The sequence below is a fragment of the Geodermatophilus sp. SYSU D01180 genome, from assembly GCF_054050415.1.
The window spans coordinates 1-111850 of record NZ_JBJGZH010000017.1 but is presented as its reverse complement, the minus strand read 5'-3'; the positions used below and the strand labels follow the sequence as shown (position 1 = coordinate 111850).

Sequence of the window (111850 nt, the reverse complement as noted above, 5' to 3'; positions counted from 1 at the left end):
CGGGCCGCGCCGGGGACCCGCCCCCCCCGCCCCCCCCCCCCCCCCCCCCCCCCCCCCCCCCCCCCCCCCCCCCCCCCCCCCCCCCCCCCCCCCCCCCCCCCCCTCCCGGGGTCCTTCCTCAGTTGCCGCTGGAGAACGCCGCGTCGAACGCCGCGGCCGGCGGGTCGAACGCCAGCCGGCGGACGAACGCCAGCGCCTCGGGGGCGCCGACCAGGCGGTCCATGCCGGCGTCCTCCCACTCCACCGAGATCGGCCCGTCGTAGCCGATCGTGTTGAGCATCCGGAAGCAGGCCTCCCACGGGACGTCGCCGTGCCCGGTGGAGACGAAGTCCCAGCCGCGCCGCGGGTCGGCCCACGGCAGGTGCGAGCCCATCCGGCCGTTGCGGCCGTTGCCCACCTGGCGCTTCGCGTCCTTGCAGTCGACGTGGTAGATCCGGTCCTTGAAGTCCCAGATGAACGAGACCGGGTCGAGGTCCTGCCACACGAAGTGGCTGGGGTCCCAGTTGAGGCCGAACGCCTCGCGGTGGCCGATCGCCTCGAGCGTGCGGACCGTCGTCCAGTAGTCGTAGGCGATCTCCGACGGGTGCACCTCGTGGGCGAACCGGACGCCGACCTCGTCGAACACGTCGAGGATCGGGTTCCAGCGGGCGGCGAAGTCGGCGTAGCCGTCCTCGATCATCGAGGCCGGGGCCGGCGGGAACATCGCCACGGCCTTCCAGATCTTCGACCCGGTGAACCCGACGACGGTCTCCACGCCGAGCTTCGCCGCCGCGCGGGCGGTCAGCTTCATCTCCTCGGCCGCGCGCTGCCGCACGCCCTCGGGGTCGCCGTCGCCCCAGACGCGCTTGTGGACGATGTCGCGGTGCCGCTCGTCGATCGGGTCGTCGCAGACGGCCTGGCCGTTGAGGTGGTTGGAGATGGCCCAGACCTTGAGGCCGTACTTGTCGAGCAGCGCGAGCCGCTCCTCCACGTAGGAGTCGTCGTTCGCGGCGCGCTCGACGTCGAGGTGGTCGCCCCAGCAGGCGATCTCCAGGCCGTCGTAGCCCCACTCGGACGCGAGCCGGGCCACCTCCTCGAACGGCAGGTCGGCCCACTGGCCGGTGAACAGGGTGACGGGACGGGGCATGGCGGGGGTGTCCTCTCGGGTCAGGCGGGGACGGGGGTCCACACGGAGTCGGCCGCGGCGCTGCGCTCGACGGCCTCGAGCACCCGCTGCACCTGCAGGCCGTCGGCGAAGGACGGCGCGGGGGCCTCCTGCTTGGCGATGGCGGTGAGCAGGTCGACGACCTGGTGGGTGAAGCCGTGCTCGTAGCCCAGCCCGTGCCCGGCCGGCCACCAGGCCGACACGTAGGGGTGCTCGGGCTCGGTCACGAGGATGCGGCGGAAGCCGGCCACCTCCGCGGGCTCGCTGCCGTCGAACAGCTGCAGGACGTTCATGTCCTCGAAGTCGAAGGCCAGGCTGCCGGCGGAGCCGTTCACCTCGATGCGGATGGCGTTCTTGCGGCCCAGGGCGAACCGGGTCGCCTCGAAGGTGGCCACCGCGCCGCCGGAGAACCGGCCGAGGAACACCGCGGTGTCGTCGACGGTGACCTGGCCGGTGCCCTCCCCCGCGACGCCGGACAGCGACCCGGCCGCGGCGGGCAGCGGGCGCTCCTTGACGAACGTCTCGAGCAGGGCGCTGACCCCGGTGACGGTCTCCCCGGTGATGTACTGCGTGAGGTCGACGACGTGCGCGCCGATGTCGCCGAGCGCCCCCGAGCCGGCCTTGTCCTTCTCCAGCCGCCACGACATGGGCGCCGACGGGTCGGCGATCCAGTCCTGCAGGTACTGGGCGCGCACGTGGCGCACCTGGCCGATCCGGCCGTCGGCGACCAGCCGGCGGGCGAGCCCGATCGCCGGCACCCGGCGGTAGGTGAACCCGACCATCGAGCGGACGCCGCGCGCGGCGGCGCGCTCGGCGGCCTCGGTCATCGCCTCGGCCTCGGCGACGGAGTTGGCCAGCGGCTTCTCGCACAGGACGTGCTTGCCGGCCTCCAGCGCCGCGATGGCGATCTCGGCGTGGGTGTCGCCGGGGGTGCAGACGTCGACCAGGCCGACGTCGTCGCGCTCGAGGACCCGCCGCCAGTCGGTCTCCACCGAGGCCCAGCCCAGGCGGGCGGCGGCGTCGGTGGCCCGCTCCCGGTCGCGGCCGGCGAGCACGGTGAGCTCGGGGCGCAGCGGGAGGTCGAAGAAGTGGGGGGCGGTGCGCCAGGCCTGCGAGTGCGCCGCGCCCATGAAGGCGTGTCCGATGAGGCCCACCCCGAGGGTCGGCCGGTCAGGTGAGGTCATGGGGGCTCCCGGAGTGGGACGGGGCCGCCGGCGTGCACCGGCGGCCCCGTCCGGGTGGATCAGGACTCGAACGCGCTGTCGATGTACTGGTCGACGTTCTCCGCGGTGACGACCGGCGCGTTGAGCACGATCTGCCGCGGGATCTCGACCTCGACCAGGTCGGACAGGGCCTTGTCCTGCGCGATCAGCCGGGCGAGGCTGATGCCGTCGGCGGCCTGGGTCGACGGGTAGATGACCGTCGCCTGGAGGACCGAGTTGCCCTCCTGGATCGCGCGCATGGCGTTGGCCGAGCCGGCGCCGCCGACCATGAAGAACTCGTCGCGGCCGGCGTTCTGGATCGCGGCCAGGACACCGACGCCCTGGTCGTCGTCGTGGTTCCAGATCGCGTCGATCTGCGGCGCGGCCTGCAGCAGGTTGGCCGCCGCCTCCTCGCCGCCCTCGACGGTGAAGTCCGCGGCCACGCGGTTGTCGACGTTGAGCCCGCAGTCGGCCAGCGCGTCGGCGAAGCCCTGGCTGCGGTCCTGGGTCAGCGGCAGCGAGTCGATGCCGGCGATCTCCGCGACGACGGCGTCGGGGTTGTCGCCGAGCTGCTCGCAGATGTAGGTGCCGGCCGAGACGCCCATGCCGTAGTTGTCGCCGAGGATCGTGGACCGGGCGGCGAACGGGCTGTCGAACTGGCGGTCGACGTTGATGACCGGGATGCCGGCCTCCATCGCCTGCAGCGCGACCGGGGTCAGCGCGGCGCCGTCGAAGGGCAGCAGCACGATGGCGTCGACGCCGTCGTTGATGAACGTCTCCACCTGGCTGATCTGGGTGCTGACGTCGTTGGTGCCCTCCGCGACCACCAGCTCGACGTCCTCGTACTGCTCGGCCTCGGCGCGGGCGGCCTCGGTGATGCCGGCCATCCAGCCGTGGTCGGCGGCCGGGGCGGAGAAGCCGATGGTGACGGTCTCGCCGGCCTCGTCGTTGGCGCTGGCGGCCTGGTTGCCCCCGCCACCGCCGGACTCCTCCGGGGTGTTGCTCGTGCAGCCGGCCACGAGCACGCCCGCGCTGAGCAGGGCGACCGTGGCGTACGGCAGGCGGCGGAACGGACGCTGCCTCGTTGCAGACATGCTCTCTCTCCTCGATGTCGCCCCCTCTCGGAGGCGGGTGGGCTGCCACCGGACGGAGGTCCGGTGGGTGGTGCGGTCCGGCGCGGGTCGCGCCGGGAGTCAGAGGGTCTTGCCGCTCGCGGCCGGGCGGGTGCCGCCCGGTCCGCCCTCGACGGTCGAGCCGCCGGAGACCGCCCCGGCCGGGCCGCCCGCGGCGGGCAGGCCGCCGGACGGCGGTCCCGCGGTGGGCCGGCGGAAGCTGAACCCGCCGGTGGCCAGCCGCTGCTGCAGCAGGACGGCGAGGACGATGATCACGCCGCGGGCGACGGCCTGGGCCGAGCTCGACAGGTTGTTGAGCGTGAAGACGTTGCCGAGCGTCGTGAAGATGAGGACGCCGAGGACGGTGCCGACGATCGTCCCGCGGCCGCCGATGAGCAGCGTGCCGCCGATGACGACCGCGGCGATGGCGTCGAGCTCGTAGAGCGTGCCGTGGGTCGAGCTGCCCGTCGTCGTCCGCGCCATGATCATCACGGCGGCGATGCCGCAGGTGATGCCGGACAGCACGTAGAGCTTGACGGTGTGCCGCTGCACCCGGATGCCGGCGAGGCGGGCGGCCTCGGCGTTGCCGCCGACGGCGAAGGTGCGCCGGCCGAAGGTGGTCCGGTTGAGCAGCACCCACCCGGCGATCGCGACCAGCGCGAAGATGATCACCAGGGTCGGGACGCCGAGCACGTCCCCGGAGAAGAAGGACAGGAAGTCGCTGTCCCGCACGATCTGGGTGCGCCGGTTGGCGATGATCTCGGCCAGGCCGCGCGCGGCGGCGAGCATGGCCAGCGTGGCGATGAAGGCGGCGAGCTTGCCGTAGGCGATGACGACGCCGTTGACCAGGCCGGCCACCGCGCCGACGACCAGCGCGGTGAAGACCATGACGATCCAGTGGAAGTCCTCGGCCATCTGCTGGGTGGCCAGCGTGGTGGCCCACACCGACGCCAGCGCCACCAGCGCGCCGACCGACAGGTCGATGCCGCCGCCGATGATCACGAACGTCATGCCGACGCTCACCACGCCGATGACCGAGGCCAGCCGCAGGATGGTCAGCACGTTGTCGACGTCGGCGAAGCGGTCCCCCGCCGTGATGACGCCGACGACGCACAGGATGACCAGGGCGACGACCAGGCCCAGGTTGCGGCCGACCGGTCCGCTCATGAACCCGCCTCCCGACCGGTTCCGGCCGGTGTCCTTGCCGGAGCCCGCGGTCACCGCGGTGCTGCCCTCACTCATGCGACGTCCCCTTCGTGCACCGGGACGCCGTGCGTCGACGTCCCTTCCATGACCAGGTCGAGCACGCGGTGCTCGTCGAGGGCCGAGGCGGGCTCCTCTGCCAGCACCCGGCCCTCCGCGACGACGAGGACCCGGTCGGCCAGACCGAGCACCTCCGGGATCTCGCTGGAGACGACGACCACCGCGACACCGCGGTCGGCCAGGTCGCGCACCAGCGCGTAGATCTCCGAGCGCGCCCCGACGTCGACGCCGCGGGTCGGCTCGTCGAGCAGCAGCACCCGGCAGTCACGCAGCAGCCAGCGGGCGAGCACGACCTTCTGCTGGTTGCCGCCGGACAGCGTCCGCACCTCGCGGGTGACGTCGGCCGGGCGGACCTCCAGCGCGCTGACCTGCTCGCGGGCGGCCTCGCGCTCGGCGGCGCCGGAGAGGAAGCCGCCGCGGGCGAAGCGGGCCAGGCTGGAGATGCTGATGTTGCGGGCGACGGACTCGCCGAGCAGCAGCGCCTGGCTCTTGCGCTCCTCCGGCGCGAGCCCGACCCCCGCGGCCACCGCGGCGCCGACGTCGCCGTGCCGCAGCCGGCGCCCGTCCACGCGGACCGTGCCGCCGCTCGCGTGCCGGGCGCCGTAGAGGGTCTCGAGGATCTCCGACCGGCCCGAGCCGACCAGCCCGGCCAGCCCGACGATCTCGCCCGGCCGGACCGAGAAGGAGACGTGGGAGAAGGAGCCGTGCAGCGACAGGTCCTCGACCTCGAGCACCGGCTCGGCGGTGGGCGCGGGCCGGTGGTGGCGCTCCGGGAAGACGTACTCGATGTCCCGGCCGGTCATCAGCGTGATGACCTCGCGGGTCGGCGTCTCGCGGGCCGGCAGCCCGGTGGCGACGGTCCGGCCGTCCTTGAGGACGGTGATCCGGTCGCCGATCTCGCGGATCTCCTCCAGCCGGTGGGAGATGTAGACGACGGCGACGTCGTGGGCGGTGAGGTCGCGGATGACCGTGAACAGCCGCTCGACCTCCTCGTTGTCGAGGACCGCCGAGGGCTCGTCCATGATGATCAGCCGCGCGTCCTGGGACAGCGCCCGCGCGATGCTCACCATCTGCTGGGAGGCCGCGGGCAGCGAGCCGACCTCGGCGCCCGGCCGGATCTCGGGGTGGCCGAGCCGGGTGAGCAGCTCCCCCGCCCGCCGGTTCAGCTCGCGCGGCCGCACGAAGCCCATCTGGGCCTGCTCCCGGCCGAGGAAGACGTTGTCGGCGACGGTGAGCCCGGCGACGAGGTCGAGCTCCTGGTAGATCGTCGCGATGCCCAGGCCGAGCGCGGCCTGCGGCGTGGACAGCCGGACCTGCTCGCCGCGCCAGTAGATGGCGCCCTCGTCGGGCTGGTGGGCGCCGGCGAGGACCTTGATCAGGGTCGACTTGCCGGCACCGTTCTGGCCGAGGAGGCAGTGCACCTCCCCCGCGCGGACGTCGAGGTCCACGCCGCCGAGCGCGCGCACGCCCGGGAAGGTCTTGACGATGCCGTGCATCTCCAGCAGCGGCGCCTCTGCCGGTGGCATGGCCTCACCTCGGACTTCTGCTCAACGTTGACCATTAGTCTGTGCAGCGGTGACCATATGAACCGAGTCACAAGGGGTCAAGGCCCCGTGAGCGGTGTCACCGAACCGAGACCTGCAACGCCCCAGGCCAGGGCGGAAATGGCCATTTCTGTCGCCTCCTGGCGACAGACGGTGACTCAGCGCGCGAGGGCCTGGTGGACCGAGTCCTCGTCGAGGTAGCCCTGGATGGCCATGAGCGCGGCGCCCACCCGGCCGGACAGGTCGGGGGCGTCGCTGACGGTGATCTCCAGCGCGCGGGCCGCCAGCGGCATCGAGCGCCCGTAGACCGCCTCGCGGATGCCGGCCAGCAGCGGCGCGCCGGCCTGCGCCACCCCGCCGGTCATCACGATCCGGTGCGGGTTGAAGAAGTTGACCAGCGCGGCCAGCACCGTGCCGATGGTGCGCCCGGCCCGCCGGACCAGCTCCAGCGCCGGGCCGTCGCCCTGCGCGGCGAGCTCGATGACCTGCCGGGTGCTGGTCACCGGCAGCCCCGCCTCGACGGCGTCGCGCAGCAGCGCCCCACCGCCGGCGAGCGCCTCGAGGCAGTTCTCGTTGCCGCAGCGGCACAGCACGGTGCGGCTGTCCGGCGTCGGCACGTGGATGTGCCCGATGTCGCCGGCACTGCCCTGCGCGCCCCGGTAGACCTCGCCGTCGACGATGACCCCGCAGCCGATGCCGGTGCCGACCTTGACCACGAGCACGTCCTCGGCCGAGCCGCCGACGCCGATCTCCCCGAGCGCCATGACGTTGACGTCGTTGTCGACGAGGACCGGGCAGCCGTAGCGGGCGAACGCGCCGGGGATGTCGTGGTCGTGCCAGCCCGGCATGATCGGCGGGTGCGACGGGCGGCCCGTCGAGAACTCCACCGGCCCCGGCACGCCCACCCCGACGGCGCACACGTCGGCCGGGGTCAGCCCGGCCTCGGCGAGCACCTTCTGGGCCAGCCGGTCCACCTCGGCGAGCACGACGTCGGGGCCGTCGGCGATGTCGATCGGGTGCCCGACGGTGGCGAGGATCTGCGCGGACAGGTCGGTGACCGCGACGTCGACGCTGGTGACCCCGAGGTCGACGGCGAGCACGCAGCCGGCTCCGCTGTTGAACCGCAGCAGGGTCGGGGGACGCCCGCCGGTGCTGCCGCCGCGGCCGCCCTCCTGCAGCAGGCCGGCGGCGATCAGCTGGTCGACGCGGGCGCTGACGGTGTTGCGCGCGGCCCCGGTGAGCGCGACGAGCTCGGCGCGGCTCCGCGCGCGGCCGGTGCGCACGTGGTGCAGCAGTGCGCCGGCCGAGGCGGAGGTGGAGGCCATGAGGTCATGGTGACACGCCGGAGGCGCGTCCCCCCTCCTCCGCGATCGCGGCAGCTCCGAGAACCTGCCGGAGGACGGCGGCGACGGCGTCCGGGTGGGTCTGCACGGTCATGTGCGCGGCCCCGGGCACCTCGACCACCCGTCCCGACGGCGCGGCGGCGGCCACCACGGCGGCCCAGTCGGCGTCGCAGAGCCGGTCCCGGGTGCCGCGGAGCACGGTCACCGGGACGCCGACGCGGCGCAGCCGTGCGTCGATGCGGTCGGGGGCGGCCACCCGCCACAGAGCCCGCATCGGCCGGGGGCCGGTGCGCAGCCACTGCGCCAGGATCAGCGGCCCCTGCCACCAGGGCTCGCGCAGCGCGGTCCGCAGCCACCGGACGGCCAGCCGCGCGGGCCGGCGCAGCCGCGGGTCGGTCGACGGGCCGAGCAGCACGACGCCGGCCACCCGCGGGTCGACGGCGGCCGCGGCCACCACCTGGCAGCCCTGCGAGTGGCCGGCCAGCACGACCGGACCGGGGCCGAGCCGGTCCCGCAGGCGGGCGGCCAGGACGTCGAGCGAGGGCACAGGTGCAGACCGGCCCATCCCGGGTAGGAGCACGACGTCGGCGGGCAACCGCCGGCACAGCCGTGACCACGACCGCCCGTCCAGGCCCAGACCCGGGACGACCACCAGCCGGGGGATGACGACGGGCACCGACCTGGTTGTACCGGGCAGGACCGGACACCGCGAGTGCACCGGCGGAGGGCAGCCGTGACGGGGATCACCCCCGTGACCGGCCCGCCGGGAGACAGCGGAGCCCCTGACGGGAGAGGATCACAGTCATCATGACGACATCACCTGCGCCCACCGCCAGCTCCTCGACCGGCCGGCCGCGGGTGGTGATCATCGGCTCCGGCTTCGGCGGCCTGTTCGCCGCGAAGGCCCTGCGCAACGCCGACGTCGACGTCACCGTGGTCGCCAAGACCGGCCACCACCTCTTCCAGCCGCTGCTCTACCAGGTGGCCACCGGCATCCTCTCCGAGGGCGAGATCGCCCCGGCCACCCGCGAGGTCCTGCGCCACCAGAAGAACGCCAAGGTGGTCCTCGGCGAGGTCGTGGACATCGACGTGGACGCCCGCACGGTCACCTCGACCGTGCTCGGCCGCACCACGATCCACCCCTACGACGAGCTGATCGTCGCCGCGGGTGCGGGGCAGTCGTACTTCGGCAACGACCGGTTCGCCGAGTTCGCCCCCGGCATGAAGAGCATCGACGACGCCCTCGAGCTGCGCGGCCGCATCTTCGGCGCGTTCGAGCTGGCCGAGCTCGCCACCGACCCCGCCGAGGTCGACCGGCTGATGACCTTCGTGGTCGTCGGCGCCGGCCCGACCGGCGTGGAGATGGCCGGCCAGATCGCCGAGCTCGCGCACCGCACGCTGCGCCGCGACTTCCGCAACATCGACCCGCAGCGGGCCCGCATCATCCTGCTCGACGGCGCGCCGCAGGTGCTGCCGCCGTTCGGGCCCAAGCTGGGCGAGAAGGCCCGCCGGCACCTCAACGAGATCGGCGTCGAGGTGCAGCTCGGCGCGCTGGTCACCGACATGGACGCCGACGGCCTGACCGTCAAGGACGCCGACGGCCAGCAGCGCCGCATCTCCGCCGCCACCAAGGTGTGGGCGGCCGGCGTGCAGGCCTCGCCGCTGGGCCGGCTGCTCGGGGACCGGACCGGTGCCGAGGTCGACCGCGCCGGGCGCATCGCCGTCCAGTCGGACCTGACGCTGCCCGGCCACCCCGAGATCCACGTCGTCGGCGACATGGCCAACCACCCCGACAAGTACCCCGGTGTCGCCCAGGTGGCCATCCAGGGCGGGCGCTACGCCGCCGACCAGATCAAGCGGAAGCTCGCCGGCAAGGCGCCGCACGGCCCGTTCCGGTACCGGGACAAGGGCAACATGGCGACCATCTCGCGGTTCTCCGCGGTCGCCGACATCAAGAAGATGAAGTTCGAGGGCTTCATCGCCTGGGTGATCTGGCTGGTGGTGCACCTCTTCTACATCATCGGCTTCAAGAGCCGGGTCACCACGGTGCTGCACTGGATGGTCAGCTTCCTCGGCCGCGGCCGCTCGCAGCGGGTGGCCACCCAGCAGCAGGTCTACGGCCGGCTGGCGCTGGAGAAGCTCGGCCCGGGCTTCGAGGCGTCGAAGACCGGCGGGCCGAAGGACCACCCGGACACCCCGGACGAGGTCAACGGCGAGCAGCAGCACGACTTCGTCGGCCGCCGCACCGCCTAGACGGAGGAGCCCCCCGCCTCGCACGCTCGGCGCGGGCCCCTGCAGCGGGGCCGTCCCTGCACCTCACGTGAGCCAGGTGTCCAGCGCCGCGGTGACCAGGTCCCGGGTCACCGCGTGGCCGCCGTCGAACTCGTCGTAGGTGACGTCGTAGCCGGCGGCGGCCAGTTCCCGGGACACCCGCCGGCCGCAGCGCGCCACCGGCAGCACGCGGTCGCGGGTGCCGTGGGCGATCCAGATGCGCGGCCGCCCGGTGCGGCCGGGCGGGGCGACGAAGCCCGGCGAGAACGCCAGCAGCGCCTCGAACAGGTCGCCGTTGGCCAGCCCGAGCGAGAGCGCGTACGAGCCGCCGTCGGAGAACCCGCCGAGCGCGATGCGCGAGACCGCGAGCCCGGCGGCGACCCGCTCCAGCGCCGCGTCGAGGACCGCCACGTCCCGCCCGAGCCCGCCGGCCAGCAGGTCCCAGGTCGAGGCGACCGAGGAGGTCGCGAGGACGGCGACCCCGCGGGCGGCGGCGACCGCGCCCACCGCGGCCAGCGCCTGGTCCGCCGTCCCGCCCGCGCCGTGGCAGAACACGAGCAGCGGTCGCGGGCCGGGCGGGCCGCCGGGGACGGCGACCAGCGCCTCCGGCCCGCCCAGCTCCAGCGCCGTCACCCCGGGCGGCAGCGGCGGGCCGGCGGGCTGCGGACCCGGCCGGGTGTCGAGGCGGCCGGCGCCGGCCGGGGGCAGCGCCACCCCTCAGCTCCTCCCCGCCGCTCCCTCGCGGACGACCCACTCCGCGACCGCCCGGCGGTCGCCCGTGCGCAGCCAGGTGCTCCGCTGCCGCGCCGCCGACGTACCCCGGCCGAGCAGGTCCTGCACCCGGGCGGTCACCTCGTCCCACTCCTCCGCGCCGGTCAGGTCCTCCTCCAGCTCGGCCAGCAGCCCGGTCACCGCCGTGCGGGCGTCGACCAGCTCCTCGCGCAGCGGGTCGAACAGCGGGCCGGTGAGCCCGGAGCGCGCCGCCCGCCACCGCGCCGCGCGCAGCACCTCCGGCCGCAGCTCCGGCACCGGCTCGCCGCGCTGCGCCCGCCCGGCGAGCACCCGCACCAGCGAGCGGACCAGCGCGGCGTGCAGGACGGTGTCGTCGAGGGTGGTGCAGACGTCGGCCAGCCGGAACTCGATCGTGGGCAGCCGGGCCGAGGGGCGGACGTCCCAGTACAGGTGCGACCCGTCGGCCACCACGCCGGAGGCGACCAGCGCGGCCAGCACCCGGCGGTAGCCGTCGGCGTCGCCGAGCGGCTCGGGCGCGCCCGCGTGCGGGAAGCGGGTCCACCACAGCGTCCGCCAGGACTCGTAGCCGGTGTCGACGCCGTCGTGGAACGGCGAGCTGCCGGTCATCGCGAGCAGCACCGGCAGGTAGGGGCGGGTGCGGTCGAGCACGGCGACGGCGGTGTCGAGGTCGGGGACGCCGACGTGCACGTGGCAGCCGCAGATGTCCTGCTGGCGCGCGAGCCCGGCCCAGCGGTCGACCATCGCCTCGTACCGCTCGCCGGGCGTGACCGGCATGGTGTGCCAGGAGTCCCACGGGTGGGTGGAGGCGGGCAGGAGCAGCAGGCCGTCCCGCTCGGCCGCGGCGGCCGCCTCGGTGCGGGCCGCCACCAGCTCCGCGCGCACCTGCTCCAGCGTGGTGCACACGCCGGTGGCGATCTCCAGCTGCGTGGTGGCGATCTCCGGGTGCACCCGCTCCCCCGCCTCGCCGGCCAGCGCGGCCGCGGAGGCCCGCGGGCCGGGGGTCAGCTCCAGGGTGTCCGGGGAGACGAGGTGGAACTCCTCCTCGACGCCGAGGGTGCGCCCGACCGCACCGCCCTCGGTCTGCAGGCCGTCGGTGCGCACGCCCCTCCTCGGTGCCGGTCCGGACGCCGGGCAGGCCGACGCTACGGCCGCCGCGGCCCCGCCGCACCTGCTGACCGGCACGCTCGTGCTCTGCACACCCACGTGTGCAGAGCACGAAGGAGCCGCCGCAGGTGCCGCCGTGGACGCTCGTGCTCTGCCCACACCAGTGGGCAGAGCACGAGCGCGCGCAGGATGCCCCCGCGCCGTTCACCGTGGGCGCAACGGAGGGGGTGGCAGCGCGGTCCGGCGAGGCGTCCACTGGTCGGTGCAACGCTGTAATCACGACCGGAGGTGGACCGTGGCCCGACCCGACACCGACGCGGCCCTGGACGCCTACTCCCAGGTGGTCACCGCGGTCGCCGCCGACCTCACCCCGCACGTCGCCGCGCTGCAGGTGACCGCGCCCGACGGCCGCGGCGGCGGCGCCGGCTCGGCGGTCGTCGTCCCCGGCGACGGGCTGATGCTCACCAACGCGCACGTCGTCGGCCGGGCGCGCAGCGGGCGCGCGGTGTTCGGCGACGGCACCGAGACCCCGGTCGAGGTCGTGGGGACCGACCCGCTGTCCGACCTCGCCGTCGTCCGGGCGACCGCCGGCGCGCCCGAGCCCGCCGAGCTCGGCGACGCCGCGCAGCTGCGGGTGGGCCAGCTCGTCGTCGCCGTCGGCAACCCGCTCGGGCTGGCCGGGTCGGTGACCGCCGGGGTGGTCAGCGGCCTGGGCCGCTCGCTGCCCACCCGCGAGGGGCGCACCGCCCGGGTGGTCGAGGACGTCATCCAGACCGACGCCGCGCTCAACCCCGGCAACTCCGGCGGCGCGCTCGCCGACTCGGCCAGCCGGGTGGTCGGCATCAACACCGCCGTCGCCGGGTGGGGCCTGGGGCTGGCCGTGCCGGTCAACGCCACCACCCGCCGCATCGTCGACGCGCTGGTCCGCGACGGGCGGGTGCGCCGCGCCTACCTGGGCCTGGTCAGCAGCCCCGCGCCGCTGCCGGCCCCGCTGGCCGAGCGCACCGGCCGGCGCCGCGGGCTGCGGGTGGTCGACGTCGTCCCGGGGTCGCCGGCCGACCGGGCCGGGCTGCGCGCCGGCGACCTGGTGCTGGAGGCCGGGCGGGCGCCGGTGGCCGAGGCGCAGAGCCTGCAGCGGCTGCTGTTCGCCGAGGCGATCGGCCGGCCGCTGCCGGTCACCGTGTACCGCCTGGGGGCGATGGTCGACGTGATCGCGGTGCCCACCGAGCTCACCGGCTGACCTCCCCCTGCTCCCTCCCTCCGAGGGGGACGGCCGTCGTCGCGCTCAGGACCGGCGCGATGGGTGACGATGTCGTCCGCGACGGAGGGAGGAACCGTGCACGGTGACCGCAGGAGCGGGCTCGGCCTGCTCGCGCTGCTGTACGGCTGCGCCGCCGTCCTGTGTGCCGCCGGTGCGCTGTGGCCGATGCACCCCCACACGCCGGTCGTCCTGCTGACGGCGCTCGCGGCCGTGGGCGGGCTCGGCTCCGCGGCGCTGTGGCACGGGCGCGACCGCGCGCCGATGGGCGCCGTGCACGCCGCCCTCGCGCTGCTGTCCCTGCTCACCGCGCTGCTCGCCTGGCGCTCGGTCACCGCGGTCGGCGTCGTCGGCCTCGGCCCGGTCGTGGTCGCGCTCGGGGTCCTCGCCGGCCACGTCCTCCCGCCCGCGCAGGCGCGGCTGCACGTCGCCGGCGGGGTCGCCGTCGTCACCGCCGGCGCGCTCGCCGCGGCGCCGGACGGGTTCCTCTCCGCCTGGCTGGCCGCCGTCGCCACGGCCGCGGTGCTCACCGAGGCGCAGATCCGGCAGTCGGGGGCGCTGCGCCGCGCGGCCGGCACCGACCCGCTGACCGGCGTGGCCAACCGCCGCGCCTGGGAGGCCGGGTCCGCCCGGCTGCTCGCCCACGCGCAGCGCACCGGGGAGCCGCTGACCGTCGTCGTCCTCGACCTCGACGGGTTCAAGACCGTCAACGACACCGAGGGCCACTCCGCCGGCGACGCGCTGCTGCGCTCCCTCGCCTCGGCCTGGAGCCGGGAGCTGCGCCGCTCCGACCTGCTCGGCCGCCTCGGCGGGGACGAGTTCGCGCTCTGCCTGCCCGGCACCGGCACCGACCGCGCCGCCGAGCTGCTGGACCGGCTGCACGCCGTCTCCCGCGGGGCGTGGTCGGCCGGAGCGGCCGGGGCCCGGCCCGGCGAGGACCTGGCCGCGACGCTGGCCCGCGCCGACGCCGCGCTGTACCAGGAGAAGCGCACCCGCCACTCGGCCGCCGGCTGACCTCCCGCGTCGGCGCCGCGCCCCTCGGTGCCGACGCGCCAGGACCCCGCGTCCACACCCGGGTGGCGGGCGCCCCGACGGCGCCGCCGGTGCCACCCTGGGCCCGCCCGGCGACCGGCCGCGCGCGCCGCCCCGGGCACGAGGGGGCGGCCATGGCCTCGGTGGTGGTCTGCGGCGGCGGCATGGTGGGGCTGTGCGCCGCGATGATGCTCGCGGCCGACGGGCACGACGTCACCGTCCTCGAGGCCGACCCCGACGGCGCCCCGACCACGCCCGCCGAGGCGTGGGAGTCCTGGCGGCGGACCGGCGTCGCGCAGTTCCGGCAGCCGCACAACCTCTTCGCCCGGTTCCGCGCGGTCGCCGACGACGAGCTGCCGGGCCTCACCGACCGGCTGCTGGCCGCCGGCTGCGTGTGGGTCGACTACACGGCGCTGCTGCCGCGGGGGATCGCCGACCGCGCGCCCCGGGAGGCCGACGAGCGGCTGCGCTTCGTCACCGGGCGCCGTCCGGTGGTGGAGTCCACCGTGGCGGCCGCCGCCGAGGACACCCCGCGGCTCACCGTGCGCCGCGGCGTGCAGGTGGCCGGCCTCCTGCCGGGGACGTCCGCGGCCGACGGCGTCCCGCACGCGGCCGGGGTGCGGACGACGGCGGGCGAGGAGCTGCGGGCGGACCTCGTCGTCGACGCGACCGGCCGGCGCACCCGCTCGGCCCAGTGGCTCGCCGGTCTCGGCGCCCGGCCACCGCAGGAGCACGCGCAGGCCTCGGGCTTCGTCTACTACACGCGCTTCCTCACCGGTCCCGACCGGCCGGTGCGCCGCGGTCCCGGGCTCATGCCGCTGGGCAGCGTCTCGCTGCTCACCCTCGACGGCGACAACGACACGTGGTCGGTCACCGTGTTCGGGCAGACCGGCGACCGGCCGCTGCGCGAGCTGCGCGACCCCGCCGTGTTCGACCGGGTGGTGGCCGAGTGCCCGCTGCAGGCGCACTGGCTGGACGGGCGGCCGCTGGGCGGGGTCGCCGCGATGGCCGGCGGCCTGGACCGCAGCCGCCGCTTCACCGTCGACGGCCGGCCGGTGGTGACCGGCTTCGCCGCCGTCGGGGACGCGTGGGCGTGCACCAACCCGTCGGCCGGCCGCGGCCTGTCGATCGGCATCGCGCACGCCGCGCTGCTGCGTGCCGCGGTCGCGCAGCACCTGGACCGGCCCGCCGACCTCGCCGCGGCGTTCGACGCGGCCACCGAGCGGCGGGTCGGGCCGCTGGTCACCGACCAGCTGGCCGAGGACCGCTCCCGGCTGGCCCAGATGGACGCCGCCCGGCGCGGGGAGCCCGAGCCGCCGCTGTACCCGGAACTCGCGGCCTTGACCGGGGTCGCGATGCAGGACGCCGACGTGTTCCGGGCGATGCTCGAGTACCGGCTGTGCATGGCGCCGCTGGCCGACCTGCTGGCCGTGCCGCTGGTCCGCGAGCGGGTGGCCGCCGCGGTGCCCGGCCCGCCCCGCCCGTTCCCCGGCCCCCACCGCGCCCGGCTGCTGGAGCTGCTGGCCACCTAGGGACGGCGCCAGTCGTCGCCGGTCAGGTGGGAGCCGGCCATCGGGCCCATCTGCAGCATGCCACCGTCGACGGCGTAGGAGGAGCCGGTCACGTAGGAGGCCTGCGGGGAGGCGAGGAAGGCGACGACGGCGGCCACCTCGTGCGCGTCCCCGGGCCGGCCGGCCGGGACACCGGGGCGCCCGTGGCCGGGCGCGGTCGGGTCCTCGTCCTCCTGGCCGGTCATCGCGGTGGCGATCTCCCCCGGCGCGACGGCGTTGACGGTGATGCCGTGCTCGGCCAGCTCGAGCGCGGCGACCCGGGTGAGCAGGCCGAGCCCGCCCTTGGCCGCGCAGTAGGCCGCGGCGCCGACCCGCGGCTGGTGCTCGTGCACGCTGGTGACGTTCACGATCCGCCCGCCCCGCCCGGCGGCCACCATCCGCCGGGCTGCGCGCTGGAGGCAGAGGAACGCCGCGTCGAGGTCGGTGGCCAGCACCTCGCGCCAGGTCTCCCAGTCGGTGTCCAGGACCAGCGTGGAGTGGCCGGTGCCGGCGTCGTTGACCAGGACGTCGATGCCGCCGAGGGCCTCGGCCAGGTCGTCGACGACGGCGGCGGCCTGCGGCAGCTGCGTGAGGTCGACGTGCCGCACCTCTGCCCGGCGCCCGCGGGCCCGCACCTCGTCCGCGGTGCCCCGCGCGTGCGCCTCGTCGCGGTACCAGGTGATGCCGACGTCGCAGCCCTGCTCGGCGAGCGCGACCGCGACCGCCCGCCCGATGCCCGACTCCGACCCGGTGACGACCGCGACGCGGCCCGCTGACTCCGTCATCCCCCCATGCTGGGGGCGGGGTCGGGGGCCCGCGACGCGGCGGCGGTGCGCCGGTCAGGCCTCCAGCGGCGCCTGCTCCAGCTCCGTGACGCGGGCGGCGGCGCGGTCGCGGTCGGCCGCCGCCCGCCGCGCCGCCCGGTCGGCCGCCGCCGCCCGCCGCCCGGTGCGGGCGGCCTCGGCCCCGGCCGCCTCCGCGTCCGCGCGCACGCGCTCGAGCTCGGCCTCCAGCTCTCTGGCCCGGGCGGCGAGCTCCTCCTGCCGGCGGGTGGCCCGCCCGGCCCGCTCGTGCGCGGCCCAGGCGGCCGCCTCCGCCTCCGCGGCGTCCCGCTCGGCCGCCTCGGCCTCCTCGCGGGCGGCGGCCAGCTCCCGGTCCCGCCGCTCCTGCGCGGCCCGCCGCCGCTCCTCCGCCGCGCGCCGGGCGGCGTCCTCCGGGGGCCGTGCGGCCGCCGGCGGGGTGCGCCCGGTCCGCGGGGGCACCACCCGCAGGTCCGGGCGGGTGCCGAAGCCGGGCCCGAGGCCGCGGGAGGACAGCGGCGCGGTCAGCCGGCCGCCCAGCAGCGCCTCCCCCGCGTCCGGGTCGGCCAGCGCGGCCCGCAGCGTCTCCTCCACCTGGTCGGCGACGGCGTCGCTGAGCGGGGTGCCGCGGCCCGCGGCCACCACCCGGGCCCGGCGGGTGAGCGCGGCCAGCAGCCGGGAGCGCTGGGTGCCCAGCTGCCGCAGCTCGTCGCCGGCCAGGGTCTGCTGGGCCTCGCGCAGCAGGTCGCCGAGCTCCACGAGGCCGGCGATCTCGTCGGGCTGCTCGCGCACCAGGACGTTGCACGCCCACGCCGCGGTCGAGGGCCGGCCGAGCGCGCCGATCTCCCGGGCCAGCGCCCGGTCCCCGGCGGCCCGGGCGCGGCGGGCGGCCTCGGTGCGGGCGGCGACGAACTGCCCGGGCGGCACCGCGTAGAGCTCCTCGGCGACCTCGTCGAGGTCCACGGCGCCTCCTCCCGGCTCGCACGGTCGCCGCCGACCCTGCCACGGGAAGAGCGGACCGGCCGGGGGACGTTGCCGCCCGCGTCGCGCGGGTGGTCGACTCCCGGCGACGGGCGCTACGAGAGGGGGACCGTGATGACGACGTGCGGGCACCTGGACCAGATCCGCGACGTGTCGCCGGACTCGGAGGGCTGCGGCGACTGCCTGGCCATCGGCAGCCGGTGGGTGCACCTGCGGATGTGCCTGACCTGCGGGCACGTGGCCTGCTGCGACTCCTCCCCCAACCGGCACGCCACCGCGCACGCCGGCGCCACCGGTCACCCGATCGTCCGGTCGGTCGAGCCGGGTGAGTCCTGGCGGTGGTGCTACCCCGACCAGGCGCTGGTGTGATGGAACTGCCCCTCGTCGGCCTGCTCGCCGGCTCCTTCGCGGTCAGCGCGCTGGCCCGGCGGCTGGGGGTCTCCCCGCCGCTGCTGCTGGTCCTGGTCGGGCTCGCGGTGTCCTTCCTGCCGGGCGTCCCCGACTACGCGCTGGACCCGCACCTGATCCTCACGCTGGTCCTGCCGCCGCTGCTGTACTCCGCCGCGCTGGACAGCTCCTACCTGCGGCTGCGCGCCAACCTCCGCCCCATCGGCATGCTCGCGGTCGGGGCGGTGCTGCTCACCACGGTCGCCGTCGGGCTGGCCGCGTGGTGGCTGGTGCCGGGCCTGCCCCTGGTCTCGGCGCTGGTGCTCGGCGCCGTCGTCGCCCCGCCGGACGCGGTCGCGGCCACGTCGGTCGGCCGCCGGCTGGGCCTGCCGCGGAAGGTCATGACCATCCTGGGCGGCGAGAGCCTGGTCAACGACGCCACCGCGCTCACCGTCTACCGGGTCGCCGTCGCGGTCGCCGCGGGCGCCGGCTACGGCATCGCCGAGGGCGTGGGCGTGTTCGTCCTCGCCGCGGCCGGCGGCGCCGCGATCGGCTGGGCGCTGGGCTGGCTGGTGCACCGCATCCGCCGGCTGCTGCGCGACGGCGTGCTGGAGAGCGCGCTCGGCCTGCTCGTCCCGTTCATCGGCTTCACCGTCGCCGAGGAGGTGCACGCCTCGGGCGTCCTCGCGGTGGTCCTCGCCGGCCTCTACCTCGGGCACCGCTCCCCCGCGGCGCACCCGGTCGCCCGGCTGCAGGACCGCGCGGTGTGGCAGGCGGCCGACACCGTCCTCGAGGCGACGGTCTTCGCGCTGATCGGGCTGCAGCTGCGCGCGGTGGTCGCCGGCGTCGGGCCGTCGGTGGGCACGCTGACGGCGGTCGGCCTGTTCCTCGTGCTCGTCGCGCTGGCCGCCCGGGTCGCGTTCGTCTTCCCCACCACCTACCTGCGGCCGCTGGCCCGCCGCCGCCCGGGCTGGACCCCGCCGCCGTGGACCTACCCCGCCGTCATCTCCTGGGCGGGGATGCGTGGCGTGGTCTCCCTCGCCGCGGCGGCCGGCATCCCGCTGACCACGCTGTCGGGCGCGCCCTTCCCCGGGCGCGACGAGATCGTCTACCTGACCTTCGTGGTCACCGTGGGCACCCTGCTGCTGCACGGGCTGACGCTGCCGGCGGTGATCCGGCGGCTGGGCGTGCAGGGCTCCGAGGAGGCCAGCGACGCCCTCGCCGAGGCTCAGGCGCAGAACGACGCCGGCCGGGCCGCCGTGGCCCGGCTCGACAGCCTCGACGACGGCGACCCGCTGCACGCCGCCACCGTCGCCGAGCTGCGGCAGCGGATGGAGGCGCGCACCAACGCGGCGTGGGAGCGGCTCGGCGGCCCGGTCGCCGGCGGCGGCGAGACGCCGAGCGCGGTGTACCGGCGGATGCGCCGGGCGATGCTCGAGGCCGAGCGCGAGGTGTTCGTCCGGTACCGCGACCAGCGGCGCATCGACGACGAGGTGTTCCGGCGGGTGCAGCACGAGATGGACCTGGAGGAGGTCACCCTGCTCCGCGAGTGACCCTCCGTGTGGAGCAGATCACGTGATCTGTTCCACTCCGCTCCGTGGCGCCACCCCGGCGCCGGGAACGGAGAGAGCCCGACGATGACGTCCACTCCCCTCCGGCGGTCCCGCTGGACCGTCGCCCTCCTCGGCGCCGCGCTCGCGGCCGCCGTCGTCCCCGGGACCGCCGCGGCGGCGCCCGCCGGCGGCGACGGCGGCCGGCTGCCGATCGTGTTCGTGCACGGCAGCAGCGGCTCGGCCGCGCAGTTCCAGAGCCAGTTCCAGCGGTTCACCAGCAACGGCTGGGACCAGGACCTGCTGTTCGCCTACGAGTACGACACCAGCGGCCCCGACAACACCGCCGCGATCGCCGGGCTCGGACCGTTCGTCGACGCCGTGCTCGAGGAGACCGGCGCCGACCAGGTGCTGCTCGCCGCGCACTCGCGGGGCACCACGGTCAGCCACGCCTACCTGGCCGACCCGGCGCACGCGGCGGAGGTGGCGCGGTACGTCAACCTCGACGGCCGCTCGTCGGCCACGCCGCCCGGCGGGGTCCCGACCCTGGCGGTCTGGGGCGAGTGGAACTCCCCGCCGGCCCCGCGGCGCGGGTCGGTCGGCGCCATCGGCGGGGCGGAGAACCTCTACGACCCGGACCAGGGGCACACCGAGACGGCGTCGTCGGCGCGCACCTTCGCGGCCGTGTACCGGTTCTTCACCGGGTCGGCCCCGCACACGACCGACGTGCTGCCCGAGCCGCCCGGCCAGGTCACCGTGGCCGGCCGCGCGGTGCTGTTCCCGCAGAACCAGGGCTACGCGGGCGCGACCCTGCACCGTGGCAGCTCGACCCGGCGACCGGGCAGCGGGTCGGCGCCCGGCCGCAGGAGAGCTGGGTGCTCGACGCGACCGGCGACTTCGGGCCGGTGCGGGTCAACGGGCAGAAGACCTACGAGTTCGCGCTGACCCGCGAGGACGGCTCGGTGCACCACTTCTTCCAGTCGCCGTTCACCCGGGACGACCACTTCGTCCGGCTCAACAGCTCGCGGCCGGGCACCAGCCTGGAGGCCTACGTCGCCGCCTCTCCGCAGCAGACCAACCTGTCGCTGATCCGGGCGCGGGAGATCTGGGGCGACCAGGGCGCGGACTCGGACTCGATCACCGTCGACGTCCTCGGGGACGCGGTGGCGCCGCTGCAGGTGTCCACGCCGACGACGACCCCGCGCACCGGCCCGGCCGGACAGGCCACCGGTGAGGTCAACGCGCTCCACCTGTTCGACGTCGGCCGGCGGATCCCGACTGCGACGAGGCCCCCGTTCCACGCGCCCGGCGACCGGGTCACCGACCTGGAGGAGGGCGACCTGTTCCCGTTCAGCACGCTGACGTTCCTCAACGCGGCCGACGTGTTCCTCCCGGCGTCCGACGGCGCGGGCACGGTCCGCATCGAGGTCCGGCCGCGCGGCGGCGGCGAGCCGCAGGTGCTCAACGTGCCGGCGTTCTCGTCGGTCCGCGACCGGGTGTCGGTGACCCTGCGCGACTCGACCCAGGCGGCCCACGCCTTCCCGGGCCGGTGAGTGCGGCCAGCCGCTCCTCACGGGCGGCGCGCAGCAGGCCCGGCAGCCGGGGGTCGGCGAGGACGGCGGGGTCGCGGACGGCGACCTTGCGGAACGACTTCCCGGTGCCCTCGAGCAGCCCGCCGTCGAGGCCGGCGTCGGCCAGCGCCGCGCCGCGGTTGAGGCCGAGGTTGAGGTGCCGGTCGTAGACGTCGAGGTAGGCGTAGTGCTCGGAGTTCTTCCGCGGGCCCACGCCGTAGCCGACGGTGCGCTGGTGCGGCCACACCACCCGCACGACGCCGGGGTCGGCCTCCCGGACGAGGGCGTCCGCGGCGCGCACGAGGTCGGCGGTGGCGGGCGGCAGGCCGGCGAGCAGGAGGTCCCACGGGTCGTCGTCCATCCCGGCCATCCTGCCCCGGCCCGGGCCTAGGCTGGCCGCAGCCGTCCCCCGGAGGTCCCCGTGCTGCTGCGTCTGCTCGGTCTGCTGCTGGTCGTCTGGCTGGTCGTGACGATCGTCGGCTGGGTCGTCGAGGGCCTGTTCTGGCTGGTCCTCGTCGGCCTGGTGCTGCTGCTCGTCACCGCCGCCCTCGGTATGCGGGAGCGCACCCGCCGCTGATCCCCGGGCCGGGGCCCCGGTGCACCGCCCCGCACCCCGGAGGTCCGGGGGTGCAGGGGCGGGCCGGGCCGCTCAGTGCGCGGCGGCCACCGCGGCCGGCCGGCGCAGCCGCAGGCCGACGGCGGCGACGACGCTGACCCCGCCCAGCAGGGCGAGCGCGGCGCCGAGGCCGCCGAGGGCCCCGCTGAGCGCGAGGACGACGAGCGGGCAGACGAACTGCCCGACGAACAGCGCCGAGGTCCACACGCCGGTCGCCCGGCCGCGCTGCTCGAAGCTCAGCGAGCCCAGCGCCCAGGAGAGCATCGCGGGCAGCAGCAGCCCGTTGCCCAGGCCGGTCACCACCGCCGCGACGACGACGGCCGGGACGGCGTCGGCGAACCCGAGGCCGAGCAGCCCGACGCCCGACAGCGCGAATGCGGCCGGCACCGTCACCGCCGGGCCGAGCGCGGCCAGCCGGCCGAAGGAGAACGCGCCGACCGCGGTGCCCAGCGAGCTGATCGCGCTGACCGCGCCGATGGTGCCGGTGGCGGTCACGCCGATCGCGTCGAGCTTGAACGACAGCTCGACGATGAGCACGTAGAACACCAGCCCGCCGAGCAGGGTCACCCCGACCGGCGCGGCCAGCCGGGCCCAGGGCAGCGCGGGCAGCCTCTCCGAGCGGGCGGCCGGGGTGGGCTGCCAGACGAACCGCGCCGCCGCGACGGCCAGCGGCAGGCTGACGGCGTAGAGCCAGAACGGCGTCCGCCACGAGTGCGACCCGAGCGCGCCGCCGAGGGCGAAGAACAGCGTGGCGGCGACCGTGGTGAACACGACCTGCAGGCCGAAGTAGCGCTCCCGCCGCGGGCCCGAGAAGTAGTCGGCGAGCAGGGTGGTGCAGCAGGTCATGATCGCCGCCTCGGTGAGGCCGACCAGCACCCGGCTGACCACGATGAGCTGCAGCGAGTCCAGCCACAACGGCGCGGTGCCGACGACGGCGTAGGCGACCAGCGCGCCGACCAGCAGCCGCTTGCGGCCGACCCGGTCGACGATGCGGCCGGCGACCATCGCGGTCAGGCCGATGACCAGCGCCGGCGCGGTGAGCACGACCGGGGTGAGCGTCTCGACGCCCGGGGTGCCGGCGAAGGCGTCCTGGATGCGCGGCAGCACCGGGGCCAGCAGCACCGAGCCGAGCACCCCCAGGCAGCTCGACAGCAGCAGGACGAGGGCCTGCGCGCGGCCGGCGGGGCGGCCGGTGGCGGGGTCGACGGCCACCTCGTCGCTGAGGGGTTCGGCGTCGCGGACTGACACGGGCGTCTCCGGGGAGGACGGGCGCCGGTCCGGTGACCGGCGTCACTGGACGGCGAGTGTCGGCACCGCCCGCCCGGAGCGGAAATCACTTCTCCCGGGGTGCGGTATCAGCCAGGTCGATGCCCTCCCGCGCACCGGGCGAGACGGCGCGCTCCGCGGCGCGGGAGACGACGTCGCGCAGGTACCGGTGCTCCGGGTCGTCGTCGTAGACCGGGTGCCACCACATCGCCTCCACCAGCGGGCCGGCCGCGAACGGCGGCGGCAGCGCGCGGATCCCCGAGCCGAGCGGCAGCAGGTCGACCAGCCGGCGCTGCAGCAGCGCGATCCGGTCGCTGCCCGCGACGAGCGCGGGGACGGTCAGGAAGCTCTCGTTGACCACCTGCACCCGCGGCTCGATGCCGAGCTGGCGCATCTGCCGCGCGGCCGGCGTGGACGCCGTCTGGCCGTGGTAGGTGGCCACCCACGGCAGCTGCTCGAGGTCCGCGACGGTCAGCCCCCGCCCGGCCACGGGGTTGTCCGCGGCGACCACGCACACCCACTCGTCGCGGTAGAGGTCGCGGTGGGACAGGTCGGAGACGAACCCGTGCGGAAGCAGCATGAGGTCGGTGGTCAGCAGTGCCTGGTGGGCGCTGTCGACGATCGCCGGCGAGTGCGGGGTCAGCCGCAGCCGGGTGTGCGGCGCCTCCTCGGCGAGCAGCGCGGCGATGGTGTCGCCCAGCACGACGACCACGTAGTCGCTCACCAGGACCGAGAACTCGCGGGTCGACGACGCCGGGTCGAAGCCGGGCTGGGCGGTGAACACCCGCTCGACGCCGGTGAGCGCCACCCGCACCAGCTCGCGCAGCTGCACGGCCAGCGGCGTGAGCCGGTACTCGTTGCCGGCCCGGGTGAGCAGCTCGTCGCCGAAGTGGCGGCGCAGCCGGGCCAGCGACGCCGACAGCGCCGGCTGCGAGAGCCCCATCTGCGCCGCGGCCCGGGTGACGCTGCGCTGCTGGAGGAGGGCGTCGAGGGACACGAGCAGGTTGAGGTCCAGGCTCGCGAGGTTCACGGGGCCGACGGTATCGGCGCCGTCTATGACCCCCATCAGACATCTCGTCTTCCCTCCCCCGCCCGGGGTGACGGACCGTGGTCCGCGTCACGACGAAGGAGACGCGACCGTGCCCGACCGCACCTGGCTGGACCCCGCCGACCTCGACCGCACCGACCCCGAGGGGGCGATCGCGGCGGCGGCGAAGCGGTGCTCGAACTGGGGCCGCTGGGGCGCCGACGACGTGCTCGGCACGCTGAACTTCCTCACCGAGGACAAGCGGCGCGAGGGCGCGGCGCTGGTGCGGCGGGGCGTGAGCTTCTCGCTGTCGCAGCGGTTCGACGCCGACGGCCCGCAGAAGGGCTGGCGCCGGCGGACCAACCCGGTGCACACCATGCTCGACACCGGCACCGACGCCGAGCGCGGCGTGCAGGGCTTCCCGCACGGCATCGGCGGCGCTGATGACGTGATCGCGATGCCGCTGCAGGCTTCCACCCAGTGGGACGGCCTGGGCCACATCTTCGACCGCGGCAACGCCTGGAACGGCCGCCGCGCGGGCGACGTCGTCACCAGCCTCGGCGACGCCGTCACCGGCATCGAGACCGTCGCCGACCGGATCGCCGGCCGCGGCGTGCTGCTCGACGTCGGCCGGGCGCTGGGCACCGACGGGGAGCTGCCCGACGGGTTCGCCATCACCCCCGACCACCTCGGGGCGACCATCGCCGCGCAGGGCGGGTCCGCCCGGGTCGGCCGCGGGGACCTGCTGCTGGTCCGCACCGGCCAGCTCACCCGCGCCCGCCGCTCGGTCGCCGCCGGGCAGGGGTGGGGCGACTACGCCGGCGGCCCCGCGCCCGGCCTGTCGTTCACCACCGCCGACTGGCTGCACGCCACCGAGATCGCCGGCGTCGCCACCGACACCTGGGGCTTCGAGGTGCGGCCCAACGAGTTCGACGTCGCCTTCCAGCCACTGCACCAGGTGTGTATCCCGAACACGGGTCTGTTCCTCGGCGAGCTGTGGGACCTCGACGCGCTCGCGGCCGACTGCGCCGCCGACGGCGTCTGGGAGTTCTTCCTCGCCGCCGCCCCCCTGCCCGTGACCGGCGCCGTGGGCGCCCCGGTCAACCCGATCGCCGTCAAGTAGGAGACCCGATGCCCGCCGTCAGCACCGTCCTGGTGGTCGGGGCCGGCCTCGCCGGCGCCGCCACCGCCATCCGCCTGGCCGAGGCCGGCGTCGCCGTCGACCTGGTCGAGATCAAGCCGGAGGTGACCGCGCTCGGCTCCGGCATCACGCTGCAGGGCAACGCGCTGCGCGAGCTGCGCACCCTCGGCGTCTGGGAGCGGGTGTCCGCCGCCGGGTACGCCTTCGACGTCACCGGCATCCGGGCGCCCGACCCGGCCGGCACCGTCGTCGCGGAGATCCCCGACGCGCGGACGGGCGGCCCGGACCTGCCCGCCGTCATGGGGATGTCGCGCCCCGAGCTGGCGCGCATCCTCACCGACCGCGCCGCGGAGGTCGGCGTCAAAGTCCGCTTCGGGACGACGCACACCGAGCTGCGCCAGGACGCCACCGGCGTCGACGTCGCCTTCGCCGACGGCTCGACCGGCCGCTACGACCTCGTCGTCGGCGCGGACGGCCTGCGCTCCTGGACCCGCCGGGCGCTCGGCATCGAGCTGGAGACCAGGCCGGTCGGCATGGGCATCTGGCGGGCGTTCGGCCCGCGCCCGGCCAGCGTGACCCGCACCGACCTCTACTACGGCGGGCCGTCGTTCATCGCCGGCTACTGCCCGACCGGCGAGGACTCGCTCTACGCCTACATCGTGGAGCCGGCGCAGGACCGCTCCACGCTGACGCCCGAGGAGCAGCTGGCCACCATGCACGAGCTCGCCGCGGCCTACCACGGGCCGTGGGACGACGTCCGGGAGACGCTCACCGACCCGTCCCGGGTGAACTACACCTGGTTCGAGACGCACGTGCTGCCCGCCCCGTGGAACCGCGGCCGGGTGGTGCTCGTCGGCGACGCCGCGCACACCTGCCCGCCCACCATCGCCCAGGGCGGCGCGCAGGCACTCGAGGACGCCTACGCGCTCACCGACCTGCTGCTCACCCGGTCCGCGCTCGACCAGGACCTGTGGGACGCCTTCACCGCCCGCCGCTTCGACCGCGCGAAGACCGTCGTCGACGCCTCCAACCAGCTCGCCCAGTGGCAGCTCGACCACGTGCAGGGCGACATCCCGGGCCTCATGCGCTCGATCGCCCAGCTCGTCGCCCAGCCCGCGTAACCAGGAGAACGACCATGACCCAGCGCCTGATCACCCACCTGCGGCACGTCGACCTGGCCGTGCCCGACTTCGCCAAGCAGCTCGACTTCTTCTCCGGCACCTGGGGGCTCAGGGCCGAGCACACCGACTCCGGCCTGGCCTTCCTCGCCGCCGAGGGCAGCCCGGAGCAGTACGTCGTGCGGCTGCGCGAGGCCACCGACAAGCGGATCGACCTGATCTCCTTCGGCGCGAAGGACCGGGCCGACGTCGACACCCTGGCCGGCAACCTGGCCCGCGACGGCGTGCGGCTGGTGCACGAGCCGACCGACCTGCAGACCCCCGGCGGCGGCTACGGCTTCCGGTTCTTCGACAACGAGGGCCGCACCATCGAGGTCAGCTCCGACGTCGCCGTGCGGCAGCACCGCGCGATCGAGGAGGGCGAGTCGATCCCGGTGCGGCTGTCCCACGTGGTGATCAACTCCGCCGACCCCGAGGGCACGCTGGCCTTCTACGAGAAGCACCTGGCGTTCTCGCTGTCGGACACCCTGATGCACCCGCGGATGGGCAACATGATGTGGTTCATGCGGACCAACGCCTGGCACCACTCGATGGCGATCGCCCGCGGCCCGCACGCCTCGCTGCACCACGCGTCGTTCGAGCTGCGCGGCCTCGACGAGTACATGCGCGGCACCGGCCGGCTGCTGCGCCAGGGCGTGGAGAAGATCTGGGGCCCCGGCCGCCACCTGGCCGGCAACAACACCTTCTCCTACTTCCTCGACCCGCACGGCAACACCGTCGAGTACACGACCGAGCTCGAGGTCCTCGACGAGGACACCTGGCACCCGCACGTCTACGACTTCAGCAACCCCGAGGTCAGCGACCAGTGGGGCACCGCGAACGCGATGAACGAGTTCGTCGCGAAGAAGTCGTTCAACGACCCCGACAAGGGTCTGTTCGTCGCTCCCCCGGTCTGATGCGGTTCGCCACCTGGGAGGACGGCGGGGTCGTCTCCGCCGGGGTCGTGGGCGAGCACGGGCTGCACGCCCTGCCGCCGGGTGTCACGGTCCTCGACCTCGTGCGCGCCGGGCTGCCCGCGGCGCTCGACGCCGGGCTGGCGGCGTTGTCGGCGCCGCCCGTCCCGCTGTCGGAGGTGCGCCTGCTGCCGCCGCTGCAGGCGCCGACGGTACGCGACTTCGTCGCGTTCGAGGAGCACGTCGAGGGCGTGCGCAAGGCCATCGACGGCGTCGCCGGCGTGGTCGACGAGTGGTACCAGGCCCCGACGTTCTACTTCACCAACCCCTACGCGCTCGTCGGCGCGCACGACGACGTCGCGGTGCCGCCGGGCTCGCAGCGGTTCGACTTCGAACTCGAGGTCGCCGTGGTGGTCGGGGCTGTGGACGGCTCCGCCGGTGCCTCGCTGACGCCCGAGCAGGCCCGCGAGCACGTCTTCGGCTACACGGTGCTCAACGACTGGTCCGCCCGCGACCTGCAGGCCCGCGAGATGAGGGTCAACCTCGGCCCGTCCAAGGGCAAGGACTCCGCCACCACGCTCGGCCCGTGGCTGGTCACCACCGACGAGCTGGAGCCGTACCGGGACGACGAGGGCTTCCTGGCACTGGACATGCGGGTGTCGGTCAACGGCGCCGAGGTCGGCCAGGACCTCCTGTCCAACATGGGCTGGCCGTTCGAGGAGCTCATCGCCTACGCCTCCCGCGGCACGGAGGTCCGCGCCGGGGACGTGCTCGGCTCGGGCACCTGCGGCAACGGCGGCTGCCTGGCCGAGCTCTGGGGCCGGCGCGGCGACGCCGCTCCCCCGCCGCTGCGTCCCGGCGACGTCGTGGAGATGACCGTCGAGGGCATCGGCACCATCCGCAACCGCGTCGTCGAGGGCGTCGACCTGCCGCCGGTCCGCGCCGCCCGGCCGCGGCCGCGCACCCGCAAGCGCCCGGCGTGAGCCTCGCGGGGCGGGTCGTCGTGGTGACCGGCGCGGCCCAGGGGCAGGGCGCGGCGGAGGCCCGGCTGCTGGCCGCCGAGGGCGCGACCGTCGTCGCCACCGACGTGCAGGACGCCCCCGCCGAGGACCTCGGCGGGGCGGCCTACCGGCGGCTCGACGTCACCGACGCCCCCGGCTGGACCGCGCTCGCCGACGACCTCCGCGCCGCACACGGCCGCGTGCACGGGCTGGTCGCCAACGCCGGGATCACCTGGCGGGCGCGCCTGGCCGACCTCGACCCCGCCGACCTCGCCCGGGTGTCGGAGGTCAACGTCACCGGCACGCTGCTGGGCATCCAGGCGCTCACCCCGCTCATGACCGACGGCGGCTCGGTGGTCGTCGTCGGCTCGGTGGCCGCCCTGACCGGTCACTTCCCGGTCGCCTACACGGCGTCGAAGTGGGCGCTGCGCGGGCTGGCGAAGGCCGCCTGCCTGGAGCTCGGCCCGCGCGGCATCCGGGTCAACACGATCCACCCCGGCTACGTCGAGACGCCGATGACCGCCTCGGCGGCGCCGGCGTTCCGCGCCGCCAACGTCGCCGAGACCCCGCTCGGCCGCACCGGCACCGTCGACGAGGTGGCGCCGCTGGTCGCCTTCCTGCTCGGCGACGGCGCCTCCTTCATCACCGGCGCCGAGATCCCCGTCGACGGCGGGATGACCGCCCACGGCGGCGTGAAGTCGATCAGCGACGCGATGACTGCCGCGGCGCATCCCGCTACCTGAGAGGAACCACCGTGTTCGAGTACTTCCCCACCGGCCCCTACACCTGGAACCTCGGCGTCGTCGCCACGCTGAACTCCGGCGGGCTGATCGACGAGGTCGACCGCGCCTGCCGGCCGATCAAGGACGCCGCGAACGCCGGCGAGGACGCCGGGACGCCGGACTTCCTGCGCGCCTGGACCGCGCTGACCGACCAGCTCGTCGGCCAGGCCGAGGCGGCCGAGAAGGCCGGGCACCTGCGCACCGCCGGGCAGCTGTGGTTCCGCGCCAGCAACTACCTCGCGCAGGCCGAGCGGATGCTCGCCCACTCCGACCCCAACCGGGTGCCCACCTACCGGCGGATGCTGGAGATCGCGCAGGAGGCGTTCGACACCCACAGCCCGCGCGTCTCCCGCGTCGCGATCCCCTACGAGGGCACGACGCTGCCGGCCTACTTCAGCCAGGCGCCGGCCGCCGACGACGGCCCCGTCCCGGTGATGGTGCTGGTCAACGGGCTGGACTCCACCAAGGAGCACATGTACTCGTCGAACCACTGGGAGGAGCTCGCCGCGCGCGGCATCTCCTGCCTGATGCTCGACCAGCCCGGCACCGGCGAGGCGCTGCGCCTGCAGGGGCTCACCGCCCGCGTCGACACCGAGGTCTGGGCCGGCGCCGCCGTCGACTGGCTCGAGCAGCGTCCCGACGTCGACGCCGCGCGGATCGGCATCGTCGGCTGGTCGCTGGGCGGCTACTACGCCCCGCGGGCCGCCGCCTTCGAGCCGCGGTTCGCCCTGTGCGTGGCGTGGGGCGCCAACCACGACTGGGGCGCGGTGCAGCGGCGCCGCCGGCAGCGCGAGGGCGAGCGGCCGGTGCCGCACTACTGGGAGCACGTGTTGTGGGTGTGGGGCGTCGACGGCGACGAGGACCACCTCGACGCGTTCCTCGACTTCGCCGACCAGGTCACCCTCGAGGGCGTCGTCGAGCGGATCCGGGTGCCGTTCCTCGTCGCGCACGGCGCCAACGACCGGCAGATCCCGCTGGAGATGGCGCACCGCTCCTACGACCAGGCGGTCAACTCGCCCAAGCGGGAGCTGCGGGTGTTCACGCCCGAGGAGGGCGCGACCGAGCACATCGGCCTGGACCACCTGCCGTTCGTGAGCACCTTCATCGCCGACTGGGTCGCCGACACCTTCGCCGAGCTGGGGGCGCGGCCGGCCTGACCCCGCCGGGTGTCGACCTGCTGCCTCCGGGGCGCCGGGACAGCAGCAGGTCGACAGCGGGCCGTCAGGCCACCTGGAACGAGCGCTTCGCCAGGCCGATGAAGAAGCCGTCGATCGCGGTGGTGACGCCGGCGGTCGGGTCGGTCGCGGCGCCGAGGGTGACGAACAGCGGCGTGAAGTGCTCGACCGTCGGGTGGGCGTAGCGCAGGCCGGGCGCCCGCAACCGGAAGCGGGCGAGCTCCTCGACGTCGCCGCGGTCGAGCGCGTCGGCGGCCCACGCGTCGAAGTCCGCCGACCAGCCGGGGACCGCGCCGCCGAGCATCTCCCCGGTCAGGTACGGCAGGCCGTGGGTCATGAAGCCCGACCCGACCACCAGCACGCCCTGCTCGCGCAGCGGCCGCAGCCGCTCCCCCAGCGCCAGCAGCGTCGCCGTGTCGTGCGTCGGCAGGCTCAGCTGCAGCACCGGGACGTCGGCCTCCGGGTACATGACCTTCAGCGGCACCCAGGCGCCGTGGTCCAGGCCGCGGCCGCGGTGCTCGTACACGTGCGCCGTCTCCGGCAGGACGGCGAGCAGCTGCCGGGCCAGCTCGCCGGACCCCGGGGTGTCGTAGCGCATCCGCGAGTACATCGGGTCGAAGCCGCCGAAGTCGTAGACGAGCTCGGTGGGCACGGTGCTGGTGATGCCGAGGGAGTCCGACTCCCAGTGCGCGCTCACGATGAGCACCGCCCGCGGCCGGGGCAGCGCGCGGGCCCAGGCGGCCAGCTCGCGCATCCAGGCCGCGTCCTCGAACAGCGGCGGGGCGCCGTGGCTGAGGTACAGCGCCGGCAGCGGGCCGTCGTCCGGCGTCCACGGCCGGTGCTCCCCCAGCCCGGCGACGTGCCGCAGGTGGGCGGCGAACGGGTGGCGGGGGTCGACCAGCGCGTCGGCGGCGGCGGTGGGGTGCACGGCTCAGCCCGCCAGCGGGAGGTCGAGGGTGGACAGGTCGAGGGTGTGGGCGGTGTGGTCGCGCTTGACGGCGAGGTAGCGGGCGTTGGCCGCCGACAGGTGGACGCCGGTCGGCACCCGCTCGGTCACCGCGACGCCGAGCAGCTCCAGCTGGGTGGCCTTGTCCGGGTTGTTCGACAGCAGCCGGACCCGGTCGGCGCCGAGCGCCTGCAGCATCTGCGCGGCGGCGGTGTAGTCGCGCTCGTCCTCGCCGCGGCCCAGCGCCCGGTTGGCCTCGTAGGTGTCCAGGCCCGCGTCCTGCAGCGCGTAGGCGTCGAGCTTGGCGTACAGGCCGATGCCGCGGCCCTCCTGGCGCAGGTAGAGCAGGAAGCCGCCCTCGTCCGCGATCCGCTCGGCCGCCTCGCGCAGCTGGGGGCCGCAGTCGCAGCGCTCGGAGCCGAGGACGTCGCCGGTGAGGCACTCGCTGTGCGGGCGCACCAGCGGCGCCGGCCCGCCGGCCGCCGAGCGGGCCAGCGCGCCGCGCCAGTCGCCGAGCCCGATCAGCAGGTGCTCGCGGCCGTCGGCCAGCCCGTCGAAGGTCACCACCTCGGCCGTCGTGGCGTACCCGTCGGCGAAGCGCAGCGGCACGGTCACCCGGGTGCGCACCGTCGCCGAGGGGACCGGGGACACCAGGTCCGGGTCGAGGGAGAGGGTCACTGCGGCCTCCACGTCACTTGTACCTACAACCGAGAACCCTAGCCCGCATTGGTTGAAGCAACAAGCACCCGAGTGGGACGATGTCGTCGTGGAACCCCGGTGGCTGGACGACGACGAGATGCGGGCCTGGCTGCGCCTGGTCGCCGTCGTCGAGCTGCTGCCCGGCGTCCTCGACGGCCAGCTCCGCCGCGACGCCGGGCTGACCCACTTCGACTACCACGTGCTCGCGATGCTGTCCGAGGCGCCGGAGCGCACGCTGCGGATGACCGAGCTGGCCACCCGCACCAACGCCACCCTCCCCCGCCTGTCGCACGTCGTGCGGCGGCTGGAGGAGCGCGGCCTGGTCGAGCGGGCGCCGTGTCCCTACGACGGGCGCGCCACCAACGCCCGGCTCACCGACGCCGGCTGGGCCAAGGTGCGCGAGACCGCGCCGGGGCACCTGGCCACGGTGCGCGAGCACGTCATCGACGCGCTGACGCCGGAGCAGGTGGGCCAGCTCGCCGACGTCGCCGGGGCGCTGCTGGAACGGCTCGACCCCGACGGCCGCCTCGCCACGGGCCTGGCGGCGGCGGAGGCGCGCGGCCGGGACCGGTGACGCCGGACCGATGAGTCCGCGGCCGCCGGCGGGTCTCCCCCGGGGAACCCACCGACGCGCCGCGGCCGGCCCGCGACCCGACCCCAGGAGGTCCCCGTGCGCGCCACCAGCGTGCTCGCCCAGGCCACCGTCGCCGACCTCGACCGCGCCGAGCGCTGGTACGCCGCGCTGTTCGGCCGCGACCCCGACAGCCGCCCGATGGACGGCCTGCTCGAGTGGCACCTCACCGACTCCGCCGGCGTGCAGGTGTGGCACGAGCCGGACCGCAGCGGCCGCTCGACGGTGGTCATCGGCGCCGCCGACCTCGACGCCGTCGCGCGGGACCTCACCGCCGCGGGCGTCGCGCACGACGGGCCCGAGCCCGGTGGCGGCAGCCGCGTCGTGCGGCTGCGCGACCCCGACGGCAACCGCGTCGTCCTGACCGGCGCCTGAGCGCGGTCAGCCGGCGACGCGGGTGGCCATGCCGGTGTAGTCGACGACCAGGCCGTCGTCGTCGACGGTGAGCTCGAAGGCGCCGTGCACGTCGTCCGAGTAGCGCCACCGCCGCGGGCCCAGCCGGCGGTAGGTCTGGTCGACCCGCGTCACCCCGAGCGCCGGGACGTCGACCCACGCCACCGGCGTGGTCACCTCCTCGCCCACGGCCAGCGCCGCCAGCCGCCGGATCGGGAGGGTGTTGGTCAGTGGGGTGGCGGCGACGTCGACGTCGACGCAGCCGTCGAGCGCCGGCACCCGCTCGCCGTCCCGCGACCACCGGCGGTCGTCGTCGGCGGTGAGCACGAGGTGCCGCTCGCCGTCGGCCGACACCGCGGACGCCTCGACCGCGCGGGTCGCCCACGCGCCGTCGACGTCGACCCGGAACGAGCAGGCCAGGAGGGTCTCCGGCCCGGCCAGCACCTCGGTGCCGGAGAACCGCCAGCCGCCGTCGCGCCGCCCGACCCGGGCCAGGCTGTGCCCGGCGTCCTCGTCGGTCCGCCGCCACGCCACCACCCGGGTGTCCATGCGCGGAGGCTAGGCGCGGCCGCCGACGGTCTCAGGCGGTGCGGGCGCCCTCCCACAGGTCGATGCCGGCGTCGACGGCGTGCCGGTCGATGCGGGCGAGCTCCTCGTCGCTGAAGTCCAGCCGCTCGAGCGCGCCGACGTTCTGCTCGAGCTGGGCGACGCTGCTGGCGCCGATGAGCACGCTGGTCACCCGCGGGTCGCGCAGCGCCCAGGCCAGGGCCATCTGCGCCAGCGACTGGCCGCGCTCGGCCGCCAGCTCGCCCAGCGCGCGGACGTGCGCGATCGCCTCGTCGCTGAGCAGGTCCGGCGACAGCGACTTGCCCTGGCTGGCGCGCGAGCCCTCGGGGATGCCGCCGAGGTACTTGTCGGTGAGCATCCCCTGCGCCAGCGGGGAGAACGCGATGCAGCCGGCGCCGACGTCGGCGAGGGTGTCGAGCAGGCCCTCGGTCTCGATCCAGCGGTTGAGCATCGAGTAGCTCGGCTGGTGGATCAGCAGCGGCGTGCCGAGGTCGGCGAGGACCGCGGCGGCCCTCGCGGTGTCCTCCGGCGAGTACGAGGAGATGCCGGCGTACAGCGCCTTCCCCGACCGGACGGCGGTGTCCAGCGCGCCCATCGTCTCCTCGAGCGGCGTCGTCGGGTCCGGCCGGTGCGAGTAGAAGACGTCGACGTAGTCCAGGCCCATCCGGCGCAGCGACTGGTCGAGGCTGGCGAGCACGTACTTCCGCGAGCCGCCGCCCTGCCCGTAGGGGCCGGGCCACATGTCCCAGCCGGCCTTGGTGGAGAGCACCAGCTCGTCGCGGTAGGGGCGGAAGTCGTCGCGCAGGTGGCGGCCGAAGTTGGTCTCGGCGCTGCCGTAGGGCGGGCCGTAGTTGTTGGCCAGGTCGAAGTGCGTGATGCCCAGGTCGAAGGCCCGGCGGAGGATGGCGCGCTGGCGGTCCAGCGGCACGTCGTCGCCGAAGTTGTGCCACAGCCCCAGGCTGATCGCCGGGAGGTCCAGGCCGCTGCGGCCGGTCCGGCGGTAGGTCATCGAGTCGTAGCGGCCCTCGGCTGCGGCATACGTCATGACGACGATCCTGCCCGGCACGCGGGGAGCCGAACCGGGCGCCCCGGGTGACGCAGCGCCGTCCCCGTCCCCGGGACGGGTCCGGGACCTCGCTGCACCGGGGAGACGGCAGGCACGATCGCCGGCGCGGGGGCCCGTCCGCCCGACCGGCAGGGAGGGGCGCGATGCCCTTCTTCGACGGCACCCGGGGCCGCGTCCACCACGACGCCTGGCTCCCCGACGGCGATGCCCGCGCGGTCGTCGTCCTCCACCACGGCGACTTCGGCGAGCACCTGGGCCTCTACGCGCCCCTCGGCCGGCGGCTGGCCGCCGACGGGATCGCCGTGCACGCCCTGGACGCGATCGGCCACGGCCGCAGCGACGGCGAGCGGGACCTGATGCTCAGCCGGGACGACCAGGCCGAGGACCTCCGCACGCTGGCCGCGATCGCCCGTGCCCGGCACCCCGGCCGGCCGCTGGTGCTCACGGGGCACTCCGGCGGGGGCGTGGCCGCGCTGCTGCTGGCCCAGCGGTCGCCCGGCCTGGCAGAGGCGCTGGTCGTCTCCGACCCGCCGGCCGCCCCGGTGCCGGTCATCGAGGCGATGCTCGCCGACGACGCCGCGGAGGTCGAGCCCCCGGACCCGGCGGAGGTGTTCAGCACCCACCCGGGCTACCTGGAGGCGCTGCGCACCGACCCGCTGGTGAACCGCGGGCCGGTGCCCCGGCAGACCCTGGAGGCGGTGGTCCGCTCCTGGTCCGCGGTGGCCGACGGGCTCGCCGAGGGCCGGCCCGACGTCCCGACGCTGGTGCTGCACGGCGAGGCCGACCCGGTCGTGCCGCTGGAGAACTCCCGCGCCCTGGTCGCCCGGCTGCCGCGGGCCACGCTGCGCACCTTCCCCGGCGACCTGCACGACGTCCTCAACGAGCACGACCGCGACGCCGTGCACGACGTCGTCGCCGGGTTCGTCCTGGCGCAGGTGCGCCCCGCCGTCCGGGCCTGAGACCCCGGGCACCGGACCGGTACCGGCCGGATCTAGCGTGCCCGGGTGCCTTCCGCCTCCCCCGGTTCCCCGTCCCCTCCCGGAGCCCGCCCGGTCGTCGTGGTCACCGGGGCGAGCTCCGGGCTCGGCGCGGAGATGGCGCGCCAGTTCGCCGCCCGCGGCTGGGACCTGGCGCTGTGCGCCCGCCGGACCGACCGGCTGGACGCCCTCGCGGACGGGATCCGGACGGCGACCGGCCGGCGGGTGGAGACGGCGGCGCTCGACGTCACCGACGCCGACGCCGTGCCCGCGGTGTTCCGCCGCTTCGACGAGGCCTTCGGCGGGTTCGACCGGGTGGTCGTCAACGCAGGCCTGGGCAAGGGCGCCCCGCTCGGTACCGGCCGCGCCGACGCCAACCGCGAGACGGCGATGACCAACTTCGTCGGCGCGCTGGCGCAGTGCGAGGCGGCGCTGGAGGTGTTCCGCCGGCAGCGCCGCGGCCACCTGGTGCTGGTCTCGTCGATGTCCGCGCTGCGCGGGATGCGGAAGAGCATGACGACCTACGCGGCCACCAAGGCCGGGGTCGCGGCGCTCGCGGAGGGCCTGCGGTCGGAGCGCATCCCCGGCGTCGACGTGTCGGTGGTCCACCCCGGCTACATCCGCTCGGAGATGAACGAGCACGTGCGGCAGGCCACCCGGTTCATGGTGGACACCGAGACCGGCGTGCGGGCGATGGTCGAGGCGATCGAGGCGGGGAAGGCGAAGGCGTACGTGCCGGCCTGGCCGTGGGTGCCGATCGGCGTCGCGATGCGGGTGCTGCCGCTCTCGGTCGTCCGGCGGCTCTCGTGACCGACGCCCGCCCGGTCCGGGCCGAGGACGCCTTCGACGTCGCCGCCGTCGCCGCCTGGCTGGCCGCGCACGCCGACCCCGCGCGGGCCGGCGTCGACCTGTCCGCCGTCCCGGAGGTGCGGCAGTTCGCCGGCGGCGTCTCCAACCTGACCTACCTGCTGCGCTACCCCGACGGGGACCTGGTGCTGCGCCGCCCGCCGCGCGGGGAGCACACCGGCACCGCGCACGACGTCGCCCGCGAGTACCGCATCCAGGACGCGCTGGGCCGGGTCCTCCCCCACGTGCCGCGCACGGTCGCGCTGTGCGAGGACACCGCCGTCGTCGGCACGCCGTTCTCCGTCGTCCGGCGGGTCGAGGGGCCGATCCCCCGCCGCTCGCTGCCGCCGGGCGTGGACCTGGACCGGGAGCAGGTCGCGCGGCTGTGCCGCAACGTCGTCGACCTGCTGGTCGACCTGCACGCGGTCGACGTGCGGGCCGCCGGTCTGGCCGACCTCGACCGGGGCCCCGGCTACGTGCGCCGCCAGGTGGAGAACTGGACGAAGCGCTACGCGCGGGCCCGCACGCGGGACGTGCCCGCCTTCGCCCGGGTGACCGCGTGGCTGGCCGAGCACCAACCCGCCGACCGGCCGCACACGCTGGTGCACAACGACTTCCGGTTCGACAACCTCGTCCTCGACCCCGCCGACCCCACCCGCCCGGTCGGCCTGCTCGACTGGGAGCTGGCCACCGTCGGCGACCCGCTGGTGGACCTGGCGAGCGCGCTCGGCTACTGGATCCAGGCCGACGACGGCCCGCTGATGCGCCGGTTCAGCCGCCAGCCCACGACGCTGCCCGGGATGATGACCCGCGAGCAGGTCGTCGCGCACTACAGCGCACGGACCGGGCAGCGGGTCACCAACGCCGAGTGGGCCTGGTACGAGGTGTTCGGCCTGTTCCGCGTCGCGGTCATCGCCCAGCAGGTGTGGGCGCGCTACCGGGCGGGGCAGACGACCAACCCGGCGTTCCGCTCCTTCGGCCTCGCCGTCCGGCTGCTCGAGCGGCGCTGCCTGGCGGTGATCCGGCGGGCCGGCCGGCTCACCCCCGACCGCGCCGCGGCGCAGGTCGGCAGCCCGCTGCTCACCCGCCGCCGGATCCGGCCCCGCCGGTGGACCCCGCCGGCGTTCGCCGACCCCGGCCCGACCGCGCCGTTCCGCGTCGCCCACCGACTGCCGACCGGCGACTCCGGCCCCGAGGACGTGCTCTTCGACGACGCCGGCCTGGTGGTCACCGGGCTGCGGGACGGCAGCGTCGTCCGGATCGACCCGGTCAACGGGGAGCGCACGCTGGTCGGCCGCACCGGCGGCCGACCGCTCGGGGTGGAGCCGTGCGCCGACGGCAGCGTGCTCGTCTGCGACCACGACCGCGGGCTGCTGCGGGTGGCTCCCGACGGCGCCGTCGAGGTGCTGGTGTCCGAGGTCGACGGGGAGCCGGTGACGTTCGCGAGCAACGTCGTCGCCGGGCCGGACGGCACGGTGTGGTTCACGACGTCGACCAGCCGGTGGGACGTCGAGCACCACCTGGGCGACTTCTTCGAGCACTCGGCCACCGGGCGGCTGGTGCGGCGGGACCTCGACGGCACGGTGACCACGGTGCTGTCCGGGCTCGGGTTCGCCAACGGGCTGGTGCGGGCGCCCGACGGCTCGCACCTGCTGCTGGCCGAGACCTCCCGCTACCGGGTGCTGCGGCACTGGCTGACCGGCCCGCGGGCGGGCACCACCGAGCCGCTGGTGGAGAACCTGCCCGGGTTCCCCGACAACGCCTCGCTCGGCAGCGACGGGCTGCTGTGGGTGGCGATCGCCGCGCCGCGCAACGCGCTGCTGGACCGGCTGCTGCCGCTGCCGGGCGTGCTGCGGCTGCTGCTGTGGAACGTGCCGGAGCGGGTGCGGCCGGAGGCGACGCCGATCGCCTGGGTGATGGCGTTCGACCCGGCCGACGGGCGGCGCGTGCACGACCTGCGCGCCACCGACGGCGGCTACGGCTTCGTCACCGCGGTCGCCGAGCGCGGCGGCACGCTGGTGGCCTCCGGCCTGCACGAGGACGACGTCGTGGTGCTGGAGTCGCCCGGTCAGCGGAGGGTGTAGGGGCCGGTCGGGACGGCGTGGTAGCCCTTCGCGCCGACCGTCCGCGCCAGCTCGCTGCGCGGCGGGCGGCCGGCGGCGAGCGCGTCGAGGGCGGCGCGGAAGTCCCACTGCGGCGTCCAGCCCAGGTCGGCGCGGGCGGCGGCGTTGACGTACACCCGGTCGATCGAGGGGAACAGCCGCCAGCCCAGCCGCTCGTACAGCGCCGGGGTGTCGGGGAAGAGCCGGTCGACGACGGCCGGGGCGTCGGTGCGCAGCTGCACCAGGTCGTCCCGGCCGAACGGCGTCGTGGCGCTGACGACGTAGCGGCCGAACCCGAGCGCCGGCGCCCGGTCGAGGGCGGCGCGGTGCGCGGAGACGACGTCGGCGAGGTCCACCCGCCGGTACAGCAGCTCGTTGACCTTCACGTTGTCGTCGGCGTAGGCGGTGCGGACGTCGTCGCTGTCGTCGCCCTCGGGGAAGAAGCGCGAGGTCCGCAGGACGACGACGGGCAGGCCGGTGTCGCGGGCGACGAGCTCGCAGAGGTCCTCGGCGGCGACCTTGGTGGCGCCGTAGACGTTGCGCACCCGCGGCGGCACGGCCTCGGTGACCCACGCGGCGGGCTCGCCGGGCGCCGGCGTCAGCGCGCGGCCGAAGGCGCTGGTCGTGCTGGTGACCACCACGCGGCCGACGCCGGCGGCCGCCGCCTCCTCGAGGACGGTCAGCGTGCCGGTGACGTTGGTGTCGACGAACGCCTGCCGCGCGTGCGTGCCGACGTGCGGCTTGTGCAGCGTGGCGGTGTGCAGCACCGCGTCGGCGCCGGCGAGTGCGTCCCGGACGGCGGCGCGGTCGGTGACCGAGGCGACGACGTCGGTCCACGGCGAGGGCAGCAGGTCCAGGCCGGTGACGTCGTCCCCGGCATCGCGCAGGACGCGGACCAGCGCCTCGCCGAGGTGGCCGGAGCTGCCGGTGACGAGGACACGCACGCCCGCAACCCTGGCACGGCGCCGGCCGGTCCCCTGGAACGCGGACGGCCGCCCGGTCCTGGGAGACCGGGCGGCCGGATCGCGCGGCGCCGGCCCGACAGCCGCCTCTCGGCGAGTGGCCGCTCGCAGCGGCAGGAGGTGAGGCCCGGGGGCATGGACCGGACCGGCACCCTCTCCAACGCACCGTCCGCCGGGACATTCCCGCGCTGCCTCAGTAGGGCGGCGGGGTGGTCGTCGCGGTGAGGCCGGTGGGGGTGGTGACGGTGAGGGTGCCGTCGGGCGCGAGGTCGTGCCGCCAGCCGGGGGCCTGGTGCTTGCCGCGGTGGTGGCCGGCGCAGTAGCCGGCCAGGTTGTGCGCGGCGGTGGGTCCGGCCGGCCAGGGGACGGCGTGGTCGAGGTGGCCGGTGCGGCGGCGGCAGCCGGGGAACCGGCACCGCCGGTCCCGGGCCCGGGCGTGCCGGTCGAGTGCCGTGGCGGGGTGGTAGCCGGCGGTGGGGCCGGGGACGCGCAGGCCGGTGCCGGTGGTGTCGGCGCGGTGCAGGGCGGGCAGGTCGGTGAGGGTGAGCAGCGCACCGGTGAGGGCGTCGGTGAGGACCAGGCGGGGCCGGTCGGCCAGCCCGCCGCCGGCGGTGCGCCGGAGAGGTCGGCGAGCGCCTCCCGCGCGGCGTCGGTCGCGGCGGCGAGGGCGGTCAGGGCGTCGGGTGCGGCGGTGATCCGCCCGGCGGGGCTGCCGCGCCAGGCGGTCTCGTCGGCGGTGTCGGCGCGCTCGGCAGTGGCGACCATCCGGGCGGCATGACCGAGCGCCCGCTGGGCGGTGAGCAGGGCGGTGCCGGCGTCGTCGACGGCGCGGTCGGCGCGCGCCCACCAGCCCGCGGGCACGGTCGTCCCCGGTGGCCAGTCGGGAGGTGGTGGTGCGGGTTCGTCCGGTGGCGGTTGGAGGCTCGGTGGCGGTTCCTCGTCGACGGGGCAGGACACCGGCCGGTCGTCGAACTCCCCGCCCAGTACCCGGGCCTCCATCCGGTCCCACCACGCGGACAGCTCGTCGGCCTCGGCCTCGTAGTGGGCGATGTCCGCGGCGGTGAGACCCAGCAGCGGTGAGTCCTCGGCGTCGATGGCGGTGTCGAGCGGTGCGGCTTCGACCTGTGGGGTGTCGAACGGGCCGGCCGACGGGGTGCTGCTTGTCGAGTTGTCGACCCCGGCGCCCGCGGTCGGAGCGGCGGCCTCGGGGGCGGTGGCCTCGGGCGTGGTGGTCACGAGCGAGGTGCCGGTGAGCGCGGCCAGCAGGGCGCGGACCACCTCTGCGGGCACCACCTGCCCGTCGATCTCGCACGGCTGATCCCCACCCACCAAGGCGCCGAGCGGAGCGACGACATCGAGCGTCACCTGCACCGGCGGCAGCCCGGTCTCCCCGGGACGCAGCACCAGGTCGAGCAGGCAGTCGGCCATCTTCTGCCCGCGGGTGCGGCCGTCGTCGGGCAGCGCATCCGCGTACGCGCCCAGCGCCTTCACCAGCGCCGCGGCCTCCGGCGTGGTCAGCAGCGCACCCACCACGCTCCTCCCGTCCACCCGGTCCGGCCGGGCGGACACCCCGCGCGCGCGCACCGCCCTGGCCAGCCGGTCGGCGGCCGCCCGGACGCCGCGCTCGAGCACCTCCCGGCGCGCCTCGTCGCCCAGCTGCGCCGGGGTGGTCACCCGCCCCGCCATCCACCTCAGCAGGTCGGCCTCCAGCGCGGCGCGCAGCGTGTCGTCGGCGATCGGGGCGACCTCGTCCAGCAGCGGCCACAGGTGCCCGAGGTGCAGGGCTCCGGACTCCAACGCATCGAGGGTGGCGGGCAGCCGGTGCACCAGGGTCAGCGACCGCTCCAGCAGCGCGTGCGCCGCCTCCGCGGACAACGACAGCGCCACCGCCAGCTCCTGCGTCGCCCACGCGCTCACCGGCCGCAGCAGCTCCGGCCGCGCCGCCCACCGCTCCGCCGACATCGCCCCCGGCGCACCCTGCGGACGATCCACCGAGGCCGGCCGGGTCGCCGCGAACGCCGCCACCGCCCGCGCCCGCAGCGCCGTCTGCCGCGCGATCTCCCGGTCCGCGGCCTGCACCACACCCAGCGGCCCGGACGACAGCCCCGACCGCCGACACCACGGGCACCGGAGCGGTCAGCACGTCCTCCACGTATTCGATCATACGTTCGAGCACGACCGAGCAGCAAGTCCTGTGGATGAGAGAAGTGCAGGTCAGACGGCTGTCCGCCTGTCCGCCCCGGCGTCCGACCGCGCCCCCCTGCGAGGCCCGGGCGAGAGCAGCGCCGCCCGGGCAGCCAGCACGGCGGAGCGCTCGGCGAGCACGGCCGCGCGGGCGGCGAGCCGGCGGGCGCGGCGTCGCCGGGCCGCGGCGGCGACCCGGCGGTGGTCCCGCACCGACCGCCGCAGCTCGGCCGCGCGGGCGTCGTCGAGGGTCGCGGTGAGCCAGTCGGTCACGGCGCGCCCCAGCCGGCCGGGACCAGCGCCGGGCCGGGCAGCGCCGCGGCGGAGGCGACGACGTGGTCGACCAGCCCGTAGGCCACGGCCTCCTGCGCCGTGAACCAGCGGTCCCGGTCGGAGTCCCGCTCGATCTGCTCGACGCTCTGCCCGGTGTGCAGCGCCTGCAGCTCGTCGAGGTCCCGCTTGAGCCGGCGCAGCGCCTCGGCCTGCACGGCGACGTCGGACTGCGTGCCGCCGAGCCCGCCCGAGGGCTGGTGCACCAGGATCCGGGTGTGCGGCAGCGTGAACCGCTTGCCCGGCGTGCCGGCGGTCAGCAGGAACTGCCCCATCGAGGCCGCCGTCCCGAACGCATAGGTGGCGACGTCGCAGCCGATCGCCTGCATCGTGTCGAAGACGGCCATCCCGGCGGTCACCGAGCCGCCGGGTGAGTTGACGTAGAGGTGGACGTCGCGGCGCGGGTCGTCGGCCGCGAGCAGCAGCATCTGCGCGCACAGGCGGTTGGCGACGTCGTCGTCCACCTCGCTGCCGAGCACGACGATGCGCTCGCGCAGCAGGCGGTCGGCGACGGCGTCGTGCAGGGACGGGGAGCCGGTCGGGGTCTGCACGGTCGGGACCTCCTGGGCCGCCGGGGTCGGACGGCCGCAGTCAACCGGGAATGCAGCAGGAATGCGTCCCCGAATGGTCCCGTTCCGCCATTCGCGCAATTCTTCCGCTGTCGGCGGAACGGCGCGGGCGGCTCAGTCCCCGGCGACCGCGGCGACTACCTCCCGCGTCCCCGCCCGGCCCTCGGGGGTCGGCGTCGACGGGTGGACGTGGACGGCGCCCGGGCGGACCGTCACGTCCACCTGCGCGCCCTCCGCGGCGGCCCGGTCCCGCAGGCGCACCACGTCGGGGTACAGCAGGTCGCGGGTGCCGATCCAGACCCGCACCGGCGGGAGCCCGGCGAGCGGGCCGCGGACCGGGCTGAGCCGCGGGTCGGCCGGGTCGTCGCCGCCGGCCCACGCGCGGCCGGTCTCGGCCAGGCCGGTGCTGGACAGCCACGGGTCCCGGGCCTCGGCCGCGGCCACCCCGGGGCCGGTGAGCGCGAGGTCCAGCCACGGCGCGATCAGCGCCAGCCGCCGCGGCTGCGGCAGGCCGGTGCCGAGCAGGGTCTGGGCGAAGCCGAGGGCCAGCCCGCCGCCGGCGGAGTCGCCGGCGAGGACGACGTCGTCGCCGAGGTCGCGGTACACCGCGTCGAGCAGGCGGTACGCGTCGCGGTACGTGCACCGGGGCGCGAGGCCGTAGTCGGGCACCACCACCCGGACGCCGGCGTCGGCCAGCCGCCCGACCAGCGCCCAGTGCTGCGGCGCCAACCCCGCGACGTAGGCGCCGCCGTGCAGGTGGACCGCGACCCGGCCGGCCCGCCGCCGCGCGGGGCCACGGTGTGCACCTCGTGGCCCTCGACGAGCCGGGTGGCCACCTCGTGCCGGCGGCGCAGCGCATCGGGCAAGGGGGCGGGCGTGCGGGGGTCGGCCATCCGCTGCCGCGCCCGCTCGGCGGTGGCCATCCGCGGCTTGGCGGTCAGCCGCAGGCAGCCGGCCACCGCGCGCATCGCCAGGCTCACGCCGCGGCCCGCAGCAGCTGCTCGAAGGTGGTGGCCGGGGAGCCGGTCAGGTCGGGGACGGCGCTGCTCACGGCGGCCATCTCACCGGCCGCGATCGCGGTGTACGTCGACACCCAGGCCTCCACCTGCCAGTCCGGGGCGCCGTAGGAGGCGCGCGAGGCGAAGGCCTCCTCGACGGTCTCCGCGTGGTACCGGACGGGGCGGCCCGTGACGGCGGTGATCGTCTCCGCGACCTCGCTCAGCGTCAGCGCCTGCGGCCCGGTGAGGTCGTACGTGCGCCCGGCGTGCGCGCCGGGGTCGCGGAGGACGGCGACCGCGGCGTCGGCGACGTCGTCCTGGGCGACCGCGGCGACCCGCCCGTCGCCGGCCGGGCCGCGGATCACGCCGTCCTCCCCCACCAGGCCGGGCAGGAAGTCGGCGTAGAGCGCGTCGCGCAGGAACGTGGACCGCAGCCCGCGGGCGCGGGCGTGCTCCTCGGTGGCCCAGTGGTCGCGGGCGAGGGTGAAGGTGGCGTCCGGGGCCGCGCCCTGGAACGACAGGTAGACGAGGTGCCCCACGCCGGCGGCCGCGGCGGCGTCGACGAAGGCGCGGTGCTGGTCGACCCGGTCGGCCGACTCCGACGCCGACACCATGAACACGGTCCCCACGCCCTCCAGCGCCCGGCGCACGGCGTCGCCGTCGGCGTACCGCGCGACGACGGCGGCCGCACCCGGCAGCCGGGGCGCGCGGGACGGGTCGCGGACCAGCAGGCGCTGCGGGACGCCGGCGGCGGACAGCCGGCGGGCGACCCGGCCCCCGACCTGTCCGGTCGAGCCGGTGACGGCGACGGGGCTCGGGCTCAACGCGACTCCTCGGGGTGGGGACGGACGTCGCCCGATCCTCGTCGGACGTCGCCCGGGTGGCGTCCTCAGGCCGCGGCGGCCAGCACCGGGCGCGGCTCGACGGGGCGTACCGGGCGGCGGACCGGCAGCGGGACGACCGGCGCCGGCGTCCGGCGGGCGGCGAGCACCGCGCAGGTGACGAGGGCGCACGCGAGCCCCACCGCGGCCGACAGCGCCATCGCCGACTGCCCCACCGCGAGGCCGTAGCCGGTCCAGGCGGCGCAGGACCCGGCGCCGAGCCACCACCGCACCGGGGAGAGCCCGGAGACGTCCTGGGTGCGGTCGCGCAGCAGGCCCAACGGCTGCGGCACCGCGGCGGCGGCGCCGACGACCGCGGCCACGGCGGCGAGGACGGCGCCGGCCGCGGCCGGCGCGGCGCCGAGGTCCACCGCGACCAGGCAACTCCCGGCCAGGGCGGACAGCGCGGCGGCGCCGGAGGCGGTGCGGGCCAGCACCCGCCGGCCGCGCAGCGCCGGCTGGGTGAGCAGCAGGGCGGCGAGCACCGCGGCGTTGCCCGCGCCGACGACGGCGTTGGTGACCACCTGGGCCGGGTCGCGTGCGAGCAGGCCGAAGGTCAGCCAGGCGAGGTTCAGCGCGACGGCCAGCCAGCTGCCCGTGGGCGAGAGGCCCCGGGTGCGGCCGTGCCGGCAGGAGAGCCAGACCTGGGGCCAGACGACGGCGATGCTGAGGGTGGACGCGACGATGCCGAGGACGGCGGGCATGGTGGTGCGGGATCCGTTCGGGAGGACGAGCGAGGGGCGCGGCCACCGGCCGGGAGACGGCGCTCCACCGGCCCGGACCCCTCGTCGTCGAGCGGGTCCACGGGTGACCGCGGGTGTCATCGGCGCCCGCCGTCGGCAACGGAACCCGACCGGCCGTGATCCTCCTGTGACCTCGCTCGCCCCGGGGCGGCCCTTCGACCCTGCCCCCGGGCCACCGGTCGCGGGACGGTCGGGGCATGCGCCAGCAGATGCGTTCCCTCCGGGCCGGGGTGGCCGTGGTCCTCGGCGTCGTCCTGCTCGCCTCGTGCTCCGGCGACGACGGCGGCTCGAGCGACGGCGGCTCCGCGGCCGACACCCCGGCGGCCGACTCCCCGGCGGAGGACACGGCCGCCGGGGAGGACTTCTGCGCCCGGGCCGCGGACCTCGACCAGCGGGTGGAGGACGCCCTCGCGGAGGTCGAGGGCGACGCCTCGCTCCCCGAGGTCTTCCGTCAGCTCGGGGAGGAGATGCGCGACGTCAGCGCACCGGAGGAGATCGCCGCCGACTGGGAGGCCATGCAGGCCGGCCTGGACCGGATGGCGGACGCGGTGGCCGAGCTCGACCTCACCGACGGGGACTCGGTCGCCGCGCTCGAGGAGGCCGGGAGCGGCCTGGACACCGCGAGCGCGAACGTCGAGACCTACCTGCGCGACGAGTGCGGGATCGGCTGACCCCCACGATCAGCGCAGCGGCTGCCGGCACTGCGGGCGGGCCCGGTCGGGCAGCAGCTCGCCCTCGGTCAGCAGGCACCCGCCCAGCACGACCTCACCGCGCTCGCTCGGGTAGGACGGGGCGGTGCGACGGGTCGCGGTCCCGACCGTGGGGACGGCACCGACACTCCCCGGCGCGTTCCCCCGTCCGGGTCCCGGTGCCCGCGCGGCGGAACGTGCGTGCGCACGACCCCGCGTGGGTAGAGCGCCGCACGGACGACCGGGAACCCCCTCCCGGCATCACCATCCGCAGGAGGAGGCGACGTGTCGCTCCCCCGTCCCCAGGTCCCCGACGTCGACCGCCGCATCGTGGTCGCCTACCAGGAGCTCGGCACCGCCCGCGACGGGTTCCGCAACGCACCGAGCGGCGAGGGCTTCACCCTGTGCCAGGCGGCCCAGCAGGCGCTCGACGACCTCCTCGACCTCCGCCTGACCCTCACCGCCGCACTCGCCCGGGTGGCCCCGACCGCAGCTTGAGCGCCGGCTCCCTAGTGGGCCGACGGCGGCTCCCCCGGTGACGCGGCGTCGGCGTGGTAGCCGGCGAGCAACCGCCGCTCCTCGTCCCGCCGCGGGAACCGCGTGGCGACCAGCAGCGCCCCGAGCAGCACGGCGACGATGCCGGCCACGTAGGCCCACTGGTCGCCCTGCAGGAACGCGGCCCGGGCCGCCGCCACGATCTGGTCGGCCTGCGCGGGGTACTGCTGTGCGGTGTCCACGGCGCTGGAGAACGACTTGGTCAACTCAGCCTGCACGCTGCCGGTGACGTCCTCCCCCGACGCCGTGATCGCGCTGCCGGCCGCGGCCGCGTAGCCGGCGGTGAGCAGTGCCCCGAACACCGACTGCATGACCGCGCCACCGAGGTCGCGCTGCAGGTCCGCGGTGCCCGAGGCCATGCCCACCCGGCGCACCGGCACCGACCCGGTCAGCGAGTGCGACGCCGGCGTCCCCGCCAGCCCCACCCCGACACCGACGAGGGCGTAGCCGAGCCCGACCCGCCAGTACCCGGCGCCCTCGGTCCACAGCAGCAGCATCGCCAGGAAGCCGAGCAGCACGAACGCGTAGCCGGCGAGCAGCGTGAACCGCGCGCCGCGGGTCTCGACGATCGCCGCCGAGCGCGGCGCGACCAGCACCATGAGCGCCGCGGCGGGCAGGATCGCCAGGCCGGCCTCGACGGTCGAGTAGCCCAGCACGTTCTGCAGGTACTGCTGGCCGACGAACATCGCACCCATGAGGGAGCCGAACACGATCACGCCCGCGCAGGCGGCCACCCAGAAGGTCGGCCGCGCGGCCACCCCCAGGTCGTAGAGCGGCTCGCGCGCGCGGCGCTGGCGGAGGGCGAAGGCGACCAGGGCGAGCAGCGCGACGGCGGCGAGGACCAGGGTCAGCGCCGTCCGGCCCGGCACCGGCGCGACGTTGATCGACAGGATCAGCGAGCCCACGAGCACGAGGGAGAGCAGCCCGCCCCAGTTGTCGACCCCGCCGGTCGACTCGTTGATGTGCGCGGGCACGGACACCCAGGCCAGGACGAGGGCCAGCACGGCCAGCGGCAGGGTCAGCAGGAACACCGACCCCCACCAGAACTCCTCGAGCACCAGCCCGGAGCAGACCGGGCCGAGCGCGGCGATGGCCCCACCGAGGCCGGACCACAGGGCGATCGCCCTCGTCCGCCCGGGGCCGGCCCACAGGGCGGTGATGAGTGCCAGTGTCGTCGGGTAGGCCATCCCGGCCGCGAGGCCACCGCCCACCCGGGCGAGGAAGAGCACGGTGTCGCTCGGCGCGTACGCCGCCAGCACCGACATCGGGACGGCGAGGACCGTGCCGCCGAGGAGCATGAGCTTGCGCCCGTACCGGTCCCCCAGCGCCCCCAGCCACAGCACCGAGCAGGCCAGGCCCAGGGAGTAGCCGACGGCGATCAGGTCCAGCGCCGTCTGGCCCGAGTCGAAGCTCCGCCCGATCCCCGGCAGGGCCACGTTCGCCACAGACAGGTTCAGGTTCGCGACCGCGGCGACGAGGATCAACGCCGTCAGGACCAGCCCGGAGCGCGGGGGCGCGGTCCTCGGCTTCCGCTCAGGGGCGACGACCATCGCCGCAGGCTCCTCCGGCGGCACGCTCCCGGACATCGTCCCGGCCGGACGGCCGCGGCGCCGGCCCGAGGGGGAGACCTGGCACGAACCCGGCTGACGACCGCCGGTCCCCGCCTCCCGGCTGATCACCACCCGAGGTGGACGTCGGCCACGACCAGGACGGCGATCAGCGCGGCGGCGACGACGTCGACGGCGGCGCAGAACGGCGGCCACCAGCGGGTGTTCGCCACGAACCCGGTGCGGTGCTGCCAGAGGTCCTTCAGGCCGTGGCCGGCCAGGGCGGCCACGAGCAGCCAGGCCGGGCCGGTCACGCCCGCCGCGGCGACGAGGACGAAGACGGCGGCGACGACGGTCTCGACGGCGACGACCCGGCCGCGCCCGTCGGCCACGGCGAACCCGATGTAGACCGCGGCGATCAGGACGATCCCCAGCGCGTAGACGGTGGCGTCGTCGAGCCAGGGGAAGGCCAGCGGTGACGCGGCCTGCAGGCAGCCCCAGACCACGCCCCAGGCGATCGGGGTGCGCAGGCCGTGCACCCCCGCGGCCGTCGCGCCGCGGTGCCGCGCGCTCCCGGAGGTGGTCACGCCGTCCTCCCCTCCCCGACGCGACGCCGGTCCGGCCGCGGTCAGCGTCCGGCACGGGTGAGCCGCCGGGCGCGCCCGGCGACGACCGGCGCGGTCAGCCCGATCGCGCCGCGCACGACCCGCGGCAGCGGCGGGATGTGGTCGTAGTCGATGCCGCCCCAGGGCGGGCGGGGGTCGTAGTCGAGGGCCCGTTGCACCCGGCGGGCCGTGGCCTCGTCGGTCAGCCGGGCCGCGAGGTGCAGGGCCATGTCGATGCCGGCCGCCACCCCGGCGGACATGACGAGGTTGCCGTCCTCGACCCACCTGCGCCGGTGGTACGTCGCGCCCAGGTCCTCCAGGATCCCGGAGTAGAACCAGTTGGTCGTGGCGTCGCGCCCCTCCAGCAGCCCGACCGCGCCCAGGATCAGCGAGCCGGTGCACACCGAGGTGACCAGCTCGGCCGAGGCGGCGGCGGAACGCACGTAGTCCCGGACCAGCGGGTCGCCCATCGCGCGGATGGTGGGCAGCGCGCCGCCGGGCACCAGCACGATCGCCGGGTGCGGGACCTCCTCGAACGTCCGGTCGGGGATCATCGGCACGCCCACGTCGGTGGGCACGGGCTCGCGGCGGGCCCACACGGTCACGGGGCGGTAGCCCGGTGCGAACCTCTCGAGCATGGTGAGGACCTGCAGCGGGCCGATGGCGTCCAGCACGGTCAGCCCCGGGTAGAGCACGAGGGCGATGAGCCGCTCGTCGTCCGCCCCGGGCCCGGCGGCCGGCACGCTGCCGGGATCGCGCAGCGTCCGGGCGAGGTCGTCGTCGGCGGGGCCCGGCCCCACCCGGCCGAACGGCGGCTGCGGGTCGTACTCCGCGGACAGCTGGGTCAGCCGGGCGACGGCCCGGCTGCGCATCCGGGCCAGCAGGGACAGGGCCATGTCCATGCCGGCCGTGCCACCGGCGGCGGTGTGCAGCCGGCCGTCGACCCGCCACCGCTCGGCGGCGGGGATCGCGCCCAGCTCCTCCAGCGGCTCGCGGAAGGCCCAGTGGACCGCCGCCCGCCGGCCGGGCAGCAGGCCGGCCGCGGCCAGCACGAGAGCCCCGTTGCCGGTGGAGCCGACGACCTCCGCCCCGGTGGCGGCCGAGCGGACGTAGGACAGCAGCCCCTCGTCCTCGGCCGCCGCGAGGGTGGCCGCGCCGCCGGGCACGATCACCGCCCACGGGTCCGGCACCTCGGCGAAGGTGGCGGCCGGCTGCAGCTGCAGCGGCGTGTCGGTGGCCAGCGGCTCGGCGCGCTCGCCGACCACGACGGTGCGGTACCGCATGCCGCCGATGCCGGGACCCATCAGCACGGTGAGCGGGCCGATCAGGTCCAGCGGCGTCACCCCGGGGTGGACCGGGAACGCGAGGACCTTCTCCTTACCGGGCACGGCGGTCTCCTCCCGGTGCTCGGCGCGGTCAGTTCGGGACGCGGCGCTCGGCCGCCTGAGTCCCGGACGCACCGCGCGGCGCGGGCACGGGGGCGCCGGCCCTCGCGGCGGCGTCGACCACGTACGCGGCGTCGTCGGCGACGAAGCCGAGCAGCGCCGAGCCGCGGGTGTGCTGCCAGGACAGGCCGAGGACGTACAGCCCGGGGACGTCGGTGATCCCGCGGGTGTGGACGACGCGGCCGTCGCGCAGCACGCCCGGGACGTCGATCCACGAGTGGTCGGGCCGGTAGCCGGTCGCCCAGACGACGACGCCCACCTCCCCGCTGGTGCCGTCGGCGAACCGGACGGTGCGGCCGGCGGCGCCGGCCAGCCGCGGCCGGAACCGCACGCCTGCCCGCTGCAGGCTCCGGCGGCTGGTGCCGATGAGGAACTCGCCGCGGGACTGCATCCGCCGGCCGGGCCGGGAGCCGGCGGTCACCCGCATCAGCCGCAGCCGGGTCAGCCACCAGAACAGGTCGCGGCCGAGCAGCCGCTGCGGCAGCGCCGTGTAGGCCGACCCGACCGACAGCTCGACCGCCCGGGTCCCGGCCAGCTCCTCGGCGATCTGGAAGCCGGAGTTGCCCCCGCCGACCACCAGGACGGGCCCCTCGGGCAGCGCCGCGGGGCTGCGGTACCCGGAGCTGTGCACCTGGGTCACCGACCCGTCCAGCCCGGCGGCCAGCGGCGGGACGAACGGGGTCTGGAACGGCCCGGTGGCGACGACGACCTGCCGGGCGTCGTACGCGCGGTCGGCGGTGTCGAGCCGGAACCCGGCGTCGGTGCGCTCCAGCCGGGTGACCCGCGCGTCCAGCTGCACCGGCAGGTCGAAGGCGGCGGCGTAGTCGCGCAGGTAGTCGGCGACCGCCTCCTTGCCCGGGTAGGTGCCGGCCGGCGCGGGGAACGGCAGGCCGGGCAGCGCGTCGTGCTCGGCCGGGGTGAACAGCCGCAGCGACTCCCAGCGGGTGCGCCAGGTGTGCCCGAGTTCGGGCGCGGCCTCCAGGACCAGGAACCGCAGCCCGCGCTCGCGCAGGTGCCAGGCGGCGGCCAGGCCGGCCTGCCCGCCGCCCACGACGACGACGTCGTACGGCTCAGCCGGGGCGGTCACGACGGCGCTCCCCGGTCGACGGTGAAGCTGAACATCATCCCGGAGTGCATGTGCTCGGCGATGTGGCAGTGCGCCATCCACAGGCCGGGGTTGGTGACGTCGAGCAGGACGTCCACGGTCTGCCCGGTCGGGATGAGCACGGTGTCCTTCCACACCAGGTTGGCCTCGGGCGTCCCGTCGCGGGCGAGGACGAGGAAGCGGCCGGCCCCGTGGACGTGGAACGGGTGGTGCATCGGGTGGTCGGAGTCCACCTCGTTGACCAGCCGGATCTTGACCCGCTGACCGGCGGTGAAGTGCCAGTCGACGGGGAGCCCGTCGCGGTCCGGGGAGCGGTCGAGGAACCTCCAGCGCATCGTCTCGGTGGTGGTGGCCCTGTTCGTCTCGGCCATCTCGTCCTCCCACTCGATCCCGTCGGCGGTGGCGGGACCGTGGTGGTGGGCGTGCCCGTGCGCGGCGTCGTGACCGGTCGCTGACGTCCCCGCGGCGTCCGTGTCGTGGCCGGCGTGGCCCGTGCCGTGACCGTGGCCTCCCGCCGGCGCGGCCGCCATCAGCTTCATGCCGCACTTCGGGCAGCGCCCCGGCTCGTCGCTGACCACCTCCGGGTGCATCGGGCAGGCGTAGGTCGCCGGTCCCGCCGCGGGCGCGGCCGGGTCGTCCATCTCCGCGACGATGGCCAGCACCTCGTCCGGCGGCGCGGCCAGCCACGAGTCGAGCCGCTCGCGCTCGGCCACCAGCTCCGGCGCGGTGCGCAGCGTCTCGAAGCTGTCGGCCAGCGGCGGCTCGGCGACCTCGTCGCTGACGGTGATCGCCGCCAGCCGGGAGGTCCGGCTCGGGGTGCGGTGCTCCAGCGCGAACTCGCCCGGCCGGTCGAACAGCACGTCCACGACCGCCCGCTCCGACGGGGCCAGCACCACGTCGGGGACGAACTCCTCGTGCTCCACCCGGCCGCTGTCCCCGCCGACGAGCTTCATCCGGGCACCGGCCACGGAGACGCGGAACACCCGGCTGTTGGCGGTGTCGGTCAGCCACAGGCGGACGACCTCGCCGGTCCGCACGGTGAACGCCGGGTCGGTCTCCCCGCCGGTGAGCATGACGTTGCCGTAGCGACCCATCGCGGCGTAGTTCGTCTCGGTGCGGCTGAACGGGGCGATCGCGCCGTCCTCGAGCAGCAGGTCGTCGAGGGTCAGCACCACGTCGCGGTGCACCGGCGGCCAGTAGTCCGGCTCGGCCGGGGTGACGAGGATGCTGCCGTAGAGGCCCAGTTCCTGGGTGACGTCCTCGCGGACGTGCGGGTGGTACCAGTACAGGCCCGGGTCGGGGAACTGGATGCGGTAGGTGAACTCGCCGCCCGGCGGGATCGGCGCCTGCGTCTCGTGCGGCACGCCGTCGTAGCGGTTCTCCAGCCGCAGCCCGTGCCAGTGCACGGTGGTGTCGAGGTCGGTGCCGTTGGTGACGTGCACGACGACCTCCGAGCCCTGCCGGACCCGGAGCGTGGGTCCGGGGATCGAGCCGTTGTAGGCCAGCATCCGCACCGTGCTGTCCCCGATCCGCTTGGCGACCGGGGCGGGCCGCAGCGACAGCTCGTCGCCGTCGCCGAGCTCGACCACCTCGGGTCGCGTGGCCTCCGGCAGGCCGGTGAGGTCGGTGGAGAGGAAGGTGTCCACGGGACGTCCTCCTGTCGGGTGAGCGGAGAGCCGCAGCTCCGGGTGCCGCCGGCGACGTGAGGGGACGCGAGCGAGTCCGCGGCGCCGCGCGCACCGGCGCGGGTGGGGTCGACGACGTGCTCCGCGGCCATGGCGCCTCCTGTGCGGACTCGTAGTGCACCGCCGCCGGGTGTGGGCTGTCCAGACGCTCGGCGACGGTCCGGCCCGTCGGGCACCATCCGGCCGTGGACCCCGAGCAGCTGCTCCGGACGGCGGCCGACCGACTCGAGGCGCTCGCCGCCCGGACGCCCCCCGGCGACTGGCGGACCGGCGGGCTGCTGGCGACCCGTCCCGAGGTGGTCGCGCACCTCCCCGAGGGGAGCACCGAGCACGTGGCCGAGGCGCGGGCCGGGACCGGAACGTGGATCGCGGCCCTCTCCCCCGCGCTGGCCGCGCCGCTGGCGGGCTGGCTGCGCGCCGCGGCGGCGCAGGAGCCGGTCGACCCGGCGGCCGAGGCGTTCGCCCGGGCCCTGCTCGCGCGGCTGCCCTGACCGGGCAGGTCGTCACTCCGCCGTACGTCCGGGGGCGTCGGCGGGCTGTCAGAGCCCTGCCCGGTGACGTACCCCGAACCCCCGCGGACGGACGCTCTCTGCCGCACCGGGCAAGGCGACGACGTTCTATCCCGAAACGGCCCCGAGCGGAACCGGTCGGCGGCGGCACGGTCGGATCGAGGGGCCGGAGCAGCGACGACCCCGTGCGGCGGTCACGGACCGGCTGCGGCCGACGCACCTCACACGACGAAAGCCGGTGCGCACGACTCGGCGGGAGGAGCAGGATCTCGACGGGCCGGTTCCGGGCCGGCCCGGGCTCGCGGCGACCCGGCGCCCCGGTGGCCGCGACGGTGGGCGAGGAGAGCCCGATGGTCGAGTCGACGACGGATGCGGCGCCGGTCCCGCCGCTCCTGAGCCCGCGTGAGCTCGAGGTGCTCCGGCGGCTGGGTGAAGCGCAGTCCACCAGGCAGATCGCGGCCGGACTCGTGATCTCGACGAACACCGTCCGCGGCCACGTGCGCACGCTCGTGCGCAAGCTCGCGGCGACCGGCCGGGCCGACGTGGTGCGCCGCGCCCGGGAGCAGGGGTTTCTGTAGCGCCGGCGCGAGGAGGGCACGCCGGGGCTCGGCGTGCCCTCCCTCCCGGCCGGGTCAGCCCCCCGCAGCCTGCGTGCCGTCCAGCAGCTCCTCCGAGACGTCCGTCGAGGTGCCGCCGGACGTGGTGGTGAGCTGGCCGTCGACGGGGTTGAGGGTGCCGGCGAGCTCGGCGTTGTCCACCGCGTGCACGCCGTTGCCCCCGTCACCGGGAGCGGCCGAGTGGCCGCCCGTCCCGGTGGACGCGGACGCGTTGCCGACGCCCAGGCGGCCGGTCGTGCCGTCCGTGTTGTCGCTCAACGTGATCCCGAAGGCGTTGTCGCTGCTCGCGAATCCCCCGTTGATGTCCGCGGCTTCCGTCGAGCGCGAGTGCTGGCCCATGCCGCCGCCGGCGCCGGAACTGGTGTCGAGCTGAGCGGTGTTGCTCGCCACCTGGCCCCAGTCGGCGTTGGCCTGCCCGCCCGTGTCGGACGTGACGGCCACGCCGTCCACCGGGTGCGGGTTCTCCTCGGAGTAAGGCGGCGCACCCGCCGGCACCCTGCGGACGCCACCGGCCCGGCTCCTCGAGAGGAGCCGGGCCGGCGACGACCTCACGTGGTCAGGGACGTCCTGCCGGCCGGATCCGCGACACCGCTGTCCGCACCGGCAGGGACACTCCCTGGCCGTTCACGTCAGCTGCAGCCGCTGGTGGAGCCGCAGCCCTCGCAGACGTAGCAGCTGCCGGCGGGGCGCATCTTGGTGCCGCAGGTCATGCACAGCGGCGCGTCGGTGACGTTGCCCGTGACCAGCTCGAGCAGCTCGGCCGAGGAGTGGGCCTCCTTGACCGGCTTGTCGGCGGCCGGCTCCGGCTTGGCGGGCGCCTCGGTCGGCACCGAGCCGCGCAGCGCCTCGACGTCGACCTCCTCCTCCTCGACGACCTCCGCCGTCGAGGCCGAGCCGCCGTACGTGCCCGACACCTGCGCCGCCCGCTCCTCGGCGGTGAAGATGCCGAGGGTCGCGCGGGTCTCGACCGGCAGGTGGTCCAGCGCCAGGCGACGGAAGATGTAGTCCATCACCGACTGGGCGATCCGGATGTCCGGGTCGTCGGTCATGCCGGCCGGTTCGAAGCGCATGTTGGTGAACTTCTGGATGTAGGTCTCCAGCGGCACACCGTGCTGCAGCGCGATCGAGATGCCGATCGAGAAGGCGTCCATGACACCGGCGAGGGTCGAACCCTGCTTGCCCAGCTTGAGGAACACCTCGCCGAGGCTGCCGTCCTCGTACATCCCGGCGGTCATGTACCCCTCGGCGCCCGCGACGCTGAACGACGTCGTCATGCTCTGCCGCTTCTTCGGCAGCCGGCGGCGGACCGGGTGCGACGTCGCGGCGACCGGAGCGGCCTCGACCTCGACCTTGGCCTCGGTCTTCTTGGCCTTGGCGTCGGACAGCGGCTGGCCGACCTTGCAGTTGTCGCGGTAGATCGCCAGCGCCTTGAGGCCGAGCTTCCAGCCCTGGAAGTAGATGTTCTCGACGTCCTCGACGGTCGCCGACTCCGGCATGTTGACCGTCTTGCTGATCGCGCCGGAGATGAACGGCTGCACCGCGGCCATCATGCGGACGTGGCCCATCGGGGAGATGGCCCGCTCGCCCATGGCGCAGTCGAACACCTCGTAGTGCTCCGGGCGCAGGCTCGGGGCGTCGACGACGTGGCCGTGCTCGGCGATGTACTCGACGATCGCCTCGACCTGCTCGTCCTGGTAGCCGAGGCTCTTGAGCGCCCGCGGGACCGTCTGGTTGACGATCTGCATGGACCCGCCGCCGACCAGCTTCTTGTACTTGACCAGCGAGAAGTCCGGCTCGATGCCGGTCGTGTCGCAGTCCATCATGAAGCCGATGGTCCCGGTGGGGGCGAGGACCGAGGCCTGCGCGTTGCGCCAGCCGTTCTCCGCGCCGACCTCCAGGCACTCCTGCCACTGGGCGGTGGCGGCCCGCAGCACGTCGGCGTCGTCGGCGCCGACCGGGCGGATGGCGTCGTTGGCGGCGGCGTGCTTGCGCATGACGCGGGCGTGCGCGTCGGCGTTGCGGGCGAAGCCCTCGTACGCGCCGACGATGCCGGCGAGCTCGGCCGAGCGGCGGTAGGCGGTGCCGGTCATCAGCGAGGTGATGGCCGCGGCCAGGGTCTGGCCGCCCCGCGAGTCGTAGGCGTGGCCGGTGGCCATCAGCAGCGCGCCGAGGTTGGCGTAGCCGATGCCCAGCTGCCGGTAGGCGCGGGTGGTCTCACCGATCGGCTCGGTCGGGAAGTCGGCGAAGCAGATGGAGACGTCCATCGCCGTGATGACCAGTTCGACGGCCTTGACGAAGGTCTTGGCGTCGAACGTCCCGTCGTCCTTGAGGAACTTCATGAGGTTCAGGGACGCCAGATTGCACGAGCTGTTGTCCAGGCTCATGTACTCCGAGCAGGGGTTGGACGCGTTGATCCGGCCCGTCTCGGGGTTGGTGTGCCAGTCGTTGATCGTGTCGTCGTACTGGATGCCGGGGTCGGCGCACTCCCACGCGGCCTGGGTGACCTTGCGGAACAGGTCCCGGGCGTCGACGGTCTCGATGACCGAGCCGTCGAGGCGGGCGCGCAGGCCGAAGTCGGTGCCGTCCTCGACGGCACGCATGAACTCGTCGGAGACGCGCACCGAGTTGTTGGCGTTCTGGTACTGGACGCTGGTGATGTCCTTGCCGCCGAGGTCCATGTCGTACCCCGCGTCCCGCAGCGCGCGGATCTTGTCCTCCTCGCGCGCCTTGGTCTCGATGAACTCCTCGATGTCGGGGTGGTCGATGTCGAGGACGACCATCTTGGCCGCGCGCCGGGTGGCGCCACCGGACTTGATGGTCCCGGCGGAGGCGTCGGCGCCGCGCATAAAGCTGACCGGGCCGGAGGCGGTGCCGCCGGAGGACAGCAGCTCCTTGGACGAGCGGATGCGGGAGAGGTTCAGGCCGGCGCCGGAGCCGCCCTTGAAGATCAGCCCCTCCTCCCGGTACCAGTTGAGGATCGAATCCATCGTGTCGTCGACGGCGAGGATGAAGCAGGCGCTGACCTGCTGCGGCGCACTCGTGCCGACGTTGAACCACACGGGGCTGTTGAAGCTGAACACCTGGTGCAGCAGCATCCAGGTCAGCTCGTGCTCGAAGACCTCGGCGTCGCCCTCGGTGGCGAAGTAGCCGTGCTCGCGGCCGGCCGCGCCGTAGGTGAGCACCACCCGGTCGATGAGCTGACGCAGGCTGCTCTCCCGCTGCGGGGTGCCGACGGCGCCGCGGAAGTACTTCGTGGTGACGATGTTGGTGGCGTTGATGCTCCACTCGGAGGGGAACTCGACGCCGCGCTGCTCGAAGTTGATCGAGCCGTCACGCCAGTTGGTCATGACGACGTCGCGACGCTCCCACGTCACCTCGTCGTACGGGTGGACGCCGGCGGTCGTGTAGACCCGCTTGACCTTCAGTCCCTTCCCCCTGGTCGGCGCCTTGGCGGCCCGGCGCGTACGGGCTGCCGGGCGGTCCTCGATCTCGGTCACGAGCTCTCCCTCGGTGAGTGGTGCGGGCGGCTGGGGAAGAGAGCCACCCTGTTCCTATCTGGTCCTGCTGACGGTTCCGGTGGTGCTGGGAGGGCCGGCGACGCTGCCGGCGCACGTCTGGTCGCGAGCGCGGCGGTCAGCCGTCGCGGGCGGTGGAGGGGGTGCGGGCGGAGCCCCGGCGGCGCGGCGCCGGCGGCTCGATCTGCAGCCCGGGCAGCGGCGGGGTGCCGCCGCGGTGGTGGCGGGCCCGCAGCTCGGTGATCTCCTTCTCGAAGTCCTCGACCGAGGTGAAGGCGCGGTAGACGCTGGCGAAGCGCAGGTAGGCGACCTCGTCGAGCTCGCGCAGCGGCTGCAGGATCGCCAGGCCCACCTCGTGGCTGGGGACCTCGGCCACGCCGCTGGCGCGGATGGCGTCCTCGACCTGCTGGGCCAGCTGCTGGAGCTGGTCCTCGTCGACCGGCCGGCCCTGGCAGGCGCGCCGCACGCCGGCGACGACCTTGGTCCGGTTGAACGGCTCGCTGACCCCGCTGCGCTTGACGACGGCGAGCACCGCCTCCTCGACGGTGGTGAACCGGCGACCGCAGGCCGGGCACGAGCGGCGGCGACGCGTGGTGGCCCCCTCGTCGGCCTCGCGCGAGTCGATCACCCGGCTGTCGGGGTTGTGGCAGAACGGGCAGCGCACTGCGGTTCACCTCCCTCCGCGGAAGACCTGCCCGGACCGGGGACCCGGCTCGGGCGGCTGGTGCCGGCGGGCTCGTTCCGGTCCTGCCGGACCCGCCCGCCTGCCTGTCGTCTGTGGACCCCTCTGGGGACATCCGGTGGACACCCCGTGGAGGTCCTGAGGACGGCCTGTGGAGGACTTCCATCGGTGCAACTACTAGATGTAGGGGGACAGTAGGCCCCGCTCCACTACATCTGCAAGACGAGAACCCGCGTGTCTGTTCCGTCGAGATCCGGCCGTGACCCCGCGGTGACCACGCGCGAGCAGGACCCCCTCCCGTCACACGACACGCCGGGGCGCCACGCGTGTCGGCGCGCGGAGAGGCACGCCCGGGTGTATCCGGCCACCGCCGGCAGGGGACGACCGGGCACCCGGACGGCGCGCAGGCGCCTCCCGGGACGTCCGGCCGGACGCCGGTGGAGGGGTGCGGAGGACCGCCGGGGACGCGCCCCGGCGTCGGGTCAGGCGGTGGGGCGGACGGCGGGGCGGCCGCCGCGGGGGTGCGGCACCAGGTCGCCGAGGCGGATGGGGCGGGTCAGCATGTCCGGCTCCTCCGCGACGGCACCGTCGGCCGGCACCGGGCAGATGACGACCGGCATCTCGGCGGTCGCGGCCCGGTGCCGGCCGGAGCCGGCGGGCGCCCGGTGCCGGCCCGCGGCGGCCGGGCGGACGGCGGGCTGCTCGGCGGTGACGTCGCCACCGTGCCGGCGAGCGCCGCGGCGGGGGGCGCGGGCGCCCGGGACGACCGCGCGGCGGGCCACGGCCGGCAGCGCGGCGGTCCCCGTGGGGTCGGCGATCCCGTCCGCGGGACCGGAGGCCAGCGTCAGGTGCCGCTCGGGCAGCCGCACGAGGGCCAGGTCCACCCAGGCGTCCTCCCCGTCCGCTCCCGCGGTGTCGCGCAGCCGGACGCGGGCCTCGCACCCGCCGGTCGCGTCGTGGCGCCAGCCGTGCATGGCACCCGGCACCCAGGTGCCGTCCACGAGGACCTCGACGTCCTGCGGGGACCGGAAGGTCACCGCTGCGCTGCTGTTCACGGCTGCTGACACGCTCCTGACCGTAAGTGCCACGACGACTCCGGACGGTAAACGACGGCGCCTGCATGGTTGACGAACTCACCGGCGCGGTCTCGTCACATTCCCCGGGTGACGGCGCCGGACGGGGCGCCTACGGCAGACGGAGCACCTGCCCGGGGACGACGACCGCCCCCTGCAGGTCGTTGAGCGCCTCGATCGCGTCGACCACCGCGCGCACGTCCTGGTCGGCGCCGGCGACCTCCGCGGCGATCGACCACACCGTGTCCCCGCTCTCGACCACGACGCTGCTCTCGCCGGCCAGGCGCAGGCCGTCGTGGGGAGCGAGGAACTCCCGGCCGAGGGCGGCGCCGCCGACGCCGGCGGCGAGGACCAGCACGGTGACCAGGCGGCGACCGCGGCGGGTCAGCCGCACCGGCGCCGGGGCCGGCGCACACCGCGCGCGGACGGCGGCCCGGGCGGGCTCCGAGTGCACCGGGCGCCCGCTCGGGCGGGCCGGGTCGCGACGGGCGCGCGGCCCCTCGGCGGCCGGGCCGGCGGTGCGCGCGGGAGCCGCGGCGGGACGGTCGGGCACCGGCCGCAGGCGCCCGGTGACGCGAGGACCCGAGCCCGGCAGGGCGGCGCGCGGCGCCGGCCGGCCGGCGTGACCCGGGGATGCGGAGCGGGCCGCACCGGCCGCCGTCGCGCCCTCGCCGCGGAGCGGCGGCCGCCACGGGACCCGGACCGCCGCGTCGAACTCGAGCACTGCCTGCCGCACGCTGCCCATGACCGCTCCTCCTGATCGGGTCGACCGCATCGAACACGCGTTCGATCGAACGCCTGATCGGATGTCTACCGCACGGGTCCGACGAGTGCGAGAGCGGCGCGGCGTGTCCTTCGAACACACGTTTGAACCTGCGGCGCCGGCGCGCTACGGTCCGTGCGGGCGCACCGCCCGCCGACCGGCCTCGGGGCCGGGAGGGCGACGGACGGGCCGCGGGGACGCGGCCGGCGAGGAGGAGACGTGGCGGGCACGAGCGGGACCGGCCAGGGCATCCGGGGCGGCGGCACGACGACCCGCCGTCCGGCCGCGGAGCGCGGCGCCGGCGCGGAGAGCACGGGCGCCGTGCGCACCTTCCCCGACCGCGGCGAGGCCGGCGACGGCCTGACCCAGCGGCAGCGCCGGGTCCTCGAGGTCATCCGCGACTCGATCGAGCGGCGCGGTTACCCGCCCTCGGTCCGCGAGATCGGCGAGGCGGTCGGCCTGTCGTCGGCGTCGTCGGTCGCCCACCAGCTGTCGGTGCTGCAGAAGAAGGGCTGGCTGCGGCGCGACCCCAACCGGCCGCGCGCGCTCGACGTGCGGCTGCCCGGCGAGACCGCGGGCGAGACCGCCCCGGCGGCGCCTGCCGCGGCCGCCGACGGCACGACCGCGCCCACCTACGTGCCGCTGGTCGGGCGGATCGCGGCCGGTGGCCCGGTCCTCGCCGAGCAGGCGGTCGAGGACGTCTTCCCGCTCCCCCGCGAGCTCGTCGGCGAGGGCACGTTGTTCATGCTGCGCGTCGCCGGTGACTCGATGGTCGACGCGGCCATCTGCGACGGCGACTGGGTGGTCGTCCGCCAGCAGCCCACCGCCGAGAACGGCGAGATCGTCGCCGCGATGCTCGACGGCGAGGCCACGGTCAAGACCTACAAGCGCCGCGACGGGCACGTCTGGCTGCTGCCGCACAACCCGGCCTACGAGCCGATCCCCGGCGACGAGGCCACCGTCCTCGGCCGCGTCGTCACCGTCCTGCGGCGGGTCTGAGCCGCAGGTCCCCCGCCGGCGCCGGAGCTCAGGCGCCGGCGGGCGGACCGCCGGACCGGCGGCGGCGCAGCCGCCCGCCGAGCCACACCAGCGCGGTCGCGACGACGGCGGCGGCCACGCCCGCGGTCACCGGCGACAGGCCCCCGGGGTCCCCGCCGAGCAGCGCCGACGGCGACGGGTCGGCCGCCCCGGACCCCGCCGGCGCGGGCGGCGCGGACCCCGCCGGGACCGGCACCGAGGTGACGTCCCCGGGCACGCCCTCACCGGCCACCAGCAGCCCGCTGCCGTCCGCGGTGAACGACACCGCCTCCCCCTGCGGCGCCTCGGGCAGCGCGATCCGCACCGGCTCGCCGGCCAGCGCCCCCGGGATGTCCGCGCCGGTCAGCGGCCAGACGTAGGCGTCGGTGTAGGTGCGCAGCGCGATCCGGCTGCCGTCGCGGGCCACCGCCCCGCCGGTGACCAGCAGCTGCCCGGCCCGGCCGACGGGACCGCCGGGCGTGCCGGTGAGCGTGAACGTCACCGTGCCGACGTCGGCCAGCGCCACCGTGCCCCCGTCGACCAGCGGCGCGGCCGGCCGGTAGACGTGGCTGGCCCCCAGCACCTCCTTGGTCACCACGTACGGGGTGCCGTCGGGGGCGAGCAGCAGCGCCTCGGCGTCGTGCGGGCCGTCGGGATAGGTCAGCCGGTACAGCGCCGTCCCCCCGTCGGGCCGCAGCGCGACGAGCGCGACCGTCGTCCGGACCGTGGTGTTGTCGCCGGTGTCGGCCAGCCACACGGTGCCGTCGGGGCCGACGCCGAGGTCCTCGGGGTCGTAGGGGTCCACCGGCGCGGTGGTCACGTCGACCACCCGGCAGGCGCCGTCGAGCACGTACACGGCGACCTGGTCCCCGCCGTCGACCATGGCGAGCATGCGGTCGCCGACGTCGACGAGGCCGGAGAGCTCGGCCAGTCGAGGGTCGGTCACCTGGCAGCGGACCGACGGGGCGGCCGGCTCCTCGGCGGCGGCCGGGGCGGCCGGGAGGGCCATCAGGCCCGCGGTCAGCAGGACGGCCGGTGCCCGCCGGGCGGCGCTACGCGGACGGGCGGCCGGCTCGGGCACTCGCCCAGCGTGACAGCACCAGCGCGTCGAGTGCGTGAACCACGCCCAGCAGCAGCAGCCCCACGGCCGCGCCCACGACGGCATCGGTGACCCAGTGGAAGTCCAGCGAGACCATCGCGATCCCGGTGGCCACCGGCCCGACGACGGCCAGCCACCACAAGGTGCGCTGCACCCGCGGCCCGAGCCCGTACTCGACCGCCTGCCAGCGCGCCACGCCCCACATGAGCACGGCGTTGGCCACGTGCCCGGAGGGATAGCTGGCGCCGTCGCGGTGGAAGAACGAGCCGGGATAGGCGGGCGCCGTGCGGCCGGTGCCGAACTTGAACGCGTAGACGACGACGGTGAGCAGCGCCAGCGCGGTGACCACCCGCAGCAGGGGCAGCAGCGTCCGTTCCCGCAGGCACAGCCAGCCGACCAGGGCGGCCAGCACGATGAGGATGGTGCCGCGGCCGCCGATCTGGGTGACCGCCCACACCGGCCAGTAGGCCGGCGAGTCGCGCAGGTCCCAGGCGCTGACCACCTCGGAGACCTCGAGGTCCAGCCGCTCGAGCACCCCGCGGCTGAGCAGGTCGACGGTCACCCCGACGGTGACCGCGAACGCGAGGACCAGCAGCCACCACGGCGGGCGGCCGGCACCGACCACGGCGGCCGGGCGGGCGGCCCGCTCCGGGCGCCCGGCCGGCGCGTCGGAGGTGCGCCGCACCACGCCGCTGGTCACCGGATCACGGTACCGGGCCGTGACCCGTCCGTGACCTCGGCGGGCCGGAACGGCGAGCCGCCCGGGCGCCCGGCGCGGAGCCGGGCACCCGGGCGGCCCGGGGTGCAGGAGGCGGTCAGCCGACCGGGACGGCGTACCGCTCGAGCGCGGCGGCCAGGCCGCCGTCGACGCGGGCGGTCAGCCGGGTGCCGGCAACCTCGTGCTCCTCGCTGAGCACCTCGCCGTCGCGGTGCACACGGGCGACCAGGTCCCCGCGGTCGTAGGGAACGAGCACCTCGACCTCGACGTCCGGGTGCGGCAGCCGGGCGGCCACGACCTCACGCAGCTGCTCGATGCCCTCGCCGGTGCGCGCGGAGACCCACACGGCACCGGGCAGCGCCCGGCGCAGGGTCAGCACGTCGTCCTCGGTCATGGCGTCGACCTTGTTGACGACGATCAGCTCGGGCACCGCCGCCGCGTCGATCTCCCGCAGCACCACGTGCACCGCGTCGATCTGGCCGAGCGGGTCGGGGTCGGAGCCGTCGACGACGTGCAGCAGCAGGTCGGCGCCGGCCACCTCCTCCAGCGTGGAGCGGAACGCGTCGACGAGCTGGTGCGGCAGGTGCCGCACGAACCCGACGGTGTCGGTGAGCGTGTACTCGCGGCCGTCGGGCGACTGGGCCCGGCGCACCGTCGGGTCGAGGGTGGCGAACAGCGCGTCCTCCACCAGCACGCCCGCGCCGGTCAGCCGGTTGAGCAGGCTGGACTTGCCGGCGTTGGTGTAGCCGGCGATCGCCACGCTGGGGACGGCGTTGCGGTCGCGGCCCGAGCGCTGGGTGGCCCGGGCGGTCGCCATGCCGGCGATCTCGCGGCGCAGCTTGCTCACCCGCGACCGGATCCGCCGCCGGTCGGTCTCGATCTTCGTCTCACCGGGACCGCGGGTACCGATGCCGCCACCGCCGGCGACGCGGCCACCGGCCTGCCGGGACAGCGACTCACCCCAGCCGCGCAGCCGCGGCAGCATGTACTGCATCTGGGCGAGCTCGACCTGGGCCTTGCCCTCCCGGCTGGTGGCGTGCTGGGCGAAGATGTCGAGGATCAGCGCGGTCCGGTCGACCACCTTGACCTTGAGGGTCTTCTCCAGCGCGTTGAGCTGGCCGGGGGTCAGCTCGCCGTCGCAGATCACCGTGTCCGCGCCGGTCGCGGCCACGATGTCGCGGATCTCGTTGGCCTTGCCCGAGCCCACGTACGTGCCGGCGTCGGGCTTGTCCCGCCGCTGGCTCACCGCCTCGAGGACCTGGGAGCCCGCGGTCTCGGCGAGCGCGGCGAGCTCGGCCAGCGAGCGGTCGGCGTCGGCCTGGGTGCCCTCGGTCCACACACCGACGAGCACGACGCGCTCGAGGCGCAGCTGCCGGTACTCGACCTCGGTGACGTCGGCGAGCTCGGTGGACAGCCCGGCGACGCGGCGGAGCGCGCCACGGGCCTCGAGCGCGTAGGAGCCGGTCGTGTCGTCGTCCTCGTCCCACTGGCCGGCCGGGGCGGGACGGGTCTCGGCGAGCGTGTCGTCGTCGAGGGGGGTGCTCTCGGGGGCTGTCGTCATCACGTCCAGCGTGACACGCGAGGCCACGCCGGTCACCTGGGTTGTCGTCTCTGCAGTCGTCATACGCCTCCTACAACACCGGAACGGGTCAGGTGCATCCCGCCGGGAGGCGGGTAGGGCGGGACGGACACCACAGCCGAGGAGGACCCCGTGAGCACGAGCAGCGACGCCGGCACCGACGACCCCGGCCGCGACCCGGTGGGCCTGGACCCGCCGCGCAACCCCTTCGGTGGCGCCGACCAGGACACCGGCCGCGGGGAGCCGCGCGGCACCGGCAACACCGGCCCGGCGGACAAGCCGGAGGCGCCCACCGACGAGCCGGAGACCCGCGCGGACACCCCGGACAACCCCTAGGCGCAGCCCCTAGGAAGCCAGCCACTCCCGGGTCAGCTCACCGGAGGCGACGACGACGGCGGGACCGCGCAGCACCGTCGTCTCCGGGGAGACGTCCACCGTGAGCCGGCCACCGGGGACGTCGACGACGACGGTGCCGCGCACCGCGGGCCCGTCCGCGCCGGCCGCCAGCGCCGCGTACGCCGTGGCGCAGGCGCCGGTGCCGCAGGAGCGGGTCTCCCCCACCCCGCGCTCGTGCACCCGCAGCCGCACGTGCGCGTCGGCGCCCTCGGCCGGGCCCGCGAGCACCCGCACGAACTCGACGTTGACGCCCTCGGGGAACAGGCCCGCGTCGAAGCCCGGCTGGGCGGTGAGGTCCAGGCCTTCGAGGTCGGCGTCGGTCAGGCACACCAGGTGCGGGTTGCCCATCGACACCGCCTGCCCGGGGAACGCCTGCCCGCCGACGGTGGCCTCGCCGCGGCCGAACGGCCGGGCCGGGCCCATGTCGACCCAGTAGCCGCCGTCGGCACCGGCGCCGACCCGCCGCGGGCCGCCCCGGGTGCCGACCAGCACGCCGTCGGCGCAGGCGGCGCGGTCGAGCAGGCCCTCGGTGACCAGCGCGTGCAGGAACAGCCGGATGCCGTTGCCGCACATCTCCGCGTGCGAGCCGTCGGCGTTGCGGTGGTCCATGAACCACTCGCAGGCGTCGAGCGCCTCGCCGAGGACGGCGGGCGCGTCGGGCACGTGCCGGCTGCGCACCACCCGCAGGACGCCGTCGCCGCCGAGGCCGGCGCGGCGCTCGCACAGCCGGCGGACCAGCGCGGCGTCGAGGCGGTCCTCGGGCCAGCGGTCCCCGTCGGGGTCGGGCAGGACGACGAAGTCGTTCTCGGTGCCGTGCCCGAGGAGGAACCGGTCGCTCACCGTCCGATCGTACGGCCGGCGAGCAGCGCCCCGACGGCGTCGGCGAGGTCGGGGCGGGCGGCGTCGAACCACGTCGTCGCCGCGTCCCGGCGGAACCACGAGCGCTGCCGGCGGACGAAACGGCGGGTGGTGCTGACCGTCCGCTCGCGCGCCTCGTCGGCGGTGAGCTCGCCGTCGAGCTGGGCGAGCACCTGCGCGTAGCCCAGCGCCCGGGAGGCGGTGGGCCCCTCGCGCAGGCCCTCGGCCACCAGCGCCTCGACCTCCGCGACGAACCCGGCGGCCCACATCCGGTCCACCCGGGCGGCGACCCGCTCGTCGAGCTCGGCGGCCTCGCGGTCCAGGCCGACGACCACTGCCGGGTAGTGCGGCCTCGGCTCCGGCAGCGTCGCGCGGAACGGCCGGCCGGTGATCTCCACGACCTCCAGCGCCCGCACGATCCGCCGTCCGTTCGACGGCAGGACGGCGGCCGCGGCGGCGGGGTCGACCGCGGCCAGCCGGGCGTGCAGCGCGGCGGGGCCGGACACCTCCAGCTCGGCCTGCAGCCGGGCCCGCACGGCGGGGTCGGTGCCGGGCATGTCCAGGTCGTCGAGGACGGCGCGCACGTACAACCCCGACCCGCCGACCAGCAGCGGCAGCACCCCGCGCGCCCGCAGCCGGTCCACCTCCGCCCGTGCCAGCCACGCGTACTCGGCCACCGATGCCGCCTGCCGCACGGACCAGACGTCGAGCAGGTGGTGCGGCACGCCCTGCCGCTCGGCGGGGTCGGGCTTGGCGGTGCCGATGTCCATGCCGCGGTAGAGCTGCATGGAGTCGGCGTTGACCACCTCGCCGCCGAGCCGCTGGGCGAGGGCCACCGCCAGCGCGGTCTTGCCGGTCGCCGTCGGCCCCACCACGGCGACGACGGGGGGCGGCGTCACCGCGCCGTCCAGGACGCCACCAGGTAGCCGACGCCGAACGGGGCGTCGTCGAAGCGCAGCTCCGCGGCGACGTCGCGGCCGGCCAGCAGGGCACCGGCCGCCCGCCAGGCCGGCACACCGGCCGCGAGCAGCCGCTCCCCCTCGGCCGGGTCCAGCGCGGCGAGCGCGGCGGCGTCCCCGGCGGCCAGGGCCGCGGCGACGGCCGCGTCGAAGGGCGCGGCGGCCGGGTCGAGGTGGCCGGGCGCCTTCTCGCTGCGGCGCGCCGAGCCGTCGCCCATGACCAGCAGGCCGGCCCCGGGCAGCTCCGCGACGACGGCGGCGAGGTCGCCGGGGCCGACGCCGACCCGCGGGCCGGCGTGCCCGGCACCGCGCAGCAGCCACGCGCCGACGGTCAGCGACAGCGGCAGCCGGCGACCCCCGGGCCGCGCCCGCCCGTCCAGCGGCACCTCGACGTCCACGCCGAACCCGCGCAGGTCCCCGGCGTCGCCCGGGCCGTGCCGGCCCTCCGCGTCGGGGCCGACGACGACCACCGGGCCCGGCGCGGCCGCGACCAGCGCGGCGACGGCGTCGGTGCACGCGGCGCGCAGCGCGGCGGTGTCCGCGGCGGCCCGTCCGGCGACCTCGGGGAGCAGCAGCGGCGGGCACGGGCAGAAGGCGACCGGGACGGCTGCGGCGGGACTGCTGCTCACCGGAGCAGTCTCGCCGATGCGGCGTGGGACACTGCGGTGCGTGTCGAGCACGACGAACCCCGGAGACGGGTCGCAGCAGGTCCCTACGCCCGAGACGGCGGGTCCCGACGCGGTCACCCCGGAGGCCGGGACGCCCGCCGCGCCCACCCCCGACGCGGCGGCGCCGGCCGACCCGACGGCGGTGGAGGACGCCCCCGAGGTGGCCGCGCCGGAGACCCCCGCCCCCGAGACCGTGAGCCCCCGGACCCCCGAGGCCGCGCCGCCCGCCGGGGTGGTGACCGCGCCGGCCGCCGAGGCGGCGTCGGACCCCGCGCGGTGGGGCCGGGTCGACGAGGACGGCACCGTCTACGTGCGCACCGCCGACGGCGAGCGCGCGGTCGGCTCCTGGCAGGCCGGCGACCCGGCCGCGGGCCTGGCGCACTTCGCCCGCCGCTACGACGACCTGGCCACCGAGGTCGGGCTGCTCGAGGCGCGGCTGAAGGCGCACACCGGCAACCCGAACGAGCTCAAGGCCAAGGCGCAGGCGCTGGCCGACTCCATCCCCACCGCCACCGCCGTCGGCGACCTCGACGCGCTGGCTGCCCGCGCCCGCGCGATGGTCGGCACCGCCGACTCCGCCGCCGCCGAGTCGCGCGCCGAGAAGGCGGCCGCCCGCGCCGCGCAGGTCGCCCGCAAGGAGGCGCTGGCCGCCGAGGCGGAGGAGATCGCCGCGGAGTCGACGTCGTGGAAGGCCGCCGGCGACCGGCTCAAGGCGATCGTCGAGGAGTGGAAGACGATCCGCGGGATCGACCGGAAGACCGACGAGGCGCTGTGGTCGCGCTTCGCCGCCGCCCGGGACGCCTTCGGCCGCCGCCGGGGCGCGCACTTCGCGGCGCTGGACGCGCAGCGCGGCGAGGCCCGCGCGGCCAAGCAGGAGCTCATCGCCGAGGCGCAGCGGCTGTCGACGTCGACCGACTGGGGCCCGACCAGCGCCGCGATGCGGTCGCTCATGGACCGCTGGAAGGCGGTGCCGCGCACCGGCCGCGACGGCGACGACGACCTGTGGAAGCAGTTCCGCGCCGCGCAGGACGTCTTCTTCACCGCCCGCGCGGAGTCGGACAAGGCGCGCAACTCCGAGCAGCTGGCCAACCAGCAGGCGAAGGAGGAGCTGCTGGCCGAGGCCGAGAAGCTCGACCCGTCGACCGACCTGCGCGGCGCCCAGGCCGCGCTGCGCCGGATCCAGGAGCGCTACGACGCCATCGGCCACGTGCCGCGCGGCGCGATGCGCTCCCTGGAGGACCGGATGCAGGCCGTCGAGCAGCGGGTCCGCGGCGCCACGGACGCCGGCCGGGTGCGCACGGCGCCGGAGAACCCGATGGTCACCTCGATGCGGGCCGCGGTCACGAAGGCCGAGGAGCAGCTGGCCAAGGCCGAGGCCTCCGGGGACGCGAAGCGGATCTCCCGGGCGCGGGCCGACCTCGAGACCCGCCGCGAGTGGCTGGCCGAGGCCGAGCGGTCCTCCCGCCGCTGAGCCGACGTCCTCAGCCGGCCCCGTCCACCGGGTGCCGGCCGAGGAAGTCGGCCAGCACCGTGCCGAGCGCGGCGGCGTGGGTGATCGCCAGGTCGTGACCCGCGCCGGGCAGGACGACGTCCTCGGCCTGCGGCAACCAGCCGAGGACGGCGTCCCGGGCCACGGCGAACCAGGGGCCGCTGTCGCCGCCGGCCACGTAGAGCGCCGGCTGCCGGATCCGCCGGGCCTCCTGCGGCCGGGGGTCCCAGGACGCGAGGGCCGGCACGTCGGTCTCGAAGAACGTCGCGCAGTCCCGCTCCATCTGGGCGACCGCGCCCGGGAGGTCGCGCTCCACCGCGCGGCGCCAGTCCGGACCGACGACCCGGCGCAGGAAGGAGTCCAGGGCCGCCGCCGGGCCGCGGGCGCGGAAGTCCTCCCACAGGGCGGCGTTCGCCGCGCGGAACTCCGCGGCGTGCGGCGGCGACACCGGCGGGGCCTCGACGAGCGTCAGCGTGGCGACGAGCGCCGGTGCGTCGGCGGCCAGCCGCAGGGCGACCGCCGCGCTGTAGGAGACGCCGACGACGTGCGCCCGCCCGATGCCGAGCGCGGCGAGCAGCCGGCGGACGTCGTCGGCGTCGCGCTCGATCGAGCCCGGCCCGCGGACGGGGCTGCTGTGCCCGTAGCCCCGTCGGCGGTAGCTGACGACGCGGTAGCGGTCCCGCAGCGCGGGGTGGCCGGCGAGCGGCCGCAGCTCGTCGGCGGTCAGCGCGGTGGGGACGAGCAGCAGCGGCTCCCCGGCGCCGCGGACCTCGGTCTCCAGCTCCGCCCCGCCGACGTCCACCCGGCGCACCGGACCGGGACCCTCCGGGGGCCCGGTCCTGGACACGCTGCACCACCTCTCAGGCGGGCGCGCCGATCCGCGGCATGCCGAGCAGCACGCCGGGCGTCGTCGGCCGGGTGCCGGCCTCGTGCGCGTCGCCGGCGCGGGTGCGGCGGTGCGACAGCAGCGGGCCGTCGGCGACGAGGTGGTGCGGCGCGGCCGCGGTGACGACGGTCTCGACGACGTCGCCGGGCCGGACGCCGTCGCCGCCGGCGAAGTGCACCAGCCGCCCGTCGCGGGCGCGGCCGCTCATCCGGCCGGTGCGGGCGTCCTTGCTGCCCTCCCCCGCGGCGGCCAGGAGCTCCACCGTGCGGCCGACCTGCGCGCGGTTCTCCGCCCAGCTGATCTCGTCCTGCAGCGCGGTCAGCCGCAGGTAGCGCTCCTGCACGACCTCCTTGGGCAGCTGGCCGTCCATCGTGGCGGCCGGCGTCCCGGGGCGCTTGGAGTACTGGAAGGTGAAGGCGCTCGCGAAGCGGGCCTGCCGGACGACCTCGAGGGTCTGCTCGAAGTCGGCCTCGGTCTCGCCGGGGAACCCGACGATGACGTCGGTGGTGATCGCGGCGTCGGGCATGGCGGCGCGGACCCGGTCGATGATGCCGAGGTAGCGGTCCTGCCGGTAGCCGCGGCGCATCCGGCGCAGCACGTCGTCGGACCCCGACTGCAGCGGCATGTGCAGCTGGTGGCACACCGCCGGGGTCTCGGCCATGGCCTCGATGACGTCGTCGGTGAACTCCCGCGGGTGCGGGCTGGTGAACCGGAGCCGCTCCAGGCCCCCGATGCGGCCGGCGGCGCGCAGCAGGTCGGCGAACGCGCCCCGGTCCCGGAACTCGACGCCGTAGGCGTTGACGTTCTGGCCGAGCAGGGTCACCTCGAGCACGCCCTGGTCGACCAGCGCCTGCACCTCGGCGAGGATCTCGCCCGGCCGGCGGTCCTTCTCCTTGCCGCGCAGCGCCGGGACGATGCAGAACGTGCAGGTGTTGTTGCAGCCGACGCTGATCGACACCCAGCCGGAGTAGGCGGAGTCCCGCTTGGCCGGCAGCGTCGAGGGGAACACCTCGAGCGCCTCGGCGATCTCCACCTGCGCCTCGGCGTTGTGCCGGGCCCGCTCCAGCAGCGCCGGCAGCGACCCGACGTTGTGCGTCCCGAAGACGACGTCGACCCACGGCGCCCGCTGCACGATCTCGCCGCGGTCCTTCTGCGCCAGGCACCCGCCGACGGCGATCTGCATGCCCGGGTGCGCGTCCTTCACCGGGCGCAGGTGGCCGAGGTTGCCGTAGAGGCGGTTGTCGGCGTTCTCCCGCACGGCACAGGTGTTGAGCACGACGACGTCGGCGTCCTCGCCCTCGGGCGCGGCGGCGTAGCCCGCGGCCTCGAGCAGCCCGGACAGCCGCTCGGAGTCGTGCACGTTCATCTGGCACCCGTAGGTGCGCACCCGGTAGGTGCGCGGCGGGCTGTCGACCTCGGTTCCCATGACGCCTGCGAGGGTACGGCGCGATCCCGGTCACACGGCGTCACCGTCTTCGTTACTACACCGTGACGCCCCCGGGACGTCGGCGCCCGGCCGCGGCCCTAGGGTTCCGGACGTGACCAGCCAGCTAGCCGGAGGACCTCTCGTCCAGCTGACCGGCGTCAACAAGTGGTTCGGTGAGCTGCACGTCCTGCAGGACATCGACCTCTCGATCGACCGCGGCGAGGTCGTCGTGGTCATCGGGCCGTCCGGGTCGGGCAAGTCGACGCTGTGCCGCGCGATCAACCGGCTGGAGAGCATCCAGCAGGGCGAGATCCGCATCGACGGCGAGAAGCTGCCCGAGGAGGGGAAGGCGCTCGCCCGGCTGCGCAGCGACGTCGGGATGGTCTTCCAGAGCTTCAACCTCTTCGCCCACAAGACGATCCTCGAGAACGTCACCCTCGCCCCGACGCGCGTGCGCCGGATGTCGAGGTCCGACGCCGAGCGGCGGGCGCGCGAGCTGCTGGACCGGGTCGGCGTGGGGCACCAGGCCGACAAGTACCCCGCCCAGCTGTCGGGTGGTCAGCAGCAGCGGGTGGCCATCGCCCGCGCGCTGGCCATGGACCCCAAGGTCATCCTGTTCGACGAGCCGACGTCGGCACTGGACCCCGAGATGATCAACGAGGTCCTCGACGTCATGACCGCGCTGGCCCGCGAGGGCATGACGATGGTCGTCGTCACCCACGAGATGGGCTTCGCCCGGCGGGCGGCCAACCGGGTCGTGTTCATGGACGGCGGCCGGATCGTCGAGTCCGCCGACCCGGAGACCTTCTTCACCAACCCGCGCTCGGAGCGGGCCCGCGACTTCCTCTCCAAGATCCTCAACCACTGACCCACCCGGGAGGACCCCCCATGCGCAGCACCCGACGGTTCGCGGCCCTCGCCGCCCTCGGCCTGGCCCTGGCCGCCTGCTCCAGCGAGGCCGGTTCCCAGGCCGAGGAGTCGGCCGAGAACACCGCCGAGGTCCAGGAGGACGTCGAGTTCGAGGCCGGCACGACGATGGCCGAGCTCAACGAGGCCGGCGCCATCACCATCGGCACCAAGTACGACCAGCCCGGCTTCGGCCTGCTCAACCCGCAGTCCGGCAGCCCCGAGGGCTTCGACGTCGAGATCGCCAAGATCGTCGCGGCCGAGCTCGGCATCCCGGAGGACGGCATCACCTGGACCGAGACGGTGTCGGCCAACCGGGAGCCGTTCATCCAGAACGGCCAGGTCGACATGGTCGTGGCCACCTACACGATCAACGACGCGCGCAAGCAGGTCGTCGACTTCGCCGGCCCGTACTACGTCGCGGGCCAGGACATCATGGTCGCCGAGGGCAACCCCGAGGGCATCGAGGGGCCGGACGACCTGGCCGGGAAGACCGTGTGCTCGGTCGAGGGCTCGACGCCCGCCCAGAACATCCGGGACAACTACCCGCAGGCGCAGCTGGTGACCTACGACGTCTACTCCAAGTGCGCCGACGACCTGCGCAACGGCAACGTCGTGGCGGTGACGACCGACAACGTCATCCTCACCGGCCTGGTCGCCGGCAGCGACGGCGCCTTCGAGCTGGTGGGCAACCCGTTCACCGAGGAGCCCTACGGCATCGGCCTGCAGCTCGGTGACACGGACTTCCGCAACTTCATCAACGACGTCCTCGAGGAGGCCTTCGAGGACGGCCGCTGGGCCGACGCGTGGGACCGCACCGCCGGCTCCATCACCGGCGAGGAGGCTCCCGAGCCGCCGACGGTCGACCGGTACTGATCCCACTCGACCCGGACGTCCGCGACGCCGCCGGGCGGGCTCCCGCCCGGCGGCGTCGCCCCGTCCCCCACCTCTCGAGGGCGCGGTGCAGTTCCTCAGCGACAACTCCGACCTGTTGTGGAGCGCGTTCCTGACGACGCTCTCCCTCGCCGTCGTCAGCGGCCTGTGCGCCCTGGTGCTCGGCACCGTGCTCGCCGGCATGCGGGTGAGCCCCGTGCCCCCGCTGCGCGGGCTGGCGACCTTCTACGTCGAGGTCTTCCGCAACACCCCGCTGACGGTGGTGTTCTTCTTCTTCGCGTTCGGCATCGTGCAGATCGACCTGCAGTTCCCGAGCCGGTTCATCACCGCCGTCGCCGCGCTGTCGCTCTACACCGCCGCGTTCGTCTGCGAGGCGCTGCGCTCGGGCATCAACGCCGTCCCGCCGGGCCAGGCCGAGGCCGCCCGCGCGCTGGGCCTGACCTTCGGCCAGTCGCTGCGCCAGGTGGTGCTCCCCCAGGCCTTCCGCACCGTGGTGCCGCCGCTGGGCAACGTGTGGATCGCGCTGGCGAAGAACACCTCGATCGCCGCCGGATTCGCGGTCACCGACCTGACCGCCGCGCTGCAGCGGCTGGCCAACACCAACGCCGACCAGCTGCTCGCCGTCTTCATCGCGGTCGTCGCCGGCTACCTGGTCATCACACTGCCCTCCGCCTGGCTGATCCGGGTGGTCGAGAACCGGGTGGCGATCGTCCGATGAGCAGCACCGTCCTGTTCGACCTGCCTGGCCCGCAGGCCCGCCGCCGCCAGCGGATCGGCACCGTCGTCGGCGCGCTGCTCATCGCGGGCCTCGTCGGGTGGGCGCTGTGGCGCCTGGGCGTCAACGGCCAGCTCGAGCCCGACCGCTGGGCGATCCTGTTCGACCCGGCGTCCGGGGTGCCGCAGGCGCTGTGGGAGGGCCTGCTCAACACCCTCGCCGCGGCCGCCGTCGGCATGGTGCTGGCCACCCTGTTCGGCGCCCTGCTCGCCGTGGGGCGGCTCTCCGACCACGCCTGGGTCCGGGCCCCGGTCGGCGTGGTCATCGAGTTCTTCCGCGCCGTGCCGCTGCTGATCCTGATCCTGTTCTGCCTGCTGTTCCTGCCGACCGTCGGCGTCCCGATGACGGCGTTCCGCGCGCTGGTCCTCGGCCTGACGCTCTACAACATGGCCGTGCTGGCCGAGATCTTCCGCGCCGGCATCCTGTCGGTGGACCGCGGGCAGCGGGAGGCGGCCTTCGCCCTCGGCATGCGCAAGACGCAGGTCATGACGCTGGTGCTGCTCCCGCAGGCGGTGCGGCGGATGCTGCCGGTGCTGGTGGCCCAGCTGGTCGTGCTGCTCAAGGACTCGTCGCTGGGCTTCATCGTCGGCTACGTCGAGCTGCTGCGGACCGCCCGGAGCCTGGTGGAGTTCTTCGCCTTCTCCTTCGGCAACACCTACACGTTCCAGCTGTACGTGGCCGCCGCGGTCATCTACATCGTGGTCAACGTGCTGCTGTCCTGGCTGGCCAGGTACGTGGAGAAGCGCACCCGACGGAACACGAAGGCGGCCGCGGCCAAGCCGGTCGCGTCGCTCACCAGCGCGGAGATGGACGGGGGCGGCGGCCCGGTCTGAGCCGGACCGGCCGCGGGACACGGAACGGTCACGCGGTGTCCCGTCCGCCCCGCGGACGCCAGGTGGTCATCCCGCGCAGCGGGGCTGCCGAGAGTGGGTCCGTGGACACCGCTCTCCGCCCCGCCGTGCCGCCGCTGCCCTCGGTGGTGCGCCTGCCCGAGGGACAGGTCGACGTCGCCCAGGACTTCGTGAACCGGCTGCGCGCGGCCGCCGCGCAGTTCGCCGTCGCCGCCGGTGCCCAGTCCGCGGTGGTCCGCGAGGCCGTGCCGCCGGCCCGGCACCGGCGGGCCCGCTGCCGGGTGGTGCTGCGCGCCGCCGACGGCGGCGAGCGCGACCTGACCTTCCTCGGCCCGGTCAGCCGGCCGGCCGTGCTGCCCGACCGCACGTTCGAGCAGCAGATCCAGCAGTGGCTCGCCGCCCGCGTGGGCGACGAGGGCGAGTGGCTGGTGGCCGATGACGAGGCGCCCGACGGCGTGGCCGTGGACCTCACCGCGTGGGCCGGCCGGCCCGCCCCGGCCGGTCCGGCGACCCAGGCGATGCCGATGCAGCGGGCCCAGGTGGTCCAGGGGGCCGCGCACGCGCTGGCGACCGAGGCGATGCCTGCCGTCGCCACTCCGCTGGCGGGCTGACCCCTCCCCCGACGGCCGGCGGCCGGTCGCCCCGAGGGGCGGCCGGCCGCTGTCGTCCGTGCGGGTGCCGTCAGAGGCCGGCGCCGGTGTCCTCGTCGGTGCCGAAGCTGGTCTCGTCGAGGACCTCGCGGACCACGCCCGCGGCCAGCCCGCCGTTGTAGCCCTTGCGCGCGAGCATCCCGATCAGCCGGCGGGTGGCGGTGACGCGGTCCACCCGGCGCAGCGCCGGGAGCCGGCGTTCCACCAGGTGGCGGGCGGCGGCCCGCTCGTCCTCCTCGTCGACCTGGGCGAGGGCCTGCTCGGCGTCCTCGCCGTCGACGCCCTTGGCGCGCAGCTCGGCGCGCAGCGCCCGCCGGGCCAGGCCGCGGCCGGCCTGCCGGGAGGTGACCCAGGCGCGGGCGAAGGCGGCGTCGTCGATGAGCCCGACCTCGCCGAACCGGTCGAGGACCGCGGTCGCGGCCTCCTCGGGCACGCCGCGGCGCTCGAGCAGGTCGGCCAGCTGCTGGCGGGTCCGGGCCGCGCCGGTCAGCGCCCGCAGGCAGATGGCCCGGGCCACCGACTCCGGGTCGCCCGGGTCGTCGGCGTCGCGGTCGTAGGGAGCGGGCGGGGTGTCCGCGTCGGCGGCGGCCGGGCCGTCCGGGTCAGGGGACGGCCCGGACCGCCGCCGCCCGCGGCCGCCGCGGGCCGGAGAGCCCGACTGGTGGGCTCCCCGGCGGCGACGGCCGGCGGGGCGATCGGCCTGCTCGGGCCCGGCCTCCTCGGGGGCCGGGCCGGACCAGCCGGTCACGGGGTCGCTCAGAAGTCGACCGGGTCAGCGGCCGGGGCGTCGACCTGCGGGCCGATGCCCAGCTTCTCCTTGACCTTCTTCTCGATCTCGTCGGCGAGGTCGGGGTTGTCGCGGAGGAACGCGCGGACGTTCTCCTTGCCCTGGCCGAGCTGGTCGCCCTCGTACGTGTACCAGGCGCCGGACTTGCGGATGAAGCCCTGCTCGACGCCGGCGTCGATGAGGCCGCCCTCGCGGCTGAACCCGACACCCCACAGCAGGTCGAGTTCGGCCTGCTTGAACGGGGCGGCGACCTTGTTCTTGACGACCTTGACGCGGACCCGGCTGCCGACGGCCTCGGTGCCCTGCTTGAGGGTCTCGATCCGGCGGACGTCCAGGCGGACCGACGAGTAGAACTTCAGCGCGCGGCCACCGGTGGTCACCTCGGGCGAGCCGTAGACGATGCCGACCTTCTCGCGCAGCTGGTTGATGAAGATCGCGGTGGTGCCCGAGTTGTTCAGCGCACCGGTGATCTTCCGCAGCGCCTGGCTCATCAGGCGGGCCTGCAGACCGACGTGGCTGTCCCCCATCTCGCCCTCGATCTCGGCGCGGGGCACGAGGGCCGCCACGGAGTCGATGACGATGATGTCGAGCGCGCCGGAGCGGATCAGCATGTCGGCGATCTCGAGGGCCTGCTCACCGGTGTCGGGCTGGCTGACCAGCAGCGCGTCGGTGTCGACACCGATGGCCCGGGCGTACTCCGGGTCGAGGGCGTGCTCGGCGTCGATGAAGGCCGCGATGCCGCCGGCGGCCTGGGCGTTGGCCACCGCGTGCAGGGCGACCGTGGTCTTGCCGGAGGCCTCCGGGCCGTAGACCTCGATGACGCGGCCGCGGGGCAGGCCGCCGATGCCGAGCGCGATGTCGAGGGCGATCGAGCCGGTCGGGATGACCTTGATCGCCTGCGCAGCGCTGTCGCCCAGGCGCATGACCGAGCCCTTGCCGAACTGCTTGTCGATCTGGGCGAGGGCCATGTCGAGGGCCTTGTCGCGGTCGAGCGTTGCCATGGTGCTCACCTTCGGGAAGTCGCGTGTCGTGGAGTCGATGCGGTGTCGGAGGCGACGCTAGGTCGGGGGTCTGACACTTTCCGGTGACCGTCCGGGCCTGTGGAGGACGACCTCCCTGTGGACGTGCTCACAGTAGGACGAACAGGTGTTCGAGTCGAGGGGACACGCTCGACCCGGCGCCGGGAACGGCTCAGCGGTCCCTCTGCGGCACGTCGTACTCCTCGCAGATCGCCAGCCACACGCGGCGCAGCGGCACCCCGGCCTCGATCGCGTCGACCGCCGAGCGGCCCCCGAGCACGGAGAAGACGTGGTCGCGCGCGACGCTCTCCGCCCGCATCGACCCGAACTGGGTCTCCAGCCGGGACCAAAACTCCTGCAGACGCACGTCCCCGACGCTAGCGCGCGTCCCCGCCGGCCGTGGCGGCCGCGTGGTCGGCGATCCCCGCCCGCAGCCGCCGGACCAGCGCCGCCGGGTCGTCGGCGGCCAGCCGCAGCTCGGTCACCGGGCGGCCGCCGGTGCGGGCGAGCGGCAGCACCAGCGGCGTGCGCAGCTCGACGTCGACCTGCGTGGAGGCGACGACGGCGACCGAGACCGCGCGCCGCTCCCCCTCCTCCGCGACGACGACCGTGCGCGAGCCCTCGACGCTGCGCCGCCGCACGCGCGCGGCGGCGATCTCCTCCCACGGCACCCGGACGTCGACGGCCCAGCCGCTGCGCACCCGCAGCCCGCCGGCGTCGACGGTGTGCGGGTGCACCCGCTGCCCGGCGAGCATCCCGACCATCCACAGCAGGCCGTAGACGCCGAGGACCGCCACCGCGACCCGCAGCGACTGCCAGGGCAGCAGCCAGTCGACCAGCGGGATCTCGACCGCCGACAGCACGATGAACGTCCACATCACCGGCGCCGCCGCCGAGGCGTACGGGAAGGCGTCGGCGCCGGCCGGCACGTCGGGACGGCGGCGCACCCACCGCCACAGGCTGCGCCAGGTGCCGAGCTCGAAGGCCACCGCGCGGCGGACCAGCTCGCGGGCGGTCACGGGGCCTCCCCCGCGGCCGTGCCGCCCGGGACCAGCGCGCGCAGCCGGTCGAGGACCTCGTCGAGCGCGGACACCAGCCCGTCGAGGCGGTCCGGCGCCAGCCCGCCGAACAGCTGCTCCGCGAGCTGCGTCTGCCCGGTCGCCATCTCCTCGAGCAGCCGCTCGGCGCGGGCGGTGGGGGTCACCAGGGTCGCCCGCCGGTCGGTGGGGTGCGGCTCGCGGGTGACCAGGCCGGCCTCGGCCAGCCCGTCGACCAGCCCGGTGACGTTGCGGGCACTGACCCCGAGGGCGTCGGCCAGCGCCCGCTGGGTGCTGGGGCCGGCGGAGCGCAGCCGCCACAGCAGCGTCGTGCGGGCGACGGTCAGCCCCTCGGCCGCCAGCGATGTCGTCAGGTCCCGCCCGAGCAGGACGGTGACCTCCAGGACCCGGTCGAGCGCTGCGACCCGCGCGTCCGTCATCGTGAACCTCCTGTACCGTGAAGTGACTTCACTATACGGGACGGCCTAGGCTGGGGGCGTGTTCCCCAGCACGGGCTCGGCGACGTGGGACGTCGTCCTCGAGATCGGCATCGCGGTCTGCCTGCTGATCACGCTGGTCGTGCTGTGGCGCAACATGCGCGGCCACTGATCAGCGGGGCGGTCAGCGCCGCAGCCAGACCAGCGCCAGCGGGACCACCAGCGCCGCGGACAGCCCGGCGACCAGGCCGAAGCCGCCCAGCGCCAGCAGCGGGCCGCCGACGGCGCCCGCGACCGCCGCGCCCAGGCCCATGAGCAGGTCCGCCCCGCCCTGCGCGGTGGGCCGCACCTCCGCCGGCACCGCCTCGGTGACCAGCGTGGACCCCGCGATCAGCCCGCACGACCAGCCCAGCCCGAGCAGCAGCAGGCCGACACTCAGCCGGCCCGCGGCCTCCGGCGGCGCGGTCCCGGCCAGGCCCGCGGCGGCGAGGAGCAGCGCCCCGCCGAGCGCGACCGTCGCGCGCCGGCCCACCCGGTCGGCGAGCCAGCCGACGAGCGGGCTGAACAGGTACATGCCGGCCACGTGCACGCTGATGACCACGCCGACCAGGCGCAGCGTCGTCGCGTCGTCGTGCCCGCCGGCGTGGCCCATGTGCACCGGCGTCATGACCATGACGCCGACCATCGCCGCGTGGGAGACCACCACGGCGACCAGGCCGAGCCGGCCGCCGGGGTCGGCCCACACCGCCGCCAGCGCGCCCCGGGTCGCCCGCCGCGGGCGGTCGGGCGCCGGCCCGCCGCCGTCGGCGAGCCGGCGGGCCAGCAGCAGCGGGTCCGGGCGCAGGGCGAGCCACAGCCCGGCGGTGACGGCGGCGAACACGGCGGCGGACACGACGAAGCCACCGCCGAGCGCGGGCAGGCCGAGCGCGCGCCCCAGGTCGGCGCCGGGCGCGGCGAGGTTGGGGCCGAGGACCGAGCCGACCGTCGTCGCCCAGACGACCAGCGACAGCGCGCGGCCGCGCCGCTCGGGGATGGCGAGGTCGGCCGCGGCATAGCGCGCCTGCAGGGTGCACGCGGTCGCCGCGCCGAAGGCGAACAGCCCGGCGAGCAGCAGCGGGAGCGAGGACAGCGCCGCGGCGACGGCGGTGACCACCGCGCCGCCGACGGCGACGGCGTAGCCGGCGGCCAGCCCGGCCCGCCGCCCGGCCCGGTCGGACACGCGCGCGAGCGGGACGGCGAGCACCGCGGCGCCGAACACGCCCATCGTCTGCCCGAGCCCCGCGGCGGCGTCGCTGCCCGACACCTCCCGCACGAGCAGCCCGCCGACGGTGATCCCGACGGTCACGCCGAGGCCGCCCAGGGCGACCGCGCCGGAGAGCACGGCGACCGTGCGCCGCTGCACCCGGCCGACGTCGGCGGCCGCCTGCGTCGTCACAGACCCAGCGACCGGCCGATGATCTCCCGCATGATCTCGTTGGTGCCGCCGTAGATCGACTGCACGCGGGCGTCGCGCCAGGCCTTGGACACCGGGTACTCGTCCATGTAGCCGTAGCCGCCGTGCAGCTGCAGGCAGCGGTCGGCGACCTTGTTCTGCAGCTCGCTGGTCCAGTACTTGGCCATCGCCGCGTCGACGGCGGTCAGCTCGCCGGTGCCCAGCTGCCGCACGCACTCGTCGACGAACGTCCGCGCGACCGTCGTCTCGGTGTGCAGCTCGGCGAGGACGAACCGGCTGTTCTGGAAGCTGCCGACCGGCCGGCCGAAGGCGGTCCGGCTGGTGACGTACTCGAGGGTCCGGGCGAGCACCGTCTCGCAGGCGGCCACCGCGCCGACGGCGATCGACAGCCGCTCCTGCGGCAGGTTCTCCATGAGGTGGGCGAAGCCGCGGTTCTCCGTGCCGAGCAGGTTCTCCGCCGGCACGCGCACCTCGTCGAAGAACAGCTCGGCGGTGTCCTGCGCCTTGAGGCCGACCTTGTCGAGGTTGCGGCCGCGGGTGAAGCCGGGCATGTCCCGCTCGACGACGAGCAGGCTGGTGCCCTTCGCGCCGGGGGCGTCGGGGTCGGTGCGCGCCACCACGATCACCAGGTCGGCGTTGATGCCGTTGGTGATGAAGGTCTTGGCGCCGCTGAGCACCCAGGAGTCGCCGTCGCGACGGGCGGTGGTGCGGATCGACTGCAGGTCGCTGCCGGTGCCCGGCTCGGTCATCGCGATGGCGGTGACCAGCTCGCCGCGGCAGAAGCCGGGCAGCCAGCGCTGCGCCTGCTCCTCGGTGCACAGGTCACGCAGGTAGGGCGAGACGACGTCGTTGTGCAGGCCGAAGCCCAGGCCGCTGGCGCCGACCCGGGTGACCTCCTCGTCGAGGACGGCGTTGTAGCGGAAGTCCCGGACCCCGCCGCCGCCGAACCGCTCGTCGATGTCCATCCCGAGCAGGCCCTGCTCGCCGCCGGCGAGCCAGACCTCGCGCGGGACGATCCCCTCGCGCTCCCACCGGTCGTGGAACGGCGCGACGTTCTTCTCCAGGAACGTGCGGACCGTCTGCCGGAAGTCCTCGTGCTCGGCCTCGTAGAGCGAGTGGCGCATGGCGGGCAGTGTGCCGCACGCCACCCCCGGGCCGGCCACACGCCGCACGCTCCGGGCGTCGGCGCAGGCCAGCGGACTGTCGTACCCGCGGGGACACTGGACCCGTGCCCGCTCTCGACCGGTTCTCCGCGCCCACCCGGGCCTGGTTCACCGGCGCCTTCGCCGAGCCCACGGCGGCCCAGGACGGCGCCTGGGACGCCATCAGCAGCGGCGAGCACGCGCTCGTCGTCGCCCCGACCGGGTCGGGGAAGACGCTGGCGGCCTTCCTCTGGTCGCTGGACCGGCTGACCAGCACGCCGCCGGCCGACGAGAGCCGCCGCTGCCGCGTCCTCTACGTCTCGCCGCTCAAGGCGCTGGCCGTCGACGTCGAGCGCAACCTGCGCGCGCCGCTGGCCGGCATCGGGCAGGCGGCCATGCGGCTGGGCCTGCCGCGGCCGGAGATCACCGTCGGCATCCGCTCCGGCGACACCCCGGCCGACGAGCGGCGGGCGTTCACCCGGCGGCCCACCGACATCCTCATCACCACGCCCGAGTCGCTGTTCCTCATGCTCACCAGCTCCGCGCGGGAGGCGCTGCGCGGGGTGGAGACGGTGATCGTCGACGAGGTGCACGCCGTCGCCGACAGCAAGCGCGGCGCGCACATGGCGGTCTCCCTCGACCGGCTCGACGAGCTGCTGGACCGCCCCGCGCAGCGGATCGGCCTGTCGGCCACGGTGCGCCCCATCGAGGAGGTCGCCACCTTCCTGGCCGGCGGCCGGCCGGTGCGGGTGGTGCAGCCGCCGGCGGGCAAGGAGTGGGACCTGTCGGTCGTCGTCCCGGTCGAGGACATGAGCCAGCTGGGGCAGCCCACCGGCGAGCTCGAGGGGTCGGCGGCCGGGGACCAGCCGCGGACGTCGATCTGGCCGGCGGTCGAGGAGCGGGTGCTGGACCTGGTCGAGGCGCACCGCAGCACGATCGTGTTCGCCAACTCCCGGCGGCTGGCCGAGCGGCTGACCAGCCGGCTCAACGAGATGGCCTACGAGCGGGCCACCGGCGAGGCCGTCCCGCCCGGCACCAACGCCGCGGCGCTCATGGCGCAGGCCGGCTCCGGCGGCGGCGTCCCCGAGGGCGTGCAGCCGGTCGCCGCCGCCCACCACGGCTCGGTCTCCCGCGAGCAGCGCGCGGTCGTCGAGGAGGCGCTGAAGTCCGGGCGGCTGCCGGCGGTGGTCGCGACGTCGTCGCTCGAGCTCGGCATCGACATGGGCGCGGTCGACCTCGTCGTCCAGGTCGAGGCGCCGCCCACCGTGGCCGCGGGCCTGCAGCGGGTCGGCCGTGCCGGGCACCAGGTCGGCGCGGTCAGCCGCGGCGTGCTGTTCCCCAAGTACCGCGGCGACCTCGTGCAGTGCGCGCTGGTCGCAGAGCGGATGAAGGCCGGCGCGATCGAGTCGATCCGCTACCTGCGCAACCCGCTCGACGTGCTCGCCCAGCAGGTCGTGGCGATCGTGTCGGAGGGCCCGAGGACGGTGGAGGAGGTCGGTGCGCTGCTGCGCCGGTCGGCGCCGTTCTCCGGCCTGCCCGACTCCGCGCTGCACGCCGTCCTCGACATGCTGGCCGGCCGCTACCCCTCCGACGCGTTCGCCGAGCTGCGGCCGCGGCTGACCTGGGACCGGGTCACCGACACGCTGACCGCCCGCAGCGGCGCCCAGCGGCTGGCGGTCACCAGCGGCGGCACCATCCCCGACCGCGGGCTGTTCGGCGTCTTCCTCGTCGGCGGCGAGGGGTCCGGCGGGCGCCGGGTCGGCGAGCTCGACGAGGAGATGGTCTACGAGTCACGCGTCGGCGACGTCTTCCTGCTCGGCTCCTCGTCGTGGCGGATCGAGGAGATCACCCACGACCGGGTGCTCGTCTCCCCCGCCCCCGGCCAGCCCGGGAAGATGCCGTTCTGGCACGGCGACGCCCCCGGCCGGCCGCTGGAGCTGGGCCGCGCGCTCGGCGCGTTCCTCCGCGAGGTCGGCTCGGCGACACCGGACAAGGGCCGCGAGCGGGCGCAGGCCGCCGGGCTCGACGACTGGGGCGCGGCCAACCTGCTCGCCTACCTCGCCGAGCAGAAGGCGGCCACCGGCCACCTCCCCGACGACCGCACGCTGCTGGTCGAGCGGTTCCGCGACGAGCTCGGCGACTGGCGGCTGGTCGTCCACTCCCCCTTCGGCGCGCAGGTCAACGCCCCGTGGGCGCTGGTGCTCGCCGCCCGGCTGCGCGAGCGCTACGGCGTCGACGTCGCCTCCATGCACTCCGACGACGGCATCGTGCTGCGGCTCCCCGACACCACCGGCGAGCCGCCCGAGGCCGACCTCGCCGTCCTCGACCCCGACGACGTCGAGCGCGAGGTGACCGCCGAGGTCGGCAGCTCCGCGCTGTTCGCCAGCCGCTTCCGCGAATGCGCCGCCCGCGCGCTGCTGCTGCCCCGGCGCGACCCGCGCCGCCGCACCCCGCTGTGGCAGCAGCGCCAGCGCGCCGCGCAGCTGCTGAGCGTGGCCAGCGACTTCTCCTCGTTCCCCATCACGCTCGAGGCCGCCCGCGAGGTGCTGCAGGACGTCTACGACGTGCCCGGCCTGGTCGAGCTGATGCGCGACGTCCGCTCGCGGCGGGTACGGGTGGTCGACGTCCAGACCCAGGCCGCGAGCCCGTTCGCGCAGTCGCTGCTGTTCGGCTACGTCGGGCAGTTCCTCTACGAGGGCGACGCCCCGCTGGCCGAGCGCCGCGCGCAGGCGCTGGCGCTGGACACCGGCCTGCTCGCCGAGCTGCTCGGCCGCTCCGAGCTGCGCGAGCTGCTCGACGCCGAGGCGCTGGCCGAGGTTGAGCGCGAGCTGCAGCGGCTGCCGGCCGAGCGGCACCCCCGCGACGTCGACGGCGCCTCCGACCTGCTGCGCGGGCTGGGCGACCTCACCCCCGCCGAGGCCGCGCTGCGCGGCGTCCCCGCGGAGTGGCTGGACGAGCTGGTGGCCTCCCGGCGGGCGATCGTCGTGCGGATCGCCGGCGAGGAGCGGCACGTCGCCATCGAGGACGCCGGCCGGCTGCGCGACGCGCTGGGCACCGCGCTGCCCGTGGGCGTGCCCGAGGCGTTCACCGAGCCGGTCGCCGACCCGCTGGGCGACATCGTGGGCCGCTACGGCCGCACGCACGGCCCGTTCCAGCCGGCCGAGGTCGCCACCCGGCTCGGGTTGGGCGTCGCCGTCGTCACCGCCACCCTGCAGCGGCTGGTCGGCACCGGCCGGCTGGTCACCGGCGAGTTCCGGCCCGGCGGCACCGGCCAGGAGTGGTGCGACGCCGAGGTGCTGCGCTCGGTGCGCCGCCGCAGCCTGGCCAAGCTGCGCCAGGAGGTCGAGCCGGTGCCGATCGGCACGCTCGCCCGGTTCACGCCGGCCTGGCAGTCGGTGGGCAGCCGGATGCGCGGCGTCGACGGCGTCCTGGCGGTGGTCGAGCAGCTGGCCGGCGCGCTGGTGCCGGCCAGCGCGCTGGAGACGCTGGTGCTGCCGAACCGGGTGCGCGACTACTCCCCCGCGATGCTCGACGAGCTGACCAGCGCCGGCGAGGTGCTGTGGGCCGGCGCCGGCGGGCTGCCCGGCGGCGACGGCTGGATCAGCCTGGTGCCCGCCGACCTCGCGCCGCTGCTGCTGCCGGACACCCTCGAGCTGCCGGAGGAGGGCGGCGTCGGGTTCGCCGTCCTCGAGCAGCTGTCGGTCGGCCAGGCGGTGTTCTTCCGCGGGCTGTCGGACCTGGTCGGTTCCACCGACGACACCGCGCTCGCCGACGTCGTCTGGGACCTGGTCTGGGCCGGGCTGCTCACCAACGACACCCTCGCCCCGCTGCGCACCCGGCTGGCCGGCGGCGGCACGCACAAGCGGGCACCGGCGCCGCCGCGCGCCCGCGTGGACCGCACCCGCTACGGCCGCCCCCGGCTGGGCCGGCCGGCGATGCCCAGCCGCACCGGCCCGCCCACGGTCGCCGGCCGCTGGTCGCGGCTGCCCGACCGCGAGGCCGACCCGACCCGGCGCACCACCGCCCGGGCCGAGGCGCTGCTCGAACGGCACGGCGTGCTGACCCGCGGCGCGGTCGTGGCCGAGCAGGTGCCCGGCGGGTTCTCCGCGGTCTACCCGGTGCTGCGCGCGTTCGAGGAGAACAACCGGGCGCGGCGCGGCTACTTCGTCGAGACCCTCGGCGCGGCCCAGTTCGGCACGGTCGGCGCGGTGGACCGGCTGCGCGCGTACGCCGTCCCCGACCGCACGCCCGAGGGCGCGGTGGTGCTGGCGGCCACCGACCCGGCCAACGTCTACGGCGCCGCCCTGCCCTGGCCCGACCGCACCGGCCCCACCGACGGCGAGTCCGCGGGCTCGTCGGCAGCGCAGGTGGCCGTCGACGTCGGTGAGGGCACCGGCGGCGGGAAGCGGGCCACCGGGCACCGCGCCGGGCGCAAGGCCGGGGCGCTGGTGGTCCTGGTCGACGGCGAGCTGGTGCTCTACGTCGAGCGCGGCGGCAAGACGCTGCTGTCGTGGACCGAGGACGAGCAGACGCTCAAGGAGGCGGCCACCGCGCTGTCGGGCGCCGTGGCCGCCGGGGCGCTGGGCCGGATGGTGGTGCAGAAGGCCGACGGCGCCTCGGTGCACCAGGACACCCCGCTGTCCTCGGCGCTGCAGGCGGCCGGGTTCGCGGCCACCCCGCGCGGGTTGCGTCTCCGCGGCTGACGGGAGCCGGTCGGCCCCGGACGCGTACCGTGGACCGTCGCAGTACGTGAGGGATCGAGGGATACAGACATGGCAGCCGGCACGGTCCGCTGGTTCGACGCGGACAAGGGCTTCGGGTTCATCGAGCCGCAGGACGGCGGGGACGACGTCTTCGTCCACTTCTCGGCCATCGAGGACACCGGTGGCTTCCGGACCCTCGACGAGGGTCAGCCCGTCGAGTACGACGCCACCGAGGGGCCGCGCGGCCCGCAGGCCGAGCGGGTGCGCCCGACCGGCGGCCCCCCGCGAGGCGGCCGCCGCGACGACCGCGGCGGCCGGGACGACCGCGGGCGGGACGACCGCGGCGGCCGGGACGACCGGGGGCGGGGCCGGGCTCCGCGCGGCATCGTCGTGCAGGGCACCGTGGCGCGCTTCGACGCCGACCGCGGCTTCGGGTTCATCGTCCCCGAGGACGTCTTCGTGCACGTCTCCGCGGTGACCCGCGGCGGCGACCTGGAGGAGGGCGACCGGGTCGAGTTCGAGCTGGTCGAGGGCAACCGCGGCCTGCAGGCCGACTCCGTGCGGCTGCTGCCGTCCACCCCGCGCCGCGGCGGCTACGACCGCCCCGCGCCCCGCGACCGGCGGGACGACCGCCGCGACGACCGCGGCGGCCGGGACCAGCGGCCGGCCCGCGCCCCACGAGGCGGGGACGCCGGCGGCGACGCCGAGGGCACCGTGCAGTGGTTCAACGCCGAGAAGGGCTTCGGCTTCATCACCCCCGACGACGGCGGCGACGACGTCTTCGTGCACTTCTCCGAGATCGAGGACGCCGGCGGCTACCGCGAGCTCGAGGAGGGCCAGCGGGTCGCGTTCACCCGCACCTCCGGCGCCCGCGGCACCAGCGCCAGCGACGTCCGCCCGCTCGGCTGACGACGGTCCCGCCGGGCCGCCGCACCCCGGTGGCCCGGCGGGCTCAGCGGCGGCCGCGCAGCCAGGGGGCGAGCCAGCGCGACAGCCGCGGCATGACCACCTGGCCGAGGAGCACGACGACGACGGTCGCCGACAGCAGCAGCCGCGCCGGCAGCGGCCAGGACGCGATGTGCGGGGCCACGAGCAGCTGGAAGGCCAGCGTGATGGCGAAGACCACGGCGATGGTCAGCACGGTCAGCCGCCAGCGCGGGCCCGGCCGCGGCGGGGTGAGCGCGGTGAAGAAGCTGTCCAGCCCGGCGACGCGGGCGTAGTCGGCGCCGTCGGCCAGGTGCTCGACCCGCTCGAGCGCCTGCTGCCGCTGCGCCGAGCGCTCCCACCGGGCCAGCGACTCGCCGTCGGCGAAGCGGTAGACCAGGTGGTAGCGGGTGGAGCCCGGCCCGGGCCGCAGCAGGCTGGTGCCCAGGTTGCCCGGGAAGGCCGCGGCCAGGCCGAGGACGTCGTCGGCCCAGCGCTCGAACGCCTCGCGCTGCGGGGGCCGCACGTCGCGGGCGACGGTCACGGTGACCGGCTCGCCGGCGGCGGTCAGGTGCGCGGGCGTGGTGCTGGCCGAGGCGGGACGTCGCTGCACGGGTGCTGCAGCGTCCGCGCCGGGCGCGCCCTTCCCGCCGCCGGGGTGACGTCCCTCGCTCCCGAGCAGCGCGGATGCGCGCAGGGGACACTGGGGAGGTGCCCGAGGGAGACACCGTCTGGCTGGCGGCCAAGCGCATGAACACCGCGCTCGCCGGCCAGACGCTGCGCCGCGGCGAGCTGCGGGTGCCGCAGCTGGCCGCCACCGACCTGAAGGGCCGCACGGTCCGGGAGGTGGTCCCCCGCGGCAAGCACATGCTCACCCGGTTCACCGACGGCTGGACGCTGCGCACCCACTACCGGATGGACGGCAGCTGGCACATCTACCGCAAGGGCGCGCGGTGGCGCGGCGGGCCGGCGTTCTCCATCCGCGCCATCCTCGCCACCGACCAGTGGGACTGCGTCGGCTACCGGCTGCACGACGTGACGATGGTGCGCACCACCGACGAGGACCAGGTCGTCGGCCACCTCGGCCCCGACGTCCTCGGGCCGGACTGGGACCTCGACGAGGCGCTGCGCCGACTGCGGTCGCACCCCGACGAGCAGATCGGCGTCGCGATCCTCGACCAGCGCAACCTGTGCGGGCCGGGGAACCTGTACAAGGTCGAGGGGCTGTTCGTCTGCGGCGTGCACCCGTGGATGCGGGTGGCCGACGTCGAGGACCTCCCCGGGCTGGTCGACCGGACCCGCAACCTCATGCTGGCCAACCGCGACCGCCCCGAGCAGAGCACCACCGGCGACCTGCGCCGCGGCCGCGACCACTGGGTGTACGGCCGCAAGGACAAGCCCTGCTACCGCTGCGGCACCCCGATCCTGCGCGGCGACCAGGGCCCGGACCTGCAGGAGCGGATCACCTACTGGTGCCCGACCTGCCAGGCCACCGACGCCCCCGTCGACCCGGCGGCCCGCACCGGCGAGCCCGGCCGCCCGCCGCCGGTGGCCAACGCCCACTAGCGACGCCGCGGGCCCGGCCACCCTGAGGTGACCGGGCCCGCGACCGTCGGGACCTACGCGTTCTCGGGACGCTGGGCGGTCTGCTCGGTCTTCTCGAACGACGGCGCCGCCGTCCCCGGGCCGATCGCCCCCGCCGCGCCGGTGCCGCCCTCGACGGCCTGCTGACCGGTGCCCGCCCCGCCCATCGCCGCGCGGATCTGCTCCAGCCGGGAGGCGCCGGCGACGTCGAGGGTCGCCTTCTGCACCTCGAGCATGCGGCCCTCGACCGAGGTCTGCGCGAGCTCGGCCTGGCCGAGCGCGTTGGCGTAGCGGGCCTCGATCTTGTCGCGGACCTCGGCCAGGCTCGGGGTGTTGCCCGGCGCGGACAGCTCGTTGACCTGGCGCATCGAGGCGGCCACGTGCTCCTGCATCTTGGCCTGCTCGAGCTGGCTCATGAGCTTGGTGCGCTCGGCCAGCGTCGTCTGCAGCCGCATCCGGCTCTGCTCGACGGCGCCGCGCGCCTGCTCGGCGGCCTGCAGCGCCTCGTCGTGGCTGCGCTTGAGGTCCTCCATCGCCTGCTCGGCGGCGACCAGCTGCGTGGCGAACGCCTGCGCGGCCTGCTCGTACTCGGCGGCCTTGGCCGCGTCCCCGCGCCCCCGGGACTGGTCGGCCAGCACCAGCGCCTGGCGGGCCGAGGCCTGCAGCTTCTCCACCTCGCCGAGCTGCCGGTTCAGCCGCATCTCCAGCTGCCGCTGGTTGCCGAGGACGGCGGCGGCCTGGTTGGCCAGCGCCTGGTGCCGCTGCTGCTCGGCCTCGATCGCCTGCTGGATCTGGATCTTCGGGTCCGCCCGCTGGTCGATCTGCGCGTTGGCCGACGCGGTCAGGTACCGCCAGAGCTTGACGATCGGGTTGGGCATGTTGGGCTCCTCCTGCTCCGGCGCGGTCCCGCGCCGCCTCCTGGCTCCCGCACCGCCGCGGTGCCACGGCGGTTCTCCCCGTCATCGTCCCAGCAGGAACGGTGTCCCGGCCAACAGGGACGTCCCCGGTCCGGCCGGCGTCCCCCGTCCGGGGATCCCCGGAGAACCGGGCCCGGCCGGGCTAGGGTCGGCCGATGGACAGCGCCGTCCCCACTCTCACCGTCCTCGGCGAGCTGGTCGTCGACCTGCTGCCGGTCCCGGACGCCGACGCCGGTCCCGAGGGCACCGCGCCGCAGTACGTGGCGCGGCCGGGCGGCAACGCGCTCAACGTCGCCGTCGCCGCCGGGCGGCTGGGCGCCCCGGTGGCGCTGCTGGCCCGGCTCGGCACCGGCCCGCTGGCCCCGGCGCTGCGGCGGCACGCGGAGCTGTCCGGCGTCGACACCCGCGGCATGGTGAGCGCGACCGAGCCGGTGAGCCTCGCCGTCGTCGGCCTGGGCCCGGACGGGTCCGCCGACTACGGCTTCCACGTGCAGGGCGCCGCCGACTGGCAGTGGACCGACGAGGAGCTGGCCGCCGTCGTCCCGGAGTCGACGGCGGTGCTGCACGTCGGCTCCATCTCCAGCTGGACCCCGCCCGGGTGCGACGCGATCGCCCGGCTGGCCGAGCGGCTGGCCGGCCGCGCGCTCGTCAGCGTCGACCCCAACCTGCGCCCGATGCTGGCCGGCGGCCCGGTCGGCGCCACGCTGGGCAACGACCCCGGCGCCGTCCGGGCCCGGCTCGACCGGCTGGTCGCCGTCGCCGACCTGGTCAAGGTCAGCGCCGAGGACCTCGGCTGGCTGGAACCCGACGCCGCCGGCGACCTCGACGCCACCGCGCAGCGCTGGGCCGGCCGCGGGCCGGCGCTGGTGCTGCTCACCGACGGCGGCGCGCCGCTGCGGATCGCCCGCCCGGGCCGGCCGCTGCTGCACCGCGAGCCGCCGCGGGTGACCGTCGCCGACACCGTCGGGGCCGGCGACACCCTCGCGGCCGGGTTCTTCGCCGGCCTGCTCGCCGCCGGGGTCACCTCCCGCGCGGCGCTGGAGGCGCTGTCCGACGACGACCTGCTGCGCCTGGTCGACGACGCCGCGCTGGCCGCCGCGCTCACCTGCACGCGGGTCGGCGCCGACCCGCCCACCGCCGCCGAGCTGGCCGCCGCCCGCGGCTGACCCTCCCTAGGCCGGCGCCAGCCACGCGGCGGTGTCCGGCGGCAGGTCGTCGCCCGCCGCGGCGCTGGTGAGCAGCACCCGCCCGAGCCCGGCCAGCGGGACCGGGCGCGCGGACAGGTTGACCACGCAGCGCAGCGCCGGCCCGCGGTCGAAGGCCAGCACGCCGGCCCCGAGGTCCAGCCAGGTCAGCGGCTCCTCGGCCAGCAGCTCGCGGCGCAGCCGCAGGGCCGCCCGGTACAGGGAGAGCGTGGACGTCGGGTCGTGCCGCTGTGCCTCGACGGTGAGGTCCCGCCACGACGCCGGCTGGGGCAGCCACGGGGCGACGCCCTCGGGCGCGAAGCCGAACGGCGGGTGGTCCCCCGACCACGGCAGCGGCACGCGGCACCCGTCCCGGCCGCGCGCGGTGTGCCCGGACCGCTCCCAGGTGGGGTCCTGCAGCGCGTCGGCGGGCAGGTCCTCGACCTCGGGGAGGCCGAGCTCCTCCCCCTGGTACAGGTACGCCCCGCCGGGCAGGGCGAGCGTCAGCAGCGCCGCGGCGCGCGCCCGCCGCAGACCGAGGTCGAGGTCGGCCGGCCCGGCCGCGTCGAAGCCCATGACGGCGGCGCCGCTGTGCGCCCGGCCGAAGCGGGTGACGTGCCGGGTCTCGTCGTGGCTGGACAGCACCCAGGTGGCGGGGGCGCCGACCGGGGCGAGCGCCGCGAGGGTGCCGTCGACCACCGCGCGCAGGGCGCCGGCGTCCCACGGCGCCCTGAGGTAGTCGAAGTTGAAGGTGGTGTGCAGCTCGTCCGGGCGCACGTAGCGGGCCAGCCGCTCGGGCCCGCGGACGACGGCCTCGGAGACGAACAGCCGGTCGCCGTCGTAGCTGTCGCCGATGCGCCGCCAGCGGCGGAAGACCTCGTGCACCGCGTCGACGTCCCAGTGCGGGTTGTCCACCCACTCGCTGCTGGCGAACACCGCGCCGGGGCCGTGCCCGGCGTCGGGCAGGCCGGGCACCTTGGCCATCGCCGGCGCGGCGTCGACGCGGATCCCGTCGACGCCGCGGTCGAGCCAGAACCGCACGATCCCGTCGAACTCCTCCTGCACCTCCCGGGAGGTCCAGTCCAGGTCGGGCTGCTCGGGGGCGAACAGGTGCAGGTACCACTGCCCCGGCCGGCCGTCGGGCTCGCGCACCCGCGTCCACGCCGGCCCGCCGAACGCGCTGATCCAGTCGTTGGGCGGCGCGTCCCCGCCGGCCCGGCCGTCCCGGAAGAAGTAGCGCGCCCGCTCGGGCGCCGCCGGTCCACCGGCGAGCGCGGCCCGGAACCAGGGGTGCTCGGCCGAGGTGTGGTTGGCGACCAGGTCGACGACGACGCGCAGCCCGAGCGCGTGCGCCTCGGCGAGCAGCGCGTCGACGTCGGCCAGGGTGCCGAACCGCGGGTCGACGTCGCGGTGGTCGGCGACGTCGTAGCCGCCGTCGGCCATGGGCGACGGGTACCAGGGGGTCGCCCAGAGCGCGTCGACGCCGAGGTCGGCCAGGTGCCCCAGCCGGCCGCGCAGACCGGGGACGTCGCCCAGCCCGTCCCCGGTCCCGTCCGCGAAGCTGCGCAGGTAGACCTCGTAGACCACCGCCGTCCGCCACCACGGGCGGCGGTGGTCCACGGAGAGGGTCCGGTCCTCCCTCAGGCGCCGGCCCGGTGCGCTCCGGACGACCCGGAGGTCCCGGTGGTCCCGGAGATGACGCTGGAGCCGACGGTCTGCCCGCCGGTCTGCGCGTCCTGCACCTGGCCGACCCGGTCCTCCTCGGCCAGCTGGGTGAGCCGGGCGCCGGCCTCGGCGTCGCGGGTCAGGTTCTCACCCGTCTGCGGGTCGAAGACGTGGATCTTCCGGCTGTCGAGCCAGAACTCCGCGTCCCGGCCCTCGCGGATGCGGCTGGTCGCGTCGATCGACACGATCGCCTGGGTGCGCAGCTCCTCGGAGTCCAGCTCCCGCGACAGGTCGCGCAGCTGGCTGGTGATCGTCTCCGGCGCCTCGTAGGGGATGTAGGCGTACTGCGAGTCGCCCAGCCACTCGGTCACGTCGACGCGGGCGCGGAAGACCGACCCGTGCGGCCGCTTGGCCTCGTCGACCAGCGAGGCGTCCTCGAAGTACTCCGGCCGGATGCCGACCAGCAGCAGGTCGCGGCCGCGCACGGCGGCGACGCGCTTCTCGTCGAGCTCCACCTGCCCGAACGGCGTCTGCAGGGCGCTGCCCTCCAGCGTCGCCGGGAGGAAGTTCATCGGCGGGGAGCCGATGAAGCCCGCGACGAAGAGGTTGACCGGCTGCTCGTAGAGCTCCCGCGGCGAGGCGACCTGCTGGATCTTCCCCTTGCGCAGGACGCAGACCCGGTCGCCGAGGGTCATCGCCTCGGTCTGGTCGTGGGTGACGTAGACGGTCGTGATGCCGAGCCGGCGCTGCAGCCGGCTGATCTCGGTGCGCATCTGGCCGCGCAGCTTGGCGTCGAGGTTGGACAGCGGCTCGTCGAAGAGGAACGCCTCGGCCTGGCGCACGATGGCCCGCCCCATCGCGACGCGCTGCCGCTGGCCACCGGAGAGGTTGGCCGGCTTGCGCTCGAGGTGCTCCTTGAGCTCGAGCACGTCGGACGCCTCGTTCACCCGGCGCCGGACCTCGTCGTCGGGCGTCTTGGACAGCCGCAGCGGGAAGGCGATGTTCTCGAACACCGTCATGTGCGGGTAGAGCGCGTAGTTCTGGAAGACCATCGACAGGTTGCGATCGCGCGGCGCCAGATCGTTGACGCGCTTGCCGCCGATGAGCATGTCGCCGCTGGTGATGTCCTCGAGCCCGACGATCATCCGCAGCAGCGTCGACTTCCCGCAGCCGGACGGGCCGACCAGGATCATGAACTCGCCGTCGGCGATGTCGAGGCTGACGTCGTTCACGGCCGGGTAGCCGTCCCCGTACTGCTTGACGATGTTCTTCATCTCGATGGAGGCCATCAGATCTCGTCCCCTCGATGGGTCGGCGGGATGGGGGGCACGGCCGGGTCAGCCCTTGACCGCGCCGTTGGTGAGACCGGCGACGATGCGCCGCTGGAACAGGAGCACGAGGACGACGACGGGGATGGTGACGATCACCGCCGCCGCGGCGATGGCGCCCGTGGGGTCCTGGAACTGGGTCGCGCCGGAGAACAGGCCGAGCGCGGCCGGGACGGGGCGGGCGGCGTTCGTCGAGGTGAGCGAGATGCCGTACGCGAAGTCGTTCCAGGCGATGAAGAAGGCGATGATCGCCGTGGTGAACACCCCGGGCGCGGCCAGCGGCACGATCACCTTGCGGAAGGCCTGCCAGGTGGTCGCGCCGTCGACCTGGGCCGCCTGCTCCATCTCCCAGGGGATCTCCCGGAAGAAGGCCGACATGGTCCAGATGGAGATCGGCAGGGTCAGCGACAGGTACGGGATGATCAGACCCGGCCAGGTGTCGTACAGCCCGATCTGCCGCCACAGGTTGAACAGCGGCGTGACGATCGAGATGACCGGGAAGATCGCCACGGCCAGCGCGGTGCCGAGGATGAGCCGCTTGCCCGGGAAGTCCAGCCGGGCGATCGCGTACGCGGCGAACATCGAGAGGATGCACGAGATGAACGTCGCGATGAGGCAGATCCCGAAGCTGTTGCGCAGTGCCGGCAGGAACAGGTCACTCCCCGAGCCGGTGAGGATCGTCGAGTAGTTCTCCCACGTCCAGGCCGACGGCAGGAACTGCTTGTTGGCGATGTCCGCCGTGGTCTTGAACGACAGCGAGACGATCCAGGCGATCGGGAACAGGCAGTAGAGGACGATCAGCGCGCCGCCGATCCACCACCACGTCTTCTCCTTGGTCGACATCAGCGCTCCCCTCGTGCCTGGGCCAGGTCGACCCGGAATCCCTTGATGAAGCTGAAGGCGATGAGCACCACCGACAGGAACAGCAGCACGGAGACGGCCGAGCCGAGGCCGATCTCCACCCGGGAGATCGTCTGCCGGTAGGCGAGGAACGAGACCGACTCGGTGTTGTTCGCGCCGGCGGTCATGATGAAGATGCTGTCGAAGATCCGGAACGCGTCCAGGGTCCGGAACAGCAGCGCCACCATGATGGCGGCCTTCATGTTGGGGATGGTGACCCGCCACATCCGCTGCCACCAGGTGGCACCGTCGACCTTGGCCGCCTCCTGCAGCACCTCCGGGACCTGGGCCAGGCCCGCCAGGAGCAGCAGCGAGATGAACGGCGTCGTCTTCCAGATCTCGGCCAGGCAGATCACGAACAGCGAGGAGGCCTGGCCGCCGAACCAGTCGGTGGTGTCGCTGACACCAGGCAGCCAGGCGAACCAGCTGTTGACGAAGCCGGTGTTGATCCGGAAGGCGAACGCCCAGGCGTAGGCCGACACGACCGTGATCACCGCGTAGGGGATCAGGATGGCGGCCCGGACCAGCGGGCGGATCGAGCTGAGGGCCTTGGCCATCACCAGGGCCAGGGCGAAGCCGAGCACCAGCTCGACGGCCACCGTGACCACCGTGATGATCACGGTGACGAGGATGGACTGCCACCACACGCCGTCGGTGAGGATCACCCAGTAGTTGCTGAGACCGGTGAACGACCGGTTCTCGGGGTCGGTGAGCCGGTAGTTGAACAGCGAGTAGTAGACCGCCTGGACGATCGGGTAGGCGGTCACCAGCAGCATGACCACGAAGGCCGGGCCGGCCAGCATCCAGCCGAGCCTGCGCTCGGCCCGGGACCGGTCGCTGATCGTGCCGCGGGGCGCCGAGACGGGCTGGGTCTTCTCGACCGGCGGCAGCGTTGTCTGACTCATAGCAGCTGCTCCCCTGACAGGATGGCCTGGGTGAGGGTCTCCGTGCGCTCACCGGTCTGGTCGTCGACCGAGCCCGGTGGGTGGAACTCGCGGAGGAAGGACCCCAGGACCTCGCTGTAGTAGGCCGTGAGCGGGCGGGACGCCGCCAGCTCGAAGGACTCGCGGAGGGTCTCGGACATCGGGTAGGCCTCCTGCACCTCGGGGTCGTCGTAGACCGCGATCGACGACGCCGGGTTGCCGTTGGTCACCATGTACTCGGCCTGGTTCTCGTCCTGGACGATGCAGGTGACCGCGTCGTAGGCGAGGTCGGGGTACCGGCTGAACGCCGACACGCCGATGTCGATCCCGCCGAGGGGGGGTGCGCTCGGCGTGCCCTCGTCGACGGCGGGGTACAGCGCCCAGCCGTAGTCGTCGGGCACCGACTGGTCCAGCGTCCCGGCCTCGACCTTGCTGAGGGCCTGGGCGTAGACGAACGGCCAGTTGACCATGAAGCCGGCGTCCTCGCCCTCGAAGTCGCTCGCGTTGGTGTCCTCGTTGGACGTGGTGAACCCGGGGGCCACCGCGGAGGAGTTGGCGACGGCGGCCATCACCTCGGCGGCGCGGTCGGCCTCGGGGGTGGAGAGGCCGAACTGGATGTCCTCCGGGCCCTCCCCGCTCTCCACGATGTACTGGCCGCCGGCGGACTCCAGGAGCGCGTTGAACCACACCATCAGGGACTCCGACCGCCGGCCCTGGGCGCCGAGCAGCTTGTCCTGGCCCTCCGCGGCCTCGATCAGCTGGTCCCAGGTCACCGGCTGGGTCATGTCGAGACCCGCGGCCTCGGCCACCGACTTCCGGTACCAGAGGATCTGGGTGTTGGACCAGAAGGGGACCGCGACGAGCTCGCCGTCCCAGGTGGCGGAGTCCAGCGCGCCCTGGAACACGCCCTCGCTGACCTCCTGCGCGACGTCCTCCGGGACGGGGGCGAGGAAGCCCGCCTGGGCGAACTCCGGCGGGAAGATGACGTCGAGGCTCATGAGGTCGATCGACTGGTCCTCGGCCGCCAGCCGGCGGACCAGCTGCTCGCGCTGGGGGGGCGAGTCACGGGGGAGCTGGGACACCTCGATCGTGTAGGCCCCGTCCGACTCCTCGGAGCAGCGCTCGGCGATCGTCGCCTGGCCGCCCGAGTCGGGGTTGATGTACCAGGTCAGGACGGGGCTCCCGCCGTCCCCGTCGCCGCCGCAGGCGGCCAGCGTGGACGCCACCACTGCCGCGGTGGCCATGCTGCCCAGTGCGCGCCGTCGCCGCCTGCGCCGGCTCTGGTGTGGTCGACCGGCTCCGGTCTCCGGGATCCGTCCTGCGATGGACAAGACTCATCGCCTCCGTTTCGGCGAGCACCGACGATCACCGCGTGATCAGTACCGTGGCCCTGATCACAGGAGTGCGCAACCCGGCCGTGAACCGGCCGTGACCTGCGGGATGGGCGGCGTCCCGCCTCAGGTCCGGCGGGCGATGACCGACGGCGTGGTGATCTCCTCGGGGGTCCGGGAGAGCACGTTGTCGAGGTAGGAGCGCGTGGCCTTCCTCGCCCCGACGTCGCGGCCGGCCTTCTCGGACAGGAACCACCGGTGCTCGAGCACCTCGTGGAACACCTCGGCCGGCGCCAGTCGCCCGGCGAGCTCCTTCGGGACCGCGTCGACGACCGGCTGGTACACCTCGGTCAGCCAGCGGGTGCTGGCCTCCGCCTGCGGCACCGGCCGGCCCGTCTTCTGCTCCAGGTAGGCGCGGTAGGAGCGCAGGTCGTTGAGCAGCCGGCGGGCCTGGTTCTCCTGCACCTCCAGGCCGGTCAGCCGGAACAGCTCCCGCCGGTGCTGGCCCGGGGAGGAGACCCGGGTCTCGACCCGGAGCCGGGCGCCCTCGTCGGAGGTGACGAGCTCGACCTCGCCGACGTCGAAGCCGAGGTCGTTGAGCCGCCGCAGCCGCTCGGCCACCCGGTAGCGCTGCTCGTCGGCGGAGAAGACCTCCTCGCGGGTGACCTCGTCCCACAGCAGGTCGTAGCGGCGGGGCAGGCTCTCGGCCACCTCGATGGGGTCGACGCCGTCGGGCAGGAGTTCGCCGAACTGCAGGTCCAGCAGCTCCGCGCCGACCCGCTCCCGCGCGAGGTCGAGGTCGTAGTGGCGCTGGCCGCGGGACAGCTGCGGGTGCCGCTCGGCGGTCTCGGCGTCGACCAGGTGCGCGGCCAGCGCCCCGGCGTCCAGCCGGAAGAGGGTGTTGGACAGCGAGCAGTCGCCCCAGAAGACGCCGGCCAGGTGCAGCCGTACGAGCAGCACCACCATGGTGTCCATCAGCTGGTCCACCGACTGCCGGGCGCTGGGCCGCGAGAACAGGTAGCGGTAGGACATCGAGTACTCGAGGTACCGGGTCACCAGGATCGCGTCCTGGCCGCCGGGCCGGTCCACGCAGACGCCGAGCACCGAGACCGCCGGCAGGCCCTCCTCCTCGAACTCGCCGAGCAGCGCGTACTCGTGCCGGGCCAGCGGCTCGGCGATCTCCTTGAGGGCGAAGACCTGCCCCTGCTCGGCGACGAAGCGGACGACGTGCCGGGAGATGCCGCGCTGCGGGACCTCGAGCAGGAGGTCCGGGTCCCACTCCTCCAGCGGCTGGTGCCAGGGCAGCGTGAGCAGCCGGGCACCCTCGGTCCCCGGCGGCCTGAACAGATAGCGCACGGCGACCTCCGTTGGTACCCGGAGCAGCCGACCGCCCGCCGTGGGCGGTCCCCCCGTGGTCACCCTGCCACGCCGGGCGGCGCGACGCCCGGCACCACGGCGGGGCCGGCGGGCGGCCCCGCCGGCGGCTACGCGGCGAGCGAGACGGCGCGCAGCCCCGCGCGGGCCGGCGTCCCCGCGCCGACCAGCGCGAGCGCGGGCTCGGCGACGGGCGCGGCCTCGGCAGCGGGCGCCGACGCGGCGGCCGGCTCGGCCGCGGCCTCCTCGGCGGGGGCGGTGCCGGCGGGCTCCAGCGGGCGGACGCGGGTGTCGGCACCCCGCAGGCCGGAGCTGACCTCGGCGAGCAGGTCGGCGAGCTCGACGTCGAGGGCGTCGCAGATGGAGGCGAGCAGCTCGGAGGAGGCCTCCTTCTGCCCGCGCTCGACCTCGGAGAGGTAGCCCAGGCTCACCCGGGCGGCACCGGAGACGTCGCGCAGCGTGCGGCGCTGCTGCAGCCGGTGACCGCGCAGGGTCCGCCCGAGCTGGGTGCGCAGCAGCGTCATGGCCGTCTCCTGTCTGGCAGAGGGAAGAGCGGCGGCACCCGCGGGTGCCGTGCGCCCACGGTACGCGGCCCGCCGGCCCGGGACCGGGCCGACGCGGACGCGTCCGCTCATGGCGTAACGCCGCAGGCAGGCACGCACTTCCCGCGCCGCCCCGGCCTCACGCCGCGGTGTCGGTGACCGAGCCGGAGGGCCCGGCGGCACGCCGCGCGGCCGCGGCGCGCATGGCCCGGGCACTGGTGCGGCGCAGGGCCAGCGCCCGGTAGACGTAGTCCAGGCCCGTGACCAGGGTGAGCACGACCGCGGCGGCCATGACCCACCAGCGGGCGCTGGCCAGCACCCCGGTCAGCGGCAGGGTGTACAGCGCGATGGCCAGGGCCTGGACGACGGTCTTGGCCTTGCCGCCGCGGCTGGCGGCGATGACACCGTGCCGGATGACCCAGAACCGCAGCAGCGTCACGCCGACCTCGCGGACGAGGATCGTCAGCGTCACCCACCAGGGCAGCAGCCCGAGCACGGACAGCCCGACCAACGCGGTCCCGGTGAGCGCCTTGTCCGCGATCGGGTCGGCGAGCTTGCCGAACTCGGTCACCTGCCCGGTGCGGCGCGCGATGAGCCCGTCGTAGCGGTCGGTGATGATCGCCAGCCCGAAGAAGACCGTCGCCCACACGCGGCGGTCGTCGTCCATGCCGCCGTCGGACAGCAGCAGGACGGCGAACACCGGCACCAGGGCCAGTCGCAGCACGGTGAGCGCGTTCGGCAGGTTGACCAGCTTCGCCGACTGCGGTGGGGTCGCCGCCGGGTCCGGCAGGACGGCGCTCACCGCTCGCTCACCGCCCTGCCGGGAGGGAGGCGGGCTCGAGGGCGGCCGCGACCAGGTCGACGCCCTCGGTGCCGACCACCTCGGCCGCGAGCAGCTGCCCGGGCCGGGCGTCGGCGGGGACGCCGGTCACCGTGGTCGTGCCGTCGGCGTCGGGGTCCTGGTGCGCGGCGTGGCCGGCCCAGACGCCCGGGCCCTCCTCCGCCGACAGGTCCTCGGTGAGCAGCACCTCGACGCGCTCGCCGACGCGGTCCTCGGCGCGCTGGGCGGTCAGCTCCTCGACGAGGTCGGTGATCCGCCGGACGCGGGCGTCGATCTCGGCCTGGACGAGCTTGCCCGGCAGGCCGATCGCCTCGGTGCCCTCCTCGTCGGAGTAGCCGAACACCCCGACGGCGTCGAGGCGGCCCTCGGTGAGGAAGCGCTCGAGCTCGGCGACGTCGTCCTCGGTCTCCCCCGGGAAGCCGAGGATGACGTTGGTGCGGAACCCGGCCGCGGGTGCCAGCGACCGGGCGCGCTCGATCAGCGCGAGGAAGTCGTCGGTGCCGCCGAACCGGCGCATCCGGCGCAGCAGGCCGGGCGAGGAGTGCTGGAACGACAGGTCGAAGTACGGCGCGACGCCCTCGGTCGAGGCGATGAGCTCGAGCAGGCCCGGGCGCAGCTCGGCCGGCTGCAGGTAGGCCACCCGCACCCGGGCGATGCCCTCGACCGCGGCCAGCTGCGGCAGCAGCCGCTCCAGCGAGCGCAGGTCGCCGAGGTCCTTGCCGTAGGAGGTGGAGTTCTCGCTGACCAGCACCAGCTCGGTGACGCCCTGCTCCGCCAGCCAGCGGGCCTCGCCGAGGACCTCGGCCGGGGGGCGGGAGACGAACGAGCCGCGGAAGGTCGGGATGGCGCAGAAGGCGCACCGCCGGTCGCAGCCTGAGGCGAGCTTGAGCGCGGCGGAGGGACCGGAGGCCAGCCGGCGGCGCTGCACCCAGCCGTGGCCGGGGATGGCCGGCGCCTCCGGTGCGGCGGCCGCGGCGGTGCGGGCGACGGGGCTGATCGGCAGGAGCGTGCGGCGGTCGCGCGGCGAGTGCGGGACCAGCGGCCGGCCGGCGAGGACGTCGTCGAGCCGGTCGCCGATGGCGGCGTAGTCGTCGAAGCCGAGCACGGTGGCCTCGGGCAGCGCCCCGGCCAGCTCGGAGCCGTAGCGCTCGGCCATGCACCCGACGGCGACCACCTCGGCGCCACCGTCGGTGGCCGCGAGGATGGCGTCGACCGAGTCCTTCTTGGCCGACTCGATGAACCCGCAGGTGTTGACCAGGACGGCGTCGGCGCCCTCGGGGTCCTCGACCAGTCGGTAGCCGTCGGCGGCCAGGCGGCCGGCCAGCTCCTCCGAGTCGACCTCGTTGCGGGCGCAGCCGAGGGTCACCACCGCCACCGTGCGGGCAGGGCTGGGCGGAGCTGTCACCGGTCCATCGTAGGCGCCGGGCGCCACGCTCCCGTGCCGAGCGGGGGGAACGCCGCCCGCTCCCCCGCTCAGTCCTCTCCCGCGGGGAGGGTCCCGCCACGGAGCGTGAACAGGACCGACTCCAGCTCGTCGGGCTTGACCAGCACGTCGCGGGCCTTGGACCCCTCGGACGGGCCGACGACGCCCCGGGTCTCCATGAGGTCCATGAGCCGGCCGGCCTTGGCGAAGCCGACCCGCAGCTTGCGCTGCAGCATCGACGTCGAGCCGAACTGGCTGGTGACGACGAGCTCGACGGCCTGGCACAGCAGGTCCAGGTCCCCGCCGATGTCCTCGTCGATCTCCTTCTTCTCGCCCTGCGCGGCGCTGAAGACCTCCTCGCGGTACTCCGGCTCGGCCTGGCGCTTGGTGAACTCGACGACCGCCTCGATCTCGGCGTCGGACACGTAGGCGCCCTGCACGCGGATCGGCTTGCCGGCGCCGATCGGTAGGAACAGGGCGTCGCCCATGCCGATCAGCTTCTCCGCGCCGGGCTGGTCGAGGATGACCCGGCTGTCGGTGAGGCTGGAGGTGGAGAACGCCAGCCGCGAGGGCACGTTGGCCTTGATCAGGCCGGTGACGACGTCGACCGAGGGGCGCTGGGTGGCGAGCAGGAGGTGGATGCCGGCCGCGCGCGCCTTCTGCGTGATGCGGACGATCGACTCCTCGACGTCACGTGGGGCGACCATCATGAGGTCGGCGAGCTCGTCGACGATCGCGAGGATGTACGGGTAGGGCCGGTAGACCCGCTCGCTGCCCGGCGGCGCCACGATCTCGCCGCGCTCGACCTTGCGGTTGAAGTCGTCGATGTGCCGGACGCCGGACGCGCGCATGTCCTGGTAGCGCTGCTCCATCTCCTCGACCAGCCAGGCCAGCGCGGTGGCCGCCTTCTTCGGGTCGGTGATGATCGGCGTGATCAGGTGCGGGATGCCGTCGTAGGGCGTGAGCTCGACCATCTTCGGGTCGACCAGGATCATCCGCAGCTGGTCGGGCGTGGCCCGCAGCAGCAGCGACACCAGCACCGAGTTGACGCAGCTGGACTTGCCGGAGCCCGTGGCGCCGGCGACCAGCAGGTGCGGCATCTTCGCGAGGTTGGCGCAGACGAAGCCGCCCTCGATGTCCTTGCCCAGGCCCACGAGCATCGGGTGCGGGTCCTGCTTGGCCACGTTCGAGCGCATGACGTCGCCGAGGCTGACGGTCTCGCGGTCGGTGTTGGGCACCTCGACGCCGACCGCGGACTTGCCCGGGATCGGGGCGAGGATGCGGATGTTGTCGTTGGCGACCGCGTACGCGAGGTTCTTGGTCAGCGCGGTGATCTTCTCGACCTTGACCGCGGGGCCGAGCTCGATCTCGTAGCGGGTGACCGTCGGGCCGCGGGTGAAGCTCGTGACGGCGGCGTCGACGTTGAACTGCTCGAGGACGCCGGTGATCGCCTCGATGGCGGCGTCGTTGGCCTGCGACCGGGCGCGCGGGGGCGTGCCGGGGCGCAGTGAGTTGATCGAGGGCAGCACGTAGTCGCCCTCGACCGGCTCGATGACCAGCTGCTGGGGCTCCTCGACCGGCGGGAGGTCCTCCGGCGGCGCCGTCCGGTCGACGACGGCGGGCCGCCGGGCCGCGGCGGGCGCCGGGTCGGGCGCGGGCTCGTGCCGGACGGCCTCCCGGACGTCGGCCGTCGGCACGTGGTCGATCGGGCCGGTGGCGGTGAGGTCGGGGGCGTCCTCGTCGAGCACCTCGGCCAGCGCGGCGCGCTTGGAGCGGCGCGGCTTGACCGGCTCCGCCGGCTCCTCGGCCCAGTCCTCGTCGTAGCCGTCCTCGTCCCACTCCTCGTCGCCGCCCCGGCCGACGAGCTCGCGCAGCCGCTCGGGCACCTGGTGCAGCGGGGTCCCGGTCAGCACCAGCAGCGCGAAGACGGCGAGCAGGGAGAGCAGGACGACGGCGACGACGGCGCCGAGCCCCGCGGTCAGCGGCGTCCCGACGGCCCAGCCGACCAGGCCGCCCGAGCCGGGCTCCCCGCCCATCGGGTCGGCGGGCGTGCCGACGACGGAGGCGATGCCGAGCACCGCGAGGGTGGCGCACACCCAGCCGATGGCCAGCCGGCCGCGGGCCTCGGGGCGCGGCGCGCGGCGCAGCAGCCGCAGCGCGACGAGGAACAGCAGCGCCGGCAGCACCACGAGCAGCGACCCGACGATCCAGCGGACGCCGTCGGCGAGGCCCGCGCCCACGGGGCCGATGCCGTCGAACCACGCGGCGGCGCCCAGCACGACGGCGAGCCCGAGGACGGCGAGGCCGGCACCGTCGCGGCGGTGCTCGGGGGCCAGCGGCTCGGCCTCCTCCGGGCGGGCGATCGAGCGGGCCAGCCCGCCGGCGCCGCGGGCGAGCAGGGACCAGGCGCCCGCGGCGGCCCGGAAGGCGCCGGCGGCCGCGCCCGGCGCCTGCTTGGGGGCGGGCCTGCGGGCGGGCGGCTTGCGGTTGCCGTTGCGGGCGGGCGTGCGCGAGGCCGGCCGCTTGCCGGAGGCCGTCGACCCGGACCGGCCCTTCGGGGCCGAGCCGGCCGGCCGGCGCGAGGGCGTGGTGCGGGCAGGCATGTGTCGACGGTAGCCGTCGGCCGGCGTCCTCCCAGGAAGGCGCGAGATCGTGTCCCCGACCTACGGTCGCTGCATGCCGACCTCCTCCCCCGTCCCGTACGGCAGCTGGCCCACTCCGATCACCTCGGCACTCGTCGTCCGCGCGGCCGCGCGCCTCGGCGAGGTGGCCGTCGACGGCGACGACGTCTGGTGGTCCGAGTCACGCCCCGGCGAGGGTGGCCGGTCGGCGCTGGTCCGGCGCTCGGCCGACGGCACCACGACCGACGTCCTCCCCTCTCCCTGGAACGCCCGCACCCGGGTGCACGAGTACGGCGGGGCGGCGTGGACGGTCGCCGGCGGCACGCTGTGGTTCACCCACTTCGACGACCAGCGGCTGTACCGGCTGTCCCCCGGCGACGACGGGCCGGTCGCCGTCACGCCCGAGCCGGAGCTGCCGGCCGGGGTGCGGTACGCCGACCTGACGCCGGAGGCCGGCGGCTCGCTGCTCGGCGTCCGGGAGACGCACACCGCCTCCGGCGCCGCGGCCGACGTCGTCGACGAGGTGGTGCGGCTGGCGCCGGACGGCACCGCCGAGGTGCTGGTCAGCGGGCCGGACTTCGTCTCCGACCCGCGGCCCGGCCCGGACGGGCAGCTGGCCTGGCTGCAGTGGGACCACCCGGCCATGCCCTGGGACGCCGCGCAGCTGGTCGTCCGCGCCGCCGACGGCACCGAGACCGTGGTGGCGGGCGGTCCGGGCGAGTCGGCGGTGCAGCCCACCTGGGCCGACGACGGCACCCTGTGGTTCTGCTGCGACCGGACCGACGTGTGGTCGCTGTGGCGGTGGCGGCAGGGCGGGGAGGCGGAGCTGGTCCTCGACACCGGCACCGAGATCGCCGGGCCGCAGTGGGTCTTCGGCTCCCGCCGGTTCGTGCTGCTCCCCGGCGGCCGGGTGGTCGCCGCGGCCGGCGGCGGGGGCGGGGACCGGCTGGTCGTGGTGGAGGCCGACGGGACCACGCGGGAGGTCGCGCTGCCCGGGTGGACCGCCCTGCGGTACCTCACCGCGCACGGCGACGGCGTCGTCTGCGTCGCCGGCAGCCCGGCGAGCGAGCCGGTCGTGCTGCGCGCGGACCTCTCCGGGCGGACCGAGGTGCTGCGCCCGGCGCGCGATCTCGGCCTGGACCCGGCCTGGTTCTCCGCGCCGGAGCACCTCACCTTCCCGACCGAGGAGCGCGGCACCGGCATCGCCGAGGCGCACGCCGCGGTCTACCCGCCGGCCAACCCGGAGGCCACCGCGCCCGAGGGGGACCTGCCGCCGCTGATCGTGATGGTGCACGGCGGCCCGACGTCGGCCCACCCGCGCGTGCTGGACCTGGAGATCCAGTACTTCACCTCGCGCGGGTTCTGCGTGGCGCACGTCGACTACCGCGGCTCCACCGGCTACGGCCGCCGCTACCGCGACGCGCTGCAGGGCCGCTGGGGCGTGGTCGACCTCGACGACGTCGTCGCCTGCGCCCGCTCCCTCGCCGACGCCGGCCGGGTGGACCCCGCCCGCATGGCCATCCGCGGCGGCTCGGCCGGCGGCTACACGACGCTGGCCGCGCTCACCCTGCGGCCCGGCGTCTTCACCGCCGGCGCCAGCCACTTCGGCGTGGCCGACCTCGGCGCCCTGGCCTCGGACACGCACAAGTTCGAGTCGCGCTACCTCGACGGGCTGGTCGCGCCGTGGCCCGAGGGCGCCGACGTGTACGCCGAGCGCTCGCCGATCACGCAGGTCGACGCGCTGGACACCCCGCTGGCGGTGTTCCAGGGCGCGGAGGACCGCGTCGTGCCGCCGGAGCAGGCCGAGGTGATGGTCGCGGCGCTGCGGGAGAAGGGCGTGCCGCACGCCTACCTGCTGTTCGACGGTGAGCAGCACGGCTTCCGGCGGGCGGAGAACATCCGCGCCGCCCTCGACGGCGAGCTGTCCTTCTACGCGCAGGTGTGGGGCTTCGACCTGCCCGCGCAGGAGGGCATCGCGCCGATCGAGGTCGTGCGCTAGACCTCCAGGACGGTCGGGATGATCATCGGGCGGCGGCGGTGGGTGTCGGACACCCACTTGCCGACCGTCCGGCGGATCGTCTGCGACAGCCGGTGGGCGTCGCGCTGACCGTCGGCGAGCTCCCGCTTGAGGTTGTCCTCGACCAGGTGCAGCACCTCGTCGAAGGCGCTCGGGTCGTCGGAGAAGCCGCGGGTGGACAGGTGCACCGGCCGGACGATCGTGCCCGTCGAGGGCTCGATCACCACGGTCAGCGCGACGAAGCCCTCGTCGCCGAGGATCCGCCGCTCCTGCAGGGACTCCTCGCCGACGTCGCCCACGTTGAGCCCGTCGACGTAGACGTTGCCCACCGGCACCGACCCGGTGATCGAGGCCTTGCCGTCGACCAGGTCCACCACCACGCCGTCCTCGGCGAGCAGGACCCGGTCGGCGGTCATGCCGGTCTCCTCGGCCAGCGCGGCGTGCGCCCGCAGGTGCCGCCACTCCCCGTGCACCGGCATCAGGTAGCGCGGCTTGGCGACGTTGAGCAGCGTCCGCAGCTCGCCGGCCGGGGCGTGCCCGGAGACGTGCACGCGGGCGGTCTCCTTGTGCACCACGGTGGCGCCGAGCCGGGCCAGCCCGTTGATGACCTTGTAGACGGCGGTCTCGTTGCCGGGCACCAGCGAGGAGGCCAGCACGATCGTGTCGCCGGCCTCGATGGTCACCTGGTGGTGCTCGCCGCGGGCCATGCGCCCGAGCGCCGACAGCGGCTCGCCCTGCGACCCGGTGCTGATCAGCACCACCTGCTCCGGCGGCATGCTGGTCGCCTCGTCCAGGCTCACCATCAGCCCCGGCGCGACCCGCAGCAGGCCCAGGTCCCGGGCGACGCCCATGTTGCGGACCATCGAGCGGCCGACCAGGGCGACCTTGCGGCCGTGCGTCTCGGCGGCGTCGAGCACCTGCTGGATGCGGTGCACGTGGCTGGCGAAGCTGGAGACGATCAGCCGCTGGGTGGCGCGGCGGAAGACGTCCTCGAGCACCGGTCCGATCGACCGCTCGGGCGTGACGAACCCGGGGATCTCGGCGTTGGTGGAGTCGGCCAGCAGCAGGTCGATGCCCTCGAGGCCCAGCCGGGCGAAGGCGCCGAGGTCGGTGAGGACGCCGTCCAGCGGGAGCTGGTCCATTTTGAAGTCGCCGGTGTGCACCAGCACGCCCGCGGGCGTGTGGACGGCGACGGCCAGCGCGTCGGGGATCGAGTGGTTGACCGCGATGAACTCGCAGTGGAACGGCCCGGCGACGTGGTCGTCGCCCGCCGCGACCTCCACCAGCGTCGGCACCAGCCGGTGCTCGCGCAGCTTGGCCGCCACCAGGGCGAGGGTGAACCGCGAGCCGACCAGCGGGATGTCCCCGCGCAGCCGCAGCAGGTAGGGGATCGCGCCGATGTGGTCCTCGTGCCCGTGGGTGAGGACGACGGCGACGACGTCGTCGAGGCGGTGCTCGATGACCCCGAAGTCGGGGAGGATCAGGTCGACGCCGGGCTGCTCGGCCTCGGGGAAGAGCACCCCGCAGTCGATGACCAGCAGCTTCCCGTCGAACTCGACCACGGCCATGTTGCGGCCGATCTCGCCGAGCCCGCCGAGCGCGATGACCCGCAGGCCACCGGCGGGCAGCGGCGGCGGCGTCTTGAGGTCCAGGTGCGGCTGACCGGCGGTGCCGGCGGAGCTGACGGTCACGGGGCGGTGCTCGCAGGGCTCACAGGGGGATGCCTCCGTCGGCGAGGTCGGCGCGCAGCTGCGCGATCTGCTCGGGCGTGGCGTCGACGAGCGGGGGGCGCACGGGGCCGGCGGGCAGCCCCAGCTCGCGCAGCGCCGCCTTCACCATGATGACGCCCTGGGTGCGGAAGATGCCGGTGTACAGCGGCAGCAGGGTCTCGTTGACCTCGCGCGCCTTGGCGAGGTCGCCGGACTCCACCGCGGCGATCAGCTCGGCGAGGCGGGGGCCGGCCAGGTGGCCGACCACGCTCACCACGCCGACGGCGCCGAGGGCCAGCATCGGCAGGTTGATCATGTCCTCGCCGCAGTAGTAGGCGAGGTCGGTGCGGGCCAGCGTCCAGGCGAGCGCGCCGAAGTCGCCCTTGGCGTCCTTCACCGCGACGATGCGCGGGTGCTCGGCGGCGCGGACCAGCGTCTCCACCTCGATCGGCACGACCGACCGCGGCGGGATGTCGTAGAGCATCACCGGCAGGTCGGTGGAGTCGGCGACCGCGGTGAAGTGGCGCAGCAGCCCGGCCTGCGGCGGCTTGTTGTAGTACGGGGTGACGACGAGCAGGCCGTCGGCGCCCAGCCGCTCGGCCCGGCGCGCGTTGTCGATGGTGTGCGCGGTGTCGTTGGTGCCGACCCCGGCGACCACGGAGGCGCGGTCGCCGACCGCGTCGATGACCGCCTCGAGGACGGCGTGCTGCTCCCCGTCGCTGAGCGTGGGGGCCTCCCCGGTGGTGCCGAGGACGACGAGGCCGTCGTGGGCCTGCCGGTCGACCAGGTGCGCGGCCAGCTCCTGGGCCCCGGCGAGGTCGATCGAGCCGTCCTCCGCGAGCGGGGTGACCATCGCCGTGACGACGCGTCCGAACGGCCGGGCGGGGTCGGTGGTCATGCGGAGGAATCTACCGACCGGCCGCGGGCGTCCCGGTCCCGGCAGCGTCCCGGCGGAACTCGGAGACGGCGTACCGCAGCCCGGTCGTCGAGGTGGCCCACCCCGCGTCCGGCGTGCGGGACACGCGCCGCCAGCCGTCGTCGAGGACGGGGGCGCGGGTGTCGCCGTCGACGGCCAGGTCGACGTCGGTGACGACCAGCCGGTGCGCGTGCGGGAGGAACGCCGCGTAGACGGCCGCGCCGCCGATCACCCAGCAGTCCGGGTGTGCGGCGAGCACGCCGGCGACCGAGCCGGCCCGCTCCGCGCCGTCGGCGGACCAGCCCGGGTCGGTGGTGAGGACGACGTTCACCCGGCCCGGCAGCGGCCGGTTGCGCGCGGGCAGCGACTCCCAGGTGCGCCGCCCCATGACGACGGTGCCGCCGCTGGTCAGGCGCTTGAACAGCCGCAGGTCCTCGGGCAGGTGCCAGGGCAGGGCGCCGCCGGCGCCGATGACCCGGTCGTGTGCCTGCGCCCAGATGCAGGCTATGCCCATCGGCGCCGAGTCCCGCGCACGGTCACACGGCCACGGCGGCGCGGATGGCCGGGTGCGGGTCGTAGCCGTGCAGGGTGAACGACTCGAAGGTGTGGTCGAACAGCGACGGCGCCGGGGCGATCTCCAGCGTCGGGAACGGCCGGACCTCGCGGGAGAGCTGCTCGCGCACCTGCTCGACGTGGTTGCTGTAGACGTGGCAGTCGCCGCCGACCCAGATGAACTCGCCCGGCTCCAGCCCCACCTGCGCGGCGACCATGCGGGTCAGCAGCGCGTAGCTGGCGATGTTGAACGGGACGCCGAGGAACATGTCGGCGCTGCGCTGGTAGAGCTGGCAGGACAGCCGGCCGTCGTGGACGGCGAACTGGAACAGCGCGTGGCACGGGGCCAGCGCCATCTCCGGCAGCGCGGCGACGTTCCACGCCGACACGACCATGCGCCGGGAGTCGGGGTCCTTCCGCAGCGTGTCGAGCACGCCCTGGATCTGGTCGATCGTGCCGCCGTCGGGGGTGGGCCAGGACCGCCACTGCACGCCGTAGACGGGCCCGAGGTCGCCGTCAGCGTCGGCCCACTCGTCCCAGATGGTGACGCCGTGCTCCTGCAGCCAGCGGACGTTGCCGTCGCCGCGCAGGAACCACAGCAGCTCGACCGCGACCGACCGGAAGTGCACCTTCTTCGTCGTGACGAGCGGGAACGACGCCGACAGGTCGTAGCGCAGCCGCTCGCCGAAGGTGCTGACCGTGCCGGTCCCGGTGCGGTCGGACTTCGGCGTCCCCGTCTCGAGGATCCGCCGCAGGAGGTCCTCGTACTGCGTGTCCACCGGTCCGTTGCTCACCACGGGCGTCGAGCCTAGGCGACCACGGGGCGCGGGGCGGGCAGCGCGCAGGTGAGGTCGGCCGCGAGGTCCCCGCGGTCGGCCACGGCGACGTCGTCGAGCTCCAGCCAGTCCGCCATCAGCCGCAGCTCCCCGGCCAGCGCGGCGGCGACCTCGGCGCGGTCGACGCCGTCCTCGGCGTGGGTGGCCTGCGCCCGCAGGACGCCGGCCTGGCGGTCGGCCTTGAGGTCGACCCGTGCCACCAGGCGGTCGCCGAGCAGGAACGGCAGCACGTAGTAGCCGTGCACCCGCTGCGCGGCGGGCGTGTAGATCTCGAGCCGGTAGCGGAAGCCGAAGATGCGCTCGACCCGCGGCCGCTCCCACACCAGCGAGTCGAACGGCGACAGCAGCGCGCGGGCGCGGATCCACCGCGGCCGGCGGGCGGCCGGGTCCAGCCAGGCGGGCGCGCCCCACCCGGCCACCTCGACCGGCAGCAGCTCCCCCGCGTCGGCGAGCTCGGCGATCGCCTGGCGTGCCTGCGCCGGCTTCAGCCGGAAGTAGTCGCGCAGGTCCCGCTCGGTGGCCACGCCGAGCGCGCGGGCGGCGGTGCGGACGAGCTCGCGGACGGCGTCGGCGGGGTCCGGCGTCGGGGTCTGCAGGACGGCGGCGGGCAGGACCCGCTCGGTGAGGTCGTAGACCCGCTCGAACGACGTCGTCCGCCCCCGGGCGGTGAGCACGCCGGTGTAGAAGAGCCACTCGAGGGCGACCTTGCCGGCGTGCCAGTTCCACATCTGCCCGGGCCGGTCCGGGCGGGGCTCGTCCAGGTCGCTGGCCTTGGTGGGGCCGCCCTCCCGCACCCGGTCGAGCACCTCGGCCACGTAGCCGGGCCGCTCGCGCTGGATGCGCACCATCGAGCCCCAGGCGTGCTCCTCGGCGGCGGCCATGCGCCAGCGCAGGAACGGGTGCAGCCGCACGGGGAGGAAGGACGCCTCGTGCGCCCAGAACTCGAACAGCTCGTGCCGGCGGGCGGTGAAGTCGTCGAGGACCGCCCGGCGATAGGCGCCGAGCCGGCTGAACGCCGGCAGGTAGTGCGACCGGGACAGCACGTTGACCGAGTCGATCTGCACGACGCCCAGCCGGTCGACCATCCGCCGCAGCTGCCGGCTGTCCACCACCCCCCTGGGCCGCGGGTCGGCGAAGCCCTGCGCGGCCAGGGCGATGCGCCGGGCGAGGGCAGCGGGCAGCCGGTCGGCGACGGGAGCGGGCACGCCGCCGATCCTGCCGTGCACCGGTGACGGTCCGCCTCCGCGCTCCCCCGACCTAGGCTGCCCGGCGTGGACCCCCGCCCGGCCTTCCCGCGCCTGACCGGCACCGCGGACGTGTCCGTGCGCCCCGCCGTCGCCGCGGACGCCGCCGAGGTGGCGCGCGTGCAGGGCGAGACCTGGCGCACCGCCTACCGCCACGTCCTGCCGCCGGCTGCGCTCGAGGGCTGGGACGCCGCGGCCGCCGAGGCGGCCTGGCGCGCGGCGATCACCTCCCCGCCCACCGCGGCGCACGGGGTGCTGGTCGCCCTGGACGACGGCCGGGTGGTCGGGTTCGCCGCGTTCGGTCCCGCCGAGCTGTCCGACGGCGAGCGGCCGCACCCGGCCGGCCCGACGACGGAACTGGCGGTCCTCCTGGTGGAGCCGCGGTGGGGACGGCGCGGGCACGGCAGCCGGCTGCTCGCCGCGGTGGCGGACCTGGCCGCCGGGACCGGCGCGACCCGGCTGACCGCCTGGGTGCCCGAGGCCGACGGGGTCACGGCCGGGTTCCTCGAATCGGCTGGGTGGGACCGGGACGGCTGGGCACGCACCCTCGACGCCGACGGGGTCCCGCTGCGCGAGGTCCGCTGGCACACCCTGCTGGGAGGAGACGCATGACGTTCCAGGGCTTCCCCGACGAGGGCCTGGTGTTCTACGAGGGCCTGGAGGCGGACAACTCCAAGACCTACTGGACACGGCACCGCGCCGTGTACGACAGCTGCGTCAAGGCACCGATGCAGGCCCTCGTCGACGAGCTGGCCGCCGAGTTCGGCCCGGCCAAGCTCTTCCGCCCCTACCGGGACGTCCGCTTCAGCAACGACAAGACGCCGTACAAGACGCACCAGGGCGCCGTCGTCAACCCGGAGGGCCGGGGCGCGGGCGCCTGGTACGTCGAGATCTCCGCCGCGGGCCTGCGGGTGGCCGGCGGTGCCTGGCGGCTGGAGTCCGACCAGGTCGACCGCTACCGCCGAGCCGTCGCCGACGACGTCCAGGGACCGCGCCTGCGGGACGAGGTGGGCCGTTTGGCCGCGGCCGGCTGGTCCGTCGACGGTGACCGCCTCACCCGGGTCCCCAAGGGCTACGACCTGGCCGGCGACGACGCCCGCGCGGACCTGCTGCGGCACCGGTCCCTGCACGCCGGCCGCCTGTTCGACTTCGCCGAGTGGCTGCACGGGCGTGAGGCGCTCGAGCAGGTCCGCACCGCCTGGCGGGACCTGGTCGCACTCAACGCCTGGCTCGCGGACAACGTGGGCGCGACGACGAAGGAGATCCGTCGGCGCTGACCGGCTTTTGCATTGCCGTTCTGACGGAATGCAGCAGGGCCCCGCACCGGATGGTGAGGGGCCCTGCTGAATGGTTGTCCGGCGGCGTCCTACTCTCCCACCCCGTCTCCGGAGCAGTACCATCGGCGCTGAGAGGCTTAGCTTCCGGGTTCGGAATGGGTCCGGGCGTTTCCCTCTCGCCATGGCCGCCGTAACGCTGTGAACGTGTTCCCGGCCGGCATCCGGGTGGAATGCCGGGGGCTGGGTGCGTTCAGAACCGCACAGTGGACGCGAGACACGAAGAAGTGTGTAGAAGGATGTGTGGTCAAGCCCTCGGCCTGTTAGTACCGGTCAGCTCGCACGCCTTGCGGCGCTTCCACTTCCGG

At 75.5% G+C, this 111850-nt stretch carries 105 protein-coding genes and 1 rRNA gene; 39 read left to right on the top strand and 67 right to left on the bottom strand.

Annotation, left to right across the window (positions count from 1 at the left end; all coding sequences use genetic code 11):
* Positions 1-118: 118 nt before the first annotated feature.
* The 7 genes from ACI8AA_RS16295 to ACI8AA_RS16265 all read right to left on the bottom strand — a co-directional run bounded on the left by ACI8AA_RS16295 (position 119) and on the right by ACI8AA_RS16265 (position 8284).
* Positions 119-1126, bottom strand: coding sequence for a sugar phosphate isomerase/epimerase family protein (locus ACI8AA_RS16295; protein WP_457045447.1), 1008 nt, complete (start codon positions 1124-1126; stop codon positions 119-121).
* A gap of 20 nt (positions 1127-1146) precedes the next feature.
* A complete protein-coding gene (locus ACI8AA_RS16290; protein WP_457045446.1) occupies positions 1147-2328 on the bottom strand; it encodes a Gfo/Idh/MocA family protein in 1182 nt (393 codons plus the stop codon).
* Positions 2329-2387: 59 nt separating this feature from the next.
* On the bottom strand, positions 2388-3440 hold the full coding sequence (locus ACI8AA_RS16285; protein ID WP_457045445.1) for a substrate-binding domain-containing protein: 1053 nt from the start codon (positions 3438-3440) through the stop codon (positions 2388-2390).
* Positions 3441-3539: 99 nt separating this feature from the next.
* Positions 3540-4700, bottom strand: a complete 1161-nt coding sequence (locus ACI8AA_RS16280) for an ABC transporter permease (RefSeq protein WP_457045444.1) — start codon at positions 4698-4700, stop codon at positions 3540-3542.
* Positions 4697-6247: a sugar ABC transporter ATP-binding protein gene (locus ACI8AA_RS16275; protein ID WP_457045443.1), complete on the bottom strand. Its 1551-nt coding sequence runs from the start codon at positions 6245-6247 to the stop codon at positions 4697-4699. The genes ACI8AA_RS16280 and ACI8AA_RS16275 overlap by 4 nt, the downstream gene beginning before the upstream one ends.
* 176 nt (positions 6248-6423) lie before the next feature.
* Positions 6424-7590, bottom strand: a complete 1167-nt coding sequence (locus tag ACI8AA_RS16270; RefSeq protein WP_457045442.1) for an ROK family protein — start codon at positions 7588-7590, stop codon at positions 6424-6426.
* A gap of 4 nt (positions 7591-7594) precedes the next feature.
* On the bottom strand, positions 7595-8284 hold the full coding sequence (locus tag ACI8AA_RS16265; protein ID WP_457045441.1) for an alpha/beta fold hydrolase: 690 nt from the start codon (positions 8282-8284) through the stop codon (positions 7595-7597).
* A 131-nt stretch (positions 8285-8415) separates the two neighbouring features.
* Here ACI8AA_RS16265 and ACI8AA_RS16260 point away from each other — a divergent pair, with 131 nt between their 5' ends.
* Positions 8416-9861: an NAD(P)/FAD-dependent oxidoreductase gene (locus ACI8AA_RS16260; protein WP_457045440.1), complete on the top strand. Its 1446-nt coding sequence runs from the start codon at positions 8416-8418 to the stop codon at positions 9859-9861.
* 63 nt (positions 9862-9924) lie between these two features.
* Here ACI8AA_RS16260 and ACI8AA_RS16255 read toward each other — a convergent pair whose 3' ends face one another.
* Together ACI8AA_RS16255 and ACI8AA_RS16250 are read right to left on the bottom strand one after the other, a co-directional pair.
* Positions 9925-10593, bottom strand: coding sequence for an alpha/beta hydrolase (locus tag ACI8AA_RS16255; protein ID WP_457045439.1), 669 nt, complete (start codon positions 10591-10593; stop codon positions 9925-9927).
* A gap of 3 nt (positions 10594-10596) precedes the next feature.
* Positions 10597-11733, bottom strand: coding sequence for a carboxylate-amine ligase (locus ACI8AA_RS16250; RefSeq protein ID WP_457045438.1), 1137 nt, complete (start codon positions 11731-11733; stop codon positions 10597-10599).
* A gap of 298 nt (positions 11734-12031) precedes the next feature.
* On the opposite strand from ACI8AA_RS16250, the gene ACI8AA_RS16245 reads away from it, so the two are divergent.
* The 3 genes from ACI8AA_RS16245 (at position 12032) to ACI8AA_RS16235 (ending at position 15558) form a co-directional block, all read left to right on the top strand.
* Positions 12032-12976: a S1C family serine protease gene (locus ACI8AA_RS16245; protein ID WP_457045437.1), complete on the top strand. Its 945-nt coding sequence runs from the start codon at positions 12032-12034 to the stop codon at positions 12974-12976.
* A 96-nt stretch (positions 12977-13072) separates the two neighbouring features.
* A complete protein-coding gene (locus tag ACI8AA_RS16240; RefSeq protein WP_457045436.1) occupies positions 13073-14008 on the top strand; it encodes a GGDEF domain-containing protein in 936 nt (311 codons plus the stop codon).
* Between the two features lie 152 nt (positions 14009-14160).
* Entirely contained in the window at positions 14161-15558 is a 1398-nt protein-coding gene (locus ACI8AA_RS16235) for an NAD(P)/FAD-dependent oxidoreductase (protein WP_457045435.1), read from the top strand.
* Here ACI8AA_RS16235 and ACI8AA_RS16230 read toward each other — a convergent pair.
* Together ACI8AA_RS16230 and ACI8AA_RS16225 are read right to left on the bottom strand one after the other, a co-directional pair.
* The gene (locus ACI8AA_RS16230) at positions 15555-16361 is read right to left on the bottom strand and encodes an SDR family oxidoreductase (protein ID WP_457045434.1); all 807 of its coding nucleotides are present in this window, start codon (positions 16359-16361) and stop codon (positions 15555-15557) included. The genes ACI8AA_RS16235 and ACI8AA_RS16230 overlap by 4 nt on opposite strands.
* 54 nt (positions 16362-16415) lie before the next feature.
* Complete coding sequence (locus ACI8AA_RS16225; protein ID WP_457045433.1) at positions 16416-17339, bottom strand: hypothetical protein; 924 nt, start codon at positions 17337-17339, stop codon at positions 16416-16418.
* Positions 17340-17471: 132 nt separating this feature from the next.
* On the opposite strand from ACI8AA_RS16225, the gene ACI8AA_RS16220 reads away from it, so the two are divergent.
* The 4 genes from ACI8AA_RS16220 (at position 17472) to ACI8AA_RS16205 (ending at position 20847) form a co-directional block, all read left to right on the top strand.
* Positions 17472-17726, top strand: coding sequence for a UBP-type zinc finger domain-containing protein (locus tag ACI8AA_RS16220; RefSeq protein ID WP_457045432.1), 255 nt, complete (start codon positions 17472-17474; stop codon positions 17724-17726).
* On the top strand, positions 17726-19297 hold the full coding sequence (locus ACI8AA_RS16215; RefSeq protein WP_457045431.1) for a Na+/H+ antiporter: 1572 nt from the start codon (positions 17726-17728) through the stop codon (positions 19295-19297). Before ACI8AA_RS16220 ends, ACI8AA_RS16215 begins: the two co-directional genes overlap by 1 nt.
* 84 nt (positions 19298-19381) lie before the next feature.
* Positions 19382-20239 (top strand): esterase/lipase family protein, encoded by an 858-nt coding sequence (locus ACI8AA_RS16210; protein WP_457045430.1) that lies wholly within the window; start codon positions 19382-19384, stop codon positions 20237-20239.
* Complete coding sequence (locus ACI8AA_RS16205) at positions 20170-20847, top strand: hypothetical protein (protein ID WP_457045429.1); 678 nt, start codon at positions 20170-20172, stop codon at positions 20845-20847. Before ACI8AA_RS16210 ends, ACI8AA_RS16205 begins: the two co-directional genes overlap by 70 nt.
* Here the strand turns inward: ACI8AA_RS16205 and ACI8AA_RS16200 are convergent.
* Complete coding sequence (locus ACI8AA_RS16200) at positions 20756-21226, bottom strand: hypothetical protein (RefSeq protein ID WP_457045428.1); 471 nt, start codon at positions 21224-21226, stop codon at positions 20756-20758. The genes ACI8AA_RS16205 and ACI8AA_RS16200 overlap by 92 nt on opposite strands.
* Positions 21227-21286: 60 nt before the next feature.
* On the opposite strand from ACI8AA_RS16200, the gene ACI8AA_RS16195 reads away from it, so the two are divergent.
* Positions 21287-21442 carry a hypothetical protein gene (locus tag ACI8AA_RS16195; RefSeq protein ID WP_457045427.1) on the top strand — a complete coding sequence of 52 codons (156 nt, stop codon included), beginning with the start codon at positions 21287-21289 and terminating at the stop codon, positions 21440-21442.
* A gap of 72 nt (positions 21443-21514) precedes the next feature.
* On the opposite strand, the gene ACI8AA_RS16190 is transcribed toward ACI8AA_RS16195, so the two are convergent.
* Positions 21515-22729: an MFS transporter gene (locus ACI8AA_RS16190; RefSeq protein WP_457045426.1), complete on the bottom strand. Its 1215-nt coding sequence runs from the start codon at positions 22727-22729 to the stop codon at positions 21515-21517.
* 85 nt (positions 22730-22814) lie between these two features.
* The gene (locus tag ACI8AA_RS16185) at positions 22815-23777 is read right to left on the bottom strand and encodes a LysR family transcriptional regulator (RefSeq protein WP_457045425.1); all 963 of its coding nucleotides are present in this window, start codon (positions 23775-23777) and stop codon (positions 22815-22817) included.
* Between the two features lie 109 nt (positions 23778-23886).
* Between ACI8AA_RS16185 and ACI8AA_RS16180 the strand changes: the two genes are divergently transcribed.
* The 6 genes from ACI8AA_RS16180 to ACI8AA_RS16155 are packed head-to-tail and all read left to right on the top strand — an operon-like array spanning position 23887 to position 29926.
* Positions 23887-24897, top strand: coding sequence for a cyclase family protein (locus ACI8AA_RS16180; protein ID WP_457045424.1), 1011 nt, complete (start codon positions 23887-23889; stop codon positions 24895-24897).
* 8 nt (positions 24898-24905) lie between these two features.
* Positions 24906-26036: an FAD-dependent oxidoreductase gene (locus ACI8AA_RS16175; protein ID WP_457045423.1), complete on the top strand. Its 1131-nt coding sequence runs from the start codon at positions 24906-24908 to the stop codon at positions 26034-26036.
* 14 nt (positions 26037-26050) lie between these two features.
* The gene (locus ACI8AA_RS16170; RefSeq protein ID WP_457045422.1) at positions 26051-26989 is read left to right on the top strand and encodes a VOC family protein; all 939 of its coding nucleotides are present in this window, start codon (positions 26051-26053) and stop codon (positions 26987-26989) included.
* Entirely contained in the window at positions 26989-27969 is a 981-nt protein-coding gene (locus tag ACI8AA_RS16165) for a fumarylacetoacetate hydrolase family protein (protein WP_457045421.1), read from the top strand. The genes ACI8AA_RS16170 and ACI8AA_RS16165 overlap by 1 nt, the downstream gene beginning before the upstream one ends.
* Positions 27966-28730 carry an SDR family NAD(P)-dependent oxidoreductase gene (locus ACI8AA_RS16160; protein WP_457045420.1) on the top strand — a complete coding sequence of 255 codons (765 nt, stop codon included), beginning with the start codon at positions 27966-27968 and terminating at the stop codon, positions 28728-28730. Before ACI8AA_RS16165 ends, ACI8AA_RS16160 begins: the two co-directional genes overlap by 4 nt.
* An 11-nt stretch (positions 28731-28741) precedes the next feature.
* Positions 28742-29926 (top strand): alpha/beta hydrolase family protein, encoded by a 1185-nt coding sequence (locus ACI8AA_RS16155; RefSeq protein WP_457045419.1) that lies wholly within the window; start codon positions 28742-28744, stop codon positions 29924-29926.
* Positions 29927-29990: 64 nt separating this feature from the next.
* On the opposite strand, the gene ACI8AA_RS16150 is transcribed toward ACI8AA_RS16155, so the two are convergent.
* Positions 29991-30872: a dioxygenase family protein gene (locus tag ACI8AA_RS16150; RefSeq protein ID WP_457045418.1), complete on the bottom strand. Its 882-nt coding sequence runs from the start codon at positions 30870-30872 to the stop codon at positions 29991-29993.
* A 3-nt stretch (positions 30873-30875) separates the two neighbouring features.
* Positions 30876-31568: a GTP cyclohydrolase II gene (locus tag ACI8AA_RS16145; protein ID WP_457045417.1), complete on the bottom strand. Its 693-nt coding sequence runs from the start codon at positions 31566-31568 to the stop codon at positions 30876-30878.
* 88 nt (positions 31569-31656) lie between these two features.
* Between ACI8AA_RS16145 and ACI8AA_RS16140 the strand changes: the two genes are divergently transcribed.
* Both ACI8AA_RS16140 and ACI8AA_RS16135 read left to right on the top strand, forming a co-directional pair.
* Entirely contained in the window at positions 31657-32163 is a 507-nt protein-coding gene (locus ACI8AA_RS16140; RefSeq protein ID WP_456928949.1) for a MarR family winged helix-turn-helix transcriptional regulator, read from the top strand.
* A 96-nt stretch (positions 32164-32259) separates the two neighbouring features.
* The gene (locus ACI8AA_RS16135) at positions 32260-32595 is read left to right on the top strand and encodes a VOC family protein (protein WP_457045416.1); all 336 of its coding nucleotides are present in this window, start codon (positions 32260-32262) and stop codon (positions 32593-32595) included.
* 6 nt (positions 32596-32601) lie between these two features.
* Here ACI8AA_RS16135 and ACI8AA_RS16130 read toward each other — a convergent pair whose 3' ends face one another.
* Complete coding sequence (locus ACI8AA_RS16130; RefSeq protein ID WP_457045415.1) at positions 32602-33162, bottom strand: putative glycolipid-binding domain-containing protein; 561 nt, start codon at positions 33160-33162, stop codon at positions 32602-32604.
* Between the two features lie 31 nt (positions 33163-33193).
* Positions 33194-34225, bottom strand: coding sequence for an L-glyceraldehyde 3-phosphate reductase (gene mgrA / locus ACI8AA_RS16125; RefSeq protein WP_457045414.1), 1032 nt, complete (start codon positions 34223-34225; stop codon positions 33194-33196).
* A gap of 164 nt (positions 34226-34389) precedes the next feature.
* Here mgrA and ACI8AA_RS16120 point away from each other — a divergent pair, with 164 nt between their 5' ends.
* From ACI8AA_RS16120 to ACI8AA_RS16110, 3 genes are all read left to right on the top strand, one after another.
* Positions 34390-35205 (top strand): alpha/beta fold hydrolase, encoded by an 816-nt coding sequence (locus ACI8AA_RS16120; protein WP_457045413.1) that lies wholly within the window; start codon positions 34390-34392, stop codon positions 35203-35205.
* A gap of 99 nt (positions 35206-35304) precedes the next feature.
* Positions 35305-36033, top strand: coding sequence for an SDR family oxidoreductase (locus tag ACI8AA_RS16115; protein ID WP_457045412.1), 729 nt, complete (start codon positions 35305-35307; stop codon positions 36031-36033).
* Positions 36030-38153 carry a phosphotransferase gene (locus ACI8AA_RS16110; protein WP_457045411.1) on the top strand — a complete coding sequence of 708 codons (2124 nt, stop codon included), beginning with the start codon at positions 36030-36032 and terminating at the stop codon, positions 38151-38153. The genes ACI8AA_RS16115 and ACI8AA_RS16110 overlap by 4 nt, the downstream gene beginning before the upstream one ends.
* On the opposite strand, the gene ACI8AA_RS16105 is transcribed toward ACI8AA_RS16110, so the two are convergent.
* The 6 genes from ACI8AA_RS16105 to ACI8AA_RS16080 form a co-directional block, all read right to left on the bottom strand.
* On the bottom strand, positions 38138-41212 hold the full coding sequence (locus ACI8AA_RS16105; RefSeq protein WP_457045410.1) for an NAD-dependent epimerase/dehydratase family protein: 3075 nt from the start codon (positions 41210-41212) through the stop codon (positions 38138-38140). The two genes, ACI8AA_RS16110 and ACI8AA_RS16105, sit on opposite strands and share 16 nt — an antisense overlap.
* 135 nt (positions 41213-41347) lie before the next feature.
* Positions 41348-41590, bottom strand: coding sequence for a hypothetical protein (locus ACI8AA_RS16100; RefSeq protein WP_457045409.1), 243 nt, complete (start codon positions 41588-41590; stop codon positions 41348-41350).
* Positions 41587-42297 carry an ATP-dependent Clp protease proteolytic subunit gene (locus ACI8AA_RS16095; protein ID WP_457045408.1) on the bottom strand — a complete coding sequence of 237 codons (711 nt, stop codon included), beginning with the start codon at positions 42295-42297 and terminating at the stop codon, positions 41587-41589. Before ACI8AA_RS16095 ends, ACI8AA_RS16100 begins: the two co-directional genes overlap by 4 nt.
* Positions 42298-42330: 33 nt before the next feature.
* Positions 42331-42945: an alpha/beta hydrolase fold domain-containing protein gene (locus tag ACI8AA_RS16090; protein ID WP_457045407.1), complete on the bottom strand. Its 615-nt coding sequence runs from the start codon at positions 42943-42945 to the stop codon at positions 42331-42333.
* 247 nt (positions 42946-43192) lie between these two features.
* On the bottom strand, positions 43193-44038 hold the full coding sequence (locus tag ACI8AA_RS16085; RefSeq protein WP_457045406.1) for an SDR family oxidoreductase: 846 nt from the start codon (positions 44036-44038) through the stop codon (positions 43193-43195).
* A gap of 65 nt (positions 44039-44103) precedes the next feature.
* Positions 44104-44799, bottom strand: coding sequence for a SemiSWEET transporter (locus ACI8AA_RS16080; RefSeq protein WP_457045405.1), 696 nt, complete (start codon positions 44797-44799; stop codon positions 44104-44106).
* A 236-nt stretch (positions 44800-45035) separates the two neighbouring features.
* Between ACI8AA_RS16080 and ACI8AA_RS16075 the strand changes: the two genes are divergently transcribed.
* Positions 45036-45509: a hypothetical protein gene (locus tag ACI8AA_RS16075; protein ID WP_457045404.1), complete on the top strand. Its 474-nt coding sequence runs from the start codon at positions 45036-45038 to the stop codon at positions 45507-45509.
* Between the two features lie 303 nt (positions 45510-45812).
* Positions 45813-46025: a hypothetical protein gene (locus ACI8AA_RS16070; RefSeq protein WP_457045403.1), complete on the top strand. Its 213-nt coding sequence runs from the start codon at positions 45813-45815 to the stop codon at positions 46023-46025.
* 11 nt (positions 46026-46036) lie between these two features.
* On the opposite strand, the gene ACI8AA_RS16065 is transcribed toward ACI8AA_RS16070, so the two are convergent.
* The 5 genes from ACI8AA_RS16065 to ACI8AA_RS16045 form a co-directional block, all read right to left on the bottom strand.
* Positions 46037-47632 carry an MFS transporter gene (locus tag ACI8AA_RS16065; RefSeq protein WP_457045402.1) on the bottom strand — a complete coding sequence of 532 codons (1596 nt, stop codon included), beginning with the start codon at positions 47630-47632 and terminating at the stop codon, positions 46037-46039.
* 125 nt (positions 47633-47757) lie between these two features.
* Entirely contained in the window at positions 47758-48216 is a 459-nt protein-coding gene (locus tag ACI8AA_RS16060) for a hypothetical protein (RefSeq protein ID WP_457045401.1), read from the bottom strand.
* Positions 48217-48257: 41 nt separating this feature from the next.
* Complete coding sequence (locus tag ACI8AA_RS16055; protein WP_457045400.1) at positions 48258-49622, bottom strand: DJ-1/PfpI family protein; 1365 nt, start codon at positions 49620-49622, stop codon at positions 48258-48260.
* 28 nt (positions 49623-49650) lie between these two features.
* Positions 49651-50766, bottom strand: coding sequence for a flavin-containing monooxygenase (locus ACI8AA_RS16050; protein WP_457045399.1), 1116 nt, complete (start codon positions 50764-50766; stop codon positions 49651-49653).
* Positions 50763-52430 (bottom strand): multicopper oxidase domain-containing protein, encoded by a 1668-nt coding sequence (locus ACI8AA_RS16045; protein ID WP_457045398.1) that lies wholly within the window; start codon positions 52428-52430, stop codon positions 50763-50765. Before ACI8AA_RS16045 ends, ACI8AA_RS16050 begins: the two co-directional genes overlap by 4 nt.
* Before the next feature lie 224 nt (positions 52431-52654).
* On the opposite strand from ACI8AA_RS16045, the gene ACI8AA_RS16040 reads away from it, so the two are divergent.
* Positions 52655-52960 carry a hypothetical protein gene (locus ACI8AA_RS16040; RefSeq protein WP_457045397.1) on the top strand — a complete coding sequence of 102 codons (306 nt, stop codon included), beginning with the start codon at positions 52655-52657 and terminating at the stop codon, positions 52958-52960.
* 368 nt (positions 52961-53328) lie between these two features.
* Positions 53329-53556: a response regulator transcription factor gene (locus ACI8AA_RS16035; RefSeq protein WP_457045396.1), complete on the top strand. Its 228-nt coding sequence runs from the start codon at positions 53329-53331 to the stop codon at positions 53554-53556.
* A 54-nt stretch (positions 53557-53610) separates the two neighbouring features.
* Here the strand turns inward: ACI8AA_RS16035 and ACI8AA_RS16030 are convergent, their stop codons facing one another.
* The 5 genes from ACI8AA_RS16030 to ACI8AA_RS16010 all read right to left on the bottom strand — a co-directional run bounded on the left by ACI8AA_RS16030 (position 53611) and on the right by ACI8AA_RS16010 (position 59610).
* On the bottom strand, positions 53611-54045 hold the full coding sequence (locus ACI8AA_RS16030; RefSeq protein WP_457045395.1) for a hypothetical protein: 435 nt from the start codon (positions 54043-54045) through the stop codon (positions 53611-53613).
* A 179-nt stretch (positions 54046-54224) separates the two neighbouring features.
* Entirely contained in the window at positions 54225-57092 is a 2868-nt protein-coding gene (locus ACI8AA_RS16025) for a vitamin B12-dependent ribonucleotide reductase (RefSeq protein ID WP_457045394.1), read from the bottom strand.
* Between the two features lie 136 nt (positions 57093-57228).
* Complete coding sequence (gene nrdR, locus ACI8AA_RS16020) at positions 57229-57774, bottom strand: transcriptional regulator NrdR (protein WP_387992657.1); 546 nt, start codon at positions 57772-57774, stop codon at positions 57229-57231.
* A gap of 500 nt (positions 57775-58274) precedes the next feature.
* Positions 58275-58859 (bottom strand): hypothetical protein, encoded by a 585-nt coding sequence (locus tag ACI8AA_RS16015; RefSeq protein ID WP_457045393.1) that lies wholly within the window; start codon positions 58857-58859, stop codon positions 58275-58277.
* A gap of 118 nt (positions 58860-58977) precedes the next feature.
* The gene (locus ACI8AA_RS16010) at positions 58978-59610 is read right to left on the bottom strand and encodes a LysM peptidoglycan-binding domain-containing protein (RefSeq protein ID WP_457045392.1); all 633 of its coding nucleotides are present in this window, start codon (positions 59608-59610) and stop codon (positions 58978-58980) included.
* Positions 59611-59847: 237 nt separating this feature from the next.
* Here ACI8AA_RS16010 and lexA point away from each other — a divergent pair, with 237 nt between their 5' ends.
* Positions 59848-60627 carry a transcriptional repressor LexA gene (gene lexA, locus ACI8AA_RS16005; RefSeq protein WP_457045391.1) on the top strand — a complete coding sequence of 260 codons (780 nt, stop codon included), beginning with the start codon at positions 59848-59850 and terminating at the stop codon, positions 60625-60627.
* A 28-nt stretch (positions 60628-60655) separates the two neighbouring features.
* On the opposite strand, the gene ACI8AA_RS16000 is transcribed toward lexA, so the two are convergent.
* The 3 genes from ACI8AA_RS16000 to hflX all read right to left on the bottom strand — a co-directional run bounded on the left by ACI8AA_RS16000 (position 60656) and on the right by hflX (position 64023).
* Entirely contained in the window at positions 60656-61726 is a 1071-nt protein-coding gene (locus tag ACI8AA_RS16000; RefSeq protein ID WP_457045390.1) for a hypothetical protein, read from the bottom strand.
* Positions 61698-62444 carry a phosphatase PAP2 family protein gene (locus ACI8AA_RS15995; RefSeq protein ID WP_457045389.1) on the bottom strand — a complete coding sequence of 249 codons (747 nt, stop codon included), beginning with the start codon at positions 62442-62444 and terminating at the stop codon, positions 61698-61700. Before ACI8AA_RS15995 ends, ACI8AA_RS16000 begins: the two co-directional genes overlap by 29 nt.
* A 115-nt stretch (positions 62445-62559) precedes the next feature.
* On the bottom strand, positions 62560-64023 hold the full coding sequence (gene hflX, locus ACI8AA_RS15990) for a GTPase HflX (protein ID WP_457045388.1): 1464 nt from the start codon (positions 64021-64023) through the stop codon (positions 62560-62562).
* 150 nt (positions 64024-64173) lie between these two features.
* Here hflX and ACI8AA_RS15985 point away from each other — a divergent pair, with 150 nt between their 5' ends.
* Positions 64174-64377, top strand: coding sequence for a hypothetical protein (locus ACI8AA_RS15985; protein ID WP_457045387.1), 204 nt, complete (start codon positions 64174-64176; stop codon positions 64375-64377).
* A gap of 9 nt (positions 64378-64386) precedes the next feature.
* Here the strand turns inward: ACI8AA_RS15985 and dapF are convergent, their stop codons facing one another.
* From dapF to ACI8AA_RS15970, 3 genes are read right to left on the bottom strand one after another with little or no spacing between them, the layout of a single operon-like run.
* A complete protein-coding gene (gene dapF / locus ACI8AA_RS15980) occupies positions 64387-65277 on the bottom strand; it encodes a diaminopimelate epimerase (RefSeq protein ID WP_457045386.1) in 891 nt (296 codons plus the stop codon).
* Positions 65274-66194 (bottom strand): tRNA (adenosine(37)-N6)-dimethylallyltransferase MiaA, encoded by a 921-nt coding sequence (gene miaA, locus ACI8AA_RS15975; RefSeq protein WP_457045385.1) that lies wholly within the window; start codon positions 66192-66194, stop codon positions 65274-65276. The genes dapF and miaA overlap by 4 nt, the downstream gene beginning before the upstream one ends.
* Complete coding sequence (locus ACI8AA_RS15970) at positions 66191-66883, bottom strand: hypothetical protein (RefSeq protein WP_457045384.1); 693 nt, start codon at positions 66881-66883, stop codon at positions 66191-66193. Before ACI8AA_RS15970 ends, miaA begins: the two co-directional genes overlap by 4 nt.
* A gap of 40 nt (positions 66884-66923) precedes the next feature.
* Between ACI8AA_RS15970 and ACI8AA_RS15965 the strand changes: the two genes are divergently transcribed.
* Positions 66924-68393: a DUF349 domain-containing protein gene (locus tag ACI8AA_RS15965; RefSeq protein WP_457045383.1), complete on the top strand. Its 1470-nt coding sequence runs from the start codon at positions 66924-66926 to the stop codon at positions 68391-68393.
* Between the two features lie 10 nt (positions 68394-68403).
* Here ACI8AA_RS15965 and ACI8AA_RS15960 read toward each other — a convergent pair whose 3' ends face one another.
* Together ACI8AA_RS15960 and miaB are read right to left on the bottom strand one after the other, a co-directional pair.
* On the bottom strand, positions 68404-69258 hold the full coding sequence (locus ACI8AA_RS15960; RefSeq protein WP_457045382.1) for an alpha/beta fold hydrolase: 855 nt from the start codon (positions 69256-69258) through the stop codon (positions 68404-68406).
* A gap of 13 nt (positions 69259-69271) precedes the next feature.
* The gene (gene miaB, locus ACI8AA_RS15955; RefSeq protein WP_457045381.1) at positions 69272-70723 is read right to left on the bottom strand and encodes a tRNA (N6-isopentenyl adenosine(37)-C2)-methylthiotransferase MiaB; all 1452 of its coding nucleotides are present in this window, start codon (positions 70721-70723) and stop codon (positions 69272-69274) included.
* A 112-nt stretch (positions 70724-70835) separates the two neighbouring features.
* On the opposite strand from miaB, the gene ACI8AA_RS15950 reads away from it, so the two are divergent.
* From ACI8AA_RS15950 to ACI8AA_RS15930, 5 genes are all read left to right on the top strand, one after another.
* A complete protein-coding gene (locus ACI8AA_RS15950; RefSeq protein WP_457045380.1) occupies positions 70836-71591 on the top strand; it encodes an amino acid ABC transporter ATP-binding protein in 756 nt (251 codons plus the stop codon).
* Positions 71592-71611: 20 nt separating this feature from the next.
* A complete protein-coding gene (locus ACI8AA_RS15945) occupies positions 71612-72505 on the top strand; it encodes a glutamate ABC transporter substrate-binding protein (RefSeq protein ID WP_457045379.1) in 894 nt (297 codons plus the stop codon).
* Positions 72506-72590: 85 nt separating this feature from the next.
* On the top strand, positions 72591-73241 hold the full coding sequence (locus ACI8AA_RS15940; protein ID WP_457045378.1) for an amino acid ABC transporter permease: 651 nt from the start codon (positions 72591-72593) through the stop codon (positions 73239-73241).
* On the top strand, positions 73238-74131 hold the full coding sequence (locus tag ACI8AA_RS15935; protein ID WP_457045377.1) for an amino acid ABC transporter permease: 894 nt from the start codon (positions 73238-73240) through the stop codon (positions 74129-74131). The genes ACI8AA_RS15940 and ACI8AA_RS15935 overlap by 4 nt, the downstream gene beginning before the upstream one ends.
* 101 nt (positions 74132-74232) lie before the next feature.
* On the top strand, positions 74233-74760 hold the full coding sequence (locus tag ACI8AA_RS15930; protein ID WP_457045376.1) for a hypothetical protein: 528 nt from the start codon (positions 74233-74235) through the stop codon (positions 74758-74760).
* A gap of 70 nt (positions 74761-74830) precedes the next feature.
* Here ACI8AA_RS15930 and ACI8AA_RS15925 read toward each other — a convergent pair whose 3' ends face one another.
* The 7 genes from ACI8AA_RS15925 to ACI8AA_RS15895 all read right to left on the bottom strand — a co-directional run bounded on the left by ACI8AA_RS15925 (position 74831) and on the right by ACI8AA_RS15895 (position 80656).
* A complete protein-coding gene (locus tag ACI8AA_RS15925; RefSeq protein ID WP_457045375.1) occupies positions 74831-75547 on the bottom strand; it encodes a regulatory protein RecX in 717 nt (238 codons plus the stop codon).
* 8 nt (positions 75548-75555) lie between these two features.
* A complete protein-coding gene (recA, locus tag ACI8AA_RS15920; RefSeq protein WP_457045374.1) occupies positions 75556-76587 on the bottom strand; it encodes a recombinase RecA in 1032 nt (343 codons plus the stop codon).
* A 190-nt stretch (positions 76588-76777) separates the two neighbouring features.
* On the bottom strand, positions 76778-76972 hold the full coding sequence (locus tag ACI8AA_RS15915; RefSeq protein ID WP_456938897.1) for a DUF3046 domain-containing protein: 195 nt from the start codon (positions 76970-76972) through the stop codon (positions 76778-76780).
* A gap of 10 nt (positions 76973-76982) precedes the next feature.
* Positions 76983-77624: a hypothetical protein gene (locus tag ACI8AA_RS15910; protein WP_457045373.1), complete on the bottom strand. Its 642-nt coding sequence runs from the start codon at positions 77622-77624 to the stop codon at positions 76983-76985.
* Positions 77621-78082 carry a MarR family winged helix-turn-helix transcriptional regulator gene (locus ACI8AA_RS15905; protein WP_457045372.1) on the bottom strand — a complete coding sequence of 154 codons (462 nt, stop codon included), beginning with the start codon at positions 78080-78082 and terminating at the stop codon, positions 77621-77623. Before ACI8AA_RS15905 ends, ACI8AA_RS15910 begins: the two co-directional genes overlap by 4 nt.
* A gap of 181 nt (positions 78083-78263) precedes the next feature.
* Entirely contained in the window at positions 78264-79514 is a 1251-nt protein-coding gene (locus ACI8AA_RS15900; RefSeq protein WP_457045371.1) for an MFS transporter, read from the bottom strand.
* Positions 79511-80656 (bottom strand): acyl-CoA dehydrogenase family protein, encoded by a 1146-nt coding sequence (locus ACI8AA_RS15895; protein WP_457045370.1) that lies wholly within the window; start codon positions 80654-80656, stop codon positions 79511-79513. Before ACI8AA_RS15895 ends, ACI8AA_RS15900 begins: the two co-directional genes overlap by 4 nt.
* 104 nt (positions 80657-80760) lie before the next feature.
* Between ACI8AA_RS15895 and ACI8AA_RS15890 the strand changes: the two genes are divergently transcribed.
* Both ACI8AA_RS15890 and ACI8AA_RS15885 read left to right on the top strand, forming a co-directional pair.
* Entirely contained in the window at positions 80761-85377 is a 4617-nt protein-coding gene (locus tag ACI8AA_RS15890; RefSeq protein WP_457045369.1) for an ATP-dependent helicase, read from the top strand.
* A gap of 69 nt (positions 85378-85446) precedes the next feature.
* Entirely contained in the window at positions 85447-86286 is an 840-nt protein-coding gene (locus ACI8AA_RS15885; protein ID WP_457045368.1) for a cold shock domain-containing protein, read from the top strand.
* 43 nt (positions 86287-86329) lie between these two features.
* Here the strand turns inward: ACI8AA_RS15885 and ACI8AA_RS15880 are convergent, their stop codons facing one another.
* The gene (locus ACI8AA_RS15880; protein ID WP_457045367.1) at positions 86330-86914 is read right to left on the bottom strand and encodes an antibiotic biosynthesis monooxygenase; all 585 of its coding nucleotides are present in this window, start codon (positions 86912-86914) and stop codon (positions 86330-86332) included.
* A 98-nt stretch (positions 86915-87012) separates the two neighbouring features.
* Between ACI8AA_RS15880 and ACI8AA_RS15875 the strand changes: the two genes are divergently transcribed.
* The gene (locus ACI8AA_RS15875) at positions 87013-87867 is read left to right on the top strand and encodes a DNA-formamidopyrimidine glycosylase family protein (RefSeq protein WP_457045366.1); all 855 of its coding nucleotides are present in this window, start codon (positions 87013-87015) and stop codon (positions 87865-87867) included.
* A 53-nt stretch (positions 87868-87920) separates the two neighbouring features.
* On the opposite strand, the gene ACI8AA_RS15870 is transcribed toward ACI8AA_RS15875, so the two are convergent.
* Positions 87921-88763: a PspA/IM30 family protein gene (locus ACI8AA_RS15870; protein WP_457045365.1), complete on the bottom strand. Its 843-nt coding sequence runs from the start codon at positions 88761-88763 to the stop codon at positions 87921-87923.
* Positions 88764-88957: 194 nt separating this feature from the next.
* Here ACI8AA_RS15870 and ACI8AA_RS15865 point away from each other — a divergent pair, with 194 nt between their 5' ends.
* Positions 88958-89968, top strand: coding sequence for a PfkB family carbohydrate kinase (locus ACI8AA_RS15865; protein ID WP_457045364.1), 1011 nt, complete (start codon positions 88958-88960; stop codon positions 89966-89968).
* Positions 89969-89974: 6 nt separating this feature from the next.
* On the opposite strand, the gene ACI8AA_RS15860 is transcribed toward ACI8AA_RS15865, so the two are convergent.
* The 10 genes from ACI8AA_RS15860 to ACI8AA_RS15815 form a co-directional block, all read right to left on the bottom strand.
* The gene (locus ACI8AA_RS15860) at positions 89975-91606 is read right to left on the bottom strand and encodes a glycoside hydrolase family 13 protein (protein WP_457045363.1); all 1632 of its coding nucleotides are present in this window, start codon (positions 91604-91606) and stop codon (positions 89975-89977) included.
* A 20-nt stretch (positions 91607-91626) separates the two neighbouring features.
* Positions 91627-92940, bottom strand: coding sequence for an ABC transporter ATP-binding protein (locus ACI8AA_RS15855; protein WP_457045362.1), 1314 nt, complete (start codon positions 92938-92940; stop codon positions 91627-91629).
* Between the two features lie 48 nt (positions 92941-92988).
* Entirely contained in the window at positions 92989-93822 is an 834-nt protein-coding gene (locus tag ACI8AA_RS15850; protein ID WP_457045361.1) for a carbohydrate ABC transporter permease, read from the bottom strand.
* Positions 93822-94784, bottom strand: coding sequence for a carbohydrate ABC transporter permease (locus ACI8AA_RS15845; RefSeq protein ID WP_457045360.1), 963 nt, complete (start codon positions 94782-94784; stop codon positions 93822-93824). The genes ACI8AA_RS15850 and ACI8AA_RS15845 overlap by 1 nt, the downstream gene beginning before the upstream one ends.
* Entirely contained in the window at positions 94781-96046 is a 1266-nt protein-coding gene (locus ACI8AA_RS15840; RefSeq protein ID WP_457045359.1) for an extracellular solute-binding protein, read from the bottom strand. The genes ACI8AA_RS15845 and ACI8AA_RS15840 overlap by 4 nt, the downstream gene beginning before the upstream one ends.
* Before the next feature lie 213 nt (positions 96047-96259).
* Positions 96260-97489 carry a DUF4032 domain-containing protein gene (locus ACI8AA_RS15835; protein WP_457045358.1) on the bottom strand — a complete coding sequence of 410 codons (1230 nt, stop codon included), beginning with the start codon at positions 97487-97489 and terminating at the stop codon, positions 96260-96262.
* A 128-nt stretch (positions 97490-97617) separates the two neighbouring features.
* Positions 97618-98031 (bottom strand): helix-turn-helix domain-containing protein, encoded by a 414-nt coding sequence (locus tag ACI8AA_RS15830; RefSeq protein ID WP_457045357.1) that lies wholly within the window; start codon positions 98029-98031, stop codon positions 97618-97620.
* A 157-nt stretch (positions 98032-98188) separates the two neighbouring features.
* Complete coding sequence (pgsA, locus tag ACI8AA_RS15825; protein ID WP_457045356.1) at positions 98189-98851, bottom strand: CDP-diacylglycerol--glycerol-3-phosphate 3-phosphatidyltransferase; 663 nt, start codon at positions 98849-98851, stop codon at positions 98189-98191.
* Positions 98852-98858: 7 nt separating this feature from the next.
* A complete protein-coding gene (gene rimO, locus ACI8AA_RS15820) occupies positions 98859-100295 on the bottom strand; it encodes a 30S ribosomal protein S12 methylthiotransferase RimO (protein WP_457045355.1) in 1437 nt (478 codons plus the stop codon).
* Positions 100296-100363: 68 nt separating this feature from the next.
* The gene (locus tag ACI8AA_RS15815) at positions 100364-102916 is read right to left on the bottom strand and encodes a DNA translocase FtsK (RefSeq protein WP_457045354.1); all 2553 of its coding nucleotides are present in this window, start codon (positions 102914-102916) and stop codon (positions 100364-100366) included.
* A gap of 73 nt (positions 102917-102989) precedes the next feature.
* Here ACI8AA_RS15815 and ACI8AA_RS15810 point away from each other — a divergent pair, with 73 nt between their 5' ends.
* Positions 102990-104933, top strand: a complete 1944-nt coding sequence (locus ACI8AA_RS15810; RefSeq protein WP_457045353.1) for a prolyl oligopeptidase family serine peptidase — start codon at positions 102990-102992, stop codon at positions 104931-104933.
* Here ACI8AA_RS15810 and ACI8AA_RS15805 read toward each other — a convergent pair.
* The 5 genes from ACI8AA_RS15805 to ACI8AA_RS15785 are packed head-to-tail and all read right to left on the bottom strand — an operon-like array spanning position 104930 to position 110169.
* Positions 104930-106642, bottom strand: a complete 1713-nt coding sequence (locus ACI8AA_RS15805; protein ID WP_456938877.1) for a ribonuclease J — start codon at positions 106640-106642, stop codon at positions 104930-104932. The two genes, ACI8AA_RS15810 and ACI8AA_RS15805, sit on opposite strands and share 4 nt — an antisense overlap.
* Positions 106643-106661: 19 nt before the next feature.
* A complete protein-coding gene (gene dapA / locus ACI8AA_RS15800; protein ID WP_457045352.1) occupies positions 106662-107558 on the bottom strand; it encodes a 4-hydroxy-tetrahydrodipicolinate synthase in 897 nt (298 codons plus the stop codon).
* Positions 107559-107568: 10 nt separating this feature from the next.
* Entirely contained in the window at positions 107569-108090 is a 522-nt protein-coding gene (locus ACI8AA_RS15795; RefSeq protein ID WP_457045351.1) for a dihydrofolate reductase, read from the bottom strand.
* 22 nt (positions 108091-108112) lie between these two features.
* Positions 108113-108925, bottom strand: coding sequence for a thymidylate synthase (locus tag ACI8AA_RS15790; RefSeq protein ID WP_457045350.1), 813 nt, complete (start codon positions 108923-108925; stop codon positions 108113-108115).
* Positions 108926-108936: 11 nt separating this feature from the next.
* A complete protein-coding gene (locus ACI8AA_RS15785) occupies positions 108937-110169 on the bottom strand; it encodes a winged helix-turn-helix domain-containing protein (protein WP_457045349.1) in 1233 nt (410 codons plus the stop codon).
* A 66-nt stretch (positions 110170-110235) separates the two neighbouring features.
* Between ACI8AA_RS15785 and ACI8AA_RS15780 the strand changes: the two genes are divergently transcribed.
* Entirely contained in the window at positions 110236-110820 is a 585-nt protein-coding gene (locus ACI8AA_RS15780; protein ID WP_457045348.1) for an N-acetyltransferase family protein, read from the top strand.
* Positions 110817-111485: a DUF2461 domain-containing protein gene (locus tag ACI8AA_RS15775; RefSeq protein WP_457045347.1), complete on the top strand. Its 669-nt coding sequence runs from the start codon at positions 110817-110819 to the stop codon at positions 111483-111485. Before ACI8AA_RS15780 ends, ACI8AA_RS15775 begins: the two co-directional genes overlap by 4 nt.
* Positions 111486-111561: 76 nt before the next feature.
* Here ACI8AA_RS15775 and rrf read toward each other — a convergent pair.
* Positions 111562-111678, bottom strand: a 5S ribosomal RNA gene (rrf, locus tag ACI8AA_RS15770).
* Positions 111679-111850 lie beyond the last annotated feature (172 nt).

Excerpts from the sequence above, each read along its gene's own strand:
- ACI8AA_RS16215 (WP_457045431.1), top strand. The coding sequence starts at position 17,726 with ATGGAACTGCCCCTCGTCGGCCTGCTCGCCGGCTCCTTCGCGGTCAGC.
- ACI8AA_RS15845 (WP_457045360.1), bottom strand. The coding sequence starts at position 94,784 with ATGAGTCAGACAACGCTGCCGCCGGTCGAGAAGACCCAGCCCGTCTCG.
- ACI8AA_RS16075 (WP_457045404.1), top strand. The coding sequence starts at position 45,036 with ATGCGCCAGCAGATGCGTTCCCTCCGGGCCGGGGTGGCCGTGGTCCTC.
- ACI8AA_RS16035 (WP_457045396.1), top strand. The coding sequence starts at position 53,329 with ATGGTCGAGTCGACGACGGATGCGGCGCCGGTCCCGCCGCTCCTGAGC.
- ACI8AA_RS16210 (WP_457045430.1), top strand. The coding sequence starts at position 19,382 with ATGACGTCCACTCCCCTCCGGCGGTCCCGCTGGACCGTCGCCCTCCTC.
- ACI8AA_RS15865 (WP_457045364.1), top strand. The coding sequence starts at position 88,958 with ATGGACAGCGCCGTCCCCACTCTCACCGTCCTCGGCGAGCTGGTCGTC.
- ACI8AA_RS15795 (WP_457045351.1), bottom strand. The coding sequence starts at position 108,090 with ATGGGCATAGCCTGCATCTGGGCGCAGGCACACGACCGGGTCATCGGC.
- ACI8AA_RS16065 (WP_457045402.1), bottom strand. The coding sequence starts at position 47,632 with ATGGTCGTCGCCCCTGAGCGGAAGCCGAGGACCGCGCCCCCGCGCTCC.
- ACI8AA_RS15895 (WP_457045370.1), bottom strand. The coding sequence starts at position 80,656 with ATGCGCCACTCGCTCTACGAGGCCGAGCACGAGGACTTCCGGCAGACG.
- ACI8AA_RS16170 (WP_457045422.1), top strand. The coding sequence starts at position 26,051 with ATGACCCAGCGCCTGATCACCCACCTGCGGCACGTCGACCTGGCCGTG.
- ACI8AA_RS15870 (WP_457045365.1), bottom strand. The coding sequence starts at position 88,763 with ATGCCCAACCCGATCGTCAAGCTCTGGCGGTACCTGACCGCGTCGGCC.
- recA (WP_457045374.1), bottom strand. The coding sequence starts at position 76,587 with ATGGCAACGCTCGACCGCGACAAGGCCCTCGACATGGCCCTCGCCCAG.
- ACI8AA_RS15840 (WP_457045359.1), bottom strand. The coding sequence starts at position 96,046 with ATGGCCACCGCGGCAGTGGTGGCGTCCACGCTGGCCGCCTGCGGCGGC.
- ACI8AA_RS16235 (WP_457045435.1), top strand. The coding sequence starts at position 14,161 with ATGGCCTCGGTGGTGGTCTGCGGCGGCGGCATGGTGGGGCTGTGCGCC.
- ACI8AA_RS16165 (WP_457045421.1), top strand. The coding sequence starts at position 26,989 with ATGCGGTTCGCCACCTGGGAGGACGGCGGGGTCGTCTCCGCCGGGGTC.
- ACI8AA_RS15855 (WP_457045362.1), bottom strand. The coding sequence starts at position 92,940 with ATGGCCTCCATCGAGATGAAGAACATCGTCAAGCAGTACGGGGACGGC.
- ACI8AA_RS15775 (WP_457045347.1), top strand. The coding sequence starts at position 110,817 with ATGACGTTCCAGGGCTTCCCCGACGAGGGCCTGGTGTTCTACGAGGGC.
- ACI8AA_RS16130 (WP_457045415.1), bottom strand. The coding sequence starts at position 33,162 with ATGGACACCCGGGTGGTGGCGTGGCGGCGGACCGACGAGGACGCCGGG.
- ACI8AA_RS16275 (WP_457045443.1), bottom strand. The coding sequence starts at position 6,247 with ATGCCACCGGCAGAGGCGCCGCTGCTGGAGATGCACGGCATCGTCAAG.
- ACI8AA_RS15815 (WP_457045354.1), bottom strand. The coding sequence starts at position 102,916 with ATGCCTGCCCGCACCACGCCCTCGCGCCGGCCGGCCGGCTCGGCCCCG.
- ACI8AA_RS15945 (WP_457045379.1), top strand. The coding sequence starts at position 71,612 with ATGCGCAGCACCCGACGGTTCGCGGCCCTCGCCGCCCTCGGCCTGGCC.
- ACI8AA_RS16260 (WP_457045440.1), top strand. The coding sequence starts at position 8,416 with ATGACGACATCACCTGCGCCCACCGCCAGCTCCTCGACCGGCCGGCCG.
- miaB (WP_457045381.1), bottom strand. The coding sequence starts at position 70,723 with ATGGGAACCGAGGTCGACAGCCCGCCGCGCACCTACCGGGTGCGCACC.
- ACI8AA_RS16280 (WP_457045444.1), bottom strand. The coding sequence starts at position 4,700 with ATGAGTGAGGGCAGCACCGCGGTGACCGCGGGCTCCGGCAAGGACACC.
- ACI8AA_RS15885 (WP_457045368.1), top strand. The coding sequence starts at position 85,447 with ATGGCAGCCGGCACGGTCCGCTGGTTCGACGCGGACAAGGGCTTCGGG.
- ACI8AA_RS16295 (WP_457045447.1), bottom strand. The coding sequence starts at position 1,126 with ATGCCCCGTCCCGTCACCCTGTTCACCGGCCAGTGGGCCGACCTGCCG.
- ACI8AA_RS15905 (WP_457045372.1), bottom strand. The coding sequence starts at position 78,082 with ATGACGGACGCGCGGGTCGCAGCGCTCGACCGGGTCCTGGAGGTCACC.
- ACI8AA_RS15850 (WP_457045361.1), bottom strand. The coding sequence starts at position 93,822 with ATGTCGACCAAGGAGAAGACGTGGTGGTGGATCGGCGGCGCGCTGATC.
- ACI8AA_RS16290 (WP_457045446.1), bottom strand. The coding sequence starts at position 2,328 with ATGACCTCACCTGACCGGCCGACCCTCGGGGTGGGCCTCATCGGACAC.
- mgrA (WP_457045414.1), bottom strand. The coding sequence starts at position 34,225 with ATGACGTATGCCGCAGCCGAGGGCCGCTACGACTCGATGACCTACCGC.
- ACI8AA_RS15935 (WP_457045377.1), top strand. The coding sequence starts at position 73,238 with ATGAGCAGCACCGTCCTGTTCGACCTGCCTGGCCCGCAGGCCCGCCGC.
- ACI8AA_RS16175 (WP_457045423.1), top strand. The coding sequence starts at position 24,906 with ATGCCCGCCGTCAGCACCGTCCTGGTGGTCGGGGCCGGCCTCGCCGGC.
- ACI8AA_RS16230 (WP_457045434.1), bottom strand. The coding sequence starts at position 16,361 with ATGACGGAGTCAGCGGGCCGCGTCGCGGTCGTCACCGGGTCGGAGTCG.
- ACI8AA_RS16285 (WP_457045445.1), bottom strand. The coding sequence starts at position 3,440 with ATGTCTGCAACGAGGCAGCGTCCGTTCCGCCGCCTGCCGTACGCCACG.
- ACI8AA_RS16220 (WP_457045432.1), top strand. The coding sequence starts at position 17,472 with ATGACGACGTGCGGGCACCTGGACCAGATCCGCGACGTGTCGCCGGAC.
- ACI8AA_RS16010 (WP_457045392.1), bottom strand. The coding sequence starts at position 59,610 with ATGGGCAGCGTGCGGCAGGCAGTGCTCGAGTTCGACGCGGCGGTCCGG.
- hflX (WP_457045388.1), bottom strand. The coding sequence starts at position 64,023 with ATGACGACAGCCCCCGAGAGCACCCCCCTCGACGACGACACGCTCGCC.
- ACI8AA_RS16120 (WP_457045413.1), top strand. The coding sequence starts at position 34,390 with ATGCCCTTCTTCGACGGCACCCGGGGCCGCGTCCACCACGACGCCTGG.
- dapA (WP_457045352.1), bottom strand. The coding sequence starts at position 107,558 with ATGACCACCGACCCCGCCCGGCCGTTCGGACGCGTCGTCACGGCGATG.
- ACI8AA_RS15830 (WP_457045357.1), bottom strand. The coding sequence starts at position 98,031 with ATGACGCTGCTGCGCACCCAGCTCGGGCGGACCCTGCGCGGTCACCGG.
- ACI8AA_RS16200 (WP_457045428.1), bottom strand. The coding sequence starts at position 21,226 with ATGGACGACGACCCGTGGGACCTCCTGCTCGCCGGCCTGCCGCCCGCC.
- ACI8AA_RS15810 (WP_457045353.1), top strand. The coding sequence starts at position 102,990 with ATGCCGACCTCCTCCCCCGTCCCGTACGGCAGCTGGCCCACTCCGATC.
- ACI8AA_RS16270 (WP_457045442.1), bottom strand. The coding sequence starts at position 7,590 with ATGGCCTCCACCTCCGCCTCGGCCGGCGCACTGCTGCACCACGTGCGC.
- ACI8AA_RS16080 (WP_457045405.1), bottom strand. The coding sequence starts at position 44,799 with ATGCCCGCCGTCCTCGGCATCGTCGCGTCCACCCTCAGCATCGCCGTC.